Origin of the sequence: uncultured Porticoccus sp., from assembly GCF_913061305.1 — a bacterium.
Classification (GTDB): Bacteria; Pseudomonadota; Gammaproteobacteria; order Pseudomonadales; family Porticoccaceae; genus Porticoccus.
Genome location: NZ_CAJXST010000002.1, coordinates 172,599 through 287,941, shown reverse-complemented (window position 1 = coordinate 287,941; position 115,343 = coordinate 172,599). Strand labels below are relative to the sequence as shown.

The 115,343-nt window shown below is 55.1% G+C and carries 101 protein-coding genes and 1 tRNA gene (2 of these 102 cut by a window edge); 34 read left to right on the top strand and 68 right to left on the bottom strand.

All coding sequences use genetic code 11. From position 1 onward, the window contains the following. Positions 1–3,123: the 5' portion of a PAS domain-containing hybrid sensor histidine kinase/response regulator gene (locus QZ516_RS03420; protein WP_297186216.1), read on the bottom strand. The gene continues 405 nt to the left of window position 1, outside the view; the window shows 3,123 of its 3,528 coding nt (coding positions 1–3,123); its start codon is at positions 3,121–3,123; the stop codon falls past the left edge of the window. 441 nt (positions 3,124–3,564) lie between these two features. On the opposite strand from QZ516_RS03420, the gene QZ516_RS03415 reads away from it, so the two are divergent. Together QZ516_RS03415 and QZ516_RS03410 are read left to right on the top strand one after the other, a co-directional pair. Continuing rightward, a complete protein-coding gene (locus tag QZ516_RS03415) occupies positions 3,565–4,365 on the top strand; it encodes a GGDEF domain-containing protein (RefSeq protein WP_297186213.1) in 801 nt (266 codons plus the stop codon). A 273-nt stretch (positions 4,366–4,638) separates the two neighbouring features. Further along, on the top strand, positions 4,639–5,091 hold the full coding sequence (locus tag QZ516_RS03410; RefSeq protein ID WP_297186211.1) for a hypothetical protein: 453 nt from the start codon (positions 4,639–4,641) through the stop codon (positions 5,089–5,091). Positions 5,092–5,221: 130 nt separating this feature from the next. Here QZ516_RS03410 and panD read toward each other — a convergent pair whose 3' ends face one another. The 7 genes from panD to rpsF all read right to left on the bottom strand — a co-directional run bounded on the left by panD (position 5,222) and on the right by rpsF (position 10,054). Beyond that, the gene (gene panD / locus QZ516_RS03405) at positions 5,222–5,602 is read right to left on the bottom strand and encodes an aspartate 1-decarboxylase (protein WP_297186209.1); all 381 of its coding nucleotides are present in this window, start codon (positions 5,600–5,602) and stop codon (positions 5,222–5,224) included. Between the two features lie 12 nt (positions 5,603–5,614). Then, positions 5,615–6,460 (bottom strand): pantoate--beta-alanine ligase, encoded by an 846-nt coding sequence (gene panC / locus QZ516_RS03400; RefSeq protein WP_297186206.1) that lies wholly within the window; start codon positions 6,458–6,460, stop codon positions 5,615–5,617. A gap of 36 nt (positions 6,461–6,496) precedes the next feature. After that, entirely contained in the window at positions 6,497–7,858 is a 1,362-nt protein-coding gene (gene dnaB, locus QZ516_RS03395) for a replicative DNA helicase (protein ID WP_297186204.1), read from the bottom strand. A gap of 93 nt (positions 7,859–7,951) precedes the next feature. Continuing rightward, positions 7,952–8,401, bottom strand: a complete 450-nt coding sequence (gene rplI / locus QZ516_RS03390) for a 50S ribosomal protein L9 (protein WP_297186201.1) — start codon at positions 8,399–8,401, stop codon at positions 7,952–7,954. 48 nt (positions 8,402–8,449) lie between these two features. Next, positions 8,450–9,307: a hypothetical protein gene (locus tag QZ516_RS03385; protein WP_297186198.1), complete on the bottom strand. Its 858-nt coding sequence runs from the start codon at positions 9,305–9,307 to the stop codon at positions 8,450–8,452. Between the two features lie 16 nt (positions 9,308–9,323). Further along, positions 9,324–9,551 (bottom strand): 30S ribosomal protein S18, encoded by a 228-nt coding sequence (gene rpsR / locus QZ516_RS03380; RefSeq protein ID WP_036859891.1) that lies wholly within the window; start codon positions 9,549–9,551, stop codon positions 9,324–9,326. A gap of 2 nt (positions 9,552–9,553) precedes the next feature. Further along, complete coding sequence (rpsF, locus tag QZ516_RS03375) at positions 9,554–10,054, bottom strand: 30S ribosomal protein S6 (protein ID WP_297186195.1); 501 nt, start codon at positions 10,052–10,054, stop codon at positions 9,554–9,556. Positions 10,055–10,252: 198 nt separating this feature from the next. Between rpsF and QZ516_RS03370 the strand changes: the two genes are divergently transcribed. Next, entirely contained in the window at positions 10,253–10,417 is a 165-nt protein-coding gene (locus QZ516_RS03370; protein WP_297186192.1) for a DUF3012 domain-containing protein, read from the top strand. 33 nt (positions 10,418–10,450) lie between these two features. Here QZ516_RS03370 and rlmB read toward each other — a convergent pair whose 3' ends face one another. After that, positions 10,451–11,215: a 23S rRNA (guanosine(2251)-2'-O)-methyltransferase RlmB gene (gene rlmB, locus QZ516_RS03365; RefSeq protein ID WP_297186189.1), complete on the bottom strand. Its 765-nt coding sequence runs from the start codon at positions 11,213–11,215 to the stop codon at positions 10,451–10,453. 33 nt (positions 11,216–11,248) lie between these two features. After that, a complete protein-coding gene (rnr, locus tag QZ516_RS03360) occupies positions 11,249–13,654 on the bottom strand; it encodes a ribonuclease R (protein ID WP_365332778.1) in 2,406 nt (801 codons plus the stop codon). 266 nt (positions 13,655–13,920) lie between these two features. On the opposite strand from rnr, the gene QZ516_RS03355 reads away from it, so the two are divergent. From QZ516_RS03355 to QZ516_RS03340, 4 genes are all read left to right on the top strand, one after another. Further along, a tRNA-Leu gene (locus tag QZ516_RS03355) sits at positions 13,921–14,007 on the top strand. Positions 14,008–14,340: 333 nt separating this feature from the next. After that, positions 14,341–14,733 carry a GreA/GreB family elongation factor gene (locus tag QZ516_RS03350; protein ID WP_297186184.1) on the top strand — a complete coding sequence of 131 codons (393 nt, stop codon included), beginning with the start codon at positions 14,341–14,343 and terminating at the stop codon, positions 14,731–14,733. 509 nt (positions 14,734–15,242) lie between these two features. Further along, entirely contained in the window at positions 15,243–17,393 is a 2,151-nt protein-coding gene (locus tag QZ516_RS03345; protein ID WP_365332775.1) for an FAD-dependent oxidoreductase, read from the top strand. Positions 17,394–17,439: 46 nt separating this feature from the next. Beyond that, positions 17,440–17,976, top strand: a complete 537-nt coding sequence (locus QZ516_RS03340; RefSeq protein WP_297186181.1) for an arsenate reductase ArsC — start codon at positions 17,440–17,442, stop codon at positions 17,974–17,976. Between the two features lie 110 nt (positions 17,977–18,086). On the opposite strand, the gene QZ516_RS03335 is transcribed toward QZ516_RS03340, so the two are convergent. From QZ516_RS03335 to dauA, 13 genes are all read right to left on the bottom strand, one after another. Beyond that, on the bottom strand, positions 18,087–19,700 hold the full coding sequence (locus QZ516_RS03335) for an ABC-F family ATPase (protein ID WP_297186178.1): 1,614 nt from the start codon (positions 19,698–19,700) through the stop codon (positions 18,087–18,089). Positions 19,701–19,888: 188 nt separating this feature from the next. Continuing rightward, positions 19,889–20,746, bottom strand: a complete 858-nt coding sequence (locus tag QZ516_RS03330; RefSeq protein ID WP_297186177.1) for a PA4780 family RIO1-like protein kinase — start codon at positions 20,744–20,746, stop codon at positions 19,889–19,891. Positions 20,747–20,834: 88 nt separating this feature from the next. Further along, the gene (locus QZ516_RS03325) at positions 20,835–22,520 is read right to left on the bottom strand and encodes a Na(+)/H(+) antiporter subunit D (RefSeq protein ID WP_297186175.1); all 1,686 of its coding nucleotides are present in this window, start codon (positions 22,518–22,520) and stop codon (positions 20,835–20,837) included. Continuing rightward, positions 22,513–22,788, bottom strand: coding sequence for a hypothetical protein (locus QZ516_RS03320; RefSeq protein WP_297186173.1), 276 nt, complete (start codon positions 22,786–22,788; stop codon positions 22,513–22,515). The genes QZ516_RS03325 and QZ516_RS03320 overlap by 8 nt, the downstream gene beginning before the upstream one ends. Next, complete coding sequence (locus QZ516_RS03315; protein WP_297186171.1) at positions 22,785–24,263, bottom strand: monovalent cation/H+ antiporter subunit D family protein; 1,479 nt, start codon at positions 24,261–24,263, stop codon at positions 22,785–22,787. The genes QZ516_RS03320 and QZ516_RS03315 overlap by 4 nt, the downstream gene beginning before the upstream one ends. Beyond that, a complete protein-coding gene (locus tag QZ516_RS03310; protein WP_297186168.1) occupies positions 24,260–25,732 on the bottom strand; it encodes a monovalent cation/H+ antiporter subunit D family protein in 1,473 nt (490 codons plus the stop codon). The genes QZ516_RS03315 and QZ516_RS03310 overlap by 4 nt, the downstream gene beginning before the upstream one ends. Further along, entirely contained in the window at positions 25,726–26,076 is a 351-nt protein-coding gene (locus QZ516_RS03305; protein WP_297186165.1) for a cation:proton antiporter subunit C, read from the bottom strand. Before QZ516_RS03305 ends, QZ516_RS03310 begins: the two co-directional genes overlap by 7 nt. Then, positions 26,076–27,050: a Na(+)/H(+) antiporter subunit B gene (locus tag QZ516_RS03300; RefSeq protein ID WP_297186432.1), complete on the bottom strand. Its 975-nt coding sequence runs from the start codon at positions 27,048–27,050 to the stop codon at positions 26,076–26,078. Before QZ516_RS03300 ends, QZ516_RS03305 begins: the two co-directional genes overlap by 1 nt. Before the next feature lie 120 nt (positions 27,051–27,170). After that, positions 27,171–27,491, bottom strand: a complete 321-nt coding sequence (gene mnhG, locus QZ516_RS03295) for a monovalent cation/H(+) antiporter subunit G (RefSeq protein WP_297186163.1) — start codon at positions 27,489–27,491, stop codon at positions 27,171–27,173. After that, positions 27,491–27,760: a monovalent cation/H+ antiporter complex subunit F gene (locus QZ516_RS03290; protein WP_297186160.1), complete on the bottom strand. Its 270-nt coding sequence runs from the start codon at positions 27,758–27,760 to the stop codon at positions 27,491–27,493. The genes mnhG and QZ516_RS03290 overlap by 1 nt, the downstream gene beginning before the upstream one ends. Further along, entirely contained in the window at positions 27,761–28,231 is a 471-nt protein-coding gene (locus tag QZ516_RS03285) for a Na+/H+ antiporter subunit E (RefSeq protein WP_297186157.1), read from the bottom strand. An 80-nt stretch (positions 28,232–28,311) separates the two neighbouring features. Beyond that, complete coding sequence (locus tag QZ516_RS03280; protein ID WP_297186155.1) at positions 28,312–28,818, bottom strand: hypothetical protein; 507 nt, start codon at positions 28,816–28,818, stop codon at positions 28,312–28,314. A gap of 247 nt (positions 28,819–29,065) precedes the next feature. Continuing rightward, positions 29,066–30,820: a C4-dicarboxylic acid transporter DauA gene (dauA, locus tag QZ516_RS03275; protein WP_297186152.1), complete on the bottom strand. Its 1,755-nt coding sequence runs from the start codon at positions 30,818–30,820 to the stop codon at positions 29,066–29,068. 101 nt (positions 30,821–30,921) lie between these two features. On the opposite strand from dauA, the gene QZ516_RS03270 reads away from it, so the two are divergent. Beyond that, a complete protein-coding gene (locus tag QZ516_RS03270; RefSeq protein ID WP_297186149.1) occupies positions 30,922–31,113 on the top strand; it encodes a CopG family transcriptional regulator in 192 nt (63 codons plus the stop codon). A gap of 44 nt (positions 31,114–31,157) precedes the next feature. Here QZ516_RS03270 and QZ516_RS03265 read toward each other — a convergent pair whose 3' ends face one another. Genes QZ516_RS03265 through QZ516_RS03255 form a run of 3 tightly spaced genes read right to left on the bottom strand, consistent with a single transcriptional unit; the run spans position 31,158 to position 33,860 of the window. After that, the gene (locus QZ516_RS03265; protein ID WP_297186146.1) at positions 31,158–31,469 is read right to left on the bottom strand and encodes a hypothetical protein; all 312 of its coding nucleotides are present in this window, start codon (positions 31,467–31,469) and stop codon (positions 31,158–31,160) included. A gap of 54 nt (positions 31,470–31,523) precedes the next feature. Continuing rightward, the gene (gene cls, locus QZ516_RS03260) at positions 31,524–32,999 is read right to left on the bottom strand and encodes a cardiolipin synthase (RefSeq protein WP_297186143.1); all 1,476 of its coding nucleotides are present in this window, start codon (positions 32,997–32,999) and stop codon (positions 31,524–31,526) included. Between the two features lie 3 nt (positions 33,000–33,002). Then, positions 33,003–33,860 (bottom strand): ion transporter, encoded by an 858-nt coding sequence (locus tag QZ516_RS03255; RefSeq protein WP_297186140.1) that lies wholly within the window; start codon positions 33,858–33,860, stop codon positions 33,003–33,005. Between the two features lie 347 nt (positions 33,861–34,207). On the opposite strand from QZ516_RS03255, the gene QZ516_RS03250 reads away from it, so the two are divergent. Genes QZ516_RS03250 through greB form a run of 4 tightly spaced genes read left to right on the top strand, consistent with a single transcriptional unit; the run spans position 34,208 to position 38,067 of the window. Then, positions 34,208–35,206: an NAD(P)H-quinone oxidoreductase gene (locus QZ516_RS03250; protein WP_297186137.1), complete on the top strand. Its 999-nt coding sequence runs from the start codon at positions 34,208–34,210 to the stop codon at positions 35,204–35,206. Between the two features lie 30 nt (positions 35,207–35,236). Then, the gene (yciH, locus tag QZ516_RS03245; RefSeq protein ID WP_297186134.1) at positions 35,237–35,560 is read left to right on the top strand and encodes a stress response translation initiation inhibitor YciH; all 324 of its coding nucleotides are present in this window, start codon (positions 35,237–35,239) and stop codon (positions 35,558–35,560) included. A 3-nt stretch (positions 35,561–35,563) separates the two neighbouring features. Beyond that, positions 35,564–37,522 carry a S9 family peptidase gene (locus tag QZ516_RS03240; RefSeq protein WP_297186132.1) on the top strand — a complete coding sequence of 653 codons (1,959 nt, stop codon included), beginning with the start codon at positions 35,564–35,566 and terminating at the stop codon, positions 37,520–37,522. Between the two features lie 11 nt (positions 37,523–37,533). Beyond that, entirely contained in the window at positions 37,534–38,067 is a 534-nt protein-coding gene (gene greB / locus QZ516_RS03235) for a transcription elongation factor GreB (RefSeq protein WP_297186129.1), read from the top strand. Positions 38,068–38,120: 53 nt separating this feature from the next. On the opposite strand, the gene QZ516_RS03230 is transcribed toward greB, so the two are convergent. The 6 genes from QZ516_RS03230 to QZ516_RS03205 form a co-directional block, all read right to left on the bottom strand. Beyond that, positions 38,121–39,491 (bottom strand): HD-GYP domain-containing protein, encoded by a 1,371-nt coding sequence (locus QZ516_RS03230; protein WP_297186126.1) that lies wholly within the window; start codon positions 39,489–39,491, stop codon positions 38,121–38,123. Positions 39,492–39,539: 48 nt separating this feature from the next. Then, positions 39,540–40,169 (bottom strand): uracil-DNA glycosylase family protein, encoded by a 630-nt coding sequence (locus QZ516_RS03225; protein WP_297186123.1) that lies wholly within the window; start codon positions 40,167–40,169, stop codon positions 39,540–39,542. Positions 40,170–40,172: 3 nt separating this feature from the next. Beyond that, complete coding sequence (locus tag QZ516_RS03220; RefSeq protein ID WP_297186120.1) at positions 40,173–40,514, bottom strand: hypothetical protein; 342 nt, start codon at positions 40,512–40,514, stop codon at positions 40,173–40,175. 14 nt (positions 40,515–40,528) lie between these two features. Next, positions 40,529–43,678: an efflux RND transporter permease subunit gene (locus QZ516_RS03215; protein WP_297186117.1), complete on the bottom strand. Its 3,150-nt coding sequence runs from the start codon at positions 43,676–43,678 to the stop codon at positions 40,529–40,531. Further along, complete coding sequence (locus QZ516_RS03210; RefSeq protein WP_297186115.1) at positions 43,675–44,769, bottom strand: efflux RND transporter periplasmic adaptor subunit; 1,095 nt, start codon at positions 44,767–44,769, stop codon at positions 43,675–43,677. Before QZ516_RS03210 ends, QZ516_RS03215 begins: the two co-directional genes overlap by 4 nt. A gap of 106 nt (positions 44,770–44,875) precedes the next feature. Next, positions 44,876–45,538 (bottom strand): cyclic nucleotide-binding domain-containing protein, encoded by a 663-nt coding sequence (locus QZ516_RS03205; protein ID WP_297186112.1) that lies wholly within the window; start codon positions 45,536–45,538, stop codon positions 44,876–44,878. Positions 45,539–45,750: 212 nt separating this feature from the next. On the opposite strand from QZ516_RS03205, the gene QZ516_RS03200 reads away from it, so the two are divergent. Then, a complete protein-coding gene (locus QZ516_RS03200; RefSeq protein WP_297186109.1) occupies positions 45,751–47,223 on the top strand; it encodes a protein adenylyltransferase SelO in 1,473 nt (490 codons plus the stop codon). Positions 47,224–47,284: 61 nt separating this feature from the next. On the opposite strand, the gene QZ516_RS03195 is transcribed toward QZ516_RS03200, so the two are convergent. From QZ516_RS03195 to QZ516_RS03110, 18 genes are all read right to left on the bottom strand, one after another. Continuing rightward, positions 47,285–47,641 carry a DUF1622 domain-containing protein gene (locus QZ516_RS03195; RefSeq protein WP_297186106.1) on the bottom strand — a complete coding sequence of 119 codons (357 nt, stop codon included), beginning with the start codon at positions 47,639–47,641 and terminating at the stop codon, positions 47,285–47,287. An 18-nt stretch (positions 47,642–47,659) separates the two neighbouring features. Then, entirely contained in the window at positions 47,660–49,561 is a 1,902-nt protein-coding gene (locus tag QZ516_RS03190; RefSeq protein WP_297186103.1) for an SLC13 family permease, read from the bottom strand. A gap of 94 nt (positions 49,562–49,655) precedes the next feature. Continuing rightward, positions 49,656–50,837, bottom strand: a complete 1,182-nt coding sequence (purT, locus tag QZ516_RS03185) for a formate-dependent phosphoribosylglycinamide formyltransferase (protein ID WP_297186100.1) — start codon at positions 50,835–50,837, stop codon at positions 49,656–49,658. Between the two features lie 75 nt (positions 50,838–50,912). After that, positions 50,913–52,403 carry a class I SAM-dependent DNA methyltransferase gene (locus QZ516_RS03180; protein WP_297186097.1) on the bottom strand — a complete coding sequence of 497 codons (1,491 nt, stop codon included), beginning with the start codon at positions 52,401–52,403 and terminating at the stop codon, positions 50,913–50,915. 14 nt (positions 52,404–52,417) lie between these two features. Beyond that, positions 52,418–53,386: a RhuM family protein gene (rhuM, locus tag QZ516_RS03175; protein WP_297186094.1), complete on the bottom strand. Its 969-nt coding sequence runs from the start codon at positions 53,384–53,386 to the stop codon at positions 52,418–52,420. Between the two features lie 91 nt (positions 53,387–53,477). After that, a complete protein-coding gene (locus tag QZ516_RS03170) occupies positions 53,478–54,008 on the bottom strand; it encodes a transposase (protein ID WP_297186090.1) in 531 nt (176 codons plus the stop codon). Between the two features lie 3 nt (positions 54,009–54,011). Beyond that, positions 54,012–54,176 carry a hypothetical protein gene (locus QZ516_RS03165; protein WP_297186082.1) on the bottom strand — a complete coding sequence of 55 codons (165 nt, stop codon included), beginning with the start codon at positions 54,174–54,176 and terminating at the stop codon, positions 54,012–54,014. A 116-nt stretch (positions 54,177–54,292) separates the two neighbouring features. Continuing rightward, positions 54,293–55,075, bottom strand: a complete 783-nt coding sequence (locus tag QZ516_RS03160) for a DUF1828 domain-containing protein (protein WP_297186087.1) — start codon at positions 55,073–55,075, stop codon at positions 54,293–54,295. Positions 55,076–55,086: 11 nt separating this feature from the next. Further along, positions 55,087–55,551, bottom strand: a complete 465-nt coding sequence (locus QZ516_RS03155; RefSeq protein WP_297186084.1) for a hypothetical protein — start codon at positions 55,549–55,551, stop codon at positions 55,087–55,089. 406 nt (positions 55,552–55,957) lie between these two features. After that, positions 55,958–56,122: a hypothetical protein gene (locus QZ516_RS03150; RefSeq protein WP_297186082.1), complete on the bottom strand. Its 165-nt coding sequence runs from the start codon at positions 56,120–56,122 to the stop codon at positions 55,958–55,960. A gap of 109 nt (positions 56,123–56,231) precedes the next feature. Further along, positions 56,232–57,752 (bottom strand): restriction endonuclease subunit S, encoded by a 1,521-nt coding sequence (locus QZ516_RS03145; RefSeq protein WP_297186079.1) that lies wholly within the window; start codon positions 57,750–57,752, stop codon positions 56,232–56,234. Next, positions 57,749–60,547: a DEAD/DEAH box helicase family protein gene (locus QZ516_RS03140; protein WP_297186077.1), complete on the bottom strand. Its 2,799-nt coding sequence runs from the start codon at positions 60,545–60,547 to the stop codon at positions 57,749–57,751. The genes QZ516_RS03145 and QZ516_RS03140 overlap by 4 nt, the downstream gene beginning before the upstream one ends. 237 nt (positions 60,548–60,784) lie before the next feature. Next, positions 60,785–61,447 (bottom strand): class I SAM-dependent methyltransferase, encoded by a 663-nt coding sequence (locus QZ516_RS03135; protein WP_297186074.1) that lies wholly within the window; start codon positions 61,445–61,447, stop codon positions 60,785–60,787. 51 nt (positions 61,448–61,498) lie between these two features. Then, positions 61,499–62,587 carry an AI-2E family transporter gene (locus QZ516_RS03130; protein WP_297186071.1) on the bottom strand — a complete coding sequence of 363 codons (1,089 nt, stop codon included), beginning with the start codon at positions 62,585–62,587 and terminating at the stop codon, positions 61,499–61,501. Beyond that, on the bottom strand, positions 62,584–62,913 hold the full coding sequence (locus tag QZ516_RS03125; RefSeq protein ID WP_297186069.1) for a hypothetical protein: 330 nt from the start codon (positions 62,911–62,913) through the stop codon (positions 62,584–62,586). Before QZ516_RS03125 ends, QZ516_RS03130 begins: the two co-directional genes overlap by 4 nt. After that, positions 62,910–63,659 carry a TSUP family transporter gene (locus QZ516_RS03120; protein ID WP_297186067.1) on the bottom strand — a complete coding sequence of 250 codons (750 nt, stop codon included), beginning with the start codon at positions 63,657–63,659 and terminating at the stop codon, positions 62,910–62,912. The genes QZ516_RS03125 and QZ516_RS03120 overlap by 4 nt, the downstream gene beginning before the upstream one ends. A gap of 75 nt (positions 63,660–63,734) precedes the next feature. Next, positions 63,735–64,229, bottom strand: coding sequence for a hypothetical protein (locus QZ516_RS03115; protein WP_297186064.1), 495 nt, complete (start codon positions 64,227–64,229; stop codon positions 63,735–63,737). Between the two features lie 118 nt (positions 64,230–64,347). Further along, entirely contained in the window at positions 64,348–65,934 is a 1,587-nt protein-coding gene (locus QZ516_RS03110; RefSeq protein WP_297186062.1) for a peptide chain release factor 3, read from the bottom strand. Between the two features lie 470 nt (positions 65,935–66,404). On the opposite strand from QZ516_RS03110, the gene nhaD reads away from it, so the two are divergent. From nhaD to QZ516_RS03095, 3 genes are all read left to right on the top strand, one after another. Further along, positions 66,405–67,856 (top strand): sodium:proton antiporter NhaD, encoded by a 1,452-nt coding sequence (gene nhaD / locus QZ516_RS03105; protein WP_297186058.1) that lies wholly within the window; start codon positions 66,405–66,407, stop codon positions 67,854–67,856. A 534-nt stretch (positions 67,857–68,390) separates the two neighbouring features. Then, complete coding sequence (locus tag QZ516_RS03100; RefSeq protein ID WP_297186056.1) at positions 68,391–69,884, top strand: SulP family inorganic anion transporter; 1,494 nt, start codon at positions 68,391–68,393, stop codon at positions 69,882–69,884. Then, positions 69,884–70,756: a universal stress protein gene (locus tag QZ516_RS03095; protein WP_297186054.1), complete on the top strand. Its 873-nt coding sequence runs from the start codon at positions 69,884–69,886 to the stop codon at positions 70,754–70,756. The genes QZ516_RS03100 and QZ516_RS03095 overlap by 1 nt, the downstream gene beginning before the upstream one ends. 8 nt (positions 70,757–70,764) lie before the next feature. Here the strand turns inward: QZ516_RS03095 and QZ516_RS03090 are convergent, their stop codons facing one another. Together QZ516_RS03090 and QZ516_RS03085 are read right to left on the bottom strand one after the other, a co-directional pair. After that, on the bottom strand, positions 70,765–72,045 hold the full coding sequence (locus QZ516_RS03090; RefSeq protein ID WP_297186052.1) for a HAMP domain-containing sensor histidine kinase: 1,281 nt from the start codon (positions 72,043–72,045) through the stop codon (positions 70,765–70,767). A 45-nt stretch (positions 72,046–72,090) separates the two neighbouring features. Next, complete coding sequence (locus QZ516_RS03085) at positions 72,091–72,762, bottom strand: response regulator transcription factor (RefSeq protein WP_297186051.1); 672 nt, start codon at positions 72,760–72,762, stop codon at positions 72,091–72,093. Positions 72,763–72,935: 173 nt separating this feature from the next. Between QZ516_RS03085 and QZ516_RS03080 the strand changes: the two genes are divergently transcribed. From QZ516_RS03080 to QZ516_RS03020, 13 genes are all read left to right on the top strand, one after another. Continuing rightward, positions 72,936–74,204, top strand: a complete 1,269-nt coding sequence (locus QZ516_RS03080; protein WP_297186048.1) for a TolC family protein — start codon at positions 72,936–72,938, stop codon at positions 74,202–74,204. Then, positions 74,201–75,334 carry an efflux RND transporter periplasmic adaptor subunit gene (locus QZ516_RS03075; protein WP_297186045.1) on the top strand — a complete coding sequence of 378 codons (1,134 nt, stop codon included), beginning with the start codon at positions 74,201–74,203 and terminating at the stop codon, positions 75,332–75,334. Before QZ516_RS03080 ends, QZ516_RS03075 begins: the two co-directional genes overlap by 4 nt. Further along, complete coding sequence (locus tag QZ516_RS03070; protein ID WP_297186043.1) at positions 75,334–78,453, top strand: CusA/CzcA family heavy metal efflux RND transporter; 3,120 nt, start codon at positions 75,334–75,336, stop codon at positions 78,451–78,453. Before QZ516_RS03075 ends, QZ516_RS03070 begins: the two co-directional genes overlap by 1 nt. Beyond that, complete coding sequence (locus QZ516_RS03065; protein ID WP_297186040.1) at positions 78,450–78,740, top strand: DUF3240 family protein; 291 nt, start codon at positions 78,450–78,452, stop codon at positions 78,738–78,740. The genes QZ516_RS03070 and QZ516_RS03065 overlap by 4 nt, the downstream gene beginning before the upstream one ends. Before the next feature lie 94 nt (positions 78,741–78,834). Next, the gene (locus QZ516_RS03060; protein ID WP_297186037.1) at positions 78,835–80,226 is read left to right on the top strand and encodes a TolC family protein; all 1,392 of its coding nucleotides are present in this window, start codon (positions 78,835–78,837) and stop codon (positions 80,224–80,226) included. Further along, complete coding sequence (locus tag QZ516_RS03055; RefSeq protein WP_297186034.1) at positions 80,223–81,395, top strand: efflux RND transporter periplasmic adaptor subunit; 1,173 nt, start codon at positions 80,223–80,225, stop codon at positions 81,393–81,395. The genes QZ516_RS03060 and QZ516_RS03055 overlap by 4 nt, the downstream gene beginning before the upstream one ends. After that, positions 81,388–84,543 (top strand): efflux RND transporter permease subunit, encoded by a 3,156-nt coding sequence (locus tag QZ516_RS03050; protein WP_297186031.1) that lies wholly within the window; start codon positions 81,388–81,390, stop codon positions 84,541–84,543. Before QZ516_RS03055 ends, QZ516_RS03050 begins: the two co-directional genes overlap by 8 nt. Beyond that, complete coding sequence (locus QZ516_RS03045) at positions 84,537–85,223, top strand: response regulator transcription factor (protein ID WP_297186029.1); 687 nt, start codon at positions 84,537–84,539, stop codon at positions 85,221–85,223. The genes QZ516_RS03050 and QZ516_RS03045 overlap by 7 nt, the downstream gene beginning before the upstream one ends. After that, positions 85,207–86,517: a HAMP domain-containing sensor histidine kinase gene (locus tag QZ516_RS03040; protein WP_297186027.1), complete on the top strand. Its 1,311-nt coding sequence runs from the start codon at positions 85,207–85,209 to the stop codon at positions 86,515–86,517. Before QZ516_RS03045 ends, QZ516_RS03040 begins: the two co-directional genes overlap by 17 nt. A 267-nt stretch (positions 86,518–86,784) precedes the next feature. Beyond that, entirely contained in the window at positions 86,785–88,053 is a 1,269-nt protein-coding gene (locus QZ516_RS03035; protein ID WP_297186025.1) for an ATP-binding protein, read from the top strand. Continuing rightward, the gene (locus QZ516_RS03030; protein ID WP_365332740.1) at positions 88,037–88,579 is read left to right on the top strand and encodes a response regulator transcription factor; all 543 of its coding nucleotides are present in this window, start codon (positions 88,037–88,039) and stop codon (positions 88,577–88,579) included. The genes QZ516_RS03035 and QZ516_RS03030 overlap by 17 nt, the downstream gene beginning before the upstream one ends. 157 nt (positions 88,580–88,736) lie before the next feature. Further along, complete coding sequence (locus QZ516_RS03025) at positions 88,737–91,157, top strand: ATP-binding protein (RefSeq protein ID WP_297186019.1); 2,421 nt, start codon at positions 88,737–88,739, stop codon at positions 91,155–91,157. Next, positions 91,147–91,899: a hypothetical protein gene (locus QZ516_RS03020; protein WP_297186016.1), complete on the top strand. Its 753-nt coding sequence runs from the start codon at positions 91,147–91,149 to the stop codon at positions 91,897–91,899. The genes QZ516_RS03025 and QZ516_RS03020 overlap by 11 nt, the downstream gene beginning before the upstream one ends. Positions 91,900–91,929: 30 nt before the next feature. Here QZ516_RS03020 and QZ516_RS03015 read toward each other — a convergent pair whose 3' ends face one another. The 13 genes from QZ516_RS03015 to QZ516_RS02955 form a co-directional block, all read right to left on the bottom strand. Continuing rightward, on the bottom strand, positions 91,930–92,337 hold the full coding sequence (locus tag QZ516_RS03015) for a glycine zipper family protein (RefSeq protein ID WP_297186013.1): 408 nt from the start codon (positions 92,335–92,337) through the stop codon (positions 91,930–91,932). A 95-nt stretch (positions 92,338–92,432) separates the two neighbouring features. After that, a complete protein-coding gene (locus tag QZ516_RS03010) occupies positions 92,433–93,284 on the bottom strand; it encodes an SPFH domain-containing protein (protein ID WP_297186009.1) in 852 nt (283 codons plus the stop codon). Between the two features lie 58 nt (positions 93,285–93,342). Further along, positions 93,343–93,792 (bottom strand): NfeD family protein, encoded by a 450-nt coding sequence (locus QZ516_RS03005; protein ID WP_297186006.1) that lies wholly within the window; start codon positions 93,790–93,792, stop codon positions 93,343–93,345. Next, positions 93,792–94,019, bottom strand: coding sequence for a hypothetical protein (locus tag QZ516_RS03000; protein WP_297186004.1), 228 nt, complete (start codon positions 94,017–94,019; stop codon positions 93,792–93,794). The genes QZ516_RS03005 and QZ516_RS03000 overlap by 1 nt, the downstream gene beginning before the upstream one ends. 17 nt (positions 94,020–94,036) lie before the next feature. After that, a complete protein-coding gene (locus tag QZ516_RS02995) occupies positions 94,037–94,978 on the bottom strand; it encodes a DUF523 and DUF1722 domain-containing protein (protein WP_297186003.1) in 942 nt (313 codons plus the stop codon). An 89-nt stretch (positions 94,979–95,067) separates the two neighbouring features. Further along, positions 95,068–97,410, bottom strand: a complete 2,343-nt coding sequence (locus QZ516_RS02990; protein WP_297186000.1) for a GGDEF domain-containing phosphodiesterase — start codon at positions 97,408–97,410, stop codon at positions 95,068–95,070. 185 nt (positions 97,411–97,595) lie between these two features. Continuing rightward, complete coding sequence (gene rimI / locus QZ516_RS02985) at positions 97,596–98,045, bottom strand: ribosomal protein S18-alanine N-acetyltransferase (protein ID WP_297185997.1); 450 nt, start codon at positions 98,043–98,045, stop codon at positions 97,596–97,598. Beyond that, a complete protein-coding gene (locus QZ516_RS02980; RefSeq protein ID WP_297185994.1) occupies positions 98,042–98,722 on the bottom strand; it encodes a hypothetical protein in 681 nt (226 codons plus the stop codon). The genes rimI and QZ516_RS02980 overlap by 4 nt, the downstream gene beginning before the upstream one ends. Before the next feature lie 5 nt (positions 98,723–98,727). After that, complete coding sequence (locus QZ516_RS02975) at positions 98,728–100,275, bottom strand: 2-isopropylmalate synthase (protein ID WP_297185991.1); 1,548 nt, start codon at positions 100,273–100,275, stop codon at positions 98,728–98,730. 312 nt (positions 100,276–100,587) lie between these two features. Continuing rightward, on the bottom strand, positions 100,588–101,370 hold the full coding sequence (gene pssA, locus QZ516_RS02970; protein WP_297185988.1) for a CDP-diacylglycerol--serine O-phosphatidyltransferase: 783 nt from the start codon (positions 101,368–101,370) through the stop codon (positions 100,588–100,590). 133 nt (positions 101,371–101,503) lie between these two features. Beyond that, positions 101,504–102,520 (bottom strand): ketol-acid reductoisomerase, encoded by a 1,017-nt coding sequence (gene ilvC / locus QZ516_RS02965; RefSeq protein WP_297185985.1) that lies wholly within the window; start codon positions 102,518–102,520, stop codon positions 101,504–101,506. Between the two features lie 88 nt (positions 102,521–102,608). Continuing rightward, a complete protein-coding gene (ilvN, locus tag QZ516_RS02960; protein WP_297185982.1) occupies positions 102,609–103,100 on the bottom strand; it encodes an acetolactate synthase small subunit in 492 nt (163 codons plus the stop codon). Then, complete coding sequence (locus QZ516_RS02955; protein ID WP_297185979.1) at positions 103,100–104,839, bottom strand: acetolactate synthase 3 large subunit; 1,740 nt, start codon at positions 104,837–104,839, stop codon at positions 103,100–103,102. Before QZ516_RS02955 ends, ilvN begins: the two co-directional genes overlap by 1 nt. A gap of 413 nt (positions 104,840–105,252) precedes the next feature. On the opposite strand from QZ516_RS02955, the gene QZ516_RS02950 reads away from it, so the two are divergent. Further along, positions 105,253–105,708: a DUF4124 domain-containing protein gene (locus tag QZ516_RS02950; protein ID WP_297185976.1), complete on the top strand. Its 456-nt coding sequence runs from the start codon at positions 105,253–105,255 to the stop codon at positions 105,706–105,708. Between the two features lie 85 nt (positions 105,709–105,793). Here the strand turns inward: QZ516_RS02950 and clpB are convergent, their stop codons facing one another. The 3 genes from clpB to rluD all read right to left on the bottom strand — a co-directional run bounded on the left by clpB (position 105,794) and on the right by rluD (position 110,244). After that, complete coding sequence (gene clpB, locus QZ516_RS02945; protein WP_297185974.1) at positions 105,794–108,457, bottom strand: ATP-dependent chaperone ClpB; 2,664 nt, start codon at positions 108,455–108,457, stop codon at positions 105,794–105,796. A 72-nt stretch (positions 108,458–108,529) separates the two neighbouring features. Further along, positions 108,530–109,276 (bottom strand): peptidoglycan editing factor PgeF, encoded by a 747-nt coding sequence (gene pgeF / locus QZ516_RS02940; protein WP_297185971.1) that lies wholly within the window; start codon positions 109,274–109,276, stop codon positions 108,530–108,532. Between the two features lie 8 nt (positions 109,277–109,284). Next, entirely contained in the window at positions 109,285–110,244 is a 960-nt protein-coding gene (rluD, locus tag QZ516_RS02935; RefSeq protein ID WP_297185968.1) for a 23S rRNA pseudouridine(1911/1915/1917) synthase RluD, read from the bottom strand. Between the two features lie 108 nt (positions 110,245–110,352). On the opposite strand from rluD, the gene QZ516_RS02930 reads away from it, so the two are divergent. The 4 genes from QZ516_RS02930 to QZ516_RS02915 all read left to right on the top strand — a co-directional run. Then, positions 110,353–111,336, top strand: coding sequence for an outer membrane protein assembly factor BamD (locus tag QZ516_RS02930; RefSeq protein WP_297185966.1), 984 nt, complete (start codon positions 110,353–110,355; stop codon positions 111,334–111,336). A gap of 207 nt (positions 111,337–111,543) precedes the next feature. After that, entirely contained in the window at positions 111,544–112,389 is an 846-nt protein-coding gene (gene nadE, locus QZ516_RS02925; RefSeq protein WP_297185964.1) for an ammonia-dependent NAD(+) synthetase, read from the top strand. Positions 112,390–112,502: 113 nt separating this feature from the next. Further along, complete coding sequence (locus tag QZ516_RS02920; RefSeq protein WP_297185962.1) at positions 112,503–114,131, top strand: ATP-binding protein; 1,629 nt, start codon at positions 112,503–112,505, stop codon at positions 114,129–114,131. Further along, positions 114,128–115,343, top strand: the 5' portion of a protein-coding gene (locus QZ516_RS02915) for a sigma-54 dependent transcriptional regulator (protein WP_297185959.1). The gene runs 134 nt beyond the window's last position; 1,216 of the gene's 1,350 nt are visible here — the first part of the coding sequence; its start codon is at positions 114,128–114,130; the stop codon falls past the right edge of the window. Before QZ516_RS02920 ends, QZ516_RS02915 begins: the two co-directional genes overlap by 4 nt.

Below are 115,343 nucleotides of genomic sequence, written 5' to 3'. Positions count from 1 at the left end.
TATTGAGCGGCCCGCTTTGCCGTAGGGCACCAAAATACTGAAGACGGAGCCCTCACCGGGTCTGGATCGTACACCGATTTCATGCCCCATTAAATCCGCCATGCCTTTGGCGATCGTCAGCCCCAGACCCAGCCCTTTGTCGACACTGGTCGCACCGGGGCTGAGACGTTCAAACTCACGAAAAATACGATCCATGGCACCCGGGGCAATACCCGGCCCTGTGTCCCAGACCTCTACACGCAAACCCCGGGCAGTCCGGCGGCAACCGAGTAACAAACGCCCGCGCCGGGTGTAATGAACCGCATTGCTCATAAAGTTTTGCAGAATCCGCCGCAGCAGGTGGGGGTCGCTTTCCACCATGACCCGGGAGGGCACAAAATGCAGGGCAATGCCCTTCTCAACCGCCAGCACACCAAACTCGGCGGCCAAATCAGTGAGCAGTTCACCGATACAAAAAGCTTTTATTGCCGGCTGCAATTTGCCGCCCTCAAGACCGGCTATTTCTCGCAGAGTAGCTATCAGTTTTTCGGCCGTATCCAGGGATTTCTGGATATGGTTCATCTGTTCCAGAAGCGGCTGATTATCGGTATTCATCAATTGCAGCTGGGTTGAGGAAACGAAAAGTTTGGCGGCACTGATCGGCTGCAACAGGTCATGGCTGGCGGCCTGCATGAAACGGCTTTTACTGCTGTGCATCTCGCGAACCTCTGCCTCCGCCAGCGCCCGCAACCGGTTTTCTTCTCCCAGCGCATGATTCAATGCAGACAGATCCGCGGTGCGCTGGTTGACGCGCTCCTCCAGGGTGGCCTTGGCCTCCTCCAGCGCAACCACCACATTTTTATAGTCACTGATATCGGTATACGTAGCGGCAAATCCGCCGTTAGGCATGGGATTGCCAACCACCTGGATGGTCGTACCGTTCGGCAGGGTCCGCTCAAAACGGTGCGAACTCCCACTGCGCAACAAATCAAGACGGCGCTCCACCTGCCGTTCCAGTGTGTCGGTATCCCGGTAAAGTCCCCGCCTGGCGTTAAATTCGTAAATCGATCTGATCGGGCAGCCCACATAGAGCAACCGCGGTGGATAATCGAATATCTGTTCGTAGCGCCGGTTCCATGCCACCACCTTCAGATCCGCGTCCACCACACACACCCCCTGGGTAATCGTCTCTACGGTGGTTTGCAGCAAATCCCGATTAAACTGAAGCTGTTCGGACGTGCCACCGACAATCGCCGCCACATCGCTGAACTGGAGAGGCTCCGTACGCTGCAGCAGACCGATAATGCTCTGTGCCGACGCACTCCCCACGATAGCAGACAGCGCTTTTTCAACCCGTCTGACCGCAAAAACCGGTGCCCGGTCATTGTCCAGCAGGCGTTGATGGAAACGTGCTTCACAACTGCGCCACAGTTCTTCATGCTGCGAACGGCTGATGAAAGACTGCAGCAATTGCCGCAATTGCACCACCCGAACAGGGGATAACTCAAAGTCGTCGTCACCGTACAGTTGTGGTTGCGGCACGTCGACGAACACATCCGCCTGGAACGTATCCCGCTCGGCCGGTTTGACGAACAATGACACCGAGATATAGATCAGCAGATTGCTGCACAGACTCCACCACACGCCATGACTCAGCGGGTCGAGAAAACCGGTACCGAACAGGGATTCGGGCCGCAACCAGGACAGTCCCCATGGGCCGGCCGACATCACCGGGTGTTGCGGCCCCAGAATCATCGGCACCAACAGGCAGTACCACCAGAACAGAAAGCCGACAGCCAATCCCGCATACACGCCCAGGGCATGTCCGCGACGCCAGTAAATAGCGCCCAGTAGTGCCGGAGCCAATTGGGCAAAACAGGCGAACGAAACCAGGCCAATTGAGGCCAGCTCCTTGTCTGCCCCCATCAAACGGTACATCAGCCAGGACGCCAGCAAGATGGTCAGGATACAACCGCGGCGAATCCAGCGCAGATATTGCCCCAGGAATCCTGCCTGACGAAAGTGCTGTTTGCGCCAACGCAACAGCAGCGGCAGGATAATCTCGTTGGAGACCATGATGGACAACGTCACCGTTGCCACGATCACCATCCCGGTCGCCGCTGAAAACCCACCGGCAAAAACCAAAATGACCAACAGGTCAGAGTGGCTGGCCATGGCCAGCTTCAGCACATAGGTATCGGGAGAGATGCCGCTACCCCCGAGCAATTGCTGGGCCACCAGTGTGATGGGCAACACCACAGCAACGATGGCCAGCAGATAGAGCGGGAAAAGCCAGTGGGCCATGCGCAGATCCCGCTCACTCTGAAATTCTACGACCGTCACATGAAACTGTCGCGGCAGGCAGATAATCGCCAGCATGGATAACAGCGTCATGGTGACAAACTGCATATCCACAGGATTGACCAGCCAGGGCTGAAGCCATGGCTCGCCGCTGGCGACGGAGTCGCCATCAGCCGCGGCGGCCATCATCAAGGCAAACACGGCCAGGACTATTAACGCGAACAGTTTGATGATGGATTCGAGTGCCAGCGCTGACATCATGCCGCGATTGCGCTCACGTCCCTCAATGTGCCGGGTGCCGAACACCATGGCAAAGACCGCCAGCAAACAGGCCGTAATAAACGCGTTATCTGGCTGATAGACACCCATTGTTCCGGCCGCAATCGGCCCTGCCAGCGTATCCCATGCAATGGATACAGCATGCAGCTGCAGAGAGATGTAAGGCATCGAGCCAGCCACTGCCACCAGTGTGACCAGTGCCGCCAGAAGCTGCCGTTTGCCGTAGCGGGCACCGATAAAATCCGCCATAGAAGTGGTCTTTTGCCTGGCCCCAGCCTTGACCAGTTTGCGCAGGATGGGCATGCCGAGGACAAATACCAGCATGGGTCCGAGATAAATGGGCAGATAGGCCCAGGTATTGTGAGCCGCTGTGCCCACTGCACCAAAGAATGTCCAGGAGGTGCAGTAAACCGCCAGCGTCAGGCTATAGATATACGGATGCAGGCGGTTGTGCCAGCCGGGGTAACGCTCTGACCAGAGCGCCACCAACACCAGGAGCAACACACAGCCAAGTGCTACCAACAACAGAGTGGGTTGTGAAATCATGATGTCCGGTTCGGTCATTGTTGGCTATCACCCAGACAGCTGAAATATGCTGTCCGTTGATACTCCCCATGCACAGGTAAAGGAAGATTCAATGATTTTCCCGAAGGTTGCAAGTCATCGAAAAGGATCAACAATCGCATTGGGACAATAGAGGGCGCAACATAGCGATCAAAGAAATCATCGCGCGGAAGTATAATGACGGCTGCCGGCCTGAAACCGTCAATTTTCCGTTTATTTGTCAAAGAATATGCGATGCCTCATAATACTTTTTTTGATTGTTTGATACGCCCCATCCGTCAGAATTTCAGGCACATCTCACCCGGCTTACAAAGACATGGACACACGTGTTTTATGGACAAAGTAATACCCATAAGTACTTCGCAACACGCAGTGAAGTCCCCGGCCGCTCACTCACCGCAAGACCAACCACCCCATCAACTGATTTCAGAGAGAAACCAATTGAGGCTTCACCAGAGGCTTCAGGGCTCACTTGATGTGGGCTCACTGATCAATCACTTTTTCGGTTGGTTGAGCGAGCAACAACGTCTGGGCAGCATTGAATATGCTTATCCTGATGATGAGATATCTCTTATGTCGGGGTCGTTGCGGGTTCACCAGGCTCACTACACTTTGCGACTACAAAAACGTTATCTGGGTGAATTGACCATCACCAGCCAAAAACGCTTCTCTGAACAGGATCTGCACCTTCATGAACAAAGCATTGGCTGCCTTGCTCACTACCTGAAAAATGCCCTGGATTTCCGGGCAATGGAAAAAATGGCCTTCTATGATGGGCTGACGGGTGTCATGAACCGAAAATCACTGGACGAATTGCTGCCCAAGGAAACCAAACGAGCTGAACGGCATGGTTATGACCTGTCAGTCATGATGATTGATATTGACAACTTCAAGGTAGTTAACGACCAGGTCGGGCATATCGGTGGTGATCAGATATTGAAGCATGCATCGAAAGCCATCAGACAGGTACTTCGTGTATCGGATCTTCCCTTTCGCTTCGGCGGAGATGAATTCGTGCTGATATTACCCAACACGGATCTTGTGGGTGCCCGCAGTGCGGCCGAACAAATCATGGCATCACTGGGCAGCTCGGCTATTGAAATAAACAACCACACCATTACACCGAGAGTCAGTATCGGTCTGGCCTCATACCGTCATGGTGAACACCATGAAGAGCTCATAAGACGATCTGATCAAGCGCTATACGATGCCAAAAAGAACGGTCGAAATTGCATTTTTTGATTCTTCTTGCCTTGATTATAAATTAACGAAACCAGTGGCTGGCCACATTCGAGGGTCAGTATTTTTTTGTCATCGGTGGCCGACAACGGACTGTGAGCGGTCCATCACCACGCATGAGTTATAATACTTGTCCTACCATGCCGTTTTAATTACCTCTTTTGCAGTCAATGATATTAAATTGGCAAAACATGATTTATTGTCTGATAACTATCATGTCATAAAGAGTAAACATTTATCCACCGAGCCCATAAAGTTAGAAGGCAAAGAACTATTGTGAAAGGGGAAAATCGAGACAAAAGAAAATTTAGCGGAAATCGGGTCATTGGCAGATGTGAGATAACTCTCAAGAATCTGGACCCATTTTCGTTTTATGAAGACACAAGATCTGGCTACATGGTGTTAAACATCAGGGGTGCTTGCCTGTATCTCAATGAAGGGGTAACCGAAAAAGTCCTGGAGAAAATATTTCCCGATGGCAAGAACACCGTTTTCAAGGAGATCAGATTATTTTCTGATTTGGATGAAGAGATGGTCATCAAAAACATCAAAGCTGCTTTCCTCAGGATCCGACGGGGTAAAAAAAGGGCGGGCATAGTTATCCGCTTTACAGATATTTCAGAAGAACATCTCGACAAACTCAGCAACCTCATCAATCGCCTCCCATCAATTGAAGGCGACGAAGAGGCAGCCCTGCCCTCTGAAAATGCCATCAAGCCGACGTCCTAGCCCTACAACTTCCAGCTGGCCTGGACATCGCCTTATTCACTGTTAGAGTCGCCGACAAGAGTCAGGCGATACCTACCCGTTCATTCCGAGCCTCTATAAACCGAAAACAGCGGTGATACAAAGTGTCAGGTCAGGCAACCTGAACCGGAATAGTATTTGACGCGCGAACAACCTTGTTACATTCATCCAGATAAACCAGTTTTGGCTTGTGCCGGATCAACTCTTCTTCGGTATATTGGGCATAGGTGGCAATAATCAGACGATCACCCACCTGACACTTGCGGGCTGCAGCACCATTCACAGAAATCATACCGGAGCCCGGTTCTGCACAGATAATATAGGTAGTGAACCGTTCACCATTGTTCACATTGTAGATATCGATCTGTTCAAATTCTCTTAGCCCCGCTATCTCCAGCAGGTTGGCATCAATAGCACAGGAACCATCGTACCAGAGCTCCGCATGGGTGACACTGGCCATATGAAGCTTGCCTTTAAGCATGGTGTTCAGCATAAAGCGATTCCTCTAATTCAGGGAAATATTATCAATTAATCGGGCACCGGACGTGTACATGGCACCGAGAACAGTAATGTCCTGGTCGTCGTCTGCTGCCATCTGCAGCGTCTTGCTGTTGCAGACACTCACGTAGTCAGCCCTGAAGCCAACGCTCTCAATCTGTTGGCTGGCCTGTTTTTCAAGGGTCTTGTACTCACGATTGCCCGCGTTTATCTGGTTGACAATCCAGTTGAGGCTGAGATAAAGCTGATTAGCTTTAGGCCGCTCTTCCGGCGTCAAAAAACTGTTCCGGGAACTCATCGCCAGGCCATCCGGTTCACGGTGAATCGGCGCTCCGGTAATCGCCACCGGGACGCAGAGATCTTCTGTCATGCGCCGGATCACGGCCAGCTGTTGAAAATCCTTCATCCCGAAAACCGCTTCATCCGGCTGTACGATGTTGAACAGCTTGGTCACCACCGTAGTGACGCCCTCAAAATGCCCAGGACGACTGGCACCACAGAGCACGTCGGTCATGGTCGGGCAAATCACCCGGGTTTGGGTATCGAGTCCATTGGGATACATTTCCTGATCATTGGGGTGAAACAGAAAATCGCAACCGGCGTCGCGCAGACGACCAGAGTCAGCTTCAAGGGTACGGGGATATTTGTCCCAGTCCTCGTTAAGGCCAAACTGGAGTCCATTGACGAAAATGGAGCAGACCACGATATCATTGGTCTGCTGTGCCTGTTTGATCAAGGCAATGTGCGCATCATGCAAATTCCCCATGGTCGGTACAAAGCCGATCCGCTTTCCCGCACTCCTCGCCGCCGCCAGTGGCTGGCGAAGTCCATTTACCGTGTGAAAAATCTGCATAATCTATCCGGAAACAGTGTCTGGGAACAAAACCGCTTAATCCTGAGAAAAGTAATCTCTGGCAAGGTTTTCAAAGCGGGTATATTTGCCGAGAAATGTCAGCTTGCAAGTGCCGATGGGGCCATTCCTCTGCTTGCCAATGATGATTTCAGCCACACCCTTGTCGGGACTTTCTTCGTTGTAGACTTCATCGCGGTAGATAAAGACGACGACATCGGCGTCCTGCTCGATGGCACCGGATTCACGCAAGTCCGAATTGATTGGGCGCTTGTTGGGGCGGTTCTCAAGGTTACGGCTGAGCTGGGACAGGGCAATCACCGGGCAGTTGAACTCCCGGGCAATATTTTTCAATTCCCGGGATATCTGCGAAATTTCATTGGTCCGGTTTTCTGTGGCGACGCTGCCACTCATCAACTGCAGATAGTCCACCAACACCATGCCGGGCTGGCCGTGTTCGCGGGTCACCTGCCTGATCCGATTGCGCAGCTCCATGGGAGTGATACCCGGTGTGTCGTCGATGAACAGCGGTCGATCCTTGAGGCGGGAGGCCGCACTGGACAATCTCGGCCAATCATCTTCTGACAGGTTACCGGCCCGCAATTTTGTTTGATCAATCTTGCCGAGAGAGGACATCATTCGCATGATCAGCTGACTGGCCGGCATCTCCATGCTAAACACCAGCACCGGCTTTTCCTGATGCAACACCGCGTGCTCAGCCATGTTCATGGCAAACGAGGTCTTACCCATAGAAGGTCGACCCGCAATAATCACCAGATCCGATGGCTGCCAGCCCGATGTTTTCTCATCGAGATCGGCAAATCCGGTACTCAGCCCGGTAATGTCAGCATCGCTGTTGAAAAGCTGGTCAATCCGCTCAACCACTTCTTTGAGCAGTTCATTAACCGATAGAAAGCCACCCTGATTAGGCCGGCTTTCGATAATCGCAACCAGTCTTTTTTCTGCCTCGGCCAGCAGCTTGTTACTGTCCCAACCCAGCGGGTTGTAGCCTTTTTTTACGATATCACTGGCAGCAGTAATCAGCTGCCGGATAATGGAGCGCTCCAGTACGATTTGCGCGTAAGCGTTGATATTTGCAGAACTGGGGGTATTGTTCGACAACTCAACCAGATAGGAGGAACCGCCTATCTGATCCAGCTGTCGGTTATTCTGCAGGGCTTCGGAGAGAGTAATGATATCCAGCGGCTTCTGCTCGGCGTTGAGCTGCCCCATGGTCTGGAAAATCAGCTGATGGTCGCTGGCAAAAAAGTCTTTATCCGATATCAGCGAAGCAACAGCATCAAAGCCGCTATTGCTGAGCATCAGACCACCAAGCACCGCCTGTTCCGCTTCAATTGAATGCGGCAGCTGCTGTTCCAGTGCTTCTCTGTCTTCAACCATCTGACCCATCACCCGCCAACACGGAAACGGCACTGCCACGAGAAATGGAGTGCCGTGTTGTTACCAATTATGCTATCGCCTGAATCTGCCGACTTACTCAGCGATAACAGACAATTTAATCGGCTGGGTTATCTCAGCGTGCAGCTGAATATCAATTTCATATTCACCAATTTCACGCAGAGCCCCTTCAGGCAGCTTCACTTCGCTTTTGCTCACCTCGACACCAGCGGCAGTCACTGCATCCGCAATATCGCGCGTACCGATGGAGCCAAACAATTTTCCTTCATCACCGGAATTGGCGGCAATGACAATGGCTGGCAATGCGGCCAGCTGTTGGCCACGGGCTTCAGCGGCCGTGCGTTGCTCCAGCGCGGCAGCTTCGAGTTCGGCACGCTTGGCCTCGAACTCTGCCATATTGGCATTGGTGGCAAACACGGCTTTATTTTGTGGAATAAGATAGTTGCGGCCATAACCGGCCTTAACATTCACTTTGTCACCAATGCTGCCAAGCTTGCCGACTTTTTCCAGAAGAATCACTTCCATCTCGAATACCCTCTCACTATTAATCTGTTGACACCGCCGGTTGGTAAACTAGAGTTTACCCTTCACCAGCCTGGTGCGTATGTTCAAGATACTGTCCAGCAAACCCAACCCGACCAGTACCAAACTCAGTGGACCGATAATCACCAGTCCCACGTAAAAAACTGCCAGCCAGTGCACGCCGATCTGGTAATGCGCCACAGTAAAGTGAACCAGACCAATGCCCCCTAAAAATAACGGCAATCCCAGCAATCCCGCCCAGCTGCCATACTCCAGGGGAGCCAAGTAACAGGCTGTTACACCCACAACCAATGACAGCGCCACCGCGGGAGAAAAGCGCAATTGATGAAACTCCCGCTGGAAACCACCCTGGTTATACAGCGCGGCCTGCCACCAACGTGCCAGCACCAGGCAGGCCACTGATGTCAGTGCTACCACATAAGCAATGACACCGAGCAAAAAAGTACGCCCCGGCTGAAATGGGGCAGCGCCAGTTTCACCCTGTTCCTGCAGTTGACTGAACATGCCGGCAACAAGTGTTTCCAACTCCCGGGCCGAATCGCTAAAAAGCAGATTGAGCACCACACTGCCCACAGCACTGATGCACACCAGCACCAACAGCGTGCGCGACCAGGACCGTGTTTGCCTCAACACCTCCGATGACACCAAAACCGCCACCATGCCTGCCGAGGTGGCCAGGGTTATCATGGGACTGACGCCACTGATGTAAAATGCAATCAGAAGAGGCAGACAGCCCCACAACAAAATCAGAGAACCCTCTGCAAGCCCTTTACTCAGGGTAACCAGGCTGACCGCAGCCGGACTGAGCAGCGGCAGCAGGCTGCCAAAAAAGGCCACCACTGACGCCTGTATCCGTCCGCGCATGATGAACTGAGCCAGTGCCCGCATCAGCTGGTGCTACGAATTACTGGTGGCTGTCCGTATAAGGCAGCAAGGCCAGTAAGCGTGCGCGCTTGATAGCAGTGGACAGCTGACGCTGGTACTTGGCCTTGGTGCCGGTAATACGGCTTGGCACAATTTTTCCAGTTTCAGAGACATACTGCTTCAGTGTTTCCAGATCTTTATAATCGATTTCCGGAGCACCTTCGGCACTGAAACGGCAGAATTTACGACGACGATTGAAACGGGCCATCTTTACTTCTCCTCTTCCACTACTTCTTCTGACGGCGCATCGGCTGCATCATCGGCAGAAGACGTGTCATCATCGTTGTCTGAACTATCAGCGGATGGGGCACGTTGTCCCTCATCAGTACGCTGACTGTCAGATGCCGCTTCTTCGGTCCGGGTATCGCGACGATCGCTGCGATGATCTGACTTCTCCGCTTTCATGATCGGCGAGTCACCCGTTACAGCTTCATTGCAGTTGAAGATTGCACTGCGGATAACCGCATCGTTGTAACGGAATGCAGAACTCAGCTCTTCCAGGACATCCTGACCACATTCAACGTTCATCAGGACATAGTGAGCTTTGTGAATCTTGTTGATTGGATAGGCCAGTTGGCGGCGGCCCCAGTCCTCGAGTCGGTGTACCGTTCCGTTACCGGCGGCAATAGTGCTGCTGTAACGCTCGATCATCCCGGGAACCTGTTCGCTCTGGTCCGGGTGAACCATAAATACGATTTCGTAGTGACGCATTGTCTCTCCCTACGGGTTGTAGCTGCCCACCCAGTGCGGTGCAGCAAGGAGTATTGACCCGATACAGGCCAAGGGCCGGCATTCTACGGGTATGCCACTGCTATTTCAAGCGACATTTCAGGGAGTTACAGGGTTGGAACTGTCCATTTTAGCCGCTATGATTGATCGCTCACCTTCCCCATTTACCGAGGAAATAACATGAAAACGATAGGCCTGTTAGCCATTGTACTGTTTGCCCTGTCCAGTGTTGGTTGCACCAAGGTGGGTAGTGAAGCCTGGTGTACCAAAATGAAAGACACGCCCAAAGGTGACTGGACGGCCAACGAAGCCACAGACTTCGCAAAACACTGCATTATCAAATAAATACACAGGCCGTCAGGCAGCGCCGGCAAACCGTTATCGGCGCTGTCTGACGGCCTCAAATAGACAAATGCCGGTCGCAACGGACACGTTCAGACTACTGACCACACCCGCCATGGGCAACTTCACCAACAGGTCACAATATTCACGGGTCAGTCGACGCAGCCCTTTTTCCTCGGCACCCATGACCAACGCAACCGGCCCTTTCAGGTCAGCATTGTAAACCAGCTGTTCGGCTTCTCCCGCCGCACCGATAATCCATAAACCCCTCGACTGCAACTTCCTCAGGGTCCGTGCCAGATTGGTCACTACCACCAGTGGCACGTTTTCAACGGCACCGCAGGCGACTTTTTGCACGACAGGAGTGAGACCCACCGAGTTGTCCTTTGGCACGATCACGGCCTGAACCCCAGCGGCATCAGCGGAGCGGAGACAGGCACCCAGATTGTGTGGATCGGTGATACCGTCCAGAATCAGTAAGAAAGGCGTTTCCTCTGACCGATCAAGCAGTTCATAGAGGAAGTGTTCATCCTGAACTTCAGCATCATCACAGAGTGCTGCAACACCCTGATGCGAGCCATCTGCCAGGTCATCCAAGTCCGAGCGCATCACCCGCTCCACACTGAGCCCCTGGCGCTCGGCCATGGCCAGTATTTTTTGCAGGCGCTGGTCTTCCCGGCCACGCAACACTTTTAACAGCCGCACTTTGTTGGCAGAGGTTTTCAACACAGCCTGGACCGCATGTAACCCAAAAATCCACTGACCCTGCCCCTTGGCATGGTCCGTCAGCTTATCTGTCATGATCAATATCCATCAGAGCCCACACAAGCTGTATCAGCGTTTTGCAGCCGGCGGCTTGCGTCGCCGGGGTTTCTGCTGTTTACCGGCTTTATCCGTTTTTGCAGCGGACTTGTCCGACCTGGGTTTCCCGGTTTTTCCGCGCTTTCTTCCGGACTGTTCGTGTTCTGCCGCCAGCGCTGCAGCTTTAGGGCCTGCAGAAGCCGCTTTCCTGCTTTTTTTACCCTCTTCCACCAGATCAAAATCGATCTTGCGCTCATCCAGTGCCACCCGACTGACCCTGACCCGCAGTTTGTCACCCAACCGGAACACCCGCTTGGTTCGCTCCCCCACCAGGCGGTGGTGGGCGGCTTCGTGGTAGTAGTAATCCTTTGGCAACCCGGTGATATGAACAAGGCCTTCAATAAACAGCTCGGTCAGCTGTACAAACAAACCGAAACCGGTCACCGAGACCACGACGCCCTCGTATTCATCACCGACCCTGGACAACAGGTATTCACACTTCAGCCAGTTCACCACATCCCGGGTCGCCTCATCGGCGCGGCGCTCCGTCATGGAGCAGTGTTCACCGCTGTTGATCATCCACTGCTCATCATAGGGATAAATCGCCGCAGCACTCAGGACAGGAGCCCCTTCCACTTGCCTGGTGTGGCTCACTTTGCCTTTTTTGCGAATGAGATAGCGAAGCGCCCGATGCACCAGCAGGTCGGGATAGCGCCGGATTGGGGAGGTAAAGTGGGCATAAGCCGAATAATTCAAACCAAAGTGACCGTCATTCTCGGGGTCATAAACGGCCTGATTCATGGTGCGCAAAATCACGGTCTGAATCACACCGGCATCGGGGCGACCGGCAATTTTTAACAGTACCCGCTGGAAATCCTTCGGCGAAGGCTCGTCACCACCGGGTAAACCGAGGCCGATCTCACCCAGAAACTCACGCAGGTTGGCCAGCTTCTCCTGCCGGGGCCGCTGGTGAACCCGGTAAAGTGCCGGCAGTTTGCTCTTCTCCAGCAGTGTCGCCGTGCAGACGTTGGCACAGAGCATACACTCCTCAATCAGCCGGTGTGCCTCGGTGCGTTCAGAGGGGATGATCTGCTGAATTTTGCGCTCGGCATCGAACAGAATACGGGTCTCCTGGCTATCAAAGTCGATGGCGCCACGGATTTCCCGACGACCCAACAGAGCGAGGAATAGGTCATACAGATGATCGACGTGCTCCACCACTGCGTTAAACTGCTTGCGAATACCGCTATTGCGGTCTCCGTGCTGGGCAATCATGGCGGCAACCTGGGTATAGGTCAGCCGGCTGTGGGAATAAATAACCCCTTCATAGAACTGGAATTTAGTGATCTGACCGTCGGCATCCATGGTCATTTCACAAACCATGGTGAGTCGATCCACCTGGGGATTCAGTGAACAGAGGCCGTTGGAGAGCTTTTCCGGTAACATCGGTACCACATGCTGGGGAAAATACACGGAATTGCCCCGCAAGTAGGCCTCCTCGTCCAGCGGGCTGCCCACAGCCACATAATGTGAGACATCGGCAATCGCCACATAGAGCCGCCAGCCACCGCGACTGAGCGGTTCGCAGTACACGGCATCATCAAAGTCCCTGGCATCCTCGCCGTCGATCGTGACAAAAGGCAGGTGGCGCAAATCCACCCGGAACTGTTTGTCCTCTTCCCGGACCTCAGCCGGGATGGCCTCGGCCTGGTCAATCACCGCTTGCGGCCATTGATTGGGAATACCGTAGTTATGGATGGAAATATCAATTTCCATCCCGGGCGCCAGATGCTCACCCAGCACCTGAATAACCCGCCCGGCGGGCAGATTGTGGCGGCTCGGATGGGTCGTGATTTCCACCACCACAATCTGGCCTGGCTCAATATCGCTGCGCTGATCGGGGGGAATCATGATGTCCTGGGAGACACGGGGGTTGTCCGGGCGAACAAAATGGATGCCGCTCTCCACAAAATAACGACCCACCAGTGTACTGGTACGGTGCTCTACCACCTCGACGATGGACCCTTCCGAGCGGCCCCGACGATCCACCCCGGCTACCCGCACCAGCACCTCATCGCCGTCCATGACACGACGCATCTGACGGCTCGAGAGAAACAGATCGTCACCGCCCTCGGCGGGTTTAACAAAGCCGAACCCCTCCGGATGGCCAATGACACGGCCCTTGATCAGATTCATCTTGTTCAACGGGCCATAGGCGTTGCGGCGATTGCGAACGGCCTGGCCGTCCCGCTCCATGGCGATCAAACGGCGTCGCAGCGCTTCCTTGCCATCCTCATCACTCAGACCAAAGGCATCGAGAAGCTCTTCATAGGTCAGGGGCCCAACACTGTTTTCGAGAAAATCGAGGATAAACTCCCGGCTGGGCACCGGTTTGTCGTATTTAGCCGCTTCACGGTCGGCAAAAGGATCTTTGTTCACAGTTTTTTTCATTGGAAGTCCAAACGTAAGAAGTGCACTACCGACGCCACAGAGGAAATCGGCTAAAGTATATAAATATCAGAACATACTTGCCCGGAACTCTCCACGGCTTTTTTTCAGCAACCGGCTTTAACCGCAGCTCGGGGCTGACCAGAACAATCATTACTGCCTTTTCAATGCATTTTTTTACAGTACATAATTGACAACAGTGGATACCGTCTCTATAGTCTCGCACCGCTGGTGAAGCAGCTTCTGCTTCCCATCATGCCCAGGTGGCGGAACTGGTAGACGCGCTAGCTTCAGGTGCTAGTGACCGCAAGGTCGTGGAGGTTCAAGTCCTCTCCTGGGCACCATTTTAAAAAGGTTGAATGACCGCGAGAAACCATTTAAGAATTTGATTCTTAAATGGTTTTTTTGTTTTTAGTCGCTCAAACCATCCCTTCAACCCCCTCGACTTCCATACGCTTGATTATAAATATTGCAAAGCTATAATCGGGTTGATTGCGCAGACTGCTTTTAACAGGAAGCTGTGAAAAAATGCATTTTTCTCCCAGAACACACCACGTAGCCTTTCCCTCCTAACCGAGCGTGATTGATTAGTCACGCTCGGCCCCCTGTTCTATCCAAAAATCTAACTGTTATGCCCTGATCAAAAACCCAGGGCACCTAAGCTATTGGTGTGCAAAATGAATATTAAGTACTTGTCAGACATCCGGAATTTTATCGGAAAACTGATGGATCCGGTGGAGAGGAATAAAACATTCTACCCCTTGACACTAAGTCCGGTTGAAATTGCCAACGTGATTGATAAATTGCAGGGTATCTATGACTCACCCACCGATACACCCCACGATGGCAACACCGTCTCAATAGAATCAAGCATCAACCTCATCGATATGCTCGATGACAGTGAAACCACTATCACCGTTGTGCTGCCTGGTGATAGTGATCCATCGCAAGGAAAAATCTCCGTCCTTTCCCCTTTGGGCTCTGCCCTGCTAGGTAAAAAACACGGCGAAACCATAACCTTCTTCGTCGGAAACCGTATGAATCGTTTTCGAATTCTGGCTGTAGCGTAAAAATTTTCACAGATATGGAGGGAAATAATCATGCAGTCTTTTTCATGCCGCTCATAGTTGAGAATAAACAGCTAAGCTGAATTTTTATTTTCCTCTATCGCCCTATGCGGCAGTCACTTTTTGCTTATATTCGATCAACAGAACAATGGAGACTGACATGAGTAAGAACAAAGTGAGTAAGAGCAAAATTCAAGCGGGCAGCAAAAAACCGCCCCAAAAAACGCTGAAAGAAAAACGCAAAGAAAAGAAAGAAAAAAGAACCATCTCAAGCCTTTAACGTTAGCGAGCGGGGGTGTCAGGCACCCCTGCTCTATCTTTTCCCTGTCTCAACCAAAAATAGTGCCCGCAATACTCCCTTGTCCTTTTCCCAAGTTAGCGCCATTCGTCAAAATTGCTTGTAACAAAACCGTTCCTTGCCCATCTTATTGATATTGCTGAATCACAAGTTTGTGTCAGTCCAGCAACTGGCCGCAAACTAACATGAACTTAAACACTGAAAGGAATGCCCTGTGCATAGAACCACCAAGAAGCTGATGATTGTCGCCGCTGTGGTTATCGCGATGGCAGCGTATTTCTTCCTCGATCTCGGGCGATATCTGAGTCTGGCTTACTTGCAACAACAACTGGACATCATTCACAGCTTCTATGCGGAAAACCGGCTGTTGAGCTGGCTGATTTTTCTGGTGGTGTATGTGGTCGTGACTGCGCTGTCGATCCCCGGCGCTGCTGTCATGACGTTGGCGGGCGGCGCTATTTTCGGGTTTGTCACCGGGTTGTTGCTTGTCTCCTTCGCTTCGGCCATCGGTGCCACCCTGGCCTTTCTGGTGGCCCGCTACCTGTTGCAGGATTGGGTGCAGCAGCATTTTGGCGACCGCTTGAAAACCATCAACCAGGGCATGGAAAAAGACGGTGCCTTTTATTTGTTTACCCTGCGGCTGGTGCCGGTCTTTCCATTCTTTCTGATCAACCTGGTGATGGCGCTGACGCCTCTGAAAACCTGGACATTCTACTGGGTCAGTCAGGTGGGAATGCTGGCGGGCACCGCCGTCTATATCAACGCCGGCACCCAGGTGGCACAACTGCAAAGCGCTGGGGATATTCTCTCCCCCAAGCTGATCGGTGCCTTTGTTCTGCTGGGACTGTTTCCCTGGATTGCCCGCGCCCTACTCGCGCCCCTGCAGCGCGCGAAGGTCTATCGCGGCTGGAAAAAGCCCAAACATTTTGACCGTAATCTCATCGTGATCGGCGCCGGCTCAGGTGGTCTGGTGAGCGCTTATATCGGCGCTACCGTCAAGGCCACCGTCACCCTCGTCGAGAAGGAGAGCATGGGTGGCGACTGCCTTAACACCGGCTGCGTGCCGTCCAAAGCCCTGATTAAAAGTGCCCAGGTAGCCTCAATGGCCAGCCACAGTCCGGACTACGGCCTGAAACCGCTGCAACCGGAAGCCGATTTCGGCGCGGTAATGGATCGCATCCAGAGGGTGATCAAGGCCATCGAACCCCACGACTCGGTCGAGCGCTACCGCCAACTGGGGGTGGATTGCCGCCAGGGTAGCGCCCGACTGGTTTCCCCCTGGGCGGTGGAAATTACCGGCAACGAAGGGAAGCAGACCCTGACCGCACGCAATATCATTATCGCCTCCGGTGCCGCCCCACTGGTGCCGCCCTTTCCCGGACTGGAACAAATTGATTATCTGACCACCGAGACCCTGTGGAAAATCCGCAACAACCCGGGCCGTCTGTTGATTCTCGGTGGCGGCCCCATCGGCTGTGAACTGGCCCAGGCCTTTGCCCGCCTCGGCACCCATGTCACCCAGGTGGAAATGCTGCCACGCATTTTACCCCGGGAAGATGACGATGCCACCAAGCTGGTGGCCGATGCCCTGCGCCGGGACGGCGTCGAGCTGTTGCTGAACCACAAGGCGGATCGCTTCGCAGTGGAAGGTGGCGACAAAGTACTCTATACCCAACACCAGGGTGAAAGTGTGCGCCTGGTATTTGACCAGATCCTGATTGCCATCGGCCGCAAAGCCAATACCGACGGACTGGGGCTGGAAGCACTGGGCATAACGACCCATAAAAATGGCACCATTACCCTCAATGCGTTCCTGCAGACCCGCTTTCCCAACATCTACGCCGTCGGCGATGTGGCCGGACCCTACCAGTTCACTCACACCGCCGCCCACCAGGCCTGGTATGCCGCCGTCAATGCACTGTTCGGCCGCTTTAAAAAATTCAGGGTGGATTACTCGGTGATTCCCTGGGCCACCTTTACCAGCCCGGAAGTGGCGCGGGTGGGGCTGAACGAACAGGATGCCGCTGAACAGGGTGTGGAATTCGAGGTGACCCGCTACGGCATCGACGATCTGGATCGGGCCATTACCGACGGCTGTGCCGAGGGTTTCGTCAAGGTGCTGACCCGGCCCGGCTCAGACCGCATTCTCGGGGTGACAATTGTCGGCAACCATGCGGGAGATCTGATTGCAGAGTATGTGCTGGCAATGAAACACGGACTCGGTCTCAACAAGATTCAGGGCACCATCCATATCTACCCCACCCTGGCGGAAGCCAACAAGTTTGCTGCCGGCGAGTGGAAAAAAGCCCATGCGCCGCAGGGGTTGTTAAACCTGGTGGAGCGCTACCACCGCTGGCAGCGCTAGGCATCGGCATCAACAGCTCAGATTTTTCAGCTATGAGGTAATGTGTATGACAACAGATAGCCTGGATCAATGCGCTGACACCGGCAGTCGCCTGCTTTCTCCGTTGCGAATACTGGTGCTGTGCACCGGCAATTCCGCCCGGAGTATCATGGCCGAAGCACTGTTTAATACGATTGGCTCACCGCTTTTCCTGGCATACAGTGCAGGCAGCAAGCCCACCGGGCGGGTAAACCCGCTGGCGCTGGAACAGATCCAGACACTGGCTGATAGTGCCCCGGAGGCTTATCGCAGCAAAAGCTGGCATGAATTTATCGGCGCTGGAGCACCGGTTTTTGATGTGATATTGACGGTATGCGATAACGCGGCAGCGGAAGACTGTCCACTGCTTGACGGCACCATTGAACACGTGCATTGGGGACTACCCGATCCGGCGGCGATTCACAATGATCCGGTGGCCGCGAAACGCGCTTTTACCGAGTGCTTTGCCTCACTCAAGAAACGTGTTCAAAGTCTGCTGGCTTCACCAGGCGATCACAATGCCTCTGCCAAACACCTGCTCACTGCAATGAAACGCTTTGAGTAAAGGCATCCGCCCGGAAGTACCAGCGGCAGAAGCACCGACCTTAAAGCCGTAGATTGAAGACCTTGGCACACAGCCAGTAAAGCCCCTGAGCGGCGGCTTTATGCCATGAATCAGCGGGCACCCACTGCTTTATCCATAGCCTGCTGACTGGCCAGGTATTCCTCATAGGTACCCTGGAAATCAACCAACGTGCGATCCTTGATTTCAATCACCCGGGTCGCCAGGGAGGAGACAAATTCGCGGTCGTGACTGACAAAAATCAGCGTGCCGTCGTAGTGCTCCAGCGCCATATTGAGCGCTTCAATCGCCTCGATATCGAGGTGGTTGGTGGGCTCATCGAGAAGCAGCACATTGGCGTCGGTCATCATCAGCTTGCCGAACAACAGGCGGTTTTTTTCACCACCGGAACAGACTCGTGCTTTCTTGTTGAAATCATCGGCGCTGAACAGCAGGCGGCCCAGTGTGGCGCGGACAATCTGGTCATCGTGGCGGGGTTTTCGCCACTGGCTCATCCAGTCGAACAGTGTCAGATCACAATCAAAGTCCGCTGTGCTGTCTTGGGGACAATAACCGAGCGCTGCGTTTTCCGACCACTTGATTTTGCCGTGATCGGGGGTCAGTTCGTTCATCAGGCAACGCAACAACGTGGTTTTGCCGGCACCGTTTTCGCCGATAATGGCCAGTCTGGAGCCCGCCTCCAGGATCAGGTTGCCCTTGCTGAACAGCGGCCCGCCATCAAACCCGTGGCCGAGATTTTCCAGAATCAGTGACTGGCGATGGAGTTTTTTCTCCTGCTTGAAGCGAATATAGGGGCTCATCCGGCTGGAGGCCTTCACTTCATCGAGTTTGATCTTTTCGATCTGCTTGGCCCTGGACGTCGCCTGCTTGGCCTTCGAGGCGTTGGCCGAGAAGCGGCTGACGAATTGCTGCAAATCGGCAATCTGGGCAGATTTTTTGGCATTTTCAGAATGCAGGCGCTCTCTGGCCATGGTCGACGCCGTCATAAAATCATCGTAGTTACCGGGATAGAGGCGCAGTTCGCCGTAATCGATATCGGCCATATGCGTACAAACGGCGTTCAGAAAATGGCGGTCGTGGGAAATGATCACCATGGTGCTCTTGCGCTCGTTGAGAACCCCTTCCAACCAGCGAATGGTGTTGATATCGAGGTTGTTGGTGGGCTCATCCAGCAGCAGGATATCCGGGTCGGAAAACAGTGCCTGGGCCAGCAAGACCCGCAACTTCAGACCGGGGGCCACATCACTCATCGGACCTTCGTGCAGGGCTTCGGCGATACCCGCACCCAACAGAAAATCGCCGGCTCTGCTCTCGGCGGTATAACCATCCATTTCGGCAAACCGGGCTTCCAGTTCCGCCACCTTCATGCCATCGGCATCGGTCATTTCCGTCAGGCTGTAAATCCGGTCGCGCTCCTGCTTCACTTCCCAAAGTTCCGCGTGGCCCATGATGACCGTGTCGATTACCCGGTATTTTTCGAAGGCAAACTGATCCTGGTGCAGCGTACCAACCCGCTCATTCGGTGTGATGGACACGTTGCCGGCGGTGGGCGTAAGACTGCCGTCCAGAATTTTCATGAAGGTGGATTTACCACAGCCATTGGCACCGATCAGGCCATAGCGGTTACCTTCACCAAATTTAACGGAGATGTTTTCAAACAGCGGCTTGGCACCAAACTGCATGGTGATGTTTGCGGTCGAGATCAAGGGAATATCCTGGGCGCGATAAAACGAAAAAGATGGTGTGACGAAGGCTGCGGACTATACGCAGTTGTCGGCAATGCGTCGAGGGGTAGCCAAAAATATTTATAAAAAACAATGAGGTTTAATGGTTCTCTGCTCTCTCAGCCGGGCTGGACAGGCGTCATTCACGCATAGACTGTAAGTCGTCGGAGCTAATCACCTTCCTCTGCATCACGACGACGCTGTTGCCGTTCCTCCTCTTCACTGAGGGCATAGCTGATCACGTCCAGAACCTCTGTCACATCAGCATTTTGCAGATCCTCTGCAAAATAACCGGACAGTGGCACATCGGGATGCAAGTCACCGGCCTCATATAACGCCCAGATTTCCTTGCCAAACCGGGTGTCCAGCAATTCGGGAGCGAACTGGGCGTAATACTCGGTAATTTTCTGAACATCGCGCTCCAGCATAAACTCTGCGTGATTATTGGCAGAAGCATCGACTGCCTGTGGCAAATCAATGATCACCGGGCCAGACGCATCCTGCAGCACGTTAAATTCAGACAGGTCACCGTGTACCAGACCGGCACAAAGCATGCGCACCACCTCACGCATCAATAAGGCATGATCGGTGATAGCCTGCTGGCTGGACATGGTAATTTCACTGAGTCGTGGCGCCACATCGCCGTCGCTGTCAGTGACCAACTCCATCAGCAATACACCGTCGACACAGCCGAAAGGTTCCGGTACCCGCACCCCGGCGGCAGCCAGGCGATACAAAGCTGACACCTCGGCATTCTGCCAGGTTTCCTCCTGCTGCTCGCGACCGTAACGGGTACCTTTTTCCATGGCTCTGGCACGGCGTCCACTGCGCACTTTTCGGCCTTCCTGATACTGCACGGCTTTTTTGAAGCTGCGTTTATCCGCTTCTTTATAGACTTTCGCGCAGCGGAGCTCTCCGCCACTGCGCACCATGTAGACAGTTGCCTCTTTGCCACTCATCATCTGGCGGATGACTTCATCCACCAGACCATCGTCAACCAGAGGCTGTAAACGTTTCGGAATTTTCATGGCGCCTTATAGCATATTTGCCGGTGGATAAGTTGGTTTCCAGGGTATAAAGCCCGCGTGAAACAGGGAAAGGCTGTATCCGTTGGACTCAATAGATACTGAACAGCAGGAAGACGGTAAGCAGTACCACAACCCAGGTCACGACACTGCCCGTTGGCCAGGTGCGCGCCAGCATCCCTTCGGGACCATGGTGCCGGCCTATATAGGTCCAGATGATGGAAAACACCCGGTTAGATGCATTTCGCAAAGCCGTATTGAGGCAACTGAGCAGACAGATCAACCGATTCATCAGAGACAGGATAAGCCGACGATACACCCAGTCAAAGTCAAGACTGATGGTCAGAGTGCGCCTCATCAACGGCAACAAGGCAAAGAAAGCCAGCCCGGAGAACAGCAGCAGTTGCAGCTGGGTCAGCAGATGGGATGCGGTGTAGGGCACATAATCCACAGGGTAAGGGAGCAGGCGATAGAGCCACTCCGGGAAAATACCCAGCAAAATACAGGCAGCGGCCAACAGAACCATGGCTGCGCGCATATTCCAGGGCGGATCCTTGGGCCGTAGCCCCGAGTCCTTCTGGAAAAACACGAACCAGGGGAACTTGATACCGGCGTGCAGGAAAACACCAGCGGAGGCGGCCAGCAACAATAACCAGACCATCATCAAATGCTGGTCGGCGGCGGACTGGGAAATCATCGATTTGGAGATAAAGCCCGAGGTAAACGGAAATGCCGATATCGCCAGGGCACCGATAATGCCGCACAGTGCAGTGAGCGGCATCGAATGGTAGAGCCCGCCCAGTTCACTGCACTTGCGTCGCCCGGTCATATACAGCACAGAACCCGCGGACATCAGCAGCAGTGCCTTGTAGATAATATGGGCAAAGGCATGGGCCGACGCACCATTGATGGCCATTTCAGTACCGATACCGATACCGCAGACCATGAAACCCACCTGGTTGACGATGGAATAGGCCAGGATTCGGCGCATATCGTTTTCCAGCAGGGCATAGATGATCCCGTAGAAAATCATGTAGAGACCAATCCAGATCAGGATTTGCTGACCCGGGAACAACAGTATCAGTGCCAGCACAGCGGTTTTGGTGGTGAACGCGGATAAAAATACCGAGCCACTGGGGCTGGATTCCGGGTATGCATCCGCCAGCCAGGCGGATAATGGCGGTGCCGCAGCGTTAATCAACACACCTATCAGGATCAGCCAGCCATCAATATTGGTCAGCGGGATCGGCTGAATCTCAATGGAACCGGTGTGGACCATCACCCCCTCAATACCGATTTTCAACAGTACACCGCCCACCAGGTGCATGATGGCATAGCGTATCCCCGCTTTCCGCGCACCCTCGGTGCCACCACACCACACCACGACGGTCGAGAAAATGGCCATCAGCTCCCAGAACAGGAACATGGTAATCAAATCCCCGGCAAAGGAAACGCCGATAGCACCCGCCGCATAGGCCTGGGCAGCGGCGAGCTCCCACCACTTCGCCTGGCGGAAGGCAAACAGCCCACCGACAAACGCCATGATGGCAAAAATAGTTGCAAACAGGCGGCGCAGGGGGCTCGACTCAATCAGCTGAATTTCGTAATTGAGAAACTGTGCGGTCAGCTGAATACCGTCGCCCATCTGCCAGATGGCATAGAGTGTCAACAGCGGTGTGCCCAGCACAATCAACGGCCGCAACGGAGCCCTTATCGGCCCGATCAGGAAAGCGCCGAGAATGAGAATGAATGCGGGCGGAAAAATTAATTCAAGCATCGTCGTCGTAATAATTATCGGGCCGTTTCAAAAGGTATCCGAGCAGTTTCGCGAATACCACCATCAGGGCACATGAAAGAAAACCAAAAGCGGCGCTGAAACCGAACCATCCGTCAAAACCGAAGTGGCCGTGTACCGGGACAAACAGCTGAACGACAACCGTCGCAGCCAGGATCAGGCCAAAACCCCACCAGAGTTTTTTATGATTTTCCGGCCGGTAGAGCCAGCTTTTTTGCACGCCATTTTGTGCGCTGTCACGGTTGTTCATCGGGGCACCCCCAGCACTGCCATTTCAAAGGCAACCAACGGACCATTCAGGAAAAATACCAACAGCGTCAGCAACGCCGTGACACAGATTGCCCCCACCATGGGCAGCGGCGCCTCGCCATGGGGTTTCGGTGGCGCAACCGACTCCTTGCGAAAGTAAGCCCGGAAAATAATCGGCAGAAAATAGGCCGCATTGAGACCGGTAGAAAGTGTCAGTACCACCAGCACAAAATAACTGTCAACCTGGAATGCACCGGCGATCATGTACCACTTCGAAACAAAGCCCCCGGTGGGCGGGACACCGATCATACTGAGCGCTGCTATGGCAAACGCAGCCATGGTAATCGGCATCCGAAACCCGATGCCATCCAGCTGGTTGATCTCGGTTTTTTTGCTGGCTATATAGATCGCCCCCGCCGCAAAGAACAGCGTGATCTTGGCCACCGCGTGGGCGACGATATGCACGATAGCGCCGATTTCCGAGAGGGGGGTGAGCACCAGAACCGCCAGCACGATGTAAGACAACTGCGAGACCGTCGAATAGGCCAGCATACGTTTTATATTGGTTTGCCGGAGGGCCAGTATGGAGGCCACCACAATGGTAAACCCAGCGATATAGACGGCAATCACTTCGTGTGGCACATCCACCAGAAAGTCGAGCCCGAAAATATAAATCACCACTTTAGCGATGGTGAACACACCGGCTTTCACCACAGCCACGGCGTGGAGCAGGGCAGACACGGGCGTCGGCGCCACCATCGCAGCGGGCAGCCAGCGATGCACCGGAATCAGCGCGGCCTTGCCAATACCGAACATGAACATCAACAGCAGGATGGTGGCGCCAATACCGCCGATATTGCCTTCGAGGATACCGCCGGAACGGAAATCCAGGGTGCCGGCAACAAAATAGGTCCACATCATGGCCGGTAAAAACAGCCCGATGGAAGTCGCCAGCAGAATACCGAGATACGTTCTTGCTCCGGCGCGGGCCTTGTCGTCACCCTTGTGGGCAACCAGCGGATAAGTTGACAGGGTTAGCACTTCATAGAACAGAAACAGGGTCAGCAGGTTGGCTGAAAATGCCACACCCATCGCCGCGAAAATTGCGACGGCAAAACACACATAAAACTGGGTTTGGCGCTTTTCCTGATTGGCGCGCATATAACCAATCGAATAAACCGAAGTGACGATCCACAGCCCACTGGCCACCAGCGCAAAAAGAATCGACAGGGGTTCCGAGTGAAGAGCAATGTGCAGGCCGGGCAAAATCTGCCACAACTCCACATAAAGCGCAGCGGCCTCATCTCCACCGCGTTCGACAGCACCGAACACCTGTATGACCAGATAGAAGAGCAGGCCCGCCGTGGACAGGGTCATCGCTTCCCTGAGGTTGGGCCAGCGGCCACACAGGGCGATCAGCAACGCCCCGCAAAGTGGCACGACCAGGGTAAGTTGCAGGGCCAGAAGTGCTGTCACGGGCCACCTCCGAACAGCATTTGTGCCGCACTATCCGATAGATAGACTGGCAGGCGCGTATCGATTCCAAAGTAGATATTGGCCAGTGCCAATATGGCGGTTGGAATCAACAGCGACAGCGGTGCTTCTCCGCGGGATTCCCCCTCGCCTTCCCGAAAATAGGCCACTTCAATCAGTCGCCAGATATAAATAACAGCGAGTAGGGAACCCAACAGCACGGCAATAATCAGCGGCCACCAATCGCGTTCGAACGCCGCCAGAATCAGATACCACTTGCTGATAAAGCCAACCGTGCCGGGCACACCAATCAGACTCAGACCGCCAATCACGATAATTGCCATAGTCCAGGGCATACGCTGGCCCAACCCGGCGAAATGCCGTATATCGGCACTGCCGAAACGAAACACAATCGCAGCCAACGCCAGAAAAAGCGCACCCTTCATCAGAGCATGGTTGAACAGGTGCAGTAGCGTTGCCTGCAACCCGGTGACAGTGCCAATGCCAATACCAATAATCATGTAGCCGATCTGCGCCACACTGGAGTAGGCGAACAGGCGTTTCACATTGGGCTGCTGGATAGCCACCAGCGATGCCACGAACACTCCCACCAGGCCGAGCACCAGAAATATGCTGTGCAGCGGCAACACGGACGCGGCAAACCCGACACCGAACACCGAAAAATGAAAACGGATCAGCAGATAAACCGCTACTTTAGTCGCCGTAGCCGCCAAAAATGCAGTCACGATTGACGGCGCGTAGGCATAGGCATTGGGTAACCACAAATGCAGTGGGAACAGTGCCAGTTTCAGACAGACACCCACCATCAGAAAGGCGAATGCCGTAAAGGCTGTGGCAGAGCTTTCCAGCGCCGGCAACCGATTCGCCAGATCCTGCATATTCAGGGTACCGGTGAGGCTGTAGAGAAAACCGATGCCAATCAGGATGAACGTGGCACCGATCGTGCCGACAATCAGATACTGGTAGGCAGCCCACAACGCGCGTCGGTCCCGACCCTGGGCAATCAGCGCATAGGTTGCCAGAGAAGAGATTTCCAGAAACACAAACACATTGAAAATATCACCTGTGGCGACAATGCCCAGCAGGCCCGCCAGACAGAGCAAATAGAGCACATAAAACAGCGGTTGTCTTTCTGACGGAATTTCTATCCTGATGGCCGTATCGGCAGCCAGTATCATCAGTGCGCCAATGCCACTGACAATCAGCAGCACATAGGCCGACAGCAAATCAATACGATACTCAATACCCCAGGGGGCATCCCATCCGCCCAGGCTGTAGCTCAGCACACCAAATTGATGAACCTGGAACACCAACAGCCCACTGATGACCACTGAGATAAAACTGGCCATGCAGGCAAACAGCCAGGCGGCGCGAGCCCTGTCCAGCAACAAACAGGCCGGTGCTGCCAGCAGGGGCACAATCACTTGTAAAATGGGGAGATGACTCAGCACCGCAGATCTCTTTCCTGTAACTCTTCTTCCTCAACCGTGCCGTAGGCATTCTTGATGCGGACCACCAGCGCCAACGCCAACGCCATGGTGGCGATACCCACCACAATGGCGGTGAGAATCAGCACATGGGGTAGCGGGTTGGAATAGACACTCACGCCCTCGGCAAGGATCGGGGCACTGCCCCCCTCTACCTTTCCGACACTGATATAGAAGATAAAAACAGAGGTCTGGAAAATATTCAGGCCAATCAGCTTTTTGATCAGATTACCCTGCACGATGACGATATAAAAACCAATCATCATCAGGACGATTACCACCCAATAGTTATAAAGCTCTGGCAACATTATTCAGCCTCAGCTCGACCGGTGGCATAACCGGCAAATGCGTAAAAAATCAGAATCATCGCAGCGGCCACGGTGATACCAACCCCCAACTCAATACTGAAAATACCGATGTGCCGACCGACAACAGGATCAGTGGCAAGACGACTGTAGTCCAGGTAATTCACGCCAGTCAAAAAGCTGACAACCCCCACGCCACCGTAGAGTAAAACCCCGAATGCCGCCAACAATCGCAGGATTGACGGTTTGATCGCAGCCTGGGCCTTGACCAGACCAAACAACATCGCGTACAGAATAATCGCCGCCGCAAAAATAACTCCAGCCTGGAAACCACCACCCGGGCCATATTCGCCGTGAAACTGGACGTAGAGAGCAAACAGCAACATAAGAGGAATCAACATCTTGCTCACCACCCGCAGAATCATATGACTGCGCATTGTTTCAACGGCGTTTGCCGGGGAAGGCTGCTGACGTTGCTCCCCCGGCGTCAGCATAATCAACACACCCACCACCGCCGTGAAAACCACCACCACCTCTCCCAAGGTGTCAAAAGCACGGTAGTCCGCCAACACCGATGTCACCATGTTGGGAATACCGATCTCAGTGGGAGACAACTCAATATATCGTGCAGCGACGTGAGTGTGTGCGGGAGCATCAAGAGAACCAAAGGCCGGCATATCCAGGGTGCCCACTATCATCAGGGCACCGGTCACCAGCACCAGAAAAAATGCCGCCCGCGGTCGGCGGTGGACCGTCTGTTCATAGCGACCGGCCACGGTCAGTGCGGTCAACATCAGCAAGGGGAAAACCCCTGCACCCACAGCCGCCTCGGTAAAGGCCACATCCACGGCATCCATGGAAACAAAGAAACTGGCTGATAACAGACCATAGATCCCAGCCAGCATCACGCAGGCGAACAGATCCCTCTGCCGGGCAATGGCCAGCGCGGTGACTACCAGAAGTAGCAGTAGCGTAATATCCAGGACTAGTTCGATGGAAATACTCCCGTCGTCGTCAGTGTTATCCCTGCAAAGGCATCACTAGGGGATCGGAGGAAAGCAATGATCTTTGCCCGCGTCCGGCTTGGGATACCAAAACTATCGTTCATTTTTCTCATCGACCAGTGGCTGAAGTTTTCCATGGAGCGCCGCTTTTGTCAGTGCGTGACTCGCAACCGGGCTGGTAATCAGAATAAACAGTAAAATCAACAGCAACTTGAATGACATAATACTCCAACCCGCAAGCAACATAAGGCCGAGTAGAATCAGCGTAGTGGCCAGTGTTTCCGTAACACCCGCGGCATGCATCCGGGTAAAAAAATCGGGGAACCTGAGCACACCGACAGCACCAGAAATGATCAGAAAAGCACCAAGCAGGAGACAGGCAGAACTCAACACAGCCACAATGTCGGCAAGCATCAGAGGGAGCCTCCCTCTTCGCGGTGACTGTATTCAAAATATCTGAGCACACCAACAACGCTGATGAAATTGATTAATGCGTACACCAGTGCAATGTCCAGAAAATCGGGCCTGCCAAACAAAAAACCTATTACTGCGATCAATAATACAGTTTTGGTGCCGAACAGATTAACGGCCAGAATGCGGTCGTAAATAGTGGGTCCAAGCAACGCACGGATAATCGCCATCACCATCACAACCAGAATTGCCACTGCACATGCAATCAGCATCTAAAGCTCCAGATCTGAAACGCGCCGGTTCATTTCATCACCCTTCAGTTCGGCAATACTCTCTGCTGTCAGGGCGTGTACCAGCACTGTAGCGCCCTCGATATCCATCGATACTGTGCCCGGCGTCAGGGTTATGGAATTGGCGTAGATGACTTTTCCCATGTCGGTCTTCTGGCTCAACGGCAGCCTGGCAACACAGGGGCTGATCGATTTATTGCCCAACCAGATGCGCTTCACCACATCAATATTGCTGAGAATAATTTTACCCACCAGCCAACAGTAGAAAAACGAGATATGCCCGCTCAGATGAAGGGGCTGGGATTCGTGGTCGACCACATCCATACGATGGGAAACCCAGACGGCAAACACCACGGAAAGCGCACCGAGCGACAAAAACAGCGGCGAATAGTAGCCGGAATTGCCCAGCCACAACACCATCAGCACAAAGGCAAGGCTCAGGCAGTGTTTCATGATAGTCCTTCGATGATCCGCATGAGATGGGTATTAATACCTCGTTATAGTTATTAATTTTTTTAAATCCCGGCAATACTCTATTTACTGGAGAAGGGCTTGTCGAGCACTACAGCCAGAATATCTTTGGCATTCCGATTTAGCTTTATCAACACTGCACTTGACCAGAAGCCCTTCTGGTTACCCAAGGCTACTTTACTATTAATTTTTGTGGCGATGTCGTCAAGTGTCATCTGACGGGAGAAGCAATAGGGGTTTTTCTCAGGAATACCCTTATCAATCGTCTGCCCCAAAGCTCTGGCTTGCAGGGCGCTTTGCTCAAAGGTTGAATTTTGTTCGCCCGGCAGCATCAATTTTTCAATACTAGTCAGAGACAGCTGAGCAAATGCCTGGCAATTTGCGACATCAGAACTTGTAATATCAGTAACCGGACAAAAGGAGTGTATTGGGTTTCCGCAGAATTGAGCGGGTGAAAGAAATTGCGGCGACGCCATTTTGTCCAGCGCACAAACATTTGTCACCACCACGCCCCATAACGTCATGGAGACAAATATCAGTCTCGACATTCGTTTCAGTACGGTAACCATAAGGCCCCTACTTGTTATAATAATTTGCCGGTTACTTGCCCGTTATTCCCATAAAAAAGCATTGCTAAAAGCATTAAAAAGTATGTCAAATAAGCATCAGATTTGCACACAATATTTTACGATGAAGAAAAGCCTGAGAGGATAACCCCCGGCCCCGTCAGGCCGACAGATGAACCCGGCTGACAGACAGGCTGATCATAGCCTTTATTCACAGTCACCCAAACGCAACTCAACATTGGCAAATGCATCATCCGTCCGGCGTGACAGCGGTAGATTTGTCTTCATCCCGCAATGCGGCCAGAGCACCGGAAAGCTCGGAAAATATTTTGCAGTTGATTCCGTCCGGGCGGAAGCCGGCCCGCGACAGTGTTTTCAATGGCTGGAACTGAAAGTCTGCCAGAAATAGGCGGGTACCGGATGCGCGGCAAGTATCAAGCAGTTTATAGAGCGCCGCCACTCCGCCAGAATCGAGAATCGATACGCCATCCAGATATAGCAGAAGACCCTTTTGACCCTTGCCCAACTGCGCCAGCTCACCGAAGACACGATCTGCCGCCGCAAAGAATAATGGGCCATTTATTTTTAGTACGCGCCAGCCGTCAGGAATATCCCCGTCGACCATTTTTTTATTGCGGGAGATATCACTGATTTTTGTCATTTCGGCAATCTCTTTCATGAACAACAAAGACGCCAGAACAAGACCCGCAGTGATCGCAATCACCATGTCAAACAATATGGTCAGGGAGAAACAGACCGCAAAAACCAGCACATCGCTCGGCGGAGCGGTTTTCAGCAGGTGCGCTATCCGGGAGGCCTCGCTCATTTTCCAGGCAACGACCACCAGCAAAGCGGCCATGCTGGCCATTGGCATATAGGATAAAAGCGACGAAAGCCATACCACGGCAGCCAATACCACCAGTGCGTGAATCATTGGCGCGACCGGTGTCACTGCGCCGGCCTTGAGATTGGCCGCCGAACGGGCAATCGCAGCCGTGGCTGTAATACCGCCGAAAAAGGGCGCGACAATATTGCCAATACCCTGCCCCAGCAATTCACTGTTAGCACTGTGTTTGGTACCGGATGCACGATCCAGTACCACTGCGCACAGCAGTGACTCAATGGCCGCGAGCATCGCGATGGCAAAAGCCGCCGACAACAGATCCTGCGCTACTGGCCAACTGAATACCAACGCTGTTTCACCGGGTTGCGTTCTTTGCCAGGGCCATTGCATATCCGGCAATACCGATGAAATACCCGCTCCGACCGATCCATCGGGAAGCACAAAGCTGAAGGTAGATCCAACCGTGGCAATACCCGCACCCTGCTGGTTCAGTGCCACTGCCACCAGGCTGCCGACAACCACTGCCGGCAGATGCCCGGGAACCGGGGTTTTCAGCAATGGCCAGAGCAACATAACCAGCAATGTGACCAGCCCCGTGATCAGACTCCATAACGAAAAATCGGGCAGGGCGCTGATCAGCGCCAATACTTTATCGGTAAAATGAATCGGCATCTCCGCAATATGCAAGCCCAGGAAGTCCTTGAGCTGCAAGACGGCAATCACAACCGCAATCCCCCCGGTAAAACCGAGGGTCACCGGTTCCGGAATGTATTCGATGTAACGTCCGAGTCGCAACAGCGCCATCACGACCAGTATGATACCGGCCAGGATGCTCGCCACCAGTAAACCGGGCAGTCCATATTGCTGGACAACCGGATAGAGAATGACGACAAAAGCTGCGGTAGGACCGGAAACGCTGAAACGCGAGCCGCCGGTCAGCGGGATAACGAAACCCGCAATAATGGCCGTATAAAGCCCGTACTGTGGCGCAACACCACTCGCGATTGCCAGCGCCATGGCGAGAGGAATGGCGATAATGCCGATGGCGACGCCAGCCATGGCATCCTTGAAAAAAACCGTTGAGTTGTAGGGAGTATCGCTCAGGGATGTACGCAGACCGTGGGCGATCTTTAGTGAAAAGAGGTGCGCGCGATGGGCCATAGAGAAAACCTGAAGCGGCAGAAACTGTTGAGTTTACGAACCAGACAAATTAACATTCAATTAACATAATAACTGAAAACCGCTCCAGCGAGAATCACCTGATGGAAAATCGAACTGCCAGATTGACGCTACTGATTGACCCGAAGAAAAAAGCCGTCTTTGAACGACTCTGCGCCAACGAAGATGTCACCCCTTCCCAAAAGATTCGGCAATTCATCCGGGAATATGTCGAAGACAATCTGGGGCCTGACTGGCGAAATGAAGTCTTTGGCGATGAAGACAAAACTGGCTGACAGTGCTGTAGACCCCATCCCTGCACGGCACAACGAAGCCTTGATCAGCTGATTTGTTCGGTAAACGGCTTGCCTGTCAGCTCCAGAATAATCTCTTTTTTGCAGGTCAGGATTGTCACCTGATTTTCATTGCTCCAGTCCATGCTGACCAGATCATCCATGAGTTCATCATCCAGCGCATCTGGCTGATTGCTTTCGGCATAACTGATAATCTCGGGGAAGACGATACGCAGGGACGGCTCTTCATCTGCAGGATCGTTGAGACACTCAATAAAGAGCAGGCGCACATCGACATCGTAAACAAGGTTGTAGATATAGGGGGACGTTTCGCCCAGGAGTTCGGCAGTCAGCGTCATAATGTTTCTCAACAGCGTTGTATGGGCGACTATCGTACCCTATTTTGTGACGCTCTATTGGATTGGTGAGAACAATCTTGCCAATTTTGTCAACGCGAGGAATGCCGAACTGCGTTTTTCCAGCGATTCGACCGTCAATGGCCGACAGCCGCTGAAATCGTCCAGCAACATCGCCTCCACCTCGCCGGCAAATGCCCGGTCCCTGACCATCACGGTAATCTCGAAATTAAGGTGAAACGAACGGTTATCGAAATTGGCGGTTCCCACATACGCGCGATCACTATCCACCAGCACAACTTTCTGATGCAGGAAACCGCGCTGATACTGAAAAGCCTGAATACCGGCATGCTGCATATCCATCAGAGCGGCAAAGGAAGATAACTGAACAAGCCGGTTGTCGGTAATACCCGGCAGCATAAGCCGCACCTCCACACCGCGCAGCGCAGCCAGCTTCAAGGCATTGCTGATGGATTCATCGGGGACAAAATAGGGGCTGACAATCCAGATGCGCTCCCTGGCGCTGTTGAGGGCATTTAAAAACATCAACTGACAGGAGTCCAGCAGATCCGCCGGGCCGCTCGGCAGCACCAGTACCCGCTGATCATTCGGCATCCCCTCCGGATGCCAGTTCATGGCGGGCACCTCGCCGGTCGCCCAATACCAATCCTCCAGAAAGGAAACCTGTGCACCTTTCACTGCCGGGCCTTCCAGTTGGACATGCGTATCCCGCCAGGGTTTGAGACGAGGATGGCGGTGGCGATACTCATCGCCGAGATTGGCTCCGCCAACAAAGGCACACCGCCCATCCACGACAACCACCTTGCGATGATTGCGAAAATTGATTTGAAAACGCCGACGTTTACGCCAGCGCCAGGTACGAAAGGACTCAATGGTGATCCCCGCTTCCCGGCAGACTCGCAAATAACGGCGCGTCAACTTGAAGCTGCCGATTGCGTCGAAGAGAAAATAAACCCTGACGCCCTGGCGGGCTTTTACCGCCAGCCGTTGTAGAAGTTCGTTGCCCAAGCGGTCGTCGCGAACGATATAGAACTGCACCAGTATGTAGTCTTCGGCACTGTCTATCGCCGCAAAGATACGCTCGAAAATCTGCCCCCCATTGATCAGCAATGACACCCGGTTGCCGCGGGTGAATGGCATCAGTGCCAACTGCTCAAGAAGCTGAACCGCGGGCGAGGCCTCTCCGGGCAGACTGAAGTCCTGTGACATTTCCGATAACAGTTTCTGGGCGATCCGCTGTATTTCCAGATCACCCCTGCGGCGTGCTTCCACGTAGCCATAGAACCGCCGCTGCCCGAACAGGAGATAAACAGGCACCACCAGCGGCGGTAAAAAAACCAGTCCCAACGACCAGGCAATGGCCCCCTGGGTTGTGCGAGCTTTGAAAATGGCCTCGATTGCCAGCACCACACCCAATATCACAGTCAGAATATAAACTGGCAGCCAGAACTGACCGATCCACTGCCAGCCCTGACCAATCAACACCAGGGGCGGCCAGAGCCAATGACCCACTGGTTAGTCTCCCCCGCTGGTCGAAGGTGGACTATCAGGATTGGAATCACTGGTGGCGAGGCCCGCGCCACACCATTTGCAAAAACTGGCATCCCGGTCATGACCTGCTTTGACGCAGTTGGGGCAGGGATACAGGGATTTTTCCCGCTGCATTTCACCGGCCAGTTCAGCCGTGATGATGCCCGTGGGAATGGCAATGATGGAATAACCGGTCAGCATCGCCAGCGTGGCAATAATTTGCCCTGATACTGTGTGGGGCGTGATATCGCCAAAACCCACGGTGGTCAGGGTCACGATGGTCCAATAAATACTCTTGGGGATACTGGTAAAGCCATTTGCGGGGCCTTCCACGACGTACATCAGGCAACCGAACAGTGTGCTCAATACCAACACACAGAAAAAGAAGATAAAAATTTTCCGCCGGGCCTGATTGATGGAGCGCATCAGCACATCGGCTTCAGACAGATAGCGAACCAGCCTCAATACCCGAAAAACCCGCAATACCCGCAACAGGCGGATAATGAGCAAATAATGGGCACCGGTAAAAAACAGGGCCAAGTAGGATGGGATAATAGAAATCAGGTCAATCAGACCATAAAAGCTGAACAGGTATTTGCGGCGGTTGGGGGAGCAGAAAATACGCAGGCCATATTCCACCGTGAACAGCGCTGTAAAAAACCATTCCACAGAAAAAAACAACAGCGCGTAACGGCTACTGAGAGATTCAACTGTGGTCAGTATGACGGCCAACACACTGGTCAAAATGGCATAGATCAGAAATATATCAAAGCGTTGCCCCGCCTTGGTATCTGTACCAAAAATGATCCGGTAAAGCTGTTCGCGTAATTGCTGTTTTCCCATAGTGTGTCCGCGACTCCCCTTTGTTTTTTTGATAATAGGCCGACCTACCGACAGATTGACCAATCCTAATGGTTGCAACCCGGTTTGGGTAGTAAAGACGGCTGCCAAAAATTCGACCATCCCGCTTCCGCCCATGCTATCACCACCTATACTTTAGCCATGAACCTGCCAACCACCCTGCCCAAAACCACGAGCTCGCTGATACGAGTGGTGTTTACCCTCCTCAATCTATCCCTGTTATCCTTACATTATCGAGAGCGACAACAGGGTCCATTACAGCTGGGTTTGCCGGCGACTGGTGCATTACTCTGTATTGGCTTTCTTCTTATTCAAATCTGGAGCTGATCATGACATTACCCCGGGAAATGGCATGTATTGAAATTGGCAAACCGGGTTCAGCGGAGGTGCTTACTGCAACCCGTCGCCCTGTGCCCACGCCGGGTGATAACGAGGTGTTGATTCGCGTGCGGGCTGCGGGTGTCAATCGGCCTGATGTTCTGCAGCGCCAGGGGCGATACCCACCACCGCCAGGAGCCTCGGATATTCCAGGTCTGGAGGTCGCCGGGGAAATTGTGTCCGTCGGCAGGAACGAAGCGAACTGGCAGGTGGGACAATCGGTGTGCGCACTCCTCAATGGCGGCGGTTACAGCGAGTATGCCATTGCCCATGAAACCCTCTGCCTACCCATACCCGCGCCCTTCAATCTGATTCAAGCCGCGGCCATTCCGGAGACATTCTTTACGGTCTGGAGCAATCTGTTCCAGCAGAACACCCTGCAGCCCGGTGAAACCCTTCTGGTTCATGGCGGCAGCAGCGGCGTCGGCACCACCGCCATTCAACTGGCGAATATGCTGGATCATCGCGTGTTCACTACGGCTGGCACCGATGAAAAATGTGACTACTGCCTGCAACTCGGTGCCGAAGCCGCCATCAACTACCGGAAACAGGATTTTGTTAAAGAGGTGAAAGCGCTCACGGGTGGTATCGGTGCAGACGTGATTCTCGATATGGTGGGCGGTGACTATATCGGCAGGAATATCCATGCCGCAGCCTTTCGCGCACGCATCCTGTCAATCGCGTTCCTCAAGGGTTCCAGGCTGGAAGTGGACCTGATGCCCGTCATGCTGAAACAACTGGTACTGACCGGCTCTACCCTGCGGGCCCGCCCGGTATCGGAAAAAGCCGCGATAGCCAGGTCTGTGCTGGATAAGGTCTGGCCATTACTGGAAAATGGTGCCATTGCGCCGGTTATCAATGAAACTTTTCCACTGGCCCAGGCCGCCAAAGCCCATCAACTGATGGAAAGTAGCGAGCATATTGGCAAAATTGTACTCACACTGGACTAACTGTCCTGAACTCTGGAAAACCCTGTCACCATGAGTAAAGAATCCCGTCTTGTTTATTCCACGGAGAGTGGACGTATCAAATCCAACAATCCTGTCCCGGCCAGACCTGCCGGTGATGGCATTGTGCGGATCCGCCGTGAAACCAGCGGCCGAAAAGGCAAAGGCGTAACCACAATCAGTGGTCTCGAAATGAGCGACGGCGAGCTGAAGCCCCTGGCAAAAAAACTCAAGGAACTTTGCGGTACCGGGGGTTGTGTCAAAAACGGCATTATCGAGATTCAGGGTGACCATCGTGAAAAGATTCGTGACACGCTGGCCAGTCAGGGCCATACCGTAAAGTTTGCCGGGGGCTGATCGATGTCGGTAACCGCGCCTTACGGTAGCTGGGCATCCCCCATTGTCCCCGCGTTACTCACTAGCGCTGTGCCGGGGTACGCCTGGCCTCGAGTGGATCGCGGCAATCTATACTGGCTGGAATCCCGCCCGTGGGAAAACGGTCGATCGGTCATTGTACAAAAAGACCCGAAGGGTAATGTTCGGGACGTTCTCAATCCACCCCTCAGCGCCCGCAGCAAAGTACACGAATACGGCGGCACACCCTACCTGGTGGCTGACGACATGCTTTACTTCTGCCTTCAGGACGATCAGCGTCTCTACGCTCAGGACCTGAGTGTGCGCGATTCAATCCCCCTGCCGCTCACGCCGGAAAGTGACTACCGATTTGCCGATTTTTGTCTGGATCGCAAACGCCAGCGGCTGATTTGCGTGGCAGAAAACCATGCACAACCGGGTGAGCCGGAAAATCTTCTGGTCTCGGTGCCACTGGACCGGTCAATGGCCATTCAACGGCTTTGTGAAGGCGCAGACTTTTACGCTTATCCAAGGCTCGACAACCACAGTGAGCAGCTGTGCTGGGTCAGCTGGAACCATCCGGATTTACCCTGGGACAACACCCAGCTCTGGCTGGCAGAACTGGATGCCGACGGTAACCCCAGGACACCACGCCTGCTTGCCGGTAGCGGCCTTGAATCGATTGTACAGCCCTGCTGGTCACCGGATAACCGATTGTGTTTTATCTCCGACCGCGACAACTGGTGGAATCTGTACCGCTGGGACCCCGATAGCGATCAGACCTCGGCCCTGTTGCCGATGGTGGCCGAGTTCGCCACCCCTCTCTGGGTATTGGGCATGTCCAACTATGGTTTCTGCGACGACGGGACACTGGTCTGCAGTTATACACAGCAGGGGAGCTGGCAACTGGCCATGTTACCGCCCGGCAGCCAGACACTGCAGCCGGTTTCAACCGACTACGCCCAGATCTCTGACCTCTATTGTGAGGGCAATTGCGCATGGCTGGTGGGGGCATCCGCCAACCGGGGAGCAGAGCTGGCACAATTGGATATCGGCGAGAGGGATACTCAACCAGGCCAGCTCAGTGTATTGGCCAGGAGCAGTTCACCGGCTATTCAATCGGGTTATCTGTCCAACCCCCAACCGGTCAGCTTTCCAACCAGCGGGGGAGACATCGCCCACGGATTCTTTTACCCACCGGCCAACCCCGGGTTCAACGGTCCGGTCAACAGCCTGCCGCCGCTCATCGTCGTCTGCCATGGCGGTCCAACCGGGGCGACCGGTTCCGCCCTCAACCTGAAAATCCAGTACTGGACCAGCCGGGGCTTTGCCGTACTGGATGTCAATTACCGGGGCAGCACCGGTTATGGACGTCGATACCGGCAACAACTCCAGGGCCAGTGGGGTATCGTCGATGTGGAAGATGTGACCGCAGGTGCTCGCTACCTGATCGAACAGCAAAAGGTCGATCCACAAAAAGTTGCTATCCGGGGCAGCAGTGCCGGCGGCTATACGGTGCTGGCCGCACTGTGCTTTCGGGATCTGTTCAAGGCGGGAGCTTGCCTGTACGGTATTGGCGACCTCGAAACACTGGCCCGCGACACCCATAAATTCGAGTCCCGCTACCTCGACCGTCTGGTGGGTCCCTATCCGGAAAAACAGTCCATCTATCGTGACCGCTCCCCGCTTTACCACGCAGAGAAGTTCCATTGCCCGGTGATTTTTTTCCAGGGGCTGGACGACCGGGTGGTACCACCGGAGCAAGCGCTGACCATGGTCAACGCACTGAAAGAAAAACACCTGCCCGTGGCCTATCTGCCCTTTGCCGACGAGGGCCATGGTTTCAGAAAGGCGGAGACGATCCGCCAGGCACTTGAGGCAGAGCTGTATTTTTACGGCAAGGTTTTCGGCTTTACCCCCGCGGATGAACTGCCAGCCATTTCCATACACAATCTTCAGGAATAGACTGCTAACCCATGGGCAGATACCGGCCACCCGTCGCCAGAAGCGCACCCTATATCACACCGGAGGGCGCTCGGGCATTGCGGGAAGAACTGCACCAGCTTTGGAAAGTGGAGCGCCCAGTGGTCACGGCCGCCGTCCATGAGGCCGCCAAAAATGGCGATCGCTCGGAGAATGGTGATTATATTTACGGCAAAAAACGGCTGCGGGAAATTGACCGGCGGGTACGCTATCTGAGCAAGCGGCTCGATGAACTCACCATCGTGGACCGACAACCCGAGAACCGCGACAAGATTTACTTCGGTGCCTGGGTCACCCTCGAAGATGCGCAGGAAAACCAACATCGCTTCAGGCTGGTGGGTGCCGATGAAATTGACCCCGCACAACATAAAATCAGTATTGATTCACCACTGGGACGACAACTCCTGGGCAAGTGCCTCAATGATGAGATATCTCTGGCCATCAAGGGCACCGCGGCGCTGTGGCTGATCAGTGAAATCTGTTACACACCCCGCGCTGGCAACCGGGAAAAACCGGCTGTGGATTGATTGGTACAGACCGTGCCTCTGGAAATATTTCCCTGTTCTGCCAACTGTTGCGATCAATCCTGATCGCCCTGGAGCCCAGGATTTTCGGAAACGTGACTGCTGGCTTCAGCCGTTTTCACCGGATAGTCTTTCAGGAACACGCCGTGTTCACCATCTTTCAACACCCGATGAATCAGCCACTCACGGGGCACCGTGTCACGCTCCACATCCAGCAGATCTATAAATTCCTCAGGAATAGGCTGTTTATCACTGTCGAGCACCAACTTGACGTTGGGCAAGTGGCGTTTTTTGGTTTGTGAGGAAAGCACAATACCGACATAACCATTCCCTAACTCGACGATTGTCCCTGGCGGGTAGGGGCCCATCAGCTGAATAAACTCCAGTGCCAGGCCCTCATCAAAGTGGGTACCGCGATGCCGGTAAATCTCTTTCAGTGATTCCAGAGTAGATCGGGCTTCGTCATAACAGCGCTCACTTGTCATGGCATCAAAAGCATCCACGATGGCAATGATGCGGGCATAACTGGACAACTCGTGAGCAAACAATCCGCGAGGGTAGCCCTTGCCGTCCATTCGCTCATGATGATTGATGGCTACATCGATAGCAGAACTGAGGCTACCCTGAGACTTCATCAGCAGTTTGCGTCCTTCCTCAGGGTGAGTCTTCATTAAGACAAACTCTTCTTCAGTCAGCTTGCCTGGCTTATTGAGAATCTTGTCCGGTATCTGCATCTTGCCCACATCGTGCAATAGACCACCAACTCCGAGATTGATCAGCTCATTCTCGGGTAGCCGGAGATGACGGCCAAACGCGATGGCGAGGATACAGACGTTCAGGCAATGCTCCATGGTGTAGTAATCCATGTGCTTGATTTTCACCATCCATAACAGCGCGCTGGGATTGCGCAAGATACTGTCAATGCAATTGCCTACGACATCTTTAGCCCCCTGAGTATCCAGGACATTGCCGAGCCTGGCCTGCTCCAGCAGGTTTTCCACCTGGCTATGGGCGGCCTGGTAGGCCCTGCGCGCCACGGGATGTTCCTTTTCCACCGTGTTCTGCGCTGGGTACTCCGGCCGGGAATTCATTGCCTGAATAAGCGAAGAGCTGTCATTATCAACGCGCGCTCTTTTGTGCAGGGTATTACCACCGGAGCTGGCGGCTACACTGCGCTTTGAACGGCCAAAACTGGCTCTGAACGGATCTTTCTTTTCACCCCAAAGGCGGCCTTCCTTTTCCACAAACACGTAATCACAGTACTCCTGCAATTTGCGAATTTCAGAGGGATGACGTATCACAAAACCCTGCAACAAAAACGGTGTTTCCAGCCAGGGGCGATCCAACTCAGTCACCAGCATGCCCAGCTTCAAACCGCTGACCGGCACACGAATAAAATTTGATCGATCGAGAAACTGGTTACTCATGTCTAATCCCTGATATCGGTGTGATGCAACAGACCACTGAAAAAAAGCTCAATCGGCAAACATCCTTTCACGTGCGTTGAGTCTCACTGCAACCTCCTGTTTTAAATAGGGTACCAGTTCAGCTTCAAACCATGGGTTTTGAGCCAGCCAATATCGATTGCGAGGCGAGGGATGAACCAGAGGCAGGGTACCCGGCAGGCAAGCCCGCCAGTGGCGGACCCGCTCAGTGAGCGTCCGGTGTTGTGTATCCTCAAGATAATAGCGCTGGGCATATTGGCCGATCAACAGGGTCAGGGATATCTGTGGCAACCGCTTCAGTATCGCCTCATGCCAGGTGGGCGCACATTCTGCCCTGGGTGGCAAATCACCGGATTTTCCCCGCCCCGGATAGCAAAAACCCATCGGCACAATCGCAAAAAATCCCGCGTCGTAAAACTGTGCTTTGCTGACCCCAAGCCACTGGCGCAACCGATCGCCACTGGGATCATCCCAGGGAATACCACTGGCGTGCACCCGGGTCCCCGGCGCCTGGCCAATCACCAGGATCTGGGCCGTCGATTCCGCGCGCAATACCGGCCTAGGCCCCAGCGGCAAATCCCTGCACAGGGTACAGGCTCGCACCTCGGTCAGCAGATCCCGAAGCACCAAGGCACCGCCCTCCGCCACGGGATGACTCACGAATCAACCCCGAAGCTCATTGTCGTCGACACTGGCCCAGTAGGTATTGAGCAGAAAACCGCCCAGAACACCCAGCACCAGCCACAGTGGCCATGCCCCCCCGGCAACAGTCAACAACACCCAGGCCACCCCCGACATGACGAACAGGGACACCAGAGGCTGGCGCAATTTTCGGTTGATCGAATAGCCGTTATCGTAGGGGCGGATACCATTCAGAAGGGGTGCACCGGATGACAGCAAAACCCCCAGCCAGACGAAGTCCCGGTGGACAAGCAATGCCACCAGAGAGACCAAAAAGGCCACCGTGCTCCAACTGTAAAAAAACAGGGAAAAAAGCTTTTTCATAGGACCAACCACCATCAATCAGACTGCTGAGCTGGCACGCCAGACAGCCGAGGCAGAACACGCGCCCGCAAAAACTCGGGCAGTACCAGCATGGCCGGGGTGAACACCAGTGTCAAAATCGTCGAGAACAGCAGGCCATTGACGATCGCGGCGGCCAATTGCTGCCACCATGAAGCGAGCTCACCGTTCACCTCAATCTGTCGGTGAATAAAGTCCAGACTGACACTACAGGCCAATGGCAGCAATCCCACCGCTGTTGTGACCGTGGTCAACAATACCGGGCGCAGCCGGGTGATGGCGGCCGAAACAGCGGCATCCAGCGCGCTCAAATGACTATCCTCCCGCCGCAGATGATTGTAAGTATCAATCAGCACAATATTGTTGTTCACCACAATACCGGCGAGCGCCACGATGCCGATGCCCGACATCAAGACACTCAGCGGCTGTTGCATCACCAGCAAACCCAGCAAGACACCGGCCGTGGACATCACCACGGCCGACAGAATCAGGAACGCCTGGTAGAAACTGTTGAACTGCATGACCATCAGAATCAGCATCAGGAACAGCGCCATCAGGAAGGCCACACCGAGAAACGCAATGGAATCCTCCTGCTCCTCATTGGCACCCCGAAAAGCGATTTTCACAGCAGGATTGATGTCGGCGGTTTCCAGCCAGGCGGCGATTTCCTTCACCTTGTCATCCGGCAATACACCATCTTCGGCATTGGCTCTGACAAACAGCACATCACTCCGGTCGATCCGCTGGATGCTGTCCAGCCTGGGCCGGGGTTTACGTTCAACAAAGGTGCTGACCGGCACGGCTCCGGAAGGCGTTGTAACCCGCAGTTCATCCAGAGCAAACAGACCGCGGTCTGCCGCTGGATACCGCACCCTGATTTCCACTTCCTCCTCTGCATCATCGGGCCGGAATTCACCGATTTTGATACCATTGGTCACCAACTGCACCATATTGCCCACCTGCAGGGTATCGACGCCCAGCATCGCGGCTTCGGCGCGGTCGACCACCAGCTCCCACTCAATGCCGGGCAAAGGCAGGGTATCCTCGATATCCCGCAAGCCGGTCATCTGATTCTCCAGGTAATAGCGAATCCGGCGGGCTTCCTCCCGCATAATTCCCCGATTGGAAGAAGAAAGCTGCAGCTGGATATCCTTACCCACCGGCGGACCACCCTGAACCGGATTAACCGTCACATCAATACCCGCCATACCGGCCACGGCGCGACGAACATCGGCATAGACTTCGCGGCTGGTGCGGTCGCGATCACTGGCCCGCCCCAACTCAACCAGGATATTACTGATCTGATCTTTGGCCCGCTCGAGGTTGCCACCAATGCTGCTGCCCCGGCTCGCCGCGTACACGGTTTTTACATGGGGTACGGCCATTACCCGGAGTTCGACCTCCCGGGACAGTCGCGCCATGTCGGCTATGGTCAAATTGCCCTGGGCTTGCACAGACACAATCCCGTAGCGGTCTTCGGTCTCCACAAAAAAATCCACCCCACGACCAAACGTGCCGTAGAGTACAAAAATCGTCACCAGTAGCAGCAGCACCGAAGCTATCGTCAATACTGGCTGCGTCAGGGCCCAGCCAATAAACTTGCCGTAGCCATTGCCAAGCTTGCCGAGGTAAGCCTTCCCCCTGACCGGGATATCGGTTGCCGGTGCCAGCTGATATTTTTTTCGGCCAAACAGCACACCCAGTACCGGCACAAACAACAGGGCATACAACAGCGACCAGCTGAGCACCGCAAAAACTGTCACTGGCAGGTAGGACATGAATTCTCCCACCACTCCCGGCCAGAGCATGAGCGGTAAAAAAACGGCCAGTGTCGTTGCCGTCGAGGCAACCACCGGCATAAACATACGGCGCACTGCTGTCAGATAGGCATCGCGCAGCGACATACCCGAGAGGGTTTTCTGGTCGGCGTATTCCACCACCACAATGGCCCCATCAATCAGCATCCCCAGTGCCAGCAACAGTCCGAAAATCACCATAAAGTTAAAACTGTAGCCGAGCAGGTAGACAACAATCGTTGCACCAAACAGCGAAAAGGGAATACCGAGACTCACCAGCAACCCGGAGCGCAAACCCAGTGCGGCCACCACCACCACCATCACCAGAGCAACAGCGGTGAGAATGTTGCCCTGCAACTCATTGACCATTTGCAGGGCGAAATCAGACGCGTCAAAAATATAGTCGATCTGGACGCCCCGAGGCAGGGTGCCCGCCGAACCCTCAACCAGGGCCTTGACCGAGGCGACAGACTTGATGGCATTGGCCTGGTTGCGCTTGAACACCTCAATGGCCATGGCCTGCCGACCATTGATATGACTAAAGGTGGTGGGATCCTTAAAGGTACGGCGAACATCTGCCACATCCGCCAGCGTGACGACCCCCTCTGAGTTGGACTTCACCGGCAGACCCATCAGGTCTTCGCGCCCCTCGATAAGACCCGGCACCTTGACCCCGAAACGGCCGCTGGCCGTGTCGTACTCACCACTCGGAACCAGCAGGTTATTGGCCGCCACGGTTTTCAACAGTTCATCAGCCGTGATGTTGTAGTGTTCAAGTGCAGAGGGGTTCAGCAGCACTTCAACCACCTCCTCACGATCACCCGACAGATTCGCCTGCAGAATTTCCGGCAGGGATTCTATCTCCAGCCGCAAATTGCGGACAATGTGAAACAACTCGCGCTCGGTAAGCTGTTCGCCGGAAAAGGCAATCACCAGGGTCGGCTCAGGGGATGCCGACAGCTCGTTGACGATCGGCTCATCCGTATCATTGGGGAATTCCGCCTTGGCCCGGTTCACCGCCTCACGCACATCCGCCAGTGCGGCGCTGATGTCGATATCGATCTCAAATTCCACAACCGCAAAAGCCGAGCCTTCCTGGGCACGGGTGGTGAGTTCTTCCACCCCGTCGAGTGATTTCAATTCGATTTCCAGCGGCTTGACCAGCAGGCGGTTGGCGTCCTCCGGGGAAATACCCTGATGCGTCACCGTCACCATCACCACCGGCACGGTCACATCGGGATTCAGGTCAACGCTGATCAGGTAACGGGCGACCACGCCGGCTATCAATACAAACAGCAGAATCGATACGGTAGCCCTGGCGCGACTGATCGCCTGCTCGAGGAGTTTCATTGGGCAGACTGACCCTCCGGCAAAACAGGGGCCGCTTCTTCCTCTTCTGCCGCCACCTGCTCACCTGCGGAAACATATTCCTGGCCGACGGTGATAACGCGGGTGCGCTCCGGTAGCCCGGCAATCCAGACACCCTCACCGTCATCGCCGACCAGATCGATCAGCACGAAGTCCACCCGATCATCCCGGTTGACGATTTTCAGGCCAAGCTCGCCACCATCACCCAGCGCCAACAGCGATGCCGGTACACGGTGGGCCCGAAGTACATTGGTGGCCACCATCACCTGACTGGCCACACCGGCGCGAAGCTGGAAAGAAGGATTCGGCAGGGTGATCTCCATTTCATAGGTGCGGGTTTGCGGTTCGGCCAGGTGACTGAGATAGGTCACCTCACCGGTCACCAACTGCCCCGTGGCCAGCCGTACCGATGCATTACCACCAACCTCGGCGCGAACCACTTCGCGTTCCGAAAGGCGCGCAACCACTTTCAGCGGGTTCATTTCCACGATCTCGGCACAGATATGATTGCGGTCCATGTAATCGCCCACCTCCACGGGCCGATCGTCGACAAAACCGGCAAAGGGGGCCGCAATACGGGTATTGGCCAAATTGATTTCCGTGAGGCGAAGTGCTGCCCTGGTACTTTCCAGACGTGCATTGGCCTGGGCAATGGCCGAATCAGACTGATAACCCTTCTCCTTCAGCTTCAGGGCTCCGCGATAGTCGATTTCCGCCTGAGCGACCGCTGCCTGGGCTTCCAGCACCCGCTGCTCGCGGTCTTCCTCGGCAAGTTCGCAAATGGTATCGCCTTCATCGACCGCCTGCCCCTTGTCGGCGGGCACCGCTATCACCCGGCCACTGACTTCAGCCCGTAAAGTCACATGGCGATTCGGCGCCGTCCTGCCCCGGGCGGAAATCTGGCGGGAATAATCTTCTGCCTCCACCCAGCGAACCCTGACCTTGGTCAGCTCGTCCGCAACCGCCGGGTCGTCTGCTGGTGTGATCTCGCTGTTACCCGTCACCAATCCACTGACAAACCAGATGATGATTAACACCAGGATCACCAGTGCGATTTTCACATTGGCATTCAATTATGTTCTCCCACAGAGCACCACAGCTCGCACGCAGACCATTCTGCACCGCAGCGGCCATGGTAGCCGAGCCAATAAAAGGATGAAACGCGAATCGCGAAGACCTTCAACTCACAACATCCCCGACATCATTGTTGATCGGCCCGAGTTTTGTATTGAGCTGCTGCAGACGGTCAGCCAGAAACAGGGCGTAGTCACGCTGTTCCTGCAACTCCTCTTCTGTATCGCCTGCGGGAGAACGGTGAATCAGGTTGAACGGTACCCGTACCATTGGGTGATCGGGAAACCGGGTGCGATAGAGCTCAATGCGCCAGCGGAGGATATGTACAATCTGCCGATAGACAATCAGTTTGGTCGGCAGCGTCAATGGGTTGTGCTCAGGTTTGACATGCAGGCAGGCAAAGTCCGTGGCGAACACAACAGCTTCACGAATCAGCCCCGGAGCGACAATATCCTGTGTTCTTTTATTGCCGGTAATCACGGCAATTTCGCCAAACACGTCCCCCGGAATCAAAACCCCAATCACTTTGCTGTGATCGAGCGGGTCGCATACCAGCAATTTGCCTCGCATCAGGAAGTACATCCAGCTGCCCTGTTCGCCGGCCTTGAGGAAGGTCTCACCGGGTGCGACAGAATAGAGATGGGACTGCTGAATCAGTATGCGCAGCTGCTGTGGGTCGTGACGGCCGACTTCCTTGAAAAAATGCAGTGAGGCGACCTTTTTTTCCAGCTCTTCTGCTGTCAGTTGCAATGCCGGGTTCATAGGCATCAATAGAGCTCCCCTGGTTGCTGGGCAAATTATCATACCCCTTGCGGCGGATAGCCAGTTTTTAAGCGTATTTAACGCAAGGACAGGGCAGCGGGATGATACAACCGGCAGACAGCTGTTACAGTAACCGGAACAAACCGGCAACGAAAACACCGTAAAGTAGCGGTCGCAAAACCTGCCCTGCCATTTGCCAAGACACTTTTTAACCCTCAATGGATGACCACATTATCAGCACACTGCACTTCAAGAACAGTTTTGCCGCATTGGGTGAGGACTTCTCCACTCCGGTCACACCCAGTGGCATTGAAAACCCCTGGCTGGTCAGCGTCAACGAGGATGCCGCCGAACTGCTCGGTATCGATATCGAAGAATTGCAACAGGACTGGTTTTTGCAGTGGTGCAGCGGCAACCTCACCCTGCCGGGCAGCGACCCCCGGGCGATGGTCTACAGCGGTCACCAGTTTGGTTCCTACGTGCCCCGATTGGGCGACGGACGCGGACTGCTACTGGGTGAAGTGGATGGACCACAGGGCAAATGGGACATCCACCTCAAAGGGGCCGGACAGACACCCTATTCCCGCTTCGGCGATGGTCGTGCTGTACTGCGCTCTTCCATCCGTGAATACCTGTGCAGTGAGAACCTGCACGGGCTGGGCATTGCCACCACCCGGGCACTGAGCATCGCCGCCAGCGACGAACCGGTCTACCGCGAAACCACCGAGCAGGCCGCCATGCTGATCCGACTGGCCCGCAGTCATGTCCGCTTCGGCTCCTTTGAATATTTTCATCACCGGGGTGAAACCGAACAAGTCCAGATCCTGGCTGACCATGTGATCGAACAACATCTGCCTGAACTGGCTGGCTGTGATGACTGCTATCTGGGTATGTTCCGGCATGCTGTTCACAGTACGGCACGGCTGATTGCCCAATGGCAGGCAGTGGGCTTTGCCCACGGCGTGATGAATACCGATAACATGTCGATTATTGGCGACACCCTCGATTACGGCCCGTTCGGCTTTCTCGACAGCTACAACCCGGAGTTTATCTGCAACCATTCCGATCACGGCGGGCGCTATGCCTTCAAGCGCCAGCCCATTATCGGCCTGTGGAACTGCAATGCCCTGGCCAATGCACTGACCAGCCTGCTCAGCGTGGAAACACTGACCAGAGTACTGGAGGAATACGAGCCGCTGTTTTTTGACAGTCTGCTGCAACTGCACCGACAAAAGCTCGGTCTGCTCACGACAGAGAGGGACGATCAGTCACTCATCGACGATCTGCTGGCGGCCATGACAACCAGCAATGTCGACTACACTATTTTCTTTCGCAAACTCTGCGACTTTCAGGAGAAAGGGACCAATGACCCGCTGCGCGATCTGTTTCTGGATCCCGCAGCTTTTGATGGCTGGGCAGAACGCTATCGCCAGCGACTCGCCAGAGAATCTGAACAGCACTCAGCAGTGGAGCGCCGTCAAGCCATGCTGAAAACCAATCCGAAGTATGTGCTGCGCAACTACATGGCAGAAATCGCCATTCGCAAGGCCGAGGATGACGGGGATTACCGTGAAATTGAGCGATTGCTCAAGCTGCTGAAAACACCTTTTGATGAACACCCTGACTGCGAGGAATACGCCCGGCATCCACCGGCCTGGAGCCAACAGCTCAGCGTGAGCTGCTCCTCCTGACAGGATTTGCCAACCAGGCATCCGAACGTCCAATGACTCAACAGGGTTCTGTTTAACTGGCCTATTGCACGGGTCCCTTGTCCTCCGGCTGCCAGGGCCACCGGCCCTCGATTTCAAGGTGAAGTGTCAGGCTGAGGAAGGTTCGGATCAGAATAATCAGGCCGAGTACGGCGACATTCTCCAGTGACGTTTCTACAATCACGGTGCGAATGATGTCCCCGGCGATCAGGAACTCCAACCCCAGGATTATCGAGCGTCCCAACTGCCTGCGATACACCCGGTATGCAACACCCTCCGACTGATGGCGATAGCCCCGCAGGAAATTGACGGTGGAGAGTACAGAGCCGATCATCACCACCAACACACCGGCAGCTTCGATGGCGTATCCCGCCAGGGAAATAATCTCGGTAAGCGCCATGATATTCCTGTCCTTGTTTTACAGTGGCCAGACCCAGAGGATCATGGGCGTGGCACAGGCAACAATCAGTATGGATAAAGGCAGACCCATTCGCCAGTAGTCACTGAACTGATAACCACCCGGCTCCATCACCAGGGTATTGGATTGATGTCCGATGGGTGTCAGGAAGGCGCTGGAGGCACCAATCGCCACTGCCATCAGCAAGGGATCCGCCGAGACCTGCATACCCTGAGCAAGGTTGATCGCTACCGGTGCAGCCAGAATCGCGGCGGCGGCATTGTTGACCACATTGGACAGCAGCATGACCGCCGTCATCAGTATCGCCAGGGTCGCCATCGGCGGCACAGCGCTGGCAATGTTCAATAAACCGTCGGCAATCAACTGGGAGCCACCGGTGGTTTCCAGGGCATTGCCAACCGGCAGCATGGCTGCCAGCAACACAATCACCGGCATATCGATACTTTTGTAAATTTCACCCGGCGGCACCAGATTCACCAGCACCATCACCAATGCACCGCCCACCAGCGCAGTGGCGGCGGATACCAGATTCAGGGCGATCACCACCAACGACAGGGCAAAAATCGCAATGGCCAGAAACACCTTGCGAGGCCGGCCTATCTCCAGACCCCGGGAAGCCAGCGGCAGACAACCCAGACTTGAAAGGGCCGCCGACATATTTTCTTCCTGAACCTGCAGCAGCAGTATGTCACCCGCCACAAAGCGAATTTTGCCAATCCGTTGCCGCAGCCGATGGCCCTGCCGGGCCACAGCGAGCACATTCACGCTAAAGCGCTTGCGTAAATCAACCCCGGTGGCGGTTGTTCCCAGCAGTACTGAACCGGGCGTGACAATGGCCTCCACCAGCGTCAGCTTGCCCGGTTTGGCCTTTGATTTCTCACCGGTGTCCTCTTCGGCAGCGGTATCGCCGTTTCTGTCGACCTGTGTTTGTTCTGAAGCAACCTGTAATTCATCCTGATCATCTTTGGAGGAATCGGCCAGATTCTCCTCTTTGCTGCTCCCCTCTGCCAATTCAAGACCGGTCTCGTCAATCAGTGACTTGAGGCTTTCCGAGTCCGCCTCCACCAGCAAAACATCCTGCTCCCGCAGCACCTTGTAAATGGACGGCATCTCCTGGCGTTGCTCATCGCGGAACAAGCCCACCACCATCACATCCGAATCGTCCTGTACGACGGACAACAGGTCATGAAGGGTTTGCCCTGCGTATTTGCAGCCCTCCGGAATACGCAGTTCCGTCAGATAGGCGCTGATTTCAAACAGCGACTCCGAGTCATCCTGATCTTCACGCCGGGGCGTCAATCGCCAGCCGATCAGTGCGATAAAGGCCACCCCAACCAGAGTCAGCAACGCCCCCACGGGCATGAAATCAAACATGCCAAAAGGTGTGCCACCGACCTCTGCCCGATAGGACGCAATGATAATATTGGGCGGGGTGCCGATCATGGTCAGCATGCCGCCCAGCAGCGATCCAAACGCCAACGGCATCAGCAGCAGGGAGGGTGAAAAGCCGCTCTGGCGGGACATCCACACCGCCACTGGCATAAACAGCGCCAGCGCACCGACGTTGTTCATAAAGCCGGAGCAGATGGCCACGATACCGGTCAGCACCGCCACCTGGATCCAGGGGGCATCGCCCGCTCGCATCAGATGCCGGGACAGGGTATCTACCACCCCGGCATTGAGCAGTCCACGACTCAACACCAGCACCGCCGCCACCGTAATCACTGCAGGATGGCCGAGCCCCATAAAGACCTGATCCGGCGGCACAATGCCCACCAGTGCCACCACCAGCAGGGCCATCAGTGCCACAATATCGTAGCGCCAGCGATTCCACACAAACATGCCCAGCGTAGCGGCCAACACCGCAAAGACGATTAACTGATCACTGTTTATGTCACTCACAGGGATGCTCCGGATCGACAGTTGATGGACTGAAGAAACACAACAAACCGGGTTTCCCAGAGACAACCCCAACCGCTGACCTGTGCAATACTCACTACAGGGTTACCTCGATCTGCTCAATCGCCCGCAGCGCTTTGGCGACAGCCGCCTCGGTGCTGCTATCCCGGGCCAATGCAACCCCCAGGCGACGTTCACCACGAACCGCCGGTTTACCGAACAGGCGCAGTTCCGTGTCCGGCTCGGCCAGCGCTGCAGACAGGTTGCCGTAACGCATGTCGCTGGACTCGCCCGTCACCAATAATACGGCGGAAGCACAGGGCCCAAGCTGGTGGATCACAGGAATCGGCAAGCCGAGAATGGCCCTGGCATGCAGGGCGAATTCGGACAGATTCTGGGACATCAGTGTCACCAGACCGGTGTCATGGGGCCTTGGTGATACCTCACTGAAATAGACGGCATTGCCCTTGATAAACAGTTCTACCCCAAACAGGCCATAGCCACCCAGCGCGCCGGTGACGGCGGCGGCAACCCGCTGCGCTTCCTCAAGGACAGCGGCATCCATAAACTGGGGCTGCCAGGACTCGCGGTAATCGCCTTTTTCCTGACGGTGGCCGATGGGGGCACAGAAACTGGTGCCATCCCGATGACGCACAGTGAGCAACGTGATCTCATCATCAAAGTCCACAAACCCCTCGACAATCACCTTGCCCTGACCACTGCGACCACCGGATTGGGCATACTCCCAGGCGGCATCGATCTGGTTTTCGGATTTGACGGTACTCTGGCCTTTGCCTGAAGAAGACATAATCGGCTTGACCACGCAGGGCAGCCCGACCGCCCTGATGGCCGCCTCATATTCAGCCCTGCTTTCAGCAAAACGGTAGGGCGAAGTCGCCAGTTTCAGTTCCTCGGCGGCAAGTCGGCGAATGCCTTCGCGGTTCATGGTGAGGTGGACCGCTCTCGCCGAGGGCACCACCTGCCAGCCCTCCTGCTCGAGCGCCACCAGCTCGGCAGTGGCAATCGCCTCGATTTCCGGCACGATCAGATGCGGCTTTTCGTTCTCCACCAGCCAGCGCAAAGCCTCCCCGTCCAGCATATTGATCACATGACTGCGATGGGCCACCTGCATGGCCGGCGCATTGGCATAGCGATCCACGGCAATCACCTCGCAACCGTAGCGCATCAACTCTATGGCCACCTCTTTGCCGAGCTCACCACTGCCGAGAAACATCACCCGGGTGGCATGGGGTGCGAGCGGTGTACCAATGGTTGTCATGAATCACTCCTGGTGGTGAGCCTGTTTGGCCAAACAGCTATTGCATCAAGTACAAAAATGACCGGTTACTGCTATTTATGCTTTTTGATTCAACCCCGTCAACACTTCACGGAAACTGTTCAAACCCGCCTCCAGGTTCTCGATAATTTCTTCGGCCAGCTCGTCCGGCTCGGGCAGGTTGTCGAGGTCAGTCAGACTTTTATCTTTGAGCCAGAACAGATCCAGACTGGTCTTGTCGCGGGCCACCAGCTCTTCATAGCTATACTTGCGCCAGCGGCCTTCCGGGGTTTTCTCGGCATGCCATGTAGCTTTGCGCTGGTGTCGATTTTCCGGGTTATAGCACTGAATAAATTCGGCCAGATCAGCAAAGCGCAACGGCTTTTTCTTGAGGGTGTGATGGACATTGGTGCGGTAATCGTAAAACCAGACTTCTTTTGTCCAGGATTTTGGGCTCGCTGGCTGGTTATCGAAAAACAAAACATTGGCCTTCACGCCGTTGGCGTAAAAAATGCCAGTGGGTAGACGCAAAATGGTATGAAGGTCGGTATTTTCCAGCAACTTTTTACGGATGGTTTCACCCGCACCCCCCTCAAACAATACGTTGTCGGGAACAACCACCGCCGCCTTGCCAGTGGTCTTCAACATGCTGCGGATATGCTGCACAAAATTCAGCTGTTTGTTAGAGGTCGTGGCCCAAAAATCCTGCCGATTGTAGGTCAGATCGTCGGTTTCCTGTTCGCCCTCTTCATTGGTAAAACTCATTGAGCTTTTTTTACCGAACGGCGGATTGGCCAACACATAATCGAAACTCTGCGGGCTGACGGCCACCAGAGCATCGTTGGGCGACACCAGCGAATCGCCGTCAATCTCACCGATGTTATGCAGGAACATATTCATCAGGCACATGCGACGGGTATTAGCGACAATCTCGTTGCCATAAAAAGTTTCATGTTTGAGAAAAGTTTTTTGCGCCTTATCCAACTTGTAGTGATTTGGATCAGTCAGAAAATCATAGGCCGCCAGAAAAAAACCACCGGTACCACAAGCCGGGTCAGCAATGGTTTTTTTTGGCTCCGGACGCACGCACTCCACCATGGCACGGATCAGCGCCCGCGGGGTAAAGTACTGACCGGCACCGGACTTGGTATCCTCAGCATTCTTCTCCAGCAGGCCTTCGTAGATATCCCCTTTCACGTCCGCACCCATGGTGGCCCACTGGGTGCTGTCCACCATATCGATCAGCCGGTAGAGCTTGGCCGGATCCTGGATTTTGTTTTGCGCTTTGGTGAATATCTGGCCGAGCATACCTTTCTGGGTGCCCAGCGCACGCAGCAGCTCCACATACAGTACTTCGAGCTCGGCACCTTTCTTGTTTTTCAAACTTTGCCAGCGGTACTGCTCGGGAATGCCCACATCGCGATTGTAGGGAGGTTTGGAATACTCATCCGCCATTTTCAGGAAGATCAGATAGGTGAGCTGTTCCAGATAATCGCCATAGCCCACCCCATCGTCGCGCAAGGTGGTACAGAAACTCCAGACTTTGGAGATGATAGGGGCAGTGCTCATGGTTTCTTCTCTTGTTAGGTATTAGGGCCCAGCAGGTTCATCACCAGCCGTACCATCAGATCCTTGGCCTTGGGATCGCTCTCGGCGATCAGCAGCGTCAGTGCCGTCAGACCGTTTTCATCCAGGGTCAGGCGCATTCCCTCCTGACGCAGGTAGAGCAGAAACAAAAATGCCCCGGAGCGTTTATTGCCATCTGAGAACGGGTGGTTTTTGATCACAAAATAAAGCAGATGCGCGGCGCGTTCTTCACGGGTTTTGTACAGCGGTTCGCCAAACATGGTCTGTTCGATATTACCCAGAATCGCCGCCAGCCCCTCGCCCCGATCGCGGGCGAACAGCTCACTGGCCTCGTCGCGCTGACGCAATTCTCCGGCCAGCGCATCCAGCGCCCGGCGAGCCTCCTCCAGCCGCAATACACCACGCGCCGGTTGTGCGCCAGCGGGAATGCTCAGCCTGCCCTCGTCGTAATCCAGCAACAAACGCCAGGTCCTGGAGTAGCGCAGAATGAGCCCCACCACCTCACGCCCGATGTCGGTCACCAACTCCTGCCGCATGAGTGTCTTGCCCAACAAATCCACCGCCTGCTCCAACTCGGCTAGTCCCTGCTGCGCCAGCCGGTGTTCGTTAAGGCTGTAACCCTGTGTCAGGTGCTCGCGCAGCACCCGGGTGGCCCATTGGCGGAAACGTGTGGCCTGGGTGGAATTGACCCGGTAACCAACCGAAATGATGGCGTCGAGGTTGTAGTGAATCAGGTTGCGCTTAACCTGACGAGCGCCCTCCTGTCGAACTACTAAGAAATCCTTAGCAGTTGACGCACTATCTAACTCATTGTCTTTATATATGTTTTTCAGGTGCATCAGCACGTTTTCAGGAGTCGTGGCAAATAACTCACCCATTTGCTTTTGTGTTAACCACAAGGTTTCACTCTCCAGGCGCACTTCCACTGCCTGGTTTTCAGTCTCAAAAATCACAATATCATTCACAGCACGTCCTTAGGGCTAACCCGTTGGGATTCTAAAAGGTGTCGGATTCTAAAAGGTGTCGGATTCTAAAAGGTCTCGGAGGGATTAAATCTTAACCAACCCCATCTTTCCTTTTCTTTGGTCGCCCCCGTTTCGCCTGGCCCAGCTTGATTCCGTATTGCTGTTCTATTTGTTGCCGAAACCGATCATCACCTACCGGCTGGCTATAGTGTGCCGCTTTACGGACACGATGCAAATCGGCCTCGCCTAGCTGATGTTGAAATAATTCTCGATAGGCATGGCAGCGTGACTCGATATCCAAACCCAGCATCAAATATTCTTCATGCGGCTTGAGCAAACTCTCATCCCCCCAGGCATTCGCGCCATAGCCCGACCAGCGATATTCTTCCGGTCGAACCACCATGCCGGCCCTGACAGGATTCAGCTCGATGTAGCGATGGCAGATCAGCAGATATTTTTCGGACTGGATCAAACTGGAGTAGTGTCGTCCCTCCCACACCGTCCCTGTGCGTTTATAGCGCAGATTGATGTATCGGGCATAGCGGCTGCCTACCACTTTCATGGTATTGGAAATGGCCGTGGGTGACTGCGGGGTGACTAGAAAGTGGATATGGTTGGTCATGAGTCAATAGGCATGGACGGCCACACCATAGCGCCTGGCCACCTCTTGCCAGAGTTCGAGATAGTACTGATAGTTGTCCGGCTCAATAAAACAAGCCTCCCGATTATTGCCGCGCTGGGTTAGATGGTACGGCAATCCCGGTAGATACATCCGTGTGCGTCGTGGCATATGCAGCTCCTTTGCGATGCCTGGCAGTAGTTTGTATTGATGTTCAGAGAATAATAGAGAAACCAACCGGGTTGGTCAGGGTTTAATCCCTCCGACACCTTTTCGCCTTTGCTGAATCAAGCCACTTTGCGCAGCAATTTGCGCCGGAAGTCATCCTCCGCATTCAGCGAAGCAATCATTTCGCCACCCACATTGGACAACCGAGCGAGATCAGCGCGGGGAATATCCTTTTGGTCGGCAAATATCAGCAGCGAATCAAAATCTATTTGATGCTGGTGATAGTACTGTAGGAAGATCGTGGCCAATCGTGCCTTGTCCCGGTTGGGAATGCCAAACAGGAAAACAGGCATGTTGTTACGGCCATCCAGGCAGAAATCCACAGGATAATTTTCCGCATTGGGAATGCCGGGTACTGAATAATCTTTGTGAACCCTGTCTTCGGAGACCAGCAACAGAAGCTGTTCCTGGAGATCTTCGTAGAAGGTGCTTGCCACCCGTGAACGATTCAAGAAAGTCAGATCATAAATGCGGGTGATGGCCTGGCCGAGACGAAAGGAACTGATAGCCAGTTCCGCCGGTGCACACTCCAGCCAGAACTGCCCATTAGTCTCGTCATAGCTCACACCTTGTTCCGCCGTGACCTGGCTCCAAAGCTGCGCTCTTGAGCCTTCAAAAAACTTGTCAACGTCGTTCTCATAGCTCAGGTGCATCAGGGTGTGGCCGCCGTCACTAACCCTCAGACCACCCGTCGTGGTATCACTGAGGTACAGCGGATACTGATCTCCATCAGGGTAGGCAAAGGGGGTCTCTAGCATCACCATGCCATTGGAGCGGCGATGCAGCCGAACCTGGGCGCAAAACTGCTCGCATAACCTCTGTTCGTTCAATTGTTCGATCATGTCGGCACCCCCTACTCGGACTCGAAGAGATCGGGCTCATCCTTCTTTACATTACTTAGCCCACGAATACGGGCATCTTCCAACAAACAGGCCAAAGCGCCTTCCAAAGTTCGATATAGAGCCGTTGCCTCAGCATGGGATTCCGGTTTCCTTCCCGCGAGTATCGCCTTTTCTGTAGCACTGTGAATATGGCAGGCGAACTGGATATCGCCATGTATATGACCACCGCCATTATATCGTAGCAGCGTCAGAGGTTGTCCGTCCGGTTTTATCACTTTGAGGCCACAGGAAAAATCCTTGTCATCGAACAGGTTCTGGCGCTGATACACCGTAAAGGAATGATTTTCGGCAACGATGTTGAAATTCCGCTGCTTGTGCCCCGGCTTTTCCTGCCACCGTGCAGACGGATTACTGATCCGCTTGGGCAGCTTGATCAGGTCGTCAATGTCCTTATCGGTTAACTGATCAAAGTTCATGGGATCATCTCAGTTTGGTGACTTGAATAGTGTACCTGCATGGCTTGCTTCTACACCAGACACATCAAAATTTACGATGCTTCATCAGCACGGGGGCATTTTGATTTAATGAACTCGAACATAGCGAAAAGGTGTCGAAGGGATTAAATCTCGCTGGGTTAGATGGTAGATGGTACGGCAATCCTGGTAGATACATCCGGTATGCGTCGTGGCATATGCAACTCCCTTGCGATGCCCGGCAGTAGTTTGTATTGATGTTCAGAGAATAATAGACAAACCAACCGGGCTGGTCAGAATTTAATCCCTCCGACACCTTTTTGTAGCGGCTGCCTACCACTTTCATGGTATTGGAAATGGCCGTGGGTGACTGCGGGGTGACTAGAAAGTGGATATGGTTGGTCATGAGTCAATAGGCATGGACGGCCACACCATAGCGCCTGGCCACCTCTTGCCAGAGTTCGAGATAGTACTGATAGTTGTCCGGCTCAATAAAACAAGCCTCCCGATTATTGCCGCGCTGGGTTAGATGGTACGGCAATCCCGGTAGATACATCCGTGTGCGTCGCGGCATATGCAACTCCCTTGCGATGCCTGGCAGTAGTTTATATTGATGTTCAGAGAATAATAGCAAATCAACCGGGTTGGTCAGTGGTCAGGGTTTAATCCCTCCGACACCTTTTTTAGTTTCGGATGCGTTCGAACAATGCGCTGGCAGGTTCATCGTTGGGGTCTTGCAGGACGAGCTGGCCGGAGAAGGCTTTTTTCAGGATGGATTGGCGGAGGGTTTCGGACGCCACCAAGTTGGCACTAATTTCGGTTTCAGAGTTTTCAATTATTGACAGATAGTGCTCTAGCTCGCTGACTATTTTGTGCTGCTCATTTATATCCGGAATAGCAATCGGTATCTGTCTGATCGTTCCCATTGAAAGTGAAGGCTGTGCGACAGCCTTCACCGCTGCCAAAGTGAGGTCTTTTCCAATGGGTGATCGGAGGAATAACTCAACGTAACGTGACTCAATCGCTTCACTTTCGACCCTGATCATCCCTATGTTAGGGCCTAAAAAGTATTTTTGATTAGATGGAACGATGGCTACATTCCCTGTACCTGCGCCGACGAACACCATAAGCAACTCGCCGCCAGTAAGGAATGAACGAGTCAGGCTCGCAACCGAGGATGATTTTACTTTCGAATAGGCGGTGACTTTGAAGCCGTGTAAAGCAGCATTTTCGGCTTTGATGACCGGGAGGTCGCCGTCCTCATCATATGTGACAAACTTGGTGTATTCAAAACCAGCCAACTTTGTCACAAAACTGAATTTACCAATTTGAAGCCAACACCAATTTCGAGGTATATCCCACATTCTTGAAATATGTTCAGCATTCAAAGCATCTGGTACGCTTGGCTCCCTGGGCTTCCCCGGCTTCTTCCCTTCTTTGCCGTTTTTCTCCCACGCCTTGACGGCGGTTTGCCAGTCTTGCAGTTGTCGCTGGTAGTGAGCCTCGCGTTCCTGCTGAATGCGGGTGAGGAGTTGTTCCGGTGACTCTAGCTTATCGGCATTTTCCTCACGCCACTGGGCGGTGAGTTTGCCTTCAAAGGCATGTTTGAGGACGGCCTGGCGGTAGACTTTGAGCTGTTCGCGGGCGGTTTTTAGGGATTCAATACCTTTGTCCAGTTCGGAGAATAGGGTTTCTATTTTGGCGACGATGCGCTTTTGATCTTCAAGCGGAGGCAATGGAATCGGAAGTGCGCCAAAAGCCTTGCCAGAAAGCTCGAGAAACGTCGTACCACTAGCTCGCTTTTCTGCTAGTTGTTTTGAACCCTTTAAGTAGTAGTATACGTACTCATTAAACACGTCCTCCGACGGGACTAGACTTTTGAACCCCTGATTCGTCGACATGGGTTCTGAGCTAATAGCCACATAACCAATTGGTGCTCTTGAAGAAAAATGCACGCTCCCCACAGGCATGACCTTGGCTGAGCTGTTTTTCAGACCCTTTTCAGTGAGAAATTTCGCACCTCTAGATATTGTTTTACTTCTGTATCCAGTCAGATCTGCCGGAGAAATCCAATTGATACTCCCACCCCAATACGAGGGTTCTTTGCTCGCTGGTGTGCCGCCAGCAATTACAGCGCCAAGATCTTTTATGGCACACCAGCGCCATGATTTCGGAATTTTCCATAATTCTTCCTTTTCGTTCACGCCACCAACTCCCGATTAAGCTCCTCAATCACCGCATCCATCCGTTCACCAAACAATTGGTACATTTTCCCCATGCCGCCCTTGGCATCGAAGGGGGCCATTTCCAGGTCGTCGCGCTCCATATGGAAGGAACTGGTGATGTGATCGCGAATCATGTGTAGCCAGGCCATTTGTGCCTCGTTGAATTTTTCGCCAGCGCCGCTGTGGTGTTGCAGAATCCAGCGTTGGAAGTTGCGGCGCACGGTGTTGTTGTAGGTTGAGAGGGTACTGTCCAGCCCGGTGACACGGCGGATCAGCGCCACCAGTGCGGTGAGGTCGCTGATGGGGGTTTCGCGCTGCCCTCCTTTTTCGTAATAACCATCCAGATGGGCATAGGCTTGCCAGACACGCTGGGGGGCGAGCTTGGGTCGATCCTGGCGCAGTTGGTCGAGCAGGGATTTGATCATCTGGTAGCTGACTTCGGCGCGGCGGGCCGGGGTTTGAAAGTAGATGGTGAGTGCGTCGATGTCGTTCTGGTGTTCGCGCAAATAATCGGCAAATTCCTGGGTTAGTGCCCTGGCGTTTTCGGTGGTGTCTCCGTCCCACTCGGCGCGGGTGACGCTGTCCAGGTCGTCGTGGACAATGGTTTGTTCCTTATCGCGGCGGATACTGTCGATCAGCTCTACCAGCTCGCCGGTAAATACGTTGGCGGCCTGGCCCACCAGTTGCTCGCGGGCCTGATCGCGGGCGCTGTCACCGGGGTCGAGGCCTTCCGGTTGCCGGGCGATTTGCAACGCTTTTTGCTCGACGGTATCCGGGTTTATGGCGTTGAGCAGTTCGCCCACAATCAGCAGCAGCGGTTTGCCGCCGGACTTTTCACTGATGCGGGCGCGGTCCTGGTCGTCCAGTTGCTTGTCCAGCCGGGCCAGGCGGCCCGCCAGCGAGCTGACGCTGTCCTCATCCCGGGCCGACCCCATCATCACACCCATGGCCAGGTTTTTCAGGGAGACACCGGGTTTGGTAATCAGCGGCTGGCTGGCAGTTTTGAGAGATCTGGTTACGCCTATGGCATCCACTATCACGTAGTGGGTTTTGGCACTGGTGGCTGAAGGGGTGACTTTTTTCAGGCTGTCGGCATCCAGGGTGCGGGTGCCGCGGCCCTTCATCTGCTCGAAGTAGTTGCGGCTTTTGACATCGCGCATAAACAGCAGGCATTCCAGCGGTTTGACGTCGGTGCCGGTGGCGATCATGTCCACGGTCACGGCGATGCGCGGGTAGTAGTCGTTGCGAAACTGGGCGAGCACGGATTTGGGGTCTTCCTCGATTTTGTAGGTCACCTTCTTGCAGAACTGGTTGCCCTCGCCAAATTCCTCACGCACGGTATTGATAATGTCATCGGCGTGGCTGTCGGTTTTGGCAAAGATCAGGGTTTTGGGGACTTCTTTGCGGCAGGGGAAGATGTCCGGCAGTTTTTCCTTGAAGGTGCGGATCACGGTGCGAATCTGGTCGGGATTGACGATGTCGCGGTCCAGCTGTTTGGCTGTGTAGGTGTCGTCTTCGTCCTGGATTTCCCAGCGTTTTTTGCGGGTCAGACGCTCGCGTTTTTCGATCTGCTGTTTGGCCGTGAGGGTGCCACCCTGTTGGGTTTTTTCGGTTTCAATCACGTAAATCTCGTTACCCACGTTAACGCCGTCGGCCACTGCTTTTTCGTGATCGTATTCGCTGACCACGTTTTTATTGAAAAAGCCGTAGGTGCGGTTGTCCGGGGTGGCGGTAAGGCCGATCAAGTAGGCGTCGAAATATTCGATCACCTGCCGCCACAGGTTGTAGATGGAACGGTGGCATTCGTCGATGACGATAACGTCGAAGAATTCCGGCGGGATTTTTTCGTTATAGATGACCGGCAGCGGTTCCCGGCGCAGCGGTGCGTGCTCGGCGGGGTTTTCCTCTTCGGTAGCCTCGTCCAGTTCTTCGCCCTTGAGCAGGGAGTACATGCGCTGGATGGTGCTGATGCTGACTTGGGTGTCGGTGGCGACAAAAGCCGATTTGAGCCGCTGCACGCTGTACAGCTCGGTAAATTTGCGGTTGTCGTCATTGGGCAGAAAAGCCATGAATTCCTGCTCGGCCTGTTCGCCGAGGTTTTTGGTATCCACCAGAAACAGAATGCGTTTGGCACCCGCGTGCTTCAGTAGCCGATAGGTAGCGGTGATGGCAGTAAAGGTTTTGCCGGAGCCAGTGGCCATTTGCACCAGGGCGCGGGGTTTATCCTGCCTGAAGGAGTTTTCCAGGTTGGTGATGGCGGTGATCTGGCAGTCCCGCAGGCCGGCTGTATTGAGTGGCGGCAGCTGTTGCAGGCGAGTACGCAGGGTGCCCAGATTACTTTGCCCCTGGACCAGCCATTCTGCCAGGGTTTCCGGGCGGTGAAAGTTGAACAGCTCACGGGAACGGGGCTTGGGGTCGCGACCATCGGTGAAGCGGGTGATGACCCCGGTGCTTTCGTAGACAAAGCGCAGAGGGGTGTTGTTATTGACCCATTTGAGGGTGGCGTTGGCATAGCCCTGGGACTGGTCTTCCACGGTGGTGATCTTGTGGCCCCAGTCTTCCGGCTTGGCTTCGATCACGCCGACGGCCTGTTTGTCGACGAACAGTACATAGTCGGCGGGGCCGACATCGGTCTGGTACTCGCGCACGGCGACGCCTGGTGCCGCGTTAAAGTTGATGGCTTTTTTGTCTTGAACGACCCAGCCGGCCGCGCTCAGCTGCCAGTCGATCCGGTCGCGGGCCCGTTGCTCGGGAGTTTGGTTTAATGTAGACATGGAAAACTCCCGGCCAACTGCGTGTACCCGCAGCGTGTCAGTAAGGAGGTCGGCTTGTGTGTTTTACCTGCCCTGGGGACAGCAAACGAATTATTGGCATTTTTGTCCTGTGGCTGGGCCAAGCTTTGTCACTCCCTTTGTTGTTATTTGATCCCTATTCTTCAAAATCAATGGGTTGCAATGGTTTATGTCATTATTTATGCCATCGACGAGTCTGCAAAAACCGATCGGCAAAAGCTATCTTTTTCTCGCCAGCAGCAGTCCGTCGCCAATCGGCACCAGGCTGATGTCCACCCGCTGGTCGGCCAACAATTTTTGATTAAAGGCGCGAATGGCACAGGTGTCTTCATCCTGTTTGTCGGGATCGATTACCGAGCCGCCCCACAGCACGTTGTCCACAGCAATCAGACCGCCCTGGCGCAACAGCGCCAGGCAGTGTTCGTAGTAAGCGTCGTAACCCGCTTTATCGGCATCGATAAAGGCCATGTCAAAACGCCCGGCGGCACCGTCCTTGCGCAGGGTTTTCAGGGTCTCGATTGCCGGGGCCAGATGCAGGTCTATTTTGCTGCTCACACCGGCCTCGCTCCAGTAGCGCTGGGCAATATTGGTATATTCTTCACTGACATCACAGGCCAGCAAACGGCCATTCTCGGGCAGCGCCAGCGCCATTGCCAGGGAGCTGTAACCGGTGTAGACCCCCACTTCAATGATGTGCCGGGCACCGCACAAATGCACCAGTAAAGCCATGAACTGTCCCTGTTCCGGCGCAATCTGCATGTTGGCGGTGGAGAGTGTCGCCGTTTCCTCACGCAATGCCTTCAGCACGTCTGGCTCCCGCAGGGAGGCATCCAGCAGGTATTGATGAAGTGCGTCTGTGAGACTGATGGTTTGATTGGACATCGTCGCTCTCTCCCCTTCGTTGCAAGAAATATTTTTTCCGGAGCGGGATGCTCAGTGCTGCTTTTCTTCCGCGTCCGTCGATACCCTGTTATCCGCTTTTATCGATACAGGGGCACCGTCACCGGAACCGAGCATCACACCCATCCAGTAGGTATCGGGGTCATTTTCCAGGGCAATCTTGACCATGATAGTCAGCGGAATGGACAGCAACATGCCCACCGGGCCAAGCACCCAACCCCAGAACACCAATGAAAGAAATACCACCAGGGGCGACAGATTGAGCCCCCGGCCCATGATTCTCGGCTCGAGAAAATTGCCCACCAGCACATTCACCACGAGAAAGCCGAGGGCGGTGAGTCCCGCAAACAGCGGATTCAGTTGGACCAGAGCCAGCAGCACCGGTGGCACCGCCGCGATAATGGAGCCGATATTCGGCACAAAGTTGAGCAGAAACGCCAACAACCCCCACATCACCGGGTAATCCAGCCCGAGAATCCACAACCAGATCATCACCAGTATCCCGGTGAGCAGGCTCAACAGCGATTTGATGCCCAGATAGCTGTTAACGCTGTCGGTAAACTTTTGCATGGTGTCACGACTGGCACCGTTGTCCTTTCTGGCCAGCTGCAGTTTTTCACTAAAGCCCACCTGTTCCGCGAGGATAAAGATCACGGTCAGCAGAATCAGAAAGGCATTGGTCATGGCATTGCCCAATGAGCTCAGAGTGTTGCCAGCCAACTGCATGACCTTGCCGGGATCGAAGCTGTTGCGCATCTGTTCCATGTCCAGCTTGACCCCGTGCTCCCCCAGCCAGGTCAGCAGTCCACCGCTCAGCTGTTGCAGCCCCGCCTGGTAGGCTGGCAGGTTTTTACGGAAATCATTGATGGACGAACCCACCAGAATACCAATCAGCCAGCCAATCAATACCACCAGGGCAATGATCAGGCAGATCGCTACCACATTTGGCACCCGGTGATCTTTCAGCCAGGCCAGCAGCGGCGAAAAAATCAGCGCAATGAATACCGATAACAGAAACGGCACCAACACGGTTTCCGCTGCCTTGAGACCGGCGACCACCACCACGAAGGCAGCCGCAGTCAGCAATCCCTTGGCCATGGGTGATAATTCTCCGCTCATCATTGATCCCTCTTGAGTTCATCAAGCAACTGCTTCACTTCGTCAATACCCTTTCTGGTCAACAGAAACCCCGTGCCGCCGACATACTCGCGCTGATCGATGTCGACACATTGCTGACGAATCATTTCAAGGCGCTCATTATGTCGGATTGGCACGCCCAGAAATACCTGCCAGTCGGAATCGGTGGCACGCCCTTCCACCATCAGGGTGAGCAAGGCTTCCAGGTTCTCCTGTTTCAGCAGATAGTAAGGGGTACCAAAACGCACAAAAACCACCAGGGCTACCAGCACTAGGGCAAATGTCAGCAATATCGTTAGCAGCAGGGTCACGGTAGCACCAACAGCTTGAATGCCACCAGCAGAGTTACCGCGATAATTACCGGCTGAACCAGCGCTGAGCCGCGGCTGATAACCAGATTGGAACCCAGCCGCGCGCCAACCACCTGTGCCAAGGACATGGCAATCGCCAAGGACCAGACCACATGACCACCGACTATAAATATCACGGCCGACACGCCGTTCACCGAAAGGACCATCGCTTTGGTCTGAGCCGTGGCTTTACGCAAACCATAGCCCAGCAGCCAAACCAGTAGAAACGGGAAAATCGATCCCATCCCCGGGCCAAAAAAACCGCCATAAAATCCCATTAAGGGTGCGGCAGTACAGGCAAACTGTGCCGGGGACAGACGAGACTGGCGGTTTTCGTCGGTCATTTTCGGCGCCAGCAGGAAATACAGGCCAATGGCAATCAACAAGACCGGCAGCAACAGTGCCAGTAATTCGTTGCCCACACTGAGTGCTGTCCAGGTGCCCAGGCAGGCACCCAGCAGCGCTGTCACAAAGGATGGCAACAATGGTCTCAGTTCCAGGTGCCCCTTGCGAAAAAAATTCCAGGCCGAGGAGAGTGTACCCAGCGTGCTCTGCACCTTGTTGGTTGCCAGGGCAGTAATGGGCGGCAGCCCTGCCCAGAGCAGGGCCGGCAAAGTCAGCATGCCACCCGCACCGGCCATGGAGGAAATAAAACCGGCCACAAAAGCGATGGCAGTGAGCAATAGAAAAACCGACAGGTCAGGCAACGCTGGCGTTACCTGCCGGATCGGAATCGGCAGGCCCTCGGGTTATTGATATCGGCTTTCGTCCGGATAATGGCATCAGGTTGTCTTGAATTGATCGAGCTCGGCCCTCAGCTCGGCAATTTTTTCCGGACCGACCGGCTCACTGGCAGGCAGCTTTTCCAACTCACCAACCAGATGTTTCAATCGCTGCAAACGCAATTGCAGGATATCAAAGCTCCGGTTGATCTCCTCCGCCTCGGGCTGAAAAACATCCCGCTTACGCAAACGAATTCTGGCCGTAAAATCGCCGCTTGCCAGCGCTTCTGCCTGGCGAACCAGCACAAAGACCGGGCCGGCAATACGATTACTCGACACCAGGCTGCCCCACCAGACACCGCCGATCAGCAGTACTTCCAACGCCGCCACCAGCAGAATATTCCAGCCCCCGAGCAGCAGGCCCGGCGGGCCGGCAAGCAGGGCATGGGCGATAATGGTCAGATTGACCAACAGCACGGCGACTGCGGCTGCGAGCAGTGCATACTGGTACTGAAACCGGCTGTTGATGACGACCGTTTTGCGGCGGTTATCCATGGCATTTCCCCATCCGTTCGATGGCACTCAGACTATTACAACCGGTGATGACGGGCAATGGCCAGGGGTTGCTCAAAAATGACGACCGATCGTTCAAAAAGCCCCATCCGGCAATCGATCAGAGCTCCCGGGTGGCCCTGAAGTCAATCTCTGGATAGCGCTCGACGGTCAGTGACAGATTGACCCGGGTAGACGCCAGATAGGTGAGATGGCCTCCGCCGTCCACTGCAATGCCCTCCGGCACCTTGCGCTTCAGCTCGTCAATTTTTTTCTTGTCGTCGGATTCAATCCAGCGCGCCGTATATACATTGACCGGTTCATAGACCGCTTCCACCCCGTATTCGTCCTTGAGACGGTAGGTCACCACATCGAACTGTAACTGGCCCACCGCGCCAACCACGATATCGTTACTCTGGATCGGGAAGAATACCTGGGTGCTGCCCTCTTCCGACAACTGTTGCAGGCCTTTCTGAAGCTGCTTCATCTTCATCGGATCGCGCAGACGGATACGCCGGAACAGTTCCGGTGCAAAATGGGGGATGCCGGTAAATTTAAGATCTTCGCCCGCGGTGAAAGTATCACCGATCTGGATGGTGCCGTGATTGTGCAGACCGATAATATCCCCGGCCACCGCCTCTTCCACGGCAATTCGCTCGCCAGCCTTGAAGCCCACCGCGTCGGCAATGCGGACTTCCTTGCCCAGCCGCACGTGGCGCATCTTCATGCCCTGGGTATATTTACCGGAACAGAGCCGCATGAAAGCGATGCGATCCCGGTGCCTCGGGTCCATGTTCGCCTGAATCTTGAACACGAAGCCGGAGAACTGCTGCTCATCGGGTTCTACCACCCGCTCCACCGCACCGCGGGGTTGCGGCGGTGGCGCCCACTGCACGAAATGGTCCAGCATTTCCCGGACACCGAAATTGGACAGGGCGGTACCGAAGAACACCGGCGTCATTTGCCCGGCAAGAAACATCTCGAGATCGAACTGGTGGGTCGCACCGCGCACCAGCTCGATTTGCTCGCGGATATCATCCACGTAATAACCCAACAATTGCGTGGCCTCATCGGAGTCGATTCCCACAATCTGAATGTCCTCCGGAATGGTATGCCCCTGCCCCGGTCTAAACACGTGGATCGTATCGGTATAAAGGTTATACACGCCTTTGAAATCCGGCCCCATGCCAATCGGCCAGTTGATCGGTGCGCCGGTAATTTTCAACACCGCTTCAATTTCATCCAGCAAATCGACAGGGTCGCGAATGTCGCGATCCATTTTGTTGACAAAAGAAATGATCGGCGTGTCCCGCAGTCGGCAGACATCCATCAGTTTGATGGTCCGGGCTTCAACACCCTTGGCACCGTCAATCACCATCAGTGCCGAGTCCACCGCCGTGAGCGTGCGATAGGTATCCTCGGAAAAGTCTTCGTGGCCGGGGGTATCCAGCAGATTGACCATGGCGTCCCGATAGGGAAACTGCATCACCGACGAAGTGACGGAAATCCCGCGCTCCTTCTCCATCTGCATCCAGTCGGAAGTCGCCTGGCGATCGCCTTTTTTGCCTTTCACGGTACCCGCCACCTGAATCAGGTTGCCGAATAAAAGCAGCTTCTCGGTGATGGTGGTTTTGCCGGCGTCGGGGTGCGAGATGATAGCAAACGTGCGCCTCTTATTGATTTCATTGGATAAACTGCTATCACCCATACTGCTTGATTCCTGCCTGTGACCGGTTAATAAACGCGTTTTCTAAACAATAAAAAGCTCCCCATTGTATCTGAATGCCCCTCCGCTATAAACGAAAGGGGTGATAAATTGAGCAGCGGAATAACAGGGTTTTCAAACTGGCCAGCCGTTACAGTTTTCAGACAATAACCATCACACTTGGCACCCGGTCATTCCCGGGGCAAGTCAAAACATCATCCAGAGACATCAACTTTTTACCACGGGGTCCGGCACCAGGCTGATCTGCATCAAAAGTTTGTCAAACAGCCACAATCAATAAGCCTGCTGGCTGTCTACGGGCAAAAAAACGCCCCTTCGGACGATGAATCAATTGATCATTTCTGGTAAAGTCGCCCACCTTCCCGCCGGATCGCACGCGCCAGCGGCGCACCCTGGAAGAACCCCGCAAGACCCCAACCACTATTGCCACATATGCCGAGGTATTCCTGAACATGACACGGACCGCTTGCGTCAAATCACTGCTATTCAGCCTGTTGCTCTTTTTCCTTCCCAACGCTGCCTTTGCCGCCGCGGGCCCTATCGACCTAACCGGCACAACGACCGGCCTGGTGGCCCTGGTGGTTTTTACACTGGCTTACATTCTGGTGATGGGTGAAGAAAAACTGCATTTGCGCAAGTCGAAACCCGTGCTGGTTGCCGCAGGCATTATCTGGGTATTGATCGGTATCAGCTATGTTGCCAACGGCATGCCAGATGAGGCAGGGGATGCATTTCGTCATACCCTGTTGGAGTTCAGCGAACTGATGCTGTTCCTGCTGGTGGCGATGACCTATATCAACGCTCTGGAGGAGCGCCGCGTTTTTGATGCACTGCGGGCCTGGTTGGTACGCAAAGGCTTCAGTTACAGGTCGCTGTTCTGGATAACCGGCGGCCTGGCATTTGTTATTTCTCCGATTGCGGATAACCTCACAACAGCCCTGCTGATGTGCGCGGTGGTCATGAAGGTCGCCGAGGGTAACGGCCGCTTCATCAATTTATGCTGTATCAATATTGTGATTGCCGCCAACGCCGGCGGGGCCTTCAGTCCCTTTGGCGACATTACCACCCTGATGGTCTGGCAAGCGGGCATTGTCAAATTCAATGAATTCTTTACCCTGCTAATCCCATCCTTGGTGAACTACCTGATCCCCGCAATCATCATGAGTTTTTTTGTGCAACAGCACAAACCCGACACCGTCTATGAAGCAGTGGAAATGAAGCGTGGCGCACGCCGCATTATCGCCCTGTTCCTGCTCACCATAGCCTCTGCCGTGGCTTGCCACAGTCTGCTGCATTTGCCGCCGGTGCTGGGCATGATGACCGGCCTGGGCTATCTGCAGTTTTTTGGTTATTTTCTGCGCCGCACACTGCCCAGATCCCTGGAGAACAAGAGAGCAGTGGCCTTGCAGCAAGGTGACCAGGAAGCGCTCAATCGCCTCGGCGGGGTCGTGCCGTTTGATGTGTTCAGCAGGGTCGCTCGAGCAGAGTGGGACACGCTGCTGTTTTTCTATGGCGTCGTGGTCTGTGTCGGCGGACTGGGCTATATGGGTTACCTGCATATGCTGTCTACGACGCTGTATACCGATCTGGGCGCAACCTACGCAAACATCTCTCTCGGGCTCGCCTCTGCCGTTATCGACAACATTCCAGTGATGTTTGCCGTACTGACCATGGAACCTGAAATGAGCCACGGCCACTGGCTGCTGATCACGCTTACCGCCGGTGTCGGGGGCAGTGTGCTGTCGATTGGTTCGGCGGCCGGAGTGGCATTAATGGGACAGGCCCGGGGCTACTATACGTTCATGGGTCACCTGAAATGGGCACCGGTAATTCTGCTCGGCTACGCGGCCAGCATTGCCGCCCATATGTGGTTGAACGCAGGCAGCTTTCACGTGATGGGATAACCCACCTGTCGAGGACTATGGTCGACAACCGCCTACCTGAAATGGCGAATGGATTCGCTTTCGCGAGGTTCACTTACACGAGGAAGGATCTACCATACCCTCCGGCCCTGAGGACCCGCTGGGCCGGAGGGGCTTCCGGGACTGTCTGACAAGATTCCGGGTGAAACCGGGTTGGTACCGCTGACGCATTGCTGTCCGGCAAGCAGGCAACACAGGCATTGCCAATGCCTGACAGAACGCTATAATGCGCGCCCGCTTCGAACCAGGCCAGCCAATGCGTTTTAATCAGATACCCACGCCACCCTGACATTACGCTTATCAGTCATCTGCACACGCTATACCCGGGGCGATATTAGCCCATTTCACTCAGAGAAATACCGAGCACTGCGCTTTTCAGGCGGCTGGCAAACCACCACCGCCCCTCTGTTTCTTGAAAACTTTGATCCCGAATAGTGGGTAGAGCCATTTTGCCTCCCTCAGGAATGAGCTATCCCAAAAAAGAACTATCCCGAAAAAACACCAGGAATTATTGTTATGTTATTTCACTCCACCCGCCAACAATGGCTGGGCAACATCCGCGCTGACCTGTTGGCCGGGATTGTGGTTGCCCTGGCCCTGATTCCCGAAGCGATTGCCTTTTCCATTATTGCCGGGGTTGATCCCAAGGTGGGGCTCTACGCCTCGTTCTGTATCGCCATGATCATTTCCATTGTCGGCGGTCGACCCGGCATGATCTCGGCCGCCACCGGGGCCATGGCGCTGTTGATGGTGACACTGGTAAAGGAACACGGCCTGGAGTATCTGCTGGCGGCGACGCTGTTGACCGGGGTGCTGCAAATTGCCGCCGGTTACCTGAAACTCGGCAACCTGATGAGTTTTGTTTCGCGCTCGGTGGTGACCGGATTTGTGAATGCGCTGGCTATTTTGATTTTTATGGCGCAATTGCCGGAGCTGACTAACGTCACCTGGCACGTTTATGCGATGACCGCTGCCGGTCTGGGTATTATCTACCTGTTCCCGCTGCTGCCGGTGATCGGCAAAACGATCCCCTCACCCCTGATCTGTATTGTGGTGCTGACGGGTGTCGCCCTGTTGATTGGCCTGGATATCCGCACGGTGGGCGATATGGGTCAATTACCCGATACGCTGCCGATCTTTCTCTGGCCGGATGTCCCTCTCAATCTGGACACCCTGATAATTGTGCTGCCCTACGCTGTTTCTCTGGCGGTGGTGGGCCTGCTGGAATCGATGATGACCGCCACCATTGTGGACGACCTCACTGATACCCCGAGTGACAAAAACCGCGAGTGCAAGGGCCAGGGCATCGCCAATATCGGCGCGGGTCTGCTGGGCGGCATGGCGGGCTGTGCAATGATTGGCCAGTCGGTAATCAATATAAAATCCGGTGGCCGCGGCCGCCTGTCCACACTCACTGCGGGGGCATTTCTGATTGTCATGGTGGTGTTTCTCGGCCCCTGGCTGTCCCTTATTCCCATGGCGGCACTGGTAGCCGTGATGATTATGGTGTCTATCGGCACTTTTAGTTGGCAGTCAATTACCGACCTGAAGAAGCATCCGATCTCTACCAATATCGTGATGGTGGCTACTGTCGTGGTAGTTGTGGCCACCCACAATCTCGCCTATGGTGTGCTGGTCGGGGTGTTGCTGGCATCACTGTTTTTCGCCAACAAGGTCAGCCATTTCATGTATGTGACCTCGGCACTGGATGACCAGACCAGCACTCGCACCTATCGGGTGGTGGGTCAGGTATTTTTCAACTCAGCCGATAAATTCAATGCCTGTTTCGATTTCAGGGAAGCGCTGGACAAGGTCATCATCGACCTGAGCCGTGCCCACTTCTGGGATATTTCGGCAGTATCTGCACTGGACAAGGTGGTGATCAAATTCCGCCGCGATGGTGCTGAAGTGGAACTGATTGGCCTCAATGACGCCACAACCACCATCGTCGACCGCTTTGGTGTGTTTGACAAGCCGGAAGAAATCGACAAGGTACTCGGGGGACATTAATGAATAACAATAATCACAGAAGTACCATTCTGGCCTGTATTGACGGCTCCATTTATCGGGAATCCGTCACGGATTACGCCAGCTGGGTAGCTCAAAAACTCGGCGCACCACTGAAGCTGTTGCACAATATCGAGCACCGTGAGACCCCGCCACTGATGGACCTCAGCGGCAGTATCGGCCTCGGCAGCCGGGAGGAATTGCTGGAGGAACTCACCAGCATGGAAGAACGCCGCAGCAAGATTCTACTGGAGCAGGGCAAGCTGATGTTGCAAAGTGCCCACCAGCGCGCAATAGCGATGGGCAGCAGCGCGCCGGAAACCCTGCAGCGCCACGGCAGCCTGGAAGAAACCCTGATGGAAATGGAAGAAGAAATCCGGGTACTGGTGGTGGGCGTTCGCGGTGAGGAGCACGAGCATCAGGAAAAACAATTGGGTGCTCACCTGGAAAGCCTGATTCGCGCCATGCACCGCCCCGTACTGGTGGTCAACCGGCCGTTCGAGCAGCCACCACAGCGCATCATGATTGCCTATGACGGCAACGAGGCCTCCCGCAAGGCACTGGATATGGTGAGCCTCAGCCCCCTTTACCGGGGACTGACCTGCCACATCGTGCATGTCAGCGATTCAGCGGATATTCCCTCCGCACAATTGGAAGAAGCTGCTGCCACATTGCAGGGTGCCGGGCTGGAAGTCGTCTCCACCGGCTTGCAAGGCAATGTTCAGCCACAACTCGAGCAATATTGCCGGGAAAACAACATCGAATTGATTGTCATGGGTGCCTTCGGCCAGAGCCGTATACGTGAACTGCTGTTTGGCAGTGTGACCCAACGGATGCTGATCAATTCAAAAATTCCGCTGTTGTTGCTGCGTTGAGCCATTGATCAGGCCACGCTGCTGTCGGTAGCGTCGTTATCGGGAAACATCACGACAACGGTGGTCCCCCTTCCCGGCTCGCTGTCGATCTCGATCTGCCAGTTAAAGCGATCGCAGATGCGCTTCACCAGGTTAAGCCCCATACCGGTGCCCGAGGGCTTGGTGGTGTAGCTGCGATCAAACACGTGGGGCAACTGATCGCCGGGGATTCCCGCTCCGGTATCGGCGATGGTCAGGCGGCTGTCCTTCAGCGCGACCCGGATGCGACCTCCTTCACTGTGCTCAATGGCATTGAGCAGGATGTTGTTGAGGGTAATCTTGACGATGCTTGCCGGCACATCCAGTAACATTGGCGAAGATGCCTCAACCAGCACTTCAATAGCCGCTGCGGCGATTCTGTCCCGGTAGTCATCTACAACCTCCTCCAGCAAGTCTGGAAGGTTGACCGGCTCGCCCCGATTGATGCCGCTGCCCCCCTCCCGGGACAGGAACAGGGTGGCCTCGATAAAGGCCTGCATCTCACCGCAGGCGCGCCTGATACGCCCCAGAGCGCGCTCCGCCACCGGCGAATCCACATTGGCGTCGAGCACGTCCACCGCCCCCAGCATCACCGACAGAGGCGTGCGCAGTTCGTGGCTGGCCGAGGCGGTAAAGGATCGCTCCCGCTCCACAAACTGATCCAGGCGTGCGGAATAGTTGTCAAATGCCGAGGCGATCTGGCCGATTTCACTGCCCCGAAATTCCCCGGCAATACGCACCCCGCGGTCCCCCGGTTCGATATTGGTCAGGCGGGCGGTCAGCGCCTTCACCGGCGACAGAATAACCCGAGAGGAACGATTGGCCATCAGCACGGCTACGATCAACACCACCACCAGGCCGTAAAACAGGGTTGCCAGCAACGCGTGCTCCTGCTGCTCCCATTCAGTGACATCGTAGCTCAGGTAGACCTTGCCCTCGGGAATCTGCTCAATTTGCAGATGGTAGAAGCGGTCATCAATATTAATGCTGTGATAGGAACCCGGGGGCAGTTGCCGTATGGACTCCGGCAACCTGGCCACACCCTCACCCCGGTAGAAACGCCATTCATTGAACAGTGCATGGGACAATATTTCTGCCGACGCCGGTTCGTTGATCAGAATGTCCAGGTGCTCGTGCACCAGTCGCCCAAAGGTGGTTTCCTCAAGTCGTTGCTTGATCAACAGCAGGCATCCGGCAAACAGGGTACTGACCACCGTGACGATAATGACGGTGGTAAAAATAATGCGGCGCTTGAGGCTATTCCTGTACATGTGACGATACCCTGCTCGGCGAGAGTGAAAGTGAGAGCGAAGCGGTCAGGTGTCCGACAGCCGGTAGCCGACCCCGTGAACCGTGTGCAGCAGCTTTCTTTCGAACGGCTTGTCGATGATGTTGCGCAGACTGTAGATATGGGTGCGCAACACGTCATTGTCGGGGGGCAGGTCGCCCCAGATCAATTCCTCCAACCGGTCCCGCTTGACCACCGCCGGGCTGCTTTTCATCAGCAGTTCCAGCAATTTGCGCTGGGTGGGGTTGAGCTCCAGCGACATACCGGCGCGGCTCGCCTGCAGGGTCTGCTGGTTGAAGGACAGGTCGGCCACCTGTAGAACCGCTCCATCACCGAAGTGGTGAACACGCTTGATCAGCGCGTGGAGCCGCGCCTCCAACTCCTTGACGGAAAAGGGTTTCACCAGATAGTCGTCGGCACCGGATTGAAACCCGGCCAGTTTGTCATCGAGTTGGTCCCGGGCGGTCAGCATCAGCACCGGGGTAGCCCGGTGGGCCTCACGCAATTTCTGGCAGACGGTCATTCCGTCCATGCGCGGTAGCATCAGGTCCAGCACGATCACATCGAAGTCGTGGTCGAGGGCCAGCTGCAGCCCGAGCCTACCGTCGGCGGCGAAGTCCAGACTGTGCCCCCGGGGTTCGAGGTAATCGGCAATGTTCTCTGCAATATCCCTGTTGTCTTCTACCACCAGTATGTTCATCGTTCCTCCCGCCCAGGCCGATTCCCGCCATCATAGCGGGTTTGGTTATCGATACCGTCAGTATCCCCATCCCTTTGCCAAAAAGTTGTCAAAAGCGGGGCTCATATAGACATAATTTTGACAAGCATCCCCCTAACATTCCCGACAGATTCACTGACAGGAATGACAAGGCCGTGAAACGCTCCCAACGACATCCCTTTCGCAACAGACTGTCCCTGGGTCTCGGCCTGGCGGTGCTGCTCTTAGCCCCCGGGACAATGGCAGAATCGCCGGAACACGCCATCCTGCAAAGCAGCGACTCCCTCGACTATGCCGAGGTGTTTCGAGCCGCCATGGAGCAGGCCCCGGAACAGTCTTTGGGCAACGCCTACCGCGATCAGGCCTCGGCCCAACAACATTTTGCCGGCGACTGGCTGGCCAATCGTCCCAGGGCAACCGCCGGTTACTGGGATGACCAGCAGACGGACAACCAGGGCATGCGGGAAATGGAGGCCGGTGTGGAAATGGATCTGTGGCGCTGGGGACAGCGCCGGGACAATGCCAACCTGGGCGACCAATACCGGCAGGCCAGCGACAGCTGGCAGGAATACCTGACCCTGAAAACCGCCGGGCTGGTGCGCCAGAGCCTGCACGAACTCAGTCGCACCGACATCGCCTTCGCCCAGGCTCGCCGGGCACTGGATGACACCCGAGAACTGCTCAGGATCAGCGAAACCCTCCACAATACCGGCAGCATCGCCAGATCCGCGCTGATGCAAAGCCGGGGACTGGTGCTGGAGGCTGAGCAGCGGTTGCTGGACAGTGAGGCGGCGCTGGTGGACGCCCAACGCAATTACCAGATAGTCACCGGTCTTCATCTGCGCCCGTCAGCGGCCTTCTCGGAAGAACGCAGCCAACGACAGGCCATCGACTCCGGGCACCCTCTGCTGGGCTTCCTGCAGGATCAGGCGGAAAGCCGACAACTGCAGGCGCAACTGGCGCGACACGATAGCGCCGGCAACCCCACCCTGTTCATGGGCATGCGCCGGGAGCGCGGGAGCAGTGGCGAGGAGGATATCGACAGTCTCGGCATCGCCATCACCATGCCTTTCGGCGGTGGCAACTATATTTCCGCAAAAAGCAGTGCCGCGCGCCTCGCCGCCACGGAAGCGGAAGTCCGTGTCATACAGGCCCACCGACAGTTGCAACAACAACTGCACGAAGTAGAGCACCAGCTGGAATCCACCCGCCGTTCCCTTGAGCTGGGCAGGGAGCAGCAGGCACTGCATCGCCAGCACTGGCAGATGGCAAAAAAAGCCTTCTCCCTGGGCGAAACCGACATTTTGCCCGCCATTCAAGCCCTGCAGCGGTACCGGGAGAGTCGCCTGCGATACCAACTGACCGAGCTGGATCAGCAGCGACTGGTCTCCGAATTCAACCAAACCGTTGGAGTACTGCCATGAAATCCCCCAAGGAACCGTCGGAACTGACCACCAATCGGTTCTCTTTCGCCCTGCCACTGGCCCTGTCCCTGGCACTGATGACCGGTGGCAAGGTGAACGCAGAGGAAGCAGAAGCCATCCCCCTGAGCCGGGATGAAGCGGTCCGCATGAAGCTGGTTTTCCAACCCGCCCGCAGCGCCGACTTACGCGACGGCAACAGCATACCCGCGACGGTCATCAACTCCCCCGAACACAGCGCCCAGGCCATTGCTCTCTACAGCGGCACCCTGACTCGCTGGCACCGGGTTCCGGGGGATGCTGTCAGCGCCGGACAACCCATCGCCACCCTGAGTAGTCCAGGCCTGATGGCCGTGGAGGAATCCTGGCTGAAAGCCCACCACGACCTGGAACAGGCCCGCTATGAATTCGACCGTGATAACGAACTGTTCAAGGAGGGCATCATCGCCAGGCAGCGGCTACAACAGACCCGACGCCGTCTACAGCAGGTGGAATTCACCCTGGCATCCCACCGGCAACAACTCACCAGGGCCGGGTTTACTGACACAGACCTGGCCCAGCTGCCCAGCGGCAAGCGGCAACCCGGTGAATACCCGATCAAGTCTCCGGCTGCAGGAAAACTCAGTGAACGCCTGTTCAATGCCGGACAGGCGGTGCCCGCCAACACCCCGGTCGCCACCCTGCAGGCGGACTCCGAGCTATGGCTCGAAGCCGCTGTACCCGCAGTGCTGGCAGCAAGCCTGGAAGTGGGTGACCGTCTGCAACTGACTGACACAGACAGAACGGCGATCCTCAAATACAAGAATGCCGCCGTAAACCCCACCACCCAGATGGTGGATATCATGGCGGCCCTGGAACAACCACAGACCTCTCTGCCGGGCCAGACCCTGATGCTGACCCTGCCGCCCCTGGCCCGGGGTGTGCTGGTGCCCGCTGCAGCGGTAACCCATTCCGGCAACGCCACCACAATCTATGTGCGCAGTGAAAATGGCGTTGAAGCTCGAGCCGTCGCTCTGTTACCCATGGGCAATCACTACCTGGCTACTGGAGGCATTTTCCCCGGCGAAGAGCTGGTGGTGGAGGGCACAGCCCTGCTGAAAGGTATCCAGTTGGGACTCGGAGGCGGCGAATAATGTTGAGTCGCCTGATTCAGTTTTCCCTCAGCCAGCGATTGTTGATCGGCTTACTGACTCTGCTGCTGATCGGTTTCGGCAGCCGTGCCATGCTGAACCTGCCCATCGATGCTTTTCCGGATATCTCACCCACCCAGGTAAAACTGATTATCAAATCGCCGGGCATGACACCGGAAGAAGTGGAATCACTGATCACCCAGCCCATCGAAGTGGAACTGCTCGGCATCCCCGACCAGACAGTGCTGCGCTCCATTTCCAAATACGCCCTCAGCGCCATCACCCTGGACTTCGCCGAGGGAACAGACATCTACTGGGCCCGCCAGCAGGTCACCGAGCGGTTGAACAATATCTGGAGCGATCTGCCCGGCAATATCAGCGGGGGACTGGCCCCCATGAGCACACCGCTCAGTGACATGTTCATGTTCACCGTGGACAACGACAATCTCTCCCTGCAACAGCGGCGCTACCTGCTGGACTGGACCATCCGCCCCGCTCTGCGCACGGTGCCCGGCGTGGCCGACGTGAACGCGCTGGGTGGTTTTGTCAAAACCTATGAGGTGGCACCGCGCCGGGAGGCAATGGCTCAGATGCAGGTAACCAACGCCGATATCGTCGCCGCCCTGCAGGCCAACAACCGTAACGATGGGGCTGGCCGACTGGATCAGGGCGAGGAAGCCATCCTGGTACGAGTGGCCGGTGCCCTCACCTCCCTGGAGGATCTGGCGGCCATTCGCCTCGACAACGCCCTCGGCCAGTCCATTCCCCTCAGCCAGATTGCCGACATTTCCCTAGGCAGCCTGGAGCGCTACGGCTCAGTCACCGCCAATGGCGAGGGAGAAGTGGTACAGGGGCTGGTGATCGGCCTGAGCGGGGCCAACGCCAGAAACGTAGTGGACGGCGTGCAGGACAAACTGGCAGAACTGCAAACCAGCCTGCCGGAGGGGACTGCCATCAATGTATTCTACGACCGCAGCGTGCTGATCGAGCGGGCGGTGGGTACAGTGAGCCTGGCGCTGCTGGAAGCGGTGGTGCTGGTGGTGATCCTGTTGGTGCTATTCCTCGGCAACTGGCGCGCCGCGGTGACTGTCTCGATGATTTTGCCCCTGTCGGCGCTGTTCACCTTTTTCATGATGGGCCGCATGGGCATGTCCGCCAACCTGATGAGCCTCGGCGGCCTGGTGATTGCCATCGGCATGTTGGTGGACTCCGCCATCGTTATTGTCGAGAACATTGTCTCGGCACTGTCCCGACAAGAGGGCCAACAGCAGGCGCGACAGAAAAACGGCGGCACGCCCCTACCCCGCCTGCACATCATTTACCGGGCAGTAAAGGATGTGGCGGTGCCGGTCACCTCCGGTGTCGCCATCATCGTCATCGTGTTTCTGCCACTGCTGACCCTGCAGGGGCTGGAGGGCAAACTGTTCGGCCCGGTGACCCTGACCATCGTGTTCGCTCTGCTGGGATCCCTGGCGCTGTCTCTCACCGCCATCCCGGTGCTGGCATCCTTCATGATCCGCAAGGGCAGCGAACGCGAGCCCTGGCTCAGCCGCCAGTTGCTGCGAGCCTATGAACCACTGCTGGACAAGGCACTTGCCAAACCCCGCTGGCTGGTGGGCGGTTCCGCCGCACTGCTGGTGGTATCGGTTTTGGTGTTCCCGCTGGTGGGCAAAACCTTCATGCCCACCATGGACGAGGGCGACATCATCGTGCAGTTGGAATCGATTCCCTCCATCAACCTGGAAAACAGTACCCGCATCGTCAAACAGGTGGAAAAGGAACTGCTGAGTCATGTGCCGGAAATTCAGCGCATCGTCTCCCGCAGCGGCTCTGATGAAATTGGCATGGACCCCATGGGCCTCAACGAAACCGACGTGTTCCTGCAACTGAAACCGATGGCGGAATGGCAGGCCGACAGCAAGGCGGAAATCGAGCAGAAACTGCGCGCGGTACTGGAGCGCTTCCCCGGCATCAACTACGGCTTCACCCAGCCCATCGACATGCGCGTCTCGGAGATGCTCACCGGCTCGCGGGGTGACATCGCCATCAAGGTGTTCGGCCCGGATCTGGCCACATTAAACCAACTGACCCAGGCTATTTCCACGCGGGTGGAGACCATCGACGGCGCCGTGGATACCACCGCCACCATTAACGAGGGTGCCCAGTACCTGCAGGTGACCGTCAATCGCCAACGGGCCGGCATGCTGGGCATCGACGTGGAAGCCCTGCAGAACCGCCTGCGGGCGGAGATCGAGGGGCTGCCCCTGGGCAACATTATCGAACACACCGCCCGGGTGCCATTGATGCTGCGCTATCACAAATCCCAGGGGGACGGCGTGATGCAACTGCAACAGAGCCGTATTAACCTGGCCAATGGCAGCACCATTCCTCTCGCAGAGCTGGCAGATATCCGCCGCATCGAAGGACCGGTTGGGATTTCCCGCGAGTCCGGCCAGCGCTTTGCAGTGATACGCACCAATGTGGAGGGCCGCGATCTGGTGGGCTTCGTCGATGAGGCCAAGGCCGCCATCGCCGCAGATATCGATCTGCCCCAGAGCTATTCCCTGGCCTGGGGTGGCCAGTTCGAGAATCAGCAGCGGGCGGCCGCCCGACTGGCACTGGTGGTGCCAGTCGCACTGGGCCTGATCGCCCTGCTGCTATTCATCACCTTCGGTTCCCTGAAACAGACCGCCATCATTCTCTCCAACATTCCCTTCGCGCTCACCGGCGGCCTGTTGGCCCTGTGGCTCACCGGCCAGTTCCTGTCGGTTCCCGCCTCGGTGGGTTTTATCGCCCTGCTCGGTATCGCGGTGATGAATGGCGTGGTGATGATGTCCCACTTCAATTACCTGCAAGCGAAGGGCCTGCCCATGGCCGATGTGGTGAAACAGGGCGCACTGCGGCGCTTGCGCCCGGTGATGATGACCGCCAGCACCTGCGCTTTTGGCCTGTTACCTCTATTGGCAGCCAGCGGGCCCGGTTCTGAATTACAAAAGCCCCTGGCCATCGTGGTGATTGGAGGGCTGATCAGCTCCACTCTGCTGACCCTGTTCCTGTTGCCGGTCATCTATCGGCGTTTTCACAGCACTGGCCACAACAACTTGTCAGGAGAAACCGTATGAACACCCTGCTGGTACTGAACATCACCCCCGAACTGGAAGAGGAGCTGGTGGACTACCTACTTTCACGGGAAGAGGTAGGCGGCTTTACCTCCTACCCGGTACACGGTCACGGTGAGCAGGGCCGTCTCTCCATTGCCGAACAGGTGAGCGGACGCCGGAAGCGGGTGCAGTTTGAAATCCTGTTGCCTGAGCCACAGGTGGATAATCTGATCGCCGGACTCGCCGAAGAAGTCGGCAAGGGTATTCATTACTGGCAATTATCAGTAATACGCAGCGGCCATTTATAACCCCCGAGGCACGTTAACCCCCCGTTAACCCCATCGTCCATACACTCTTGCTAACTGCCGCGTCGATCGGTGCGGCTCTATCGAGAGTACAGCGATGATCGCAGACCAGGACCACCGGAATCCGTCACGAAGTACCCGACTTGTCCGGGTACCGTGCTGCCTGCTGTTATTGCTCCTCGGGGGTTGCGCCACTCAGACAGACCTGGACTACCTGCCCCGGGCCGAACAGGAAACCCGTCAGGTGGCTGCCTGGCAGGCCGAGAACAAGGGAATATTACAAAATCCGTCTCTGGATGCCCTGATCGGCGACAGTGAACTGTCCGCACTGATCGATGAGGCGCTGTCCGCCAACCCCGGGCTACAACAAATTCTGCTGACCCTGCAAATCCGCCAGGCGGAACAGCGCCAAACCCGGGCAGCGCGCCTGCCGGACGTGGACGGGGGCTTCAACACCAACCGCGAGGAAGGCGCTGAACGCCAATACAGTGGTTCCACCACCATTAGCTGGGAGCTCGACCTGTGGCGCAAGCTGGCGGACAGCGATAACGCCGCCCTTGTGGATGTAGCGCAACAGCAGGCCCTCTACCAGGCAGCCCGGGATACCCTGGCCACCCAGGTGATGAAGGACTGGCTGGGGCTAATCGCCGTGCAGCGCACAATCGACATCGAACAGCGGCGCCTGGACACCCTGGAGAAAAATGAACAGTTTATTTTGCAGCGCTACCGCAATGGCCTCGGTACCCTGGAAGACCTGGATAGCGCCCGCAGTTCCGCCGCCAGCACCCGAGCCACCTTAGCTGCCTACCGGGAGAGTCAGGCTGCCCTACGACGCTCCCTGCAAACTACCCTGGGGCGCAACCGCAGTGAACCCTTGAACGTACCCGACCACTACCCATCCGTCATCAGACCTCTGGCCGCCCTGCCGGAACAGACCCTGCAGCGGCGCCCGGATTTACAGGCCGCCTATCTGGCCCTGGAATCCGCGCAGTTGCGCACCAGGGTGGCCTACAAGACGCTGCTGCCCAGCATCAACCTGCAAGCGGCCCTGCAGGATGTGGCCGATTCCCCCAGTGCGGCACTTCTCAGCGATCCGGTGTGGTCCCTGCTGGCCCAGCTGACCGCCCCCCTTTATCGCGGTGGCGAGCTGCGCGCCGCCGTAGACATCGCCGAATTGAACAGCGCCTATGCCTACCAGGATTATCGCCAGACTTTGCTCACCGCCATCAAAGAGGTTGGCGATACCCTGGGCCTTGAGCAATCGCTGGCAAGTCAGCAACAACATGTCTTACAGGCACTGGCCAGTGCCCGCAATAACCTGACCCAATACCAGAACAGCTATCGCGCCGGTCTGGTGACCGTTCTCGACCTGCTCAACGTCCAGCAGCAGACCTATGACCTGGAGTCCCGCCTGGATGACCTCACTTACAACCGCCTGGCCAATCGCATCGACCTCGGCCTGGCCCTCGGACTGGAAGCTACCCCATGAGTAAAACCCGCCAGCAATGGCTGATTTTCTGTGCCGCCCTGTTCGTACTGGTCGCTGTGGCCCTCTACAGCCTGTATGGCATGCGCCAGCAGGCAACGCGCACCATGCCCGAGATCCATCGCCAAACACCCCGCCCCGATGTTTCGGTGGTCACTGTCAACACCGCTCGCTACCCCGCCGCCATGATGGCTTACGGCGCGGCCGAGACTCACTACCAGTTGACACTCACCGCCGAGGTTTCCGGCAGGGTGGAGAACCTGGCCGAGGGCTTCGAGGTCGGTTCCAGGCTGGCTGTCGGCACCGAACTGGCGCGCATTGAAGCGAGCAATTATCGGGCCGCACTGGCCGCAGCAGAAAGCGAACGACAACAAGCCAGAGTGACCCTGCTGGAAGAGGAGCGTCAGGCACTACAGGCCGAAGCGGAGTGGCGCGCCTCGGGGCTTGAAGGAGAGCCGGATTCCCCACTGGTACTTCGGCAACCACAGCTGGCTGCGGCCCGTACCGCGCTGGACAATGCTCAGGCCGCGGTGGACAGTGCTCGATACGATCTGGCACAAACCCGTATCACCCTACCCTTTGACGCACTGGTGATAAGCCGCGACATCGCCCCGGGCAGCTACCTGCAGGCGGGAACCCAGGTGGCGACGGTTTACAGCAGCGACCGGGTAGAAATCACTCTGTCTCTGCCCGCCCGGGACTGGCAAAATCTGCCTGACGGGGATCGATTATTGTCCGGCGCCTGGCCGGTAACCCTGACAGGCGTTGAAAACGGCCAGCAGTGGCAAGGCCGTGTACTGCGCACCGAACAACACCTTGACAGTACGACCCGCCAGCGCTCGCTGGTAGTGGCCGTGGACCAGCCGCTGACGCTGGAAAAGCCGCTGCTGCCCGGCACCTTTCTGAAAGCGCGCCTTGTCGGTGATCAGGTAGATGGCCTGTGGCAACTACCCAGCTCCGCCCTCAGCCAACGGGGTGAAATCTGGTTTGTTGACACTGACGAACAGCTGGACCATTTCGCCACCGATCCACTGTTCAACGACGGCGAGCATATCTATGTGCGCGCACCCAAAACCCTGGCGGGTACGCCAATTCAGGTGCTCAGTCATCCCCTCAACAGTTACCTGAAGGGCATGCTGGTCAATCCAGTGGAGGCGACCGGAAATGACTGATCACATCAGCCCCCGCGGCATCATCCCCTGGTTCGCCGCCAACCCGGTAGCGGCGAACCTGTTGATGCTGTTGATCGTTGCACTGGGCATTCTCCAGGCGGGCTCCTTGCGCAAGGAAGCTTTCCCCAGCATGGAGCCGGACAGCATCAATATTTCCGTATTCTACGACAGCGGCTCCGCCAGACTCACCGAAGAAGGGTTGGCCATCAAGATCGAGGAGCAACTGGAAAATGTCACCGGGATCAAGGCCATCACCAGCAGCTCCACCGGTCGCGGTGTAACAGTCACCGTGGAAAAACAGGCGGATTACAATCTGGACACCCTGCTGCGGGACGTCAAAGCCAAGGTGGACGGCATCTCCACATTTCCGGCGGACGCCAAGAAACCGGTAATCAGCAAGGCGGAGCGGGAGGAGCATTCGCTGTGGCTGCAGCTTTACGGTGATACGGACCGTCACAGCCTCCAGCAATTGGCCGATGCCCTGAAGGCAGATCTGGTGGCCCACCCGGACATAAGTCGAGCCACTATCTCAGGTTGGCTGGATCCAATGATGTTCATCGAGATCAGCGAGGGCAAATTGCAGGCCTACGGGCTGTCCCTTTCGGATGTGGAAAGTGCCGTTAACCTCAACTCCTCCAGCCCGCTGATCGCGGTGATGAGCAACGAGTCCAGTTACCTGCAACTGAAAGCCTCAAAGCAGGCCTACATGAAGGAGGATTTCGCCGCCATTCCTCTGCTCACCACCAATGACGGCCGGAATATCCGCCTCGGCGATGTGGCGGATATTCTCGACACCTACGATGACGACAGCGCTTCACTGTCCCGCTTCCAGGGTCACAACAGTATCGCCGTGCAGGTCATCACCACCGGTCAGGATGACATCTCCGATACCGTGGTGGCCGCCAGGACAGTGATCCAACAGTGGCTGGACAACAATCGTTTGCCGCAAGGGGTGGAACTGGCCAGCTGGTACGATCGCAGCACCTCCATCAACGACCGCCTGCAACTGCTGGTGAAAAATGCCATCTCCGGCATCCTGTTGGTCTTTGTGCTACTAGCAGTGTTTCTCAACCTCACCGTGGCATTCTGGGTGGCTATGGGGCTGCCATTCATCTTTTTCGGTACCCTGTATTTCATGGGCGACAGTTTTGCCGGATTATCGCTCAACGAATTCACCACCTTTGGCTTCATCATGGCCCTGGGTATTGTGGTGGACGACGCGGTGGTAGTCGGCGAGAGTATCTATACGGTGCGCGCCAGTGAGGGCGACACCCTGGCCAACACCATCAAGGGCACCATGCGGGTCGCGGTGCCCACCCTGTTCGGCGTATTCACCACGGTGGCGGCGTTCTACGCGCTATCCCATATCAGCGGGCGGTTGGGACAACTGTATGCCCAGTTTGCAGTGGTCGTAGCCATCTGCATGGTGTTGTCGGTAGTGGAATCAAAACTGATCCTGCCGGCACATCTGGCACACCTCAATACCCATCGCGGCAATCCAAAGAACGTCCTGCTGCGGGGCTGGCAGCGGATTCAACACGGTGCCGACGCCGGGATGAACTGGTTCAGCGAGCGCTGCTACCGGCCGCTGATCGAGTGGACACTGAACTACCGCTACGGGGTGCTGGTGCTGTTTATCGCACTGTTTGTCGGCGTCATGTCGATGCCGTTCACCGGCGTGGTGCGGTTGAGTTTTTTCCCGCACATTCCCGGTGATACCGTGCGAGCGCAGCTGACCATGCGCAATGACGCCAGCTTTGGCCAGACCCATGCCAACCTGAACCAGATGGAAGCCGCCGCCTACCTGGTGAATCGGGAATTGTCCGGTGGTTCTGACAACGGCATCGCCAATCTCCAGGTGCTCTCGGAGGCTGACCAGTCCGGCCAGGTAACCGTCGAGCTGCGCGACGATGCCCCCTACGATATCGATACCTTTACCCGACGCTGGCAGCAACAGGTGGGTGAGCTGGAGGGCGCCAACACCCTGCGTATCCAGAACTCTCCAGGTATGGTGGATGCCCTGCGTATCGAGCTGCGAGACAGTGACGACGAAGTATTGACCGCCGCCGGCGGCAGGCTGAAGGACTACCTGACGGAAATCACGGCGGTGAGTGGTATTCAGGACAACCTGGAGCCCGGCCAGCCCCAGCTCAACCTGGTGCTCACCGAACAGGGGCGGGCGCTGGGCATGAGCACCGATCAACTCGCCATGCAGGTATTGCAGGCCTTCAATGGTCAGGTGGTGCAGCGCTACCAGCGCAGTCGCGATGAAATCGAAGTAAAAGTGCGCTACCCGGAAAACGAGCGCCGCAATCCCGGCGATGTACTTAACGCCCGGGTCCGCACCCCGGACGGCACCGTAGTGCCTCTATCCAGTGTGGCGGAAACCAGCTTCGGTTTCACCCGCGATGCCATCACCCGAATCGATGGCAAGCGAGCGGTGTACCTGTCCGCCGAGGTGGATAAGGATCTGTTGTCCTCCACCGAACTGGTGACTCGTCTCCGCAGCCAACTGGTGCCGGAGCTGAAACGGCAGTTCCCCACCCTGAACATCCATTTCGCCGGCGAGGCGGAGGAGCAGGCGGAAACCCAGAGCTCCATGAAACAGATGTTCCTGCTGGCGATGCTGATCATCTACATGCTGCTGGCGGTACCGTTGCGCTCCTACATCCAGCCAGTGCTGATCATGACCGCCATCCCCTTCGGCGTGGTGGGCGCAGTGCTGGGACACTGGCTCAATGACCTACCCCTGGGCATTCTGTCCTTCAATGGCATCATCGCCCTGAGCGGTGTGGTGGTGAACGACAGCCTGTTGCTGGTATCCCGTTTCAACAATCTGAAACCGGACAGTGAACACCTGCACGAGGCGATCAGCCTCGCCTGTCGAAGTCGCCTGCGGGCGGTGCTGCTGACTTCCCTGACCACCTATGCCGGGCTGATGCCGCTGTTGGGTGAAACCTCCCGCCAGGCGCAGTTTCTGATTCCGGCGGCAGTGTCACTGGGCTATGGCATTATGTTCGCTACCGTGATTACACTGGTACTCATTCCCACCCTCTTGCACATCCAGCACGACATGGCTGAATGGCTAAGTCGACTGCGGCGGGCAGTCATATCAAAGGACCGCGAAGAGGCGACCACACCATGTTGAACCTGCTGTTGATTGAAGACGACCTGGATCTGGCGGAAACCCTGGTCGAGTACCTAGCCATCGAAGGCCTTCGCTGTGACCACGCCAGTAATGGTATGTCCGGCCTGCACTTCATCCACCAACAGCACTACGATGTAATTCTCCTGGACATCAATCTGCCAAAGTTGGACGGGCTGAGCCTCTGCCAGCAGATCCGTACCGAGGGTATCGATAAACCGGTATTGATGCTCACCGCCCGGGACCAGCTGGAGGACAAACTGGAGGGTTTCCGGGCCGGCACCGACGACTACTTGGTCAAACCGTTTGAATTGAGCGAGCTGGTAGTGCGCTGCCACGCTCTGGCGCGACGGCGCAGCGGCCAGATAAAAAGGTTGACCTGTGGGGACCTCGAAATGAACCTCACCGATCGCACCGCCTTGAGGGACGGGCACCTGCTGCACCTCTCTCCCACCAGCTGGCGCCTGCTGGAAAAACTACTGCGCGCCTCACCGGAAGCGGTGAGTCGCCGGGCGCTGGAAGAGAGCCTGTGGGGAGACAACATACCCGACAGCAACAGCCTCAAGGTTCACATCTTCAATTTACGCAAAGCAGTGAACTCCGGTTTCGGATCGCCCCTGATCCACACAGTCCCCGGATTCGGTTTTGTCCTCAGGGAGACAAAGCATGAAACGCCGCACTAGCCTGCGATGGTTTGTCGCCACCATTGTCCTGAGCGTCGGGCTGTTGCTGGTGATCGGCTACTCGAAACTGGCCGGCTACTACTTTATCAGAGGCATGGACAATATTATCGCCAGTCAGATGGAGCAGGTAGCCGTTAAATACACAAAGGCCGCAAACAATATGGAGCGGGCAGTCATTCTCCGGCTCAGCGATATGAGCGTAAGTCGACAGTGGCAGGCACAACCGGCCACCATTATCAACACCATCAAGTCCGAGCCGCAGCAGCCGAGCAAACTTTACAAAGCGCTTGAGAAGGAGGGGTGGTCGGCACCGCCTGATACCGTCTCGTTCGCCATGTTGTACCGGGAGGGCGAAGACCAGCTGTTCGTCAGCCGCCAACTGTCCAGAGCCATGGTATCCGAACTGGTCAAACGCAATGTTCAGGAAAGTCGCTCAACCCTGATGCTAATCAGTCTTGGCAGTGTGTTCGCCCTGGGGTTAGTGGTATGGCTGACCCTGCGCCGCGTTTCCAGGCCAGTGAAGGCACTCAGCCAGTGGACTGGTACGCTGGATGCCGAAAAGCTCGATCAGCCGCTTCCGGATTTCCACTACCCGGAACTCAATGACATGGCGAGCCTGATTCGTACCAGCCTGTCTTCCGTACAACAGAGCCTGGAGCGGGAGCACGCTTTCCTGCGTCACGCCAGCCATGAGTTGCGTACCCCCATCGGGGTCATCCGCAATAACGTGGAACTCATCAATAAACTCCGCAATCATCCCGGCCAGGCACTATCTCCCGCTGAACAGAAAGCTTTCGAGCGTATTGATCGAGCTGGCGCAACCATGCAACACCTCACTGAGACCTTGCTGTGGTTGAGCCGGGAGGAGAGGCCAGACACTTTACCCCTCAGAGAGGTGTGCCTCGATCAAATGATTAACGAGCTGGTGGAAGAGAGCCGCTATCTCTTACAGGATAAGAAGATCAACCTGCGGGTAGAAACCATGCCCTGCCACCAGCCCCTGCCGGAGCAACCAGTGCGGATCGTACTGGGCAACCTGATCCGCAATGCCTTCCAACACACCTGGGAAGGCGAGATCGTCATTGCCCAGACAGATAATGAGATCATCGTCACTAACAGCCAACCCGATGCAACCCAGCTCACGGATGATCTGGGCTTTGGGCTGGGCCTGCAATTGATCCGAAAACTCAATGCAAAACTGGGCTGGCCCTATGTGAATGAATGGCATAAAGGCATGCGCCGGGCCACGGTGACGGTGGCACATCACCAACACCGCCGCAACACCGAACTCTAACACGCCTCACAGGGATGAACAGCGATGAATTGCAGGCATACACCTTCCCGCCATTGATGGCCGCAAGCCAGCAAGTGCGACAATTTGCCACATCCCCATTTGCGCCCGGAAAAAGTAACATACTGGCCACTCTGACTATCTCTGGAGAACTGGCTCATGAAGCGGAACCTGCCTGTACTGTTGAAAAAATTCCCGGAAGGCAGGCCGGAATATTCATCTGACAGCAACTCTGCACTAGTAACCTGACCATTCTGGTAATATCCGGTCATGGTCACTACCCTTGATTCATTCATACACTCGGCAGCGCGGCAAAATCTGCGCCAGCTGAGCGTCATTCGCAACATCGCTCTTGGGGGCCAGATTCTGGCCCTGCTTTTTTTCAGTCAGATCCGGGATATTGGTTTACCCATACTGATCCTGGGAGCCATTCTTGCTCTCTACGCCATTGTCATTACCACCACCTGGTGGCGCACCTTCCGTTACCCGGTCATTACCGAACTGGAATTTTTCTGCCACCTGCTGGTGGACATCCTGTTTTTTACCGGACTGTTATTTTTCAGTGGCGGCGCCTCAAACCCGTTCATTTCCTACTATCTGGTGCCCATCAGCATTGCGGCGACCACATTGCCCCTGCGTTATACCTGGACCATAACGCTGCTGTCACTGGCGGCCTACAGCTGGCTGCTGAACTTTTACCTGCCCATTCCAGCCCTGGCGCCGGGCCATCATCACGACGGCGTCAGCAATCTGCATATTCTTGGCATGTGGCTTAACTTCGCGGTCAGCGCGGGGCTGATTACCTATTTTGTGACCCGTATGGCCCGCACCCTGAAACAGCAGGAGGAACAACTGACCACACAGCGGGAAAACCAGCTGCGCGATGAACAGCTGCTGGCCATCGGTTCACTGGCCGCTGGCACGGCCCATGAACTGGGAACTCCGCTCAACACCATGAAGATCCTGGTGGACGAAATGGTGGCAGACCAATCCGGTTCAAACGATGACCTGAACATCTTGCAGCAGCAGATTGAACAGTGTCGACTTACCCTGAAGCAGTTGGTAGCCACTGCGGAAGGCACCGCAGACGGCGGCGAAGAAATCGCCCTGCGACATTACTTTGACAGGTTATTCGAACGCTGGCAGCTGATGCGTCCCGGCGTACAGGCCAACATCCGTTATCCGGATAACCTGCCGGATATTCACACTCGCCTTCACCCGACCATCGCCCAGTCCCTGACCAGCCTGCTCAACAATGCGGCCGATGCCAGTCCGGATCGAATTGCTATACAGGTGCGCTGGGATCGGCAGCAAATTGAACTCTGTATCAGGGATTATGGTGATGGTGTTGCACCACAGTTGCGGGGCAGACTCGGCACAGCCTTTACCTCCAGCAAGCCAGAGGGAATGGGGCTTGGGCTGTTTCTGACCCAGGCCACACTGCAACGCTACGGCGGCACCATCGACATCAAACCCGGCCGGGAATCCGGCAGTGAGACAAAAGTGATTCTGCCGATACAGGATGCTCATGCCCGATAATCACTATCTGCTTATCGTGGATGATGATGCCACGTTCACCCGTATTCTCGGGCGCGCCATGACCCGCCGCAGCTATCAGGTGCTCACCGCCGGCAATGCCGCCGAGGCCCTTGACCTGTGCCGGCAATACAACCCCCGCCGGGCCGTGGTAGACCTGAAGCTGGAGTCTGAGTCAGGTCTTCACCTGCTGCCGCAGCTGATTCGGATCAACCCCCAGCTCGAGGTGCTGATCCTCACTGGCTATTCCAGTATCTCCACGGCGGTGGAAGCCATCAAGCTGGGGGCCCTGAACTACCTCTGCAAACCCGCCTCGGTGGAGGATATTCTCGCGGCATTCGATACCGATGCCATCCCCGAGGCAACCGGGATCAGCGAAGATCCGCCCTCGGTGGAACGTCTTGAGTGGGAACATATCCAGCGGGTTCTGGCAGAAAATGCCGGCAATATTTCCGCCACGGCTCGCCGTCTCGGCATGCACCGCCGCACCCTGCAGCGCAAACTGCAAAAACGTCCAGTAAAACAATAGCTGTCCCGATCACCTGTTTCTGGCTATCCCGGCACAACCCGGTCCTGAGCCAATATGGTCAACGGTGCATCCGGACACTAAACTGATAGTAAAACCGGCTCATCCAGCGTGAAGCCGTCTTTTTTCCCACCCGATTTGACGTATCAGAGAGTGATCAGTGAATAACAAACAGCCATTGCCTTTACCCGCCGACCGTCTCTACCGGCACTGTGATCCGGCAACCCTGCCCTTCGGTGATACCACCGAACTCGAGCATCTCGACAATTACTACGGTCAGGATCGCGCCCTCGATGCCCTGCGCTTCGGGCTGGGGATTCGCCACGAAGGTTACAACATCTACGTGCTGGGCTCTTCCGGCATGGGCAAACACGAGATGTTGCAGGATTTTTTGCACCAGCAGGCATTTGACCGGCCAAAGCCGAGCGATTGGTGCTACGTCAATAACTTCAGCGCGCCCCATCAGCCCAAAGTGTTAAAGCTGCCCTGTGGTCTGGCGCAACAGTTGCGCAAGGATATGGAACAGTGCATTGAAGATTTGCTGGTGACCATTCCCGGTGTGTTTCAAAGCGCGGAATACAAAGCCAGGCTTAACGACATTAGCGATGCCTTCAACGACCAGGAACAACAGGCCTTTTCAGCGTTAAAAGAAAAAGCGAAAGCACGGAATATTTCCATGCTCGAGACACCTACTGGCTATACCCTCGCGCCGCTGATCAATGACAAAATCATTACTTCGGAAGAGTTTGAAGGCTTGAGCGACGATAAAAAGACTTCCATCGAACAGAAAATTAACGAGCTCAAGGAAGAACTGAAAGAGCTTGTTCAAAAAATGCCTATGTGGGTGAAGGAGAGCCGGGAGCAGTTCAAAAAACTGAATCAGGCCATCGTCCAGAATGCGGTGGGCCAGATATTCAGGGACCTACAGAACCGCTACGCCGATTACCCCGATGTGGTCGAGTTCCTCGCTCTGGTGAAACAGGATGTGATTGAAAATGTGGATGCATTCCGTGAAGAGGAAGAACATTCCAGTGTCCCGGAAAACCTGAAAAACCGGGTACACGAATTCCCGATGTACCGGGTCAATGTGTTGGTGGATAACAGCGGGGCCTGCACGGCGCCTATTGTCTATGAAAACAACCCCTCCCTGATCAACCTGCTGGGCCGGGTCGAGCACGAAGCGCAATACGGTACTCTGACCACCGATTTCACACTAATAAAAGGCGGTGCGCTACACCGCGCCAACGGGGGCTATCTGCTACTGGATGCCGTTAAGGTCCTCACCAACCCCTTTGCCTGGGATGCCCTCAAACGCGCACTACAGTCCCGGGAAGCACGGATCGAGTCGATCGACCAGTTACTCAGTCTGGTGAGCACCAAATCCCTTGAACCGGAACCGGTACCACTGGACATCAAGGTTATCCTGCTGGGCGACAGAACCGTCTACTACCTGCTGCAGGCATACGATCCGGATTTTAACCTGCTCTTTAAGGTCCCCGCCGACCTGTCTGAAGAATTGCCCCGCACCGATGCCAATACCCTGGGTTACGCCCGACTGATCGCCTCACTGCAACACCGCAAGGGAATTCGACCACTCGACCAGAGCGCCGTGGCGCGTGTGATTGAGCAGGGCTCCCGTCTGCTTGAGGACGCTCAGAAACTACCCCTGCATCTCAACCTCCTGACGGACCTGCTCTGTGAGAGTGACTATTTTGCCGGGCAGGCCAATGCAGAACTGATTAGTATCGTGCATGTCCAGGCCGCAATCGAGGCGGCCTCGAGGCGGATGGACCAATTCAGGGAGCGGGTCCATGAGAGCATCCTCAGGGAAATACAGTTGGTGGACACCTGCGGCGAACACGTGGCCCAGATCAACGGGCTCTCCGTCTACCAGCTCGGTGAGTACGCATTTGGCCGTCCCACCCGCATTACTGCCCAGGCACGGCTCGGACACGGCAAAGTACTGGATATCGAGCGCGAGGTAAAACTGGGCGGCAATATTCACTCAAAAGCCGTGTTAATTCTCTCTGCCTTTATCGCCAATCGCTACGCCAGGGATCGACCGCTACCGGTCACCGCCAGCCTGGTCTTTGAACAATCCTATGGCGGGATTGAAGGCGACAGCGCCTCTGTGGCAGAAATCACCGTGTTGCTCTCGGCAATAGCCGACATCCCGATCAGGCAATCCCTCGCCGTCACCGGGTCCATCAATCAACATGGGCAGGTTCAGGCGATTGGCGGCATCAATCAGAAAATCGAGGGCTTTTACGATATCTGCAACGCCCGCGGGCTGACCGGCGATCAGGGGGTGGTGATGCCCGCTGCCAATACCCAGCACCTGATGCTGGAACAACGCGTGATTGATGCCGTTAAACGGGGCGCCTTTCATATCTATGCCATCTCCACGATTGATGAGGCCCTCACGCTACTCACGGGACTGCCCGCGGGTGAACCCAATGAGCAGGATGAGTATCCGGCTGACTCCGTGAACGGCAAGGTGACGGCAAAGATTGAAACGTGGATACAAGTCGCCCGAAAATTTTCAGTCGATAATACGCCGGGTAATGACCGTGCAGACTGAGCGCAGAATTTTAATCGCACTGGACGCGCTGAGTGTCACCGAAGCTGGCCTGTTGTCACTGGTGACCATGGCGAGATGGCTCAACGCATCGCTCGCCGGCCTGTATATCGAGGACAGTCGATTGCTGGCCGCGGCGGGGTTGCCCTTTGCCCGAGAAATTTCCAGACTTTCGGGCGAGGAGCGGTTGCTGGGTAGAGACGCCATGATCAGGTCCAGCAAAATGGCGTCATCCAGAGCACAGCGACTACTGGAGCAGTTATCTTCACAACAGCAGGTGACCTGTACCTTCCATATTGAGAGCGGGATGCTGGCGCCGTGCGCATTATCCCACGAGGGGTACGATATTTTTTTTCCGGGGCGGATCCGTACTTCGGCCAGACCTCGCCCGCGAAGACTATCCTCGCGAGCCAGCCAACCACTGGTGCTGATTTACGATGCGTCCCCACAATTTCATCGGGCACTGGAGGTAGTGAGACGGCTAGCGGTCAATGGGATGGTATCGGATGTCACCCTGTTGAGCGAAACAGCGCTGCCCACAGAGATTGCTGACCAACTGCCGGTTGATGGTGTGAGAGTGCATTTTCAGCGGGTTAAATCCATTCATCCGGGACATTTACCCTACCTGCGGCTACCGGCAGGATCACTGATCATGATGTCAAAAATGAACTTCGAAAAGCTGTCGGCCACGGAGTTGGCCGACCTGCCCGATTTACTGCCTTACCCCTTGATGCTGATTGCCTGACGGATCCGCCACATCAATAAATCCTGGCAGCTAATTCAGTACCCTATAACCGCGGCCCCGCAGACAGTTCTTGACCACGCGTTTACGTTCGGCGCTACCGGAGGACACACCCTTGATAGCACCGGTGACGGCTCCGACACCGGCCCCTTTCTTGGCTGTGCCGGAATCACCGACGATGGCCCCGACAACACCGCCGACCACCGCACCACCTGCTGCGGAGGTTGCCGTTCGCTCCGCCACAGGCACCTCGGCAGCATAGCGCTGGCAGTTGTCAAGGTCCGCGCGGTAATAGGACATGTCTACGCCCTGGGTATCGATAATAATACCGTCCGATGCGCCGTAACCGGATTGGCGCTGACTGCTACAGCCCGCTGCTATGACGGACAACAGTAAAATGAGTGGTAGTCGCAACATCAATGTCCTGTTCTCCAAAGTCATTTCTCCCGTCAGCTCCTATGGCAGAGGTTCGAACCTTATTCATACAAAACGTTTTTGCACAGAATCGGTTGACAGAAATCCTTTACACAGACGGGCTATTTGGTCGTACTCATCAACCCCCTGACCGCAGCGGGAATATCACCCGGCAACAGCACCAGCTTGGCATTCTCTGAGACGGCCAGCTCACGCATCGCCTCAACGTATTTTTCACCCAGCAAATAAACCGCTGGCAATTCTTTGTCCTGAATACCTGCGGTCACTTTTTCGATCGCTTCCTGGGTAGCTGTTGCCAGTACGACCTTGGCCTCGGCATCCCGTCGAGACGCCTCCAGCCGACCCTCGGCTTCGAGAATGGCCGCCGTTTTCTCGCCGTCGGCGCGGGTCACGGTGGCACGGCGCTGGCGCTCGGCAGCGGCCTGCTCTTCCATGGCCTGCTGCATGGTTCCGGAGGGATTGATGTCCTGAATTTCCACCGTTTTCATCACAATACCCCAGTCGGAAATATCGTCGGATATGGAGGTTTTCAACTTGGCCTTGATCTGGTCTCTGGAGGAAAGCGCATCATCCAGATCCATCTCACCGATAATGGAACGCAGGGACGTCTGAACCAGGTTGCGAATCGCCAACTCATAGTCCTCGACCCCGTAGACGGCCTTTTCCGGTGCCACGATATTGATATAGGCCACGGCATTGGCGACGATCACCACGTTATCCTTGGTGATCACTTCCTGCGAGGGGATGTCCAGTACGATATCTTTGGTGGAAACCCGATGGGCCACGGTATCGATATAGGGAATAATGATATTCAGTCCCGGTGGCAGTATTTTGTGAAACTTGCCAAGCCGCTGAACCACATGCTTGCTCCCCTGGGGCACAATCCGGACACCCAGCCCAACGGTAATAACCAGCAGTACCAGAACTGCCAAAACAACAACTGTGCCACCCATGCCACTCACTCCGGAAAACAGTTAACGTTCCACAAACCGGTCGATTCCGGTCAGTTATTCAATCGAGCTTCACCACCACCAGAGTATTACCGGAAAACTCCTTGACGAACACCCGGTCACCCAGGGATAACGTCTGGTCGCAGATAAACTCCCATTCATCGGCACCGAGCAGCGGTGTGGTAAAACGTACCACCCCCCGGCCGTGCTCAACCGGCAGTTTTATGACCCGGCCCGACTCGCCAATGGCGGCCTCTCTGGAGAGTCCGGCCAGGGTTTTATCCACCATTCGCGGTTTCAGGTATTTAAACCAGAACAGCGCGAAACCGCCCGAAGCTAGAATCCAGACCAACAGCTGACCCACAATCGGCAACTGCGGCACCAGCCACAACAGCACACCCACCACGACCGCGCCGAGACCAAACCAGAGGATGGTGAAACTGGGTACGACGATCTCCAGTATCACCAGCAGAATACCCAACACCAGCCAGTGCCAGTAGACAATCTCCATTAACGATCTCCTCGATGGTGATTCTGTTTGGATCCCGGGGATGCCAGCAAACGAAAAATCGCCAGTACCAGAGGCATCATCAACAGAAAACCCACAACTGTCATGATCCAGGCGGCAACACCGCCCCCCTCAATCAGCTGCAGGATCCCCATCGCCGCCAGCACGGCACCCACCAGATCCAGCAGAATCAGGCGATAGGGAATTTTTGGTGATTTGCTGTCGCTCATGATCATACTTCCCGATTTTATAGCAGATTCATCAGGCGCAATTCTGCCGGGTAGGGGTTCAGGTACCAGGACCGGTTGATATAGTCGTCCGGGGATTTTCGAAAATGGTGCTGCAGGAGTGTAACAGGCACGATCAATGGCAGCTCACCTCGTTCGAAGCGTTCGAATATTTCAATCAGCTCCTGTTTGTCTGCGGCATCAAGCTGTTTTTTTAAATATCCCTGAATATGCTGAAGGACATTCAAATGATTTTTACGCGTGGCGATTTTTTTCAGATTGGTCATGGCCAGTGACAGGTACTCTGCGGCAACCGCGTTCAGGGTATCAGGGCGGGCAAGCGCCGCGATACGACCCAGTTCCCGGCACTGATTCTGGTCGTGACTCATGAAGATCAGCTTGTGTCGGGCATGGAAATCCGTGAGTTTCTGCACACTGAGCACCGGAAAATAGTCAGCTCGCCAGCGATGATAGATAAACACCCGCTGAATAAAGTTTTCCCGCAACCCCGGGTCCCCCAACCGGCCCTCTTCCTCAACCGGCAAACAGGGAAACTGGTCCATCACCGTGCGGGCAAACACTCCGCGACCCTCTGGCCTGGCCCCGGCTGTGCCATACACTTTGACTCTGGCCATACCGCAGCTTGGCGAATCCCGCTTTAGAATCAGTCCGGATAATTGACTGATCTCGGCAAACTGTTCCCGACTGTAGCTCACCAGCTGCTCGGTGACATCGAACGCCTGGTCCTCTGTGCGCACGGCCCTGACGGCATTATCTGTGGCAATCAGCCTTAGCGTAGGCCTGGGCACACCGAGACCAATACCGACTTCCGGACAGAATCGATGAAAACTGAAGTGGCCCGCCAGAGTCCCATTGATATAGGCATCCCGCTTATGGCCACCGTTATAGCGCACCTCATCGCCCATCAGGCAGGCACTGATTCCCACCGGAATTTTGTCCACAGTTCACCTCGTAAAAAATGCTCTGTGACTATACCGGTTCCCGGTCATTCAGTGCACGCTTTACCGCTACAGTTGATGTGTTGGCCAATCTAGTTAACCAGCCGCGACAGGACATCCTCTGATGCAGACCGGACCAGCGACCTGAATTGCCCGGCCTCCACAGGTTTGCTGAAATAGTAACCCTGGAAGTAGTCACAGCCCAGATCGGCGAGAATACGGTATTGTTCTTCTGTCTCAACCCCTTCGGCGATCACATCGAGGGACATGATCTGACAGAGTTTGATAACCGCTTTAACAATGGAATAGGTGTTCTCCGAGGAAGCCAGATCGTTAATAAAGCTCCGGTCCAGTTTGACAAAGTGCACTGGCAACTTCTGTAACATCGCCAGCGAGGAATAGCCGGTGCCAAAATCATCCAGTGCAATCCGCAAACCAAGGTCCAGTAAATCCTGGAGCTGACCCTCGACCTCATCAAGGTTATGAATCAGGCTTTCCTCGGTAATCTCCAGTACCAGCTGGTGAGGATCAATAGCATATTGACTGATCAGCTTCCTTATATCGGCAGAAAAGTGCTCATTCTCCAACTGCTTTGGACTGATATTCACGAATAACACCCCGTCATTTGACCAAAGCCCTTCATCAATCCATTGCCGGAGATTGGCGCAAGCACTTTCAAAAATCCACAGGCCCACTTCGTTCATCATCGGCAACGTCGCCATGAATTCAATAAATTCACTGGCCGCCACAATACGCTGTGAGGGTCGGTTCCAGCGAAGCAGTGATTCAGCAAATACAATGTCGCCACCGGCATTGACGATGGGCTGAAAGTGCAAATCAAATTCCTTGTTTTCAACACCCTGACGCAGCTCGCGAATCAGGCTAACCCGGTATTCCGCCTCGACCGCGAGAGAATCGTCATAGAAACTGAACCCTTTGCGCCCAAAGTTTTTCACCCGATACATCGCCAGGTCGGCCTGCTTCAACAGATCATTTGGCGAGTAGCGATCACCCTGAAACAGCACGATACCGCCACTGACTTCGATCTCGTATTCCAGCCCCCGCTGCTTGCAGACCGTTTTACCCAGTTCCATGATTTTATCGGCAATGGAAAGCACTCTGGCCCTTGCCTTGGTCGCTTTTGTGCCAAGATCCTGTACCAGCACCACAAACTCATCACCGCCAAAGCGGGCGACCACATCTTCCTTGCGAACGGCCTGCCGCAATAACTCGGCAAAAAACTGCAACACCATGTCACCCACATGATGCCCCTGGGTGTCATTGATATCCTTGAAATTATCGAGATCGAGAAAAATAACAGCGCCGAATTGATTGTTTCGCTGGGACCGTGAGATTGCGGCGCCCAGTTCACTCATCATGCAGCTGCGATTCGGCAGTGCGGTCAGGTTATCGTAGGTCGCCTGCCGTTTGATGGTTTCCCGATCCTCAATCTGCGAGGTCACGTCCTTGATGAAGGAGGCAACACCGATCAGCTTGCCGTCTTTTGTCAGCGGCGTATTATGCCACTCGCATATTTTTATCTGTCCGTTCCTGTCGAGGACATCGTGAACCGTGTAATAACCCTGCTCGTCCTTTCGCATCAGGGCCTGCCACATATCGCGAAACGAATCCCGCAATCCCGGGGGCACCAGAAAATCTCCCTGACGACCCAACACCTCTGCCACGGGATAACCGAACAGCTTTTCAGCACTGAGATTCCAGCCGGTTATCCGCTGCTGCCGATCCCACTGAATGGCCGGTAGCGGGGCATTTTGCCAGTGCTGCTCAAGCAGGTAGCTGGCCGCTTCCTGCTGTTTTAGCGCCGCCTCAGCCTCGCTTCGAAGCGCGATGTTTTTTTCCAGAGTCCGCTGTTGATGGCGCAATCCAAAATACAGTACGGCAACGGTACCTGCTACAAAACACATAAAGTACAGATTGGCCCCACTGCCCGCGATTGAGACCTCGATCAGCAAGGGCAGCAATATAACTACCGCCCCGAGCAGGGCAGCTTTGAGGTTATAGCTGAGCAGGCCTGCGCTGATCACGGCGATAGCCGCTAACGTGGACACATACAGCCATTGATTTGCTTCCCTGAGATAAAACTGAACAAAACTGTCAAAGGCCCAGATCAGCCCCGTCATGAAAGCCAGGACAATGGCCAGATTGTTGATGTCTTCAACCAGTTTCTGGTTGATCCCAACCACCGCATACGTCACAGACAATCTTCGGATGAGCAACCAACCGGGCACAATGACTCCCAGGCTGTAGAGGACCCACAGTCCAGCCGGCCAATAGATTGAAAATCCACCCCAGGCGAAAATCTGTATCAGACAAAATCCAGAGGTGACCACCAGGAAGAACGGGAGTCTCTCCAACAGCAGCTTAGCCACTTCAAATTTGGCAGCTTGTACCGCCTCATTTGCCATCGTTTCCATAACAGACCACTTCCTTATCAATCGACATGATTATTTTAAGGAGTCTGCAGCAGAGAGAGGATCGCAAGTAAGAAAATTGGCGACGAACGGGCATAAAACGGCACTGATAATGCCGATTATGTGAACCAGTTCACAATTTTAAAGGGAACCAGGTAACAGATTAGACATTTAACGGGGACTGACACTCACTGAAAACTGGTGAAATCCATCGCCATGACAATGGCATCTTCCTGACCGGCATCGTTCTGGTAATAGTTTCTGCGCAGGCAGATTTCCACCAGACCCACGTCCTGATACAGCGTCACAGCCGGCTCATTCGTAGCACGAACCTCGAGAAACAATCGTTCAGCCCGGTCAGTCATCAGGTCAATCAGGTGGTTGAGCAATTGTCGGCCGTAACCCCGGCCCTGGTAATCCCGCCCTATCGCAATATTCAGAATCTCTGCTTCGCCGAGCACAATCGTATAAACGGCATAACCCACCAACTGGTCCTGCAGGGTCATGGTCAGACACTGGTGTTTATCGAGGCTCTCCCTGAACTGGGATTCACGCCAGGGATGGGGCGTCACCTGTTGCTCAAGGGCCGCGATCAACGGCAGGTCAGCGGCCAGCATATTGCGAAACAGGGGGGTCATGGTTGCGGGCTCATCACCCGAATGGCTCGCCAGGTATCGCCTTTAAGCTCGGCAGCATTGAGTAGCTCCTGCAGGCTCGGGGTGACGATAGCCCGGGCACCGCCGGGTAATTCCTCCATCCGGCCCACGGATGACGGGTAGGCTGACTTTGAGGGCAGCAACAGCGCCGCAGGCAATTCACCCATCAGCAAGACCCAAAGCACGCCCTGCTTTTTGACACGGGCTTCCACGAACACTGACAGCATCTCCTCTGCGCCCGACCTGTCGGTTTGATCTGCCGCCGAAGGGGGCCAGTCAATCAGCTGGGGAGATGAAAGTCCGTCGCCGAGACGGCCAATTGCCCACATTATATTGGCAAGCAGACCGGATTCCTCCTGCAGAGGTACGCTGCCCGGCGCCAACCCGTTAATAACCAGCAAGTCATCGCTGGGTTGCCAGCAAGCCAGCCGGAAACTGCCGATCTGCTCCTCATGCAAATCAGCCGGTTTGTCTTCGGCCCCCGGCAATTCGGAGTTCTCTGGCAGCGCAACAACAACCTCAGACGGGACAGTATTTGCCACTTCTGCGACAGTGTCCGGATGAAAATCCAGCGCAACGGGCTCCGAATCCCTGGGTCGATATTGCACAACACCCAAGGTGCTGAGATACCAGTCACGAAGATCCCGGGATACAGGCATCAACGCTATACCCCACCCAACTGCGGGTGCAGTCGATCGGGATTCTCCAGCACACTGAGTGCATTCAGGTAAGCTCTGGCACTGGCCACCAGAATATCGGTATCGGCCCCCTGTCCATTGACGATACGCCCCCCTTTTTCCAGCCTCACAGTGACTTCGCCCTGGGAGTCGGTTCCCTCGGTAACAGCGTTCACCAGATACAATTTGAGTTCGGCCTGGCTGTTGATCAGCTTTTCGATCGCCTTGAACACCGCATCCACCGGGCCATCGCCATCCGCTGACGTGCGGTAATGCTCACCCTTATAGGTCAGACTTAACGCCGCGTTGGGCAGCTGCCCGGTCTTCGTCGTTACCGCCAGATCACCCAAAATAATATGCTCAATGCCATCTTCCTTGACCTGTATCTCGGAAACCAGTGCCTGCAGATCCTCGTCGTAAATTTCACGCTTCTTGTCCGCCAATTCCTTAAATCGCAGAAAGGCTTCATTCATCACAGCCTTGCTGTCGAACTGAATACCGAGCGCTTCCAGCCTTGAGGAAAATGCAGCCCGCCCGGACAACTTGCCCAATACAATTTTGTTGGTGCTCCAGCCCACATCCTGTGCTTTCATGATTTCGTAGGTTTCGCGGTACTTCAGCACACCGTCCTGATGGATACCCGACTCGTGTGCAAAGGCATTCGCACCGACGATGGCCTTGTTCGGCTGAACAGGAAATCCGGTGATACTGGATACCAGGCGAGAGGTAGTGACAATCTGCGTAGTATCAATGCGAGTCTCCACCGGAAAGATATCCTTGCGGGTGCGCACTGCCATGACAATTTCTTCCAGCGCAGCATTGCCGGCTCGCTCACCCAGGCCATTAATGGTGCATTCGATCTGTCTCGCACCTTGCATAACGGCGGCGAGGGAGTTGGCAACTGCCAGGCCGAGGTCATTGTGACAATGCACAGAAAAAACTGCCTTGTCTGCATTTGGCACTGTGGCAATCAGGCGGCCAATGGTATCGGCGTACTCCGCAGGAAAACCGTAACCCACCGTATCGGGGAGGTTGATCGTGCGGGCACCAGCATTGATCACCTGTTCGATGATACGACACATGAAATCAAATTCAGAACGACTGGCATCCTCCAGTGAAAACTCCACATCACCGACCTTGTTGCGAGCGAGTTTCACAGCAGAGACCGCCTGCTCAACCACCTGATCAGGCGTCATCTGCAATTTATATTTCATATGGATTGGGGACGTCGCAATAAAGGTGTGAATGCGTGCCGAGCGGGCATTTTTTAACGCCTCTGCCGCACGCTCAATGTCCACGTGGGTCGTGCGCGCCAAACTGCACACCGTCGAATCCTTGATGGTGTCGGCTATGGATTTGACGGCTTCAAAGTCGCCCTGGCTCGATACCGCAAAACCCGCCTCGATAACATCCACACGCAGTTTCTCCAGCGCCTTGGCCACTCGGAGTTTTTCCTCCTTGGTCATGGAAGCACCAGGACTTTGCTCGCCATCGCGCAAGGTCGTATCGAAAATTATCAACTGTTGTTTGTCCATGACTTGCTGCTCCAGAGAGTCCGCCCCCTCCTTCGGGACAGGACAAAATAATTACGCGAATTCTCCGCACGGAGGGAGATATTTGCAAACAGGAATGAGTAAAACCGGAAAAAGAATCGTTGCCCCTCAGGGCAGGAGCAGCACAGACGTAACGGCGCAGCGGGGTAAAATGCCCCGTTGTGGCTGCGCTGTTCTTGTGTGATACATGTTCATGGTCACATAAAGACTGACTGGAAACCCTGTGTTTATTCAATCAGGTTTTCAGTTTTTTGCCAACCACTGCTTTCCCCCCAGTTCCTCAACCAGACAAATTTATCCCCGCTTTTTTTTATGCCACAGCCACTCGAGGGGTCCGGACAGCGAATACGCCACAGCAAGCAGGAACAGGATTCGAGGGGGATCAATCAGAATAATGACCAGCGCCATGGCAATGCCAAAAATCACCACAAAGGGTACCTTGCCTTTCAGGTCCAGGCCTTTGAGGCTGCGGTAACGAAGATTTGATACCATCAGCAGGCCCGCCACAGCGGTGACCAACGCGGCCAACAGTGCCAACTCGGTGGATGGTTCGGCATCAAAGCCGCTCCACACCATGGCTGCCACCAGGGCCGCCCCTGTCGGACTGGCAATACCGATGAAATAACGCTTGTCCACCAGATCTACCTGGGTATTGAAGCGTGCCAGACGAAACGCCGCACAGGACGCATAAATAAAGGCGGCTGCCCAGCCGATTCTGCCCACCTCATCGAGCATCCAACTAAACACGACAATGGCGGGAGCCACACCAAATGACACCATATCGGACAGACTGTCATACTGAACGCCAAATTCGCTGGACGTATTGGTCATCCTGGCGATAAGTCCGTCCAGACCATCAAAAATCATGGCCACGAAAATGGCAATGGCGGCCGCCTGAAATTTGCCGTCCATCCCCGCCAGAATCGCATAGAAGCCACTGAAAAGCGCGCCGGTAGTAAACAGGTTTGGCAGCAAATAGATGCCTCTATGGCGTGCTGGCTCAGGGCCGCCGACCGGCACTTCCTGCCCGGTGGCAGTATTCTCAGGGACCGCTTCCTGTTTTTCGTTGTCCGTCATCTTTTCGCCTCAGCATTGACTGTCAGTGGTGTATGGTGTGTTGTTTTAACAGAAAAAACCATCTTATTAAAAATTGACGGCTACAACAAAAAAACCGCGCCAGGGCGCGGTTTTCACGGAGGAAACGGGTCCGTTAGTTTTTCTCTTTGTCCACCAGCTTGTTGGCGGCAATCCAGGGCATCATCGCACGCAGACCGGCACCAACCTGCTCAATCTGATGCGCTGCATTATTGCGACGGTAGGCCGTCATGGACGGATAATTGGTAGCACCCTCCGCAACAAACATCTTGGCATATTCACCATTCTGGATACGCTTCAGGGCATTGCGCATGGCCGCACGGGACTGCTCATTGATAATTTCCGGGCCGGTCACGTACTCACCGTATTCGGCATTATTGGAGATGGAGTAGTTCATGTTGGCGATACCGCCCTCGTACATGAGATCGACAATCAGCTTCAGCTCATGCAGACATTCGAAATAGGCCATCTCAGGCTCGTACCCGGCTTCCACCAGTGTTTCAAAGCCCGCCTTGACCAGTTCGACGCAACCGCCACAGAGAACCGCCTGCTCACCGAACAGGTCGGTTTCAGTTTCGTCCTTGAACGTTGTTTCAATAATACCGGTGCGCCCACCACCAACCCCGCAGGCATAGGACAATGCCACGGATTTGGCCTTACCTGACGCATCCTGGAAAATTGCCACCAGATCGGGGATACCACCACCCTTGGTAAACTCGTTGCGCACGGTGTGACCGGGCGCCTTCGGCGCAATCATGATCACATCCAGGTCACTGCGTGGGACAACCTGGTTGTAATGAATGGCGAAACCGTGCGCGAATGCCAGCGTACTGCCTTTCTTCAAGTTGGGTTCGATCTCATTCTTGTAAAGCTGGGACTGGAATTCGTCGGGTGTCAGGATCATCACCAGATCGGCCGCTGCAACCGCATCGGGAACACTCTTGACGGCCAGACCGGCGTTTTCCGCCTTGGCCGCAGTGGGTGAACCGGGGCGCAGACCCACCGTGACATCCACCCCTGAATCCTTCAGATTCAGAGCATGGGCGTGCCCCTGGGAGCCATAACCGATCACGGCCACTTTCATGCCCTGAATGATGGATAAATCACAGTCTTTATCGTAATAAACTTGCATTTTTTCACCTGTCTTATTTATTAATCTGAAAGAATACAGAACTCGAAGTGGTCGTTTTCAGCCACCCTGACATTCTGTGTAAAAGGGCTTAAAGTCGCAGTGCTTTTTCCCCCCGGGACAACCCGGATACGCCGGAGCGAACGACTTCAAGTATCTCGGCACCTGCAATCGCCTGAATGAAGGCGTCGAGTTTATCACTGTTGCCGACAATCTGTACCGTATAAGCATGGGTACTCACGTCGATAATCTGCCCGCGAAAAATGTCCACACAGCGCTTGATCTCGGCGCGGTGCGGACCGGAAGCCTTCACCTTGAGAAGCATCAACTCGCGTTCGATATGCGGACCCTCGGTGAGGTCCACCACCTTGACCACATCAATCAACTTGTGGAGATGCTTGGTAATCTGTTCAATCACCTGATCATTGCCGTGGGTCGTCAACGTCAGGCGCGACAACGTCTGGTCGTCAGTGGGGGCCACCGTCAATGTATCAATGTTATAACCGCGCTGGGAAAACAGGCCCACCACCCGCGACAGCGCTCCCGGTTCGTTTTCCATCAAAACTGAAATTATGCGTCTCATCAGGTGCGCTCCGTCTTGCTCAGCCACATATCACGCATGGAACCGTTCGGCGCCACCAGCATGGGATACACATGTTCAGAACGGTCGACGTAAATATCCATAAACACCACACGGTCCTTGAGACTGAAGCACTCTTCCATTTTCTCGTCCAGCTCATCGAAATGGGTGACCTTGATACCCACGTGACCATAGGCCTCAGCCAGTTTAATGAAATCCGGCAGTGAATCTTCGTAGAGGCTGGAAGAGTAACGACTGCTGTACTGCATATCCTGCCATTGACGCACCATGCCCAGCGCCTGGTTGTTCAGGTTGATAATTTTGATCGGCAACCCGTACTGGGTACAGGTGGACAGCTCTTGAATGCACATCTGGATGCTGCCCTCTCCGGTGACACAGGCCACCATGGCATCGGGGTGAGCCAGCTGCACGCCCATGGCTGCAGGCAACCCGAAGCCCATGGTGCCAAGCCCACCGGAGTTGATCCAGCGGCGCGGCTGGTCGAACAGGTAATACTGGGCTGCGAACATCTGGTGTTGCCCCACATCCGATGTAACAAAGGCGTCACCTCCGGTTGCCCGATACAACGACTTGATAACATCCTGCGGCTTGATAATAGTGCCACCACTGGCTTCATAGCGGGACTGGGTATAAATACCGTGACGATCGCGCCATTCATTGATCTGCTTCCACCAGTCTGCCATCGCTTCATCATCCAGCCGCTTGCCACTGTCCTGCAGCTGATCGATCATCTCCTGCAGCACCACATCGCAGGCACCGACAATGGGAATATCCGCCTTGATGGTTTTGGCGATCGACGTGGGGTCCACATCGATATGAATGATGGTTGCGGAGGGGCAGAATTTTCCGGTTGTATTGGTTACCCGGTCATCAAAGCGGGCCCCGACGGCCAGAATCACATCGGCATGATGCATTGCCGTATTGGCTTCAAATGTGCCGTGCATACCGAGCATACCGACAAACTGGGGATCTGAGCCGGGAAAAGCACCCAGCCCCATCAGGGTATTGGTGACCGGCGCATCGATCAGCCGCGCCAACTCCGTTAATTGGGAGGAAGCCTCGCCCAGAATCACCCCGCCACCGCTGTAGATAATCGGACGCTTGGCCCCCAGCAGTGTTTTAATGGCCCGCTTGATCTGGCCGGAGTGCCCCTTGCTGGTGGGCTGATAAGAGCGAATTTTGACTTTTTCGGGGTACTCGTAAGGCACCCGGTGATTGGGGTCTGTCACATCCTTCGGGATATCGACAACAACCGGGCCCGGTCGGCCCGAGCCAGCGATATAGAATGCCTTGGCAATGACACCGGCAATCTCGGTGGCATCCTTGACCAAAAAGCTGTGCTTTACGATAGGGCGGGAAATCCCCACCATATCCGTTTCCTGGAAGGCATCTTCACCTATTTTCTCTCTCGGCACCTGACCGGAGATAACCACCAGGGGGATGGAATCCATGTAGGCGGTAGCGATCCCGGTAATCGCGTTGGTGGCACCCGGACCGGAGGTGACCAGCACGGCACCTACCTCCCCGGTAGAACGGGAGTGACCGTCTGCCGCATGAACAGCGGCCTGCTCATGGCGAACCAGGATATGCTGAACATCCGTTTGTTGGAACAGGGCATCGTAGATATGGAGCGCAGCGCCACCGGGGTAACCCCAGATGTATTTAACGCCGGCATCTTTTAGTGCGCGGATGACTATTTCACCGCCAGACAGTAGTTCCACTGTGCAAATCCTCAAAATCAACAAGCCACAAAGTCGGTTCCTCCGCCAGGGTGAAACAAACACAACGCTGTGACATCACAGATCTGCAAGTGCAATTACGCTACCGACGACGGGGTCGTGATACTCGGTGCGTCAGGCCTGTGGGTAAACAAACCTGTCTGGACGCCTGGCGAACGCTGTTTACGCTCACTTGGCAGATTGGTATGGAACCAGTAAGCGGACAATTAGTATGCCCGCAGACGCAGTACTCTATTTACTCCGATCCATCTCGTCAAGCAGTTGTTATGATCTGCGCCCGAAATAGTCCCGGTTCTGCTACCTTGCACTCAACACGCAACCACCAAATCCGCTATGATGAACAAAAATCAATACGGGTTTATCCCACTCAACCGGTTTACGGAAGGTTCACGGACATGAAAGGTATCAATAACCTCGCTCTCGCTCTGCTGGCAATGACGCTGTGTCTCCCTTTGCATGCTGCAAAAGTATACAAGTGGCAGGATGCCGATGGTGCATGGCACTTCTCTGAAAAACCGCCCGTAGAGCAATCTGCTGAAACAATAAAAATACCCACGCCCGGCAAGGGTAAAGAAGTTACTGCAACAACGCCTGACCAAATACCTGAAAGCAACGGATCAGAGAAGACCCCGGACCTGAAAACCAAAAAATCTGAAGAGGTAGCCGCTGAAGATGCGGCCCTTGCCAGGGAAAACTGTATTAAAGCCAAAGAAAACCTTGAAAACCTGCAAAGGGGCAGCAGGCTGAGAGTAAAAGATCCGGAAACAGATCAAGTGCGTTATCTCAGTACAGAAGAACAAAATGAATGGATAGAAAAGTCCCGAACAATGGTTCAGGAGAACTGTCAGTAATCGATTTGAGCTTGGGTGTGGCAGCCAGCCCGGATCCGGGCTGGCTGCAGATTACCCATGATGGCCTGCAGACAACAGGCAACCCTCAGTCGGCTGAACGGCCCTGAGTCCGGTGAAACCTGACATCGCTCCCATCAAGGTCCCCAGTAATCTCATCCCCTGGTGAAAACTGGCCACTCAGTACTGATTGGGCCAAAGGATTTTCCAATAATTGTTGTATCGCCCTTTTCAATGGCCTGGCCCCGTAGACCGGATCAAAACCCGCTTCACAGATCTTGTCCATGACCTCATCCGACAAAACCAGCGACAGCTCACGGTCCTGTAGACGTTTTCTAAGCAGGCCGAGCTGAATTTCGGCAATACCCCGAATCTGCCCTTTGCCCAGTGGGTGAAACACCACCACTTCATCAATCCGGTTGATGAATTCCGGCCGAAAATGGCCTTCCACCACATCCATCACCGCGCTTTTCATGGCCTGATAGCGGTTTTCATTGGTAGTGGAGTCGTCCGGTAGATCATCGCCGGCACCTTCATCAAAGCTGATGGTATCGAAGGAGCGATCCTCCACCACCGCCTGAATCCGGTCAGACCCCAGGTTGGAAGTCATCACAATCACGGTGTTGCGAAAATCTACCGTGCGGCCCTGGCCATCGGTCAGTCGACCGTCATCCAGCACCTGTAACAAAATATTGAATACGTCGGGGTGTGCTTTTTCCACCTCATCCAGCAGCAGTACCGAATAGGGACGGCGCCTGACGGCCTCGGTCAGGTAGCCACCTTCCTCGTAACCCACATAGCCGGGGGGAGCACCCACCAGCCTTGCCACCGAATGTTTTTCCATGAATTCCGACATGTCGATGCGCACCATGGCATCGACACTGTCGAACAGAAATTCTGCCAACGCCTTACAGAGCTCGGTTTTGCCCACCCCGGTGGGGCCTAAAAACAGGAACGAACCGTTGGGACGATTGGGGTCTGACAACCCGGCCCGACTACGGCGCACCGCATTGGACACCGCCACCACGGCTTCCTGCTGACCGATCACCCGTTTGTGCAGAGCATCCTCCATACGCAACAACTTGTCCCGCTCCCCTTCCAGCATTTTGGAGATCGGGATACCGGTCCATTTGGAAACCACCTCGGCAATCTCCTCCTCGGTCACTTTGTTGCGCAATAAATGCGTCTCGCGGGTCTCCGCTTCACTGGCCGCAGCCAACTGCTTTTCCAGTTCTGGAATCCGGCCATATTGCAGTTCTGACATTTTGGTCAGGTCACCGGCACGCCGGGCGGCATCCATATCAATGCGGGCCTGCTCGAGATCACTTTTGATCTGTGCGGAACCCTGCACAGCTGCTTTTTCGGCCTTCCATATCTCGTCGAGATCAGCATATTCCTTACCGATTGACTCAATATCCTTCTGGATTTTTTCCAGCCGCTTGCGGGACGCTTCATCCTCTTCCTTCTTGACGGCCTCGCGCTCCATTTTCAGTTGAATCAGGCGGCGCTCGAGGCGATCCATTTCCTCCGGCTTGGAGTCGATCTCCATGCGAATTCGGCTGGCGGCTTCATCAACCAGATCGATGGCCTTGTCCGGCAGCTGGCGATCAGTGATGTAGCGCTGCGACAATTTGGCGGCGGCGACAATCGCAGAGTCGGTGATATCCACCCCGTGGTGGACTTCATAGCGCTCCTTAAGGCCACGGAGAATGGCAATGGTGTCCTCTTCGTTGGGCTCATCCACCTGAATTTTCTGAAAACGCCGTTCCAGCGCCGCATCTTTTTCGATGTACTTGCGATATTCATCCAGCGTGGTGGCACCGACGCAGTGCAGTTCGCCCCGCGCCAGAGCGGGCTTGAGCATATTGCCGGCATCCATGGCCCCCTCGGCTTTACCCGCACCCACCATGGTGTGCAACTCGTCGATAAACAGGATGACCCGGCCCTCCTGCTTGCCAAGCTCATTGAGTACCGCCTTGAGGCGCTCTTCAAAATCACCGCGAAATTTGGCACCGGCCAGCAGTGCACCCAGATCGAGGGACAGCACACGCTTGTCCTTCAACCCTTCAGGGACCTCACCATTGACGACCCGCTGAGCCAGCCCCTCAATAATGGCGGTTTTACCCACACCGGGCTCACCGATCAGTACCGGATTGTTCTTGGTACGGCGCTGCAACACCTGGATGGTGCGGCGAATTTCATCATCCCGGCCAATTACCGGATCCAGCTTGCCCTGCTCGGCACGGGCAGTGAGATCGATGGTATATTTTTCCAATGCCTGACGGCTGCCTTCAGCTTCCGGGTCTGTCACTGCTTCACCTCCACGAATTTTTTCCACCACCGCTTTCAATTTGTTTTTGTCGCCAAATTTGGCCAGAGACTTGCCCAAATCTCCTTTATCCTCGAAAGCCGCCAACAGCACTGCCTCGCTGGAAATATATTGATCGCCCTGTTGCTGGGCCTGCTTGTCCGCCAGGTTGAACAATCGTCCCAGCTCGGGAGAAATAGCGATATCGCCCGTCGGGGTCTGGACCCGGGGCAACTGATCCAGTTGATGCGTGAGCGCAGCTTTCAACCCGGCAAGATCAAAGCCCGCCTGGCTGAGCATGGGCCCAATGGCACCACCCTGCTGACTCAACATTGCCAGCACCAGATGAACGGGCTCAAGCGCCGTGTTATCGCGGCCAACGGCCATCGATTGCGCATCGGATATCGCACTTTGCAAGTGACTGGTAAAACGGTCAAATCGCATAATCAACCTCAATAATGTTTGTCAGAACATATAGTTGGGGCTGGGAGGGGGAATTCAAGAAGATGCGGGCGTTTAACTGATCCAGATCAGGCTGGCCATTCGTCCGGTCTGACCATCGCGGCGGTAGGAATAGAACGATTCGGGGTTGGCAAAGGTACAGTGCCCACCGCCAAAAATGGCCGTGACACCGGATGCCGACAGCGCCAGCCGGGCAAGTGAAAAGATGTCCGCCTGCCAGCGGTCAGGCCGGGTTCGGAGAAAGCAGGCGTCAACCTGTTGCCTCGCCCCCCACCCTGGCGTATTGGCCAAAAAGGCCTGATAGACATCTTCGCCCACTTCAAAGTGGGGTTGACTGATGGCCGGACCCAGCCAGGCCAGCAACTGGGCTGGACGGCTTTTAAATTGCCTGACAGCATTCGCCACCACCCCGCCAGCCAGCCCGCGCCAACCCGCATGAACGGCAGCCACCTCTGCACCGGCTCTGTCACAGATCAGGATCGGCAGGCAATCGGCCGTCATCACGGTACAAACCACAGCCCGCTGATCGCTGTAGCAGGCATCTGCGCGCCGAATAATGCCGTCACTCTGAGCATGGACCACATCGGTACCGTGAACCTGTTCCAGCAATTGCGGCGCAACCGGAAGCCGCAGTAACGAACCCAGCAATTGCCAGTTTTGCTCCACAGACTGGGCATTGTCTCCCACATGGTAGGCCAGGTTCAGGCTTCGCCAGGCAGCCGCAGACAGACCGCCTCGACGTGTGCTGACAGCAGCCTTGACAGAGTGGGGTGCGGGCCAATCGGGAAGGATGATGGACATTGCATCAATCAGATTGATTCATGATCGGAACGAAGTGCATCCAGCAGATGCATAAAGTCTTCCGGGGCCTCTACCTGCCATTCGACCAACGCTTCCGTCTGCGGATGAATCAGGGCCAATCTGGCCGCATGTAACGCCTGACGCTTGAAGGCCCGCAAGGTATCCTGAAGTTCATCGGAGGCCCCTTTCGGCAGCTTTAGACGCCCACCGTAAGTGGCATCGCCAACCAGGGGATAACCAATTGAGGCCATGTGCACCCGAATCTGATGCGTCCGCCCGGTCTCCAGTTTTAACCGAATATGGGTATGACCGGCAAAGCGCTCAATCACCCGGTAATGGGTAATGGCCTCTTTGCCACCATGATCCAGTACGGCCATTCTGGTTCTCACCTGTGGATGCCGACCCAATGGTTTGTTGACCATTCCGCCGCCCGTCATGACACCCGGCACAACCGCCTCATATTCACGACTCACTGATCTATCCTGCAACTGTCGGATCAGCGATTGATGTGCAGCAAGCGTTTTCGCGACGACCATAAGACCGGTGGTATCTTTATCCAACCGGTGCACGATGCCGGCTCGAGGAATATTTTCATTGCCTGGCAGATGGTGAATCAGCCCGTTCAGCAAAGTGCCCTGATAGTTGCCAGCGGCGGGATGTACAACCAGCCCGGCCGGTTTATTGATCACCAGCAGATGCTCATCCTCATAAATGATATCCAGGGTCATCGGTTCCGCCGACCACTCACCCTCCGGCTCCAATGTTGCCTTGACTGTCAGCTGTTCTCCGCCAAACAGCTTGTCCCGGGAACGGCAGGACTTGCCATCGACCAGCAGGTCGCCCTCCTTGATCCACCGCTGTAGACGGGAACGGGAAAATCCCTTGAACAATTCGGCAGCTATCTGGTCGAGCCGGGCGCCGCCAACGGTCTCCGGAACAATCGCATTAAGAACAACTGGTTCAGTCATTGAAGTTTTGAATCCGCTCGGGGCTGTGGTTAAATAGGCCATCTTACAGGCTTTACTTCGGCCGATAAAAACACTTTCACCGTTGACCCACCAGGATTCAATCATTCCATGCGATTTCCCGCTCTATTGTTTGTTTGCTCGATTTTTCTGACCAGTGGCTGTGCCTGGCTTGGGAGCGGTGATGACAAGGACGCCAATAAAACAGACACCTCCGGTTATACCGAGGCCGATTTCTTTGAAAAAATCCAGAAGGAACTGTCGTCGGGCTACTGGTTTCAGGCGATCGAAAACCTGGAGGCCCTGGAAGCCCAGTATCCGTTCGGCGATTACGCGGAACAGGCCCAGCTCGAACTGATTTACGCCTACTTCAGGTCTCAGGATTATGAGGCGACCATTGCCTCCGCCGACCGCTTTATCCGTTTGCATCCCCAACACCCCAACGTGGATTATGCCTACTACCTGAAAGGTCTGGCCTCTTTTGTTCAGAGCAAGGGGTTTTTTGAACAATTTCTTCCCACGGATGAAACCAAGCGTGATCCGGGTTCGGCACGTAACTCCTTTGTCACCTTCAATGAATTGCTCAACCGCTTCCCGGAAAGCGCCTACGCGCCCGATGCCCGCAAGCGGATGGTCTACCTCCGTAACATCCTTGCCCGGCATGAAATCCATGTCGCCAACTACTATTTTCTGCGGGGCGCCTATCTGGCTGCCGCCAACCGCGGCCGTTATGTGGTTGAAAATTTCCAGAAAACGCCCGCAGTACCTGACGGACTGGCGGTCATGGCGCAGGCCTATCATTTCATGCAGATGCAGGACCTGGCAGCAGATGCAGCGGCCCTTCTGGCAGCCAACTACCCCCAGCATCCCGCTCTGGATACCAGCGGTCAGTTCCAGTACCAGGACGACCCCCATTTTATGGAACCAACCTGGTTGAATAAAATGACCCTCGGCCTCTACGACCACCCGGATCCGCCCAGATTTGATTCCCGTCATGTCTTCAATGAGCGTTATCGCAATGTGTCGGGCGGCAACAATCGGGGCGAAGAGAAACGATCCTGGCTCAGTTGGCTGACACTGGGTGTGCTCGACTGATACAGCGACTCGGCGGCAGCTTGATGAAAAATTCCAAACGGATAAAGGAGCAACTGCTCCTTTATCCGTTTTTGCGGACCGGTTTTTCAACCAGGATAATTAAAACATCGTATTCCAACCTGCTTCGAAAATCCGTTATTCTTGATTGCCCGTCTATGCTTGTAGAGTTCGCTCAGAAACAGTCAACTTTATTCGGAGAAAATAACGATGCAAACACCAGACGCCAAACTTATTTTGCAGGAAATGAAAGTCCTGCCCAGCATTGATCCGGCCTACGAGATCACCAGGCGTGTTGATTTTATCAAGTCGATCCTGACCGGCGCCGGCCTGCGCAATCTGGTGTTGGGCATCAGTGGTGGCATTGATTCAACAACCTGCGGGCGGCTGGCACAACTGGCCGTTGAGCAATTGAACCGGGAACAGGGCAAGCCGCTTTATCGCTTTATCGCTGTTCGACTACCTTTCGGCATTCAGGCCGATGAACATGAAGCCCAACAGGCTATTGAATTCATTCAGCCCAGCGAGTGTCTGGTCGTCAATATCAAACCCGGCGTGGAAGCCATCCATGAAGAAGTACTTGGCGCACTGAACAACGGGCAGCTTCTGACCGCGTCTCCAGGCCAGACGGACTTCACCAAAGGCAACACCAAAGCCCGCACACGCATGGTGATTCAATACCAGATCGCAGGCTTGCTGGGCGGACTGGTGCTCGGCACGGACCACTCGGCTGAGAACGTCACCGGCTTTTATACCAAATGGGGGGATGGTGCCTGTGATCTGGCACCGTTGTTCGGCCTCAGCAAACGGCAGGTCAGGCAGATAGCTGCGTTTCTCGGCGCGCCTGAACACCTCGTTGAAAAAACACCCACGGCCGACCTGGAATGTCTTGCTCCACAGAAGGCCGACGAGCATGCACTCGGTATCAGCTACGATGAACTGGATGATTTTCTGGAGGCCAAGCCTGTCAACGACGAGGTGGCCAACCGCATTATCGAAATCTATAACAATACCCGGCACAAGCGAGATCCGATTCCAACTATCTACGACCAGTGACCGGCAAGGGCCTGGCAACACAACCACCCGGTTGGCAAATAGCGGGACTGTTCATGAATTGAAACTGCTTTTTCAGATAGAATCGACTTAACCCGACCAGACCCCCGATCCTTATGCAACTCAATATCGGCAAAATGACTGCCCCACCGGCACCGGACAGCCTGCTCAAGGTGTACGGTTATTACCGGGTCATTTTGTCCAGTGCGTTGCTTACGATGTACCTGACAGGCATCGCTACCCGCATCCTGGGAGCAGAAATACCACAGCTTTTTTTGGGGACAGTCAGCATCTATACCTTGCTGTGCCTGCTGTCACTGATCTCGCTGAAAGTCTATCGAGCCACACCCGGCATCCAGATGTTGTTTTTTATGCTGTTGACCGACATGGTGGCCATCACACTGATGATGCACGCCAGTGGTGGACTGGAAAGCGGGCTGGGGTTTCTGATGCTCGCCACCGTTGCGGCAGGCAGCATTCTGGTCGCTGGCCAGCTGGCATTATTACTGGCGGCAACGGCCAGTATCTGTGTGATGCTGGAAACGCTTTCAACGAGTATGATCCTCGGCCAAAGTAAGGAATCCATTTTCCCCGCAGGAATTCTCGGGATATTGCTGTTCGCCACGGCCCTGCTGTTCCAGGTATTAACCCAGAGAATCCGTCTCGCCCAGACAATTGCGGCGGAGAAAGCCATTGAAAGCGAACAGCTGCAGCAACTCAATGAATCCATTGTCAAACGGATGCGGACCGGTATCGTGGTGGTCGACAGGCAAGACAACATCACACTGATCAATAGCGCCGCCATTCAGCTGCTTGGCGGACAACAGCCGGGAAAACCGCTGGGGGCTGGCCAGCCACTCAGTCTGATCATGCCGCTTTACCAACAGCTTGATCGCTGGAAGACCTACCGATGGCTGCGAACCCCCACCTTCAAAACATCTGCTTCATCGATAGAGATCCAGGCTAACTTCACTTCTCTCCACCAGGGGGAAGATAAGCAGACCCTGATCTTTCTCGAGGATACCCGCTCCCTCTCACAACATGCCCAGCAATTGAAACTCGCCTCTCTCGGTCGGCTGACTGGCAGTATTGCTCACGAAATCCGCAATCCACTCGGGGCCATCAGTCACGCATCGCAACTGCTCGCAGAACAGGCCACCGACAACAGCCAGGCCAAGCTGCTGGATATCGTTCAGCGCCATTGTCTCCGGGTAAACCAGATTGTTGAAAACGTACTGCAACTGTCGCGGCAAAAGCTCCCGGCATTTCAAAAAATCTGGCTCCTGCAATGGCTGAAAAAATTCCGTAACGACTACATGGACACGCAGAGAGCCCCCTGCACCATAGAAATCGAGAGTCTGAACAAGGATACCCAGATTTTCTTTGATCCGGGTCACCTGTCCCAAATACTGACCAACCTGGTGGATAATGGCCTGCGTTTTAGTGAACAGGCCACGGGGGAGCGCTGGGTCAGACTCGTGGTCTGCAGGGATACGACATCAGAACTGCCCTTTCTGGATGTATTTGATCGCGGTCCTGGGGTTCCCGTCGAAGACCACAACTCCATTTTTGAACCCTTTTTCACCACATCCCATGAAGGTTCAGGTCTGGGGCTCTATCTGGCCAAGGAGCTTTGCAGCGTCAACTATGCTTCACTCAATTATTTTGCAGAGGAGCCGGAAAACAGACACTTCCGGATCGGGTTTTCGCATCCAGACCGGGTATTACCGAGACCGCAATCATGATGAAAAAACGTGTACTGGTGGTGGATGACGAACCGGACATCAGAGAGCTCCTGACAATGACACTTGAGCAAATGGGTTTGGAAGTCGTCACCGCAGCCAAGCTGACCAAGGCGAGAAAATTGCTCGAGAGTGAGGAGTTTGACCTCTGCCTCACCGACATGAAAATGCCCGATGGCAACGGACTCGAACTTGTCGACCATATACAGGCCACGGCGCCACACTTGCCAGTCGCCATGATCACCGCCCATGGCAACATGGAAATCGCTGTCGATGCCCTGAAAAAAGGAGCCTTTGATTTTATCTCCAAGCCGTTGCAACTGATGCGGTTGCGCAACCTTGTCCAATCCGCACTGCAATTAAAAAGGGAGGCCCCCAGTCCAGTCATACCGGAAACCGTTTTGCTCGGCGAATCACCCGCTATCGAGATACTCAAACAACAGATTCGACGGGTAGCGCGCAGCCAGGCGCCCATTTTTATCAGTGGTGAATCCGGCAGCGGAAAAGAATTGGTAGCCAGGGCGATCCATTTTCTCGGTGCACGGGCCAATGGTCCCTTCATTCCGGTGAACTGCGGCGCCATTCCCTCTGAATTGATGGAAAGTGAATTCTTCGGTCATAAAAAAGGTAGTTTTACTGGCGCTCATCAGGACAAACAGGGACTGTTTCAAGCCGCCAATGGCGGTACGTTGTTACTGGATGAAGTGGCCGATCTGCCTCTGCCGATGCAGGTCAAACTGCTGAGAGCAATCCAGGAGAAAAGTATTCGCCCGGTAGGCGCAGAGGAAGAAGTAGCCGTGGATGTCCGTATACTCAGCGCCACTCACAAAGACCTGACCCGGGAGGTGCAGAACAACCGCTTCCGACAGGACCTGTATTACCGCATCAATGTTATTGAGCTGCAGGTTCCCCCTCTAAGAGATCGACCGCAAGATATTCCGCAGCTTTCAGAACACTTTCTCCATTGTTTTTCCCGGGAGGCCGGGACAAAACCTCCGATCCTGTCAGACGATGCGATGGCGGCGATCAGGCAACATACATTTCCCGGCAATGTAAGGGAACTGGAAAATGTCCTCGAAAGGGCATTCACTCTCTGCAACGGGTCAGCGATTACCGCCAGAGACCTGCAGCTCCCCAGCCATTCAACCGTTGCTTTCGTTCCAGGAGACGGCACCGAATCCGGTGCCTACAGTTTTGATTCAATTGATGACTACC

Excerpts from the sequence above, each read along its gene's own strand:
- panD (WP_297186209.1), bottom strand. The coding sequence starts at position 5,602 with ATGCTGAACACCATGCTTAAAGGCAAGCTTCATATGGCCAGTGTCACC.
- panC (WP_297186206.1), bottom strand. The coding sequence starts at position 6,460 with ATGCAGATTTTTCACACGGTAAATGGACTTCGCCAGCCACTGGCGGCG.
- dnaB (WP_297186204.1), bottom strand. The coding sequence starts at position 7,858 with ATGGTTGAAGACAGAGAAGCACTGGAACAGCAGCTGCCGCATTCAATT.
- rplI (WP_297186201.1), bottom strand. The coding sequence starts at position 8,401 with ATGGAAGTGATTCTTCTGGAAAAAGTCGGCAAGCTTGGCAGCATTGGT.
- QZ516_RS03385 (WP_297186198.1), bottom strand. The coding sequence starts at position 9,307 with ATGCGGGCACTGGCTCAGTTCATCATGCGCGGACGGATACAGGCGTCA.
- rpsR (WP_036859891.1), bottom strand. The coding sequence starts at position 9,551 with ATGGCCCGTTTCAATCGTCGTCGTAAATTCTGCCGTTTCAGTGCCGAA.
- rpsF (WP_297186195.1), bottom strand. The coding sequence starts at position 10,054 with ATGCGTCACTACGAAATCGTATTTATGGTTCACCCGGACCAGAGCGAA.
- QZ516_RS03370 (WP_297186192.1), top strand. The coding sequence starts at position 10,253 with ATGAAAACGATAGGCCTGTTAGCCATTGTACTGTTTGCCCTGTCCAGT.
- rlmB (WP_297186189.1), bottom strand. The coding sequence starts at position 11,215 with ATGACAGATAAGCTGACGGACCATGCCAAGGGGCAGGGTCAGTGGATT.
- QZ516_RS03350 (WP_297186184.1), top strand. The coding sequence starts at position 14,341 with ATGAATATTAAGTACTTGTCAGACATCCGGAATTTTATCGGAAAACTG.
- QZ516_RS03340 (WP_297186181.1), top strand. The coding sequence starts at position 17,440 with ATGACAACAGATAGCCTGGATCAATGCGCTGACACCGGCAGTCGCCTG.
- QZ516_RS03330 (WP_297186177.1), bottom strand. The coding sequence starts at position 20,746 with ATGAAAATTCCGAAACGTTTACAGCCTCTGGTTGACGATGGTCTGGTG.
- QZ516_RS03325 (WP_297186175.1), bottom strand. The coding sequence starts at position 22,520 with ATGCTTGAATTAATTTTTCCGCCCGCATTCATTCTCATTCTCGGCGCT.
- QZ516_RS03320 (WP_297186173.1), bottom strand. The coding sequence starts at position 22,788 with ATGAACAACCGTGACAGCGCACAAAATGGCGTGCAAAAAAGCTGGCTC.
- QZ516_RS03305 (WP_297186165.1), bottom strand. The coding sequence starts at position 26,076 with ATGTTGCCAGAGCTTTATAACTATTGGGTGGTAATCGTCCTGATGATG.
- mnhG (WP_297186163.1), bottom strand. The coding sequence starts at position 27,491 with ATGCTTGCCGACATTGTGGCTGTGTTGAGTTCTGCCTGTCTCCTGCTT.
- QZ516_RS03290 (WP_297186160.1), bottom strand. The coding sequence starts at position 27,760 with ATGCTGATTGCATGTGCAGTGGCAATTCTGGTTGTGATGGTGATGGCG.
- QZ516_RS03285 (WP_297186157.1), bottom strand. The coding sequence starts at position 28,231 with ATGAAACACTGCCTGAGCCTTGCCTTTGTGCTGATGGTGTTGTGGCTG.
- QZ516_RS03280 (WP_297186155.1), bottom strand. The coding sequence starts at position 28,818 with ATGGTTACCGTACTGAAACGAATGTCGAGACTGATATTTGTCTCCATG.
- dauA (WP_297186152.1), bottom strand. The coding sequence starts at position 30,820 with ATGGCCCATCGCGCGCACCTCTTTTCACTAAAGATCGCCCACGGTCTG.
- QZ516_RS03270 (WP_297186149.1), top strand. The coding sequence starts at position 30,922 with ATGGAAAATCGAACTGCCAGATTGACGCTACTGATTGACCCGAAGAAA.
- QZ516_RS03265 (WP_297186146.1), bottom strand. The coding sequence starts at position 31,469 with ATGACGCTGACTGCCGAACTCCTGGGCGAAACGTCCCCCTATATCTAC.
- QZ516_RS03255 (WP_297186140.1), bottom strand. The coding sequence starts at position 33,860 with ATGGGAAAACAGCAATTACGCGAACAGCTTTACCGGATCATTTTTGGT.
- QZ516_RS03250 (WP_297186137.1), top strand. The coding sequence starts at position 34,208 with ATGACATTACCCCGGGAAATGGCATGTATTGAAATTGGCAAACCGGGT.
- yciH (WP_297186134.1), top strand. The coding sequence starts at position 35,237 with ATGAGTAAAGAATCCCGTCTTGTTTATTCCACGGAGAGTGGACGTATC.
- QZ516_RS03240 (WP_297186132.1), top strand. The coding sequence starts at position 35,564 with ATGTCGGTAACCGCGCCTTACGGTAGCTGGGCATCCCCCATTGTCCCC.
- greB (WP_297186129.1), top strand. The coding sequence starts at position 37,534 with ATGGGCAGATACCGGCCACCCGTCGCCAGAAGCGCACCCTATATCACA.
- QZ516_RS03230 (WP_297186126.1), bottom strand. The coding sequence starts at position 39,491 with ATGAGTAACCAGTTTCTCGATCGATCAAATTTTATTCGTGTGCCGGTC.
- QZ516_RS03220 (WP_297186120.1), bottom strand. The coding sequence starts at position 40,514 with ATGAAAAAGCTTTTTTCCCTGTTTTTTTACAGTTGGAGCACGGTGGCC.
- QZ516_RS03215 (WP_297186117.1), bottom strand. The coding sequence starts at position 43,678 with ATGAAACTCCTCGAGCAGGCGATCAGTCGCGCCAGGGCTACCGTATCG.
- QZ516_RS03205 (WP_297186112.1), bottom strand. The coding sequence starts at position 45,538 with ATGCCTATGAACCCGGCATTGCAACTGACAGCAGAAGAGCTGGAAAAA.
- QZ516_RS03200 (WP_297186109.1), top strand. The coding sequence starts at position 45,751 with ATGGATGACCACATTATCAGCACACTGCACTTCAAGAACAGTTTTGCC.
- QZ516_RS03195 (WP_297186106.1), bottom strand. The coding sequence starts at position 47,641 with ATGGCGCTTACCGAGATTATTTCCCTGGCGGGATACGCCATCGAAGCT.
- purT (WP_297186100.1), bottom strand. The coding sequence starts at position 50,837 with ATGACAACCATTGGTACACCGCTCGCACCCCATGCCACCCGGGTGATG.
- QZ516_RS03180 (WP_297186097.1), bottom strand. The coding sequence starts at position 52,403 with ATGAGCACTGCCCCTATCATCTCCAAAGTCTGGAGTTTCTGTACCACC.
- QZ516_RS03170 (WP_297186090.1), bottom strand. The coding sequence starts at position 54,008 with ATGACCAACCATATCCACTTTCTAGTCACCCCGCAGTCACCCACGGCC.
- QZ516_RS03165 (WP_297186082.1), bottom strand. The coding sequence starts at position 54,176 with ATGCCACGACGCACACGGATGTATCTACCGGGATTGCCGTACCATCTA.
- QZ516_RS03160 (WP_297186087.1), bottom strand. The coding sequence starts at position 55,075 with ATGATCGAACAATTGAACGAACAGAGGTTATGCGAGCAGTTTTGCGCC.
- QZ516_RS03155 (WP_297186084.1), bottom strand. The coding sequence starts at position 55,551 with ATGAACTTTGATCAGTTAACCGATAAGGACATTGACGACCTGATCAAG.
- QZ516_RS03150 (WP_297186082.1), bottom strand. The coding sequence starts at position 56,122 with ATGCCGCGACGCACACGGATGTATCTACCGGGATTGCCGTACCATCTA.
- QZ516_RS03140 (WP_297186077.1), bottom strand. The coding sequence starts at position 60,547 with ATGTCTACATTAAACCAAACTCCCGAGCAACGGGCCCGCGACCGGATC.
- QZ516_RS03135 (WP_297186074.1), bottom strand. The coding sequence starts at position 61,447 with ATGTCCAATCAAACCATCAGTCTCACAGACGCACTTCATCAATACCTG.
- QZ516_RS03130 (WP_297186071.1), bottom strand. The coding sequence starts at position 62,587 with ATGATGAGCGGAGAATTATCACCCATGGCCAAGGGATTGCTGACTGCG.
- QZ516_RS03115 (WP_297186064.1), bottom strand. The coding sequence starts at position 64,229 with ATGGATAACCGCCGCAAAACGGTCGTCATCAACAGCCGGTTTCAGTAC.
- QZ516_RS03110 (WP_297186062.1), bottom strand. The coding sequence starts at position 65,934 with ATGGGTGATAGCAGTTTATCCAATGAAATCAATAAGAGGCGCACGTTT.
- nhaD (WP_297186058.1), top strand. The coding sequence starts at position 66,405 with ATGACACGGACCGCTTGCGTCAAATCACTGCTATTCAGCCTGTTGCTC.
- QZ516_RS03100 (WP_297186056.1), top strand. The coding sequence starts at position 68,391 with ATGTTATTTCACTCCACCCGCCAACAATGGCTGGGCAACATCCGCGCT.
- QZ516_RS03095 (WP_297186054.1), top strand. The coding sequence starts at position 69,884 with ATGAATAACAATAATCACAGAAGTACCATTCTGGCCTGTATTGACGGC.
- QZ516_RS03090 (WP_297186052.1), bottom strand. The coding sequence starts at position 72,045 with ATGTACAGGAATAGCCTCAAGCGCCGCATTATTTTTACCACCGTCATT.
- QZ516_RS03085 (WP_297186051.1), bottom strand. The coding sequence starts at position 72,762 with ATGAACATACTGGTGGTAGAAGACAACAGGGATATTGCAGAGAACATT.
- QZ516_RS03075 (WP_297186045.1), top strand. The coding sequence starts at position 74,201 with ATGAAATCCCCCAAGGAACCGTCGGAACTGACCACCAATCGGTTCTCT.
- QZ516_RS03070 (WP_297186043.1), top strand. The coding sequence starts at position 75,334 with ATGTTGAGTCGCCTGATTCAGTTTTCCCTCAGCCAGCGATTGTTGATC.
- QZ516_RS03065 (WP_297186040.1), top strand. The coding sequence starts at position 78,450 with ATGAACACCCTGCTGGTACTGAACATCACCCCCGAACTGGAAGAGGAG.
- QZ516_RS03060 (WP_297186037.1), top strand. The coding sequence starts at position 78,835 with ATGATCGCAGACCAGGACCACCGGAATCCGTCACGAAGTACCCGACTT.
- QZ516_RS03055 (WP_297186034.1), top strand. The coding sequence starts at position 80,223 with ATGAGTAAAACCCGCCAGCAATGGCTGATTTTCTGTGCCGCCCTGTTC.
- QZ516_RS03050 (WP_297186031.1), top strand. The coding sequence starts at position 81,388 with ATGACTGATCACATCAGCCCCCGCGGCATCATCCCCTGGTTCGCCGCC.
- QZ516_RS03045 (WP_297186029.1), top strand. The coding sequence starts at position 84,537 with ATGTTGAACCTGCTGTTGATTGAAGACGACCTGGATCTGGCGGAAACC.
- QZ516_RS03040 (WP_297186027.1), top strand. The coding sequence starts at position 85,207 with ATGAAACGCCGCACTAGCCTGCGATGGTTTGTCGCCACCATTGTCCTG.
- QZ516_RS03035 (WP_297186025.1), top strand. The coding sequence starts at position 86,785 with ATGGTCACTACCCTTGATTCATTCATACACTCGGCAGCGCGGCAAAAT.
- QZ516_RS03030 (WP_365332740.1), top strand. The coding sequence starts at position 88,037 with ATGCTCATGCCCGATAATCACTATCTGCTTATCGTGGATGATGATGCC.
- QZ516_RS03015 (WP_297186013.1), bottom strand. The coding sequence starts at position 92,337 with ATGACTTTGGAGAACAGGACATTGATGTTGCGACTACCACTCATTTTA.
- QZ516_RS03010 (WP_297186009.1), bottom strand. The coding sequence starts at position 93,284 with ATGGGTGGCACAGTTGTTGTTTTGGCAGTTCTGGTACTGCTGGTTATT.
- QZ516_RS03005 (WP_297186006.1), bottom strand. The coding sequence starts at position 93,792 with ATGGAGATTGTCTACTGGCACTGGCTGGTGTTGGGTATTCTGCTGGTG.
- QZ516_RS03000 (WP_297186004.1), bottom strand. The coding sequence starts at position 94,019 with ATGAGCGACAGCAAATCACCAAAAATTCCCTATCGCCTGATTCTGCTG.
- QZ516_RS02990 (WP_297186000.1), bottom strand. The coding sequence starts at position 97,410 with ATGGAAACGATGGCAAATGAGGCGGTACAAGCTGCCAAATTTGAAGTG.
- rimI (WP_297185997.1), bottom strand. The coding sequence starts at position 98,045 with ATGACCCCCCTGTTTCGCAATATGCTGGCCGCTGACCTGCCGTTGATC.
- QZ516_RS02980 (WP_297185994.1), bottom strand. The coding sequence starts at position 98,722 with ATGCCTGTATCCCGGGATCTTCGTGACTGGTATCTCAGCACCTTGGGT.
- QZ516_RS02975 (WP_297185991.1), bottom strand. The coding sequence starts at position 100,275 with ATGGACAAACAACAGTTGATAATTTTCGATACGACCTTGCGCGATGGC.
- pssA (WP_297185988.1), bottom strand. The coding sequence starts at position 101,370 with ATGACGGACAACGAAAAACAGGAAGCGGTCCCTGAGAATACTGCCACC.
- ilvC (WP_297185985.1), bottom strand. The coding sequence starts at position 102,520 with ATGCAAGTTTATTACGATAAAGACTGTGATTTATCCATCATTCAGGGC.
- ilvN (WP_297185982.1), bottom strand. The coding sequence starts at position 103,100 with ATGAGACGCATAATTTCAGTTTTGATGGAAAACGAACCGGGAGCGCTG.
- QZ516_RS02950 (WP_297185976.1), top strand. The coding sequence starts at position 105,253 with ATGAAAGGTATCAATAACCTCGCTCTCGCTCTGCTGGCAATGACGCTG.
- clpB (WP_297185974.1), bottom strand. The coding sequence starts at position 108,457 with ATGCGATTTGACCGTTTTACCAGTCACTTGCAAAGTGCGATATCCGAT.
- pgeF (WP_297185971.1), bottom strand. The coding sequence starts at position 109,276 with ATGTCCATCATCCTTCCCGATTGGCCCGCACCCCACTCTGTCAAGGCT.
- rluD (WP_297185968.1), bottom strand. The coding sequence starts at position 110,244 with ATGACTGAACCAGTTGTTCTTAATGCGATTGTTCCGGAGACCGTTGGC.
- QZ516_RS02930 (WP_297185966.1), top strand. The coding sequence starts at position 110,353 with ATGCGATTTCCCGCTCTATTGTTTGTTTGCTCGATTTTTCTGACCAGT.
- nadE (WP_297185964.1), top strand. The coding sequence starts at position 111,544 with ATGCAAACACCAGACGCCAAACTTATTTTGCAGGAAATGAAAGTCCTG.
- QZ516_RS02920 (WP_297185962.1), top strand. The coding sequence starts at position 112,503 with ATGCAACTCAATATCGGCAAAATGACTGCCCCACCGGCACCGGACAGC.